The sequence below is a fragment of the Sinorhizobium arboris LMG 14919 genome, assembly GCF_000427465.1.
GTDB classification, from domain to species: Bacteria; Pseudomonadota; Alphaproteobacteria; order Rhizobiales; family Rhizobiaceae; genus Sinorhizobium; species Sinorhizobium arboris.
This window is the reverse complement of sequence record NZ_ATYB01000007.1, coordinates 1-109,478: the sequence shown is the minus strand read 5'-3', so window position 1 is coordinate 109,478 and position 109,478 is coordinate 1. Positions and strand designations below refer to the sequence as shown.

The window sequence follows — 109,478 nt, the reverse complement described above, 5'->3', positions numbered from 1 at the left end:
CCGAACTACAACTATATTGAGCTTGGTCCCCGCGGAACGGGGAAATCGTACTTCTTCAGCGAATTCTCGCCATACGCCACGCTAATATCAGGGGGGCAGGCAACTAAAGCAACGCTGTTCTACAATAACGCGCGCCGCAAAGTTGGCCTGGTTGGCTATTGGGACACCGTCGCTTTCGACGAAGTGGGCGGCATCAAGGTCCGTGACCCTGACACTATTCAGATCATGAAGGACTTCATGGCGAATGGCCGTTTCTCGCGCGGCGCAGAGATCATTGCCGATGCGAGCTTGAGCTTTGTCGGCAACATCGATCTGTCTGTGCAGCAGGTTGTCAACTCTACTGAGTACGACCTGTTCCAGCCCTTGCCGCCTGAGCTCGATCTTGCCGTGATGGATCGTTTTGCAGCCTACATCCCTGGCTGGGAAATGCCCAAGAACAGCAGCGCCTTTCTGACGAACCGATACGGCTTCATCACCGACTACCTAGCGGAGGCTTTCCACTATCAATTTAAGCACACCAATCGATACGAGGAAGTCAGCCGCCGCGTTCGCTTGGGCAAATCTGTCGAAGGCAGAGACGAGAAAGGCATCAAGAAGACAATCTGCGCTTTCCTCAAAATTCTGCATCCCAACGGCCCCCCGGCCGACGAGGAGTTTGATGAATACGTCTCCTACGCGGTCGAATGCCGGCGTCGCGTCAAGGAGCAGATGAACAAGCGCAAACCGGACGACGAGTTTGCGAAGATAGGGCTCTCCTATTTTGATGCGGCCGGGAAAGAGGTCATTGTATATTGCCCTGAGTCCAAGAATGCCGAGGCAACCCAGCAGCCCGCGCGACGCCGCCTGCGGCAGAGCGGGGAAGACGCGGTGGCCGAGAGCCAAATGCCGAGTTCGCCAGCTGGGTCAGAAAGCCCGCCGCCATCGGTCGAGCCGACGGACATGCCGTCAATCGTGCCCGATAAGGGTGCCCCTGAGTTGAGGGAGCAGCATTTTAGTATCCTCTATGGCGACACCGGTCATAGTTATGAGTCGATCCTTGGCCCATATTTGCGCGGCGCGAAGTCGGTCGTCATCGAAGACCCCTACATTCGCATGCCGCATCAAATTCAGAACTTCGTCAGGTTCTGTGAAACAGTCCTCCGTCACAGCGTCGCGAAGAAGATAACGCTGATAACCGGCTACGATGACAAGACGCAACTCGCCGACATTTCCGAAAAGCTCGAAGAACTCAAGCAGAGCCTGCTAGAGCTCGATGTTCTGCTGGAAATAAATCTCAACGCCAATTTGCATGACCGGGAGATCAGGATCGACAACGGGTGGGTCGTTAAGATTGGTCGCGGTCTCGACTTCTACCAGAAGCCCGGTGGTTGGTTCGAGGTGGGGTCGCACGATTTGAGCTTGCGGAAGTGCTTGGAAACGAAGGTCGACATATACCGTGCCGCGGGTGGTACGGTCGCTTGAGCACCTTTTCTTAAAGCTCGAGCGGAGAGAGCAGCGTATGCCGACTTTCGAAGAGGTGGCTGGGTCACTCGATCAGATTATGGGCGTGAAGGCGGTCTGGGGTCGCTCTTCGGAGCCGGTCAGCGGCGTGGTTCGGCATCCCTTAGAGCGGCTAACAAGAGCTTTGAAGCGATCGGGGAACCGGTTGGCCAATCTGTTCGAAAATCGACACCAGATGCTTCTTGAAACATTCGGTGCGTTGTCCAATGCCATTGCCCTCGCTCTTCAGGGTCTTCCGCCGGAAGAATGCATGGCTCTTTCGCGAGAATGAGCTGAGAAGCTGCTGACCCATCCTCTTTCACGTAGTCGGGAAGCTCTATCCGCAGGTCTTCAAACGGCAGCAACAATTCTGTCATCCCTACTCCCCAAACCCCGCCTTCCGGTTCAGCAGTACACGTCTTTGCTATCCGCATAGTCAACCGTGCCGGGAGCCCTCCACTGACGTGGCTTCTCGGCGTCGCCGAACTGGCTCGGGAGTCCAATGTCTGGCCCTTCGCCAAAGGGAAAAGACAGACCATACCCTATTGCGAAGCGAGTAAACTCATCGGCGCTACCTTTCGGCATGATGAAGTCCTTGGGCCGGGGAACCTCCACCAGCTTATACGGTGGAACGCCTGCGTTGTGGTGTTGGAAGGCCTTGTAGGTGGATTCGATCGAATTCTTGTACCACTCGGATTTCGAGCCGCCGCCGCCCATGAAAACCACCAATGGGCGCATGCGGGAAGTCGATAGCTTGCCGATGAACTTTCTCTCATAGTCGGCACTCTGGAAGGCGTCTTCCTGCCAGTTCCGGCCGTCTTTCTGCCGCGCGGTCATGATGACATAACCGACGAGCCTGCGAATTCTTTGAACGAACTCGGCTAGGGCCGATGGCGCGCAGGTCTTCAGCAGTCCCTCCAATGTCACAGCGTCAATTTCGGCGGACGTTCCTTTCGAAAGGGCCGTTCCAATCGCGGAGACACCCACGGGCTCGACCTTGCCGGAATAGAAATTGATGCGGCGTTCCCCCCGGAAATTCAAATAGTTGAACGCGACGCCATCGACCGTGCCGCCGCCAACGTCGAAATAGACATAAATGCCCGGCACGGCTTCACGGGACATAACGAACGATTGCACCGCCGCAGCAATTTCCGGCACCGCATGAAAGTCTGTGACCTCGGACACAAGGCGCGGCTGGGTGACCCCATACGAAGACAGCGCCTGCTGGAACGTCTTCGGCACCTGGTCGTCTTTGACCCACAGCCAGGCGACGCCAAGCACTTCTTCAAACGTCGCAAGCGCTTGTGAATCGTAATGCTCGACAGGGACACCCACATTCGCCGACCAGACCGGAACGCGATTCTTCAGTCTGTCGGCTTCATGGACAGCAAGCCATTGCTGACTACGCTGGATCACCGACGCAAGAAACCACGCCGCAAGCGCCCTGACGGATTCGGCCTTGTTCAGGTCGATCCCCTCGAACTCTGGCAGGCGTTCGCCGATCGGCTCGCCCGCAAGGCGCATCTTCAGGTAAGGAACGATGACGGCGGGTTGCTTGCCGGAAACACTGTCGCCAAGGAACAGCCGCCCATCGGAACCGATTGCGACAATGGAGGGTACAAGCGCTTCCTTGCCGGCCTTGCCGGCAGCAACTGTTCCCGATACCTCACTGCCGAGGTCGCGAAAGCAGACTTTCGTGAAGCTCGTGCCAAAATCAATGCCGAGATTGATGGCAAGCGGTGTTGCTTTGGGCGCGCTCCGTGGCGGAGTGTCATTCAATACGACCCCCGCCAGCTTGTCTTGCGACTTGACGGTTGCCGGAGCTTTGCCCGCACGGGCTCTTGCCCGGCTTGCGGGTGCCTTCTCCGCAGCGGCAGGCGGGACCTGCGCAAGCGGGGGAGACGCCGTATTGCCGGGCTGTTCGTTATCTGATGCCGCGCCTTCATCCGGTTCGGAAGAGGATGGCGGAACTTCCGCCCTGCCAAACACGCGTTCGCGAAGTGATTTAAGCCTGTCACGCCAGCTTGCCATGTCAGACAACCCTCACCACGCCAGCCGCAAGCGGGATCATGGTCGGATCGACCTGTTGCCGCCGTAAAACGCGATCAAGCTTGGTCTTCAACTGCTCCTCCTCTTTCCTGATGAGACCTTCCGTCATCGCAACGGGGCGCAGATTCCCTTCCGCGCGAAACCGGGCGACGCGGGCCTTCAAGCCTTCGATGCGGCGGCTCGCGAGCTTTTCGGCGCTGGTACGCTGCTGATCGCAGCGCACCGTGTTCTCCGCCTCAAAATCGGAAAGGCGCTCCGAAAAGGCGTCGCCCAGCGCTTCTTCGCATGTCACGGCGGCCTCGCAGATGATCTCGATGTCCGGAAGCACGTTGACCGCGTTCGGCAGCTTCTCACCCACGCGCGAGGCAGCGGTAATCAGCGCCTCGGCCTCCGAGGCCCCCAACGTACGGTCGCTTCCCAGCGGCTTCACCCTGACGGCAAGCGACTGATCGGATTTCAGGCCGTTGAATGACCAACGGTGGGCGCTGAATACATAGTCCCCTGGAGGTACGCAGGCCTCATGCGCCGGGACTTTGATCGCGGTGACGCGATGGAGCTGGCGTTGGTCGTCCTCGTAGCTGAAGCGTATCCACTGTATGAGGGGATGGCTTGGCTCGATGAACTCCGCTTCGCTCGAAACCTCCTCGACGCGGCGCGGGTCGAAAATGCACAGGAGCGGTCTGCCGCTTCGATGAAGCTGCGTCCTCGTCGATGGCCGCGCCTCCGATATGAAGTAACCCAGGGAGCGCCGCGCTTCCTCCGAAAGAGTGATGCGCGAGGCATACTCCGCGCCCGTGACGGCCTCGAATTTGGTGCCGGGGAAATTGCGCGCGAAGAAATCCTCCACGAGGGACTGGAGCTCGCTTGCACTGAGCCATCTGCCCTTTTCACGGCTATCGCTGATATGGTCGAGGATGTAGTCGGAAAAGCCGACAAGGTTGACCGCCTCTTCCTCGAGGCGCTGCTGCTCCCGCTGCGTGTTGCAGATTGCCAGCTCCGCCTCAACGGATTTTCGCTCGCGCTCCTCGTCCGTCAGGGTCGGATCGAGCAGGTTGACGAGCAGCTGCTCGGTCACTTCCCCGAGAATGTCTTCGAGATCGCCGATGCTCTCGCGGAACACGTTGATGCGATCATACAGCCTCATCAGGATGCGGTCTTCGATGGTGTTCTCGACGACCATATTGATGATCGAGATGCGTTCCGCTTTTTGCCCCAATCGGTCGAGACGGCCGATCCGCTGCTCCACCCTCATGGGATTCCAGGGAAGATCGTAGTTCACGATAAAGCGGCAGAATTGAAGGTCGATACCCTCGCTTCCGACTTCGGAAGAGAGCAGGACTGACGGCCCGTCCGATCGGGCGAAGGCCCGGATCAGATCGTCCTTGTCTTTACCCATATCCCCCATGATCAGCGCCGCATTGATCCCGTCGGCCTTCAAACGGCGCGCGAGGTATTTGAGGGTGCCGCGATAGAAGGCAAAGATGACGAATTTCTCGCGCGGATTCCGTTTCAGCTCATTCGCAAGAAACTGCTGGAGCGCGCGATATTTTTCATCGCCTTTTTCCAGCGCGCCAAGCTCGTGCTTGAAGCCCATGTCGGGCGGGGCGACATCGACAGCATCGTCGCCATCTTTATTGCCCTGCGGCTCTAAACGGAGCTGCGGCGAAATCCCGAAGTCTTCCCACAGAAGCTCTTCAATAAGGCCCTTGTCGCCCCAGCTTTCGAGCGCGCCGACAATCGAACTCGCCATCTGTCTCTGACGAGCGATGAGCGAAAATAGCGACACGCCGGTTTTGCCCGCCGCTTCATCGCGCAAGCGGCTGGTAACATGGTCATAGAGCTGCTTTTCGTCCGCACTGAACCTGACGCTGAGAACCTGAGGCGCCCGCTCGACGCGCCGCTCCAGAACTTCGCGCTTCCTGCTTCGGGTCATGTATTGGGAAAGAAGCGAGCGCGATTCCAGAAGCCGGAGAATCTCTACGCGCCTTTCGGCATCGGTGGCGTCATCGCGAAGATGTTCCTTGATGCGGGCAAGGACGGCGTCATTCTTGAAATAGTCGGACTTCTCCGCCTCGGAAATCGCCTTCAGCGCTGCGGGAATATCGGCCGGCTGCTGCCATAACGCCCTTTGCGCGCGCACTATGCAGGAGTTCGCTGAAAGCATTTCCCCAAAGAGGAATGAATCGTAGAACTGATCGGGGTCGATTAGGCGCAAAAGCTGGTAAAGATTGTCGCTGCCAATCTGGATCGGCGTTGCGGTCAGCAGCACAAGGTGATGCGATGCCTCTCTTAGGAGGCGGGCAAGCCGGTTGTTGGCGGTCGAGGGGTTCCTGAGATAGTGGGCCTCGTCGATGACGACGTGGTCGAAGAGGGCAAACTCCTCACTGGCCGTATTCTGGTCGAGTATGCGGGCGAATTGCGCCCTGACGCCGCCGACATTCTCATCGTCGTAATTCGCGGGGGGACGCAATCCTTCCAGGCTGGTGATGTAGACAAAAGACTCCGCGCTCCTGTAGCTGGCGATGTCCTTGACCCGTTCATAAAGCGTGCTCGCGGAAACGATTTCGCCGGTTATGTTGAAACGCTTGCGCAGATCCTCGCGCCACTTCTCGCGCAACATGGCAGGACAGATGATCAACAGCCGCCTGGCTGAATGACGGGCCTGGATTTCCTTCCAGATATACGTTGCTTCAATGGTTTTCCCGAGACCGACTTCGTCGGCGATCAGCATCCGGCCGATCGGGGATTCGATAAACCGCATGACCGGTTTGAACTGGTGCGGATAGAAGTCCGTGTTGCTGGCTTCCATCGAATAGAAGACGTTGGTCAATTCACCTTTGATCTTCTCAAAGGTCAAAACCCGCCTGAGGTCGCTGGGACCGCCGAATGAACCGCCCTCAAGCAGATCAAAAATCTGCACCTCCTCCGCGATGGGCTCCAGCAGCTCGTAGCGCTTGTATTGCTTTTCGTTCGGGCCGAAATCCACTTCGACCAACAGGAAAGTGCCTGCCTTCTTGACCCTTCCGGTCGTCGTTCCCTGCCTGCCCGGATTATCGCGGAGCCGAACGCGCGTTCCGCTCGCTTCCGGGTTCCAGCCGGCCGGCTCTTCTTCCTGTATTGCGCCCGTCATAGTGCCCCCCGCACAGTATTTCACGAACCACTAAAGTAACTACAATATCCATGTGGGCATTTCCACATTTCTACTCATTTATATTTCAGCTTCGACTTATAAAATCCCTCGCCCAGGCCCGACGATGTTAGCCCGCGATCATTTTATCGCAACCCCTTGTTTAGCTACGAAAGACGTTGGCTGATATGGCTGCCGCCCGTCGTCTTGCTGATCTGGAATCCTAACGGAATTGCCTGCTGGACAAGATCAACGTGCGAGATGAGCCCGACGGCCCGGCTCTCGCCGACAACGTCCTGAAGGGTCTGAAGCGCCTGATCCAGCGTCTCCGTATCGAGCGTTCCGAAACCCTCGTCGATAAAGATCGTATCGAGATGAACGCCCCCGTTCACGCTCTCCACCACGTCGGAGAGGCCAAGGGCCAGTGCCAGCGCCGCCATAAACGTCTCGCCCCCCGAAAGGGTCGCGGTTGCGCGAGTACGCCCGGTATGCACGTCATGCACCACCATATCGAGGCCCTTCTTGCCGGCGCCCTTGGAAACGTCACGTTCGCGCTCCAGGCTGTACCGGCCCCCACTCATCGGTTTGAACCTTGCGTTTGCCGAAGCGAGCACAAGATCGAACATGGCGGCGATCGCGAAAGCCTCCAGCTCCATGTTCGCGTTGTTCTTGCCGCTGAACGCATGGGCGACCGCCGCGAGCGGTGCATAGGCGTCCTCGGCCTTCTTGATGCCACTCAATGCACCGGCAATGCTTTCGGCAAGCTTTACCAGAGATTCCGCGCGAGCAACTGCGGAAGCTTCCCGCCGAAAGGCCCCATCCCTGACCTGCGTAGCTTCTTCGGCTGCGGCGCTAAGCCCGGCAACATCAGGACGATCCTTTCCTTCGACATTGGTGCCGGCACGGGCGGCCCTGTCGCGAGCGGCATGGAGATCTTGTCCAAAGCGCTCGATAGAAGCCTGCAACTCCTCAATGCGGTCGATATTTGCCTTGTGGGCTTCGTATTGCTCCTGGGTGAGCCCGTTCGCGGCCAGGCGGCCGCCGAAACTCTCTTCCGCCTCTTGCAGCTTGGCGAGCGCAGCGTCGCGGGCATTCGCCGCGCTTTGCTCGTCCTTGAGCGCGGCGATCTGCATCTCACTGGCGTCGCGCTCGGACTTGACCGCCTGCTCAAAAGCAAGATCGCGCTTCCTGATCTCTTCATCGGCAGCGGTAATCGCGGCCTCAAGCGCATCCGTCGTCCTGAGGTTTTCGGGAACTGACGCGAGGACATCCTCCAGCGCCTGGGCGGCGAGGGCATGCCCTGTTATTGCCTGATCGCGGCTTGTGCGCGCGCTCTCTACGGCTGCGCCCGCTTCCGGCAACCTGCCTTCGACCCTCTCCAATGCGCCACGCAATGCTTCGAGATCGATCGCAGGGCCGAGAGTTTCAATATCGTTGTGAACCTTGGCGCTGTGCTCCTGAAGTTCGGCGACAGTGTTTTCCGGCTTCACCAGTGCCGCAAGATGAGACTGTCGTTCCGAAAGCGTCGCCTCTTTCGCCGCAAGGGTCTGGCCACTGGCAGCGCTTGCATTGCGGGCGCCATCAAGCGCCTTGCGGGCCGCCGTAAAAGCATCGTCGCGCCCCGCACTTTCCGCTTGGCCGTGGGCAGGCGCAGGGTGTTCATGCGAACCGCAGACAGGACATGCCTCTCCAGGCCGTAGCTTTTCGGCAAGATGCTGCGCCTGCGCTCCCGCGAGCGCCGCCTCTGCCTCGTCAAAGTTGCGCTGCGCAGCTTCCTGCGCCCGGCAATTCTTCTCGTGATCCTCGCGCGCGTCGGCAACGTGACCCCGCGCATCGTTGACCGCCTTGAGCGCTCGATCGTAATTGAGCGCCGCGTCGAGCTTTGATTTCAGCTCCTGGGCCGCAGCCGACAGGGTCGCCCGCTGCCCGGCCACCGTTTCCGCCGTCTTGATCCGCGCTGCTGTGTCGGCTTGTTCGCGAACCAGCGCGCTATGGTTATTCTGCGCGATTTCGAAGGCCGCTGCCGCGTCGCGCTCGATAGCCGCTGCTTCCTCCTTCGCTGTCTTCTTCTTGTCAGCGTGACTCAGCGTCTCGCGATGACGCTTCAGGGCCGCGCCTTGCTCCCGCATGGTTTCGGACTCGCCGCGTTTTGCCTGTTCCGCCGCCAGCGCTGCGGCCGCTTTCCCCAAGGCGTCTTCTGCCGCCGTGCGCGCGGCCTGCGCCTTCGTGCATGTCGCGCTTGCTGCGGACAGATCGGTGCGCGCGCGCTGCATGACGGCATCGACATCGCTCAAACTCCTGGCCACGAGCGCCCCGCCGAGGACAGTCTTGTCCTTTTCGATTTCCTTGCTTTTGGCCTCCATCGATGCCAGCGCTTGCGCCGCTGCTTCGTTCTCGGCAAAGGCCTTCTCTACTTCATGAGCTGCCGCTAATTTCTGCTCGGCCAGCGCCGCATTGCTCTTTGCCGCCTCCGCCGCAGCAGCCTCGATTTTCTGCTCCTCCTGCGCCTGCTGCGCACCCGCCGAAAGGTCTTCGAGCGTCGCGAAACCTTCCTGCTCCAGCCTGCTTTCGCAGGCCCGGCGGTCGGCCCTGATCTTTTCCTCGGCGGCCTTCGCCTCGTCCTTCATTTTCTGGGTCAGCCGCTTGTAGAGCGATACATCGAAAAGGTCGCGAAGAATCGCGAGGCGGTCGTTGGTATTCGCCGCCAGAAACTTCTCAAATCGTCCCTGGGGCAGAAGCACGATCTGGCGGAACTGCTCCTTCCCGTAACCAAGCCTTCGCTCAAGCTCTTCACGCACTTCGGAGACTTTCTTCTCCACGATCGGGATGCCTTGGTTTTCGGAAGTGATTTCATCAAGGGGGATGCCGGTGACATCGAAAAGCCAGGCGCAATGCGCCTCCCTTGTCTCCTTGCCGCCGCGCTGGGCTGGCCGCATCTGTTCCGGCCTGCGCCGCACGAGATACTTCGTGGCGCCGAGCTCGAAGATGAGCTCGACTTCCGTGAGGCAATTGGGATCCGCGTGATCCGACCTCAAAGTCGATGCATCCTGGTCGTCCCGGGCGGGCTCACCGAACAATGCGAACGAAATCGCGCTGAATATCGATGACTTCCCCGATCCGGTCGGGCCATAGATGCCGAAGAGGCCGGCGCCGAGGGCGTCCCTGAAATCGACAACCTGCTCGCCCGCGTAAGGGCCGAAGGCCCGAAGTGTAAGCCGTATCGGTCTCATGCCCGCTCCTCCACGCTATTCAGTTGCTCCAGTGCGGAGCTTACCAACGCCATTTCGTCATCCGTCCCGTCTTCGCCGCGCACCTGGCTCAGAAACTCGCCGACCACGGCGACCGGATCGTCGAGCCTGGCCTGGGAGCTGCCGCGCAATAAAATCGGTTCCGCGCTCTCGTCACGCTCGTAGGTGAGCGCAAGCGCGTTGGGATAGTGCTCCCTGATCCTGCCCATCGGGTCGATGAGGAGCTTCTTGTCGGTCAGCACGAGCTTGATGAAATCCTCCGACGGCTCGCGGCTGCCAATGTCCAGGAGTTCCGCGAACTCCCCTTTCAGGACGCGAACGGCTCGCGGCGGATTGATCGGCAGTTGCTGAAGGGTCACCGACCCATCGGCGGCAAGATCGACCATGGTAAGCGACTTGCTGCTACCTGCTTCATCAAAGCCGAAAGCCAGCGGCGAGCCACTATACCGGATATGTTCGCCGCCGGCGCTCTGCGGCCGGTGCAGATGGCCCAGCGCGACATAGTGCGCGCCGTCGAAGACGCTGGATGGGACGGTCTCGATGCCGCCAATTTGCAGCGAGCGCTCGCTCTCGCTTGGGGTCGCGTTGGCGACAAAGACGTGGGCCGCGATAACCCAGCGGGCATTGCCCGGCACATGAGCGCGGGCGCATGCCACCTGCGCGGAGACAACGTCGGCGGGACATGAAATTGAGCCGTTCCCGTAGCACTCCCGCGCCGAGAACTCATTGCCGAACGGTAGACCCGAAAACGCGACAGGCCCGTATTCATCTTCGAGGATCAAGGGGCGCTCCTCGGGCGAAAGAGGGCCGCGTATCAGCAGTCGCTTCGGATCGGCAAGGGAGGCGTAGGAAGCGATTCTGTCACCGGAATCGTGGTTGCCGGCGATCAGGACAATCGAAGTTTCGCAATCGGCGTGAACCGTCCGGATGAAGCTATTGAACTGGCGAACCGCTGTGGCGGGCGGCGAGGCGCGATCGAATATGTCCCCTGCGATAACCAGCACATCGGGCGAACACGTCCTTACCGCCCCCAGCACCTGATCCAGGATGGAGTCATGGTCGACTTCGAGCGATTGCCCATAAAACTGACGCCCCAGATGCCAGTCCCCTGTGTGTAAAATTTTCATGACTATTGATCCATCTAAAAAATATATGTATAAAAACTAGACGTATATCTCGATCGGAGTCAAGCCCTTTGTTATGAGCCTGGAATCTCTCAAGCATCCGCAGCGCGAGCGGCTGGTCTTTCTGGATCAGTGCTTCACCTGGCGCGGCACGGCAAACCGTCGCGACCTGATGGATCGTTTCGGGGTTTCGACGGCGCAGGCGGCTCTGGACTTCAAGGCCTATCTAACCGAGGCCCGAGAGGGCGCGCCGCGCTACGACGCCGCCAAAAAGGTCTATATTGCGCAGGAGAAGCATCGTCCCATCGCCCCCGAATCCTCATTGGGGGAATGGGAGCGAGTGCTGCGGGCAAGCGACTCTGATCGCTTCGACGAGCTTCCCTCGCTGACCCGGCGGAGCGATCCGGCGATCCTCGCTCTGCTAAGCCGGGCAATCGAAAGCCGGCAGGCCGTCGAAGTACAATACATATCCATGACATCCGGCGATCAGACGCCCCAATGGATCGCGCCGACGCGCTTTGCCTCCGATGGCTCGCGCATTCATGTGCGCGCCTATAGCTTCAAGCATGGCGAATACCGCGACTATGTTCCCGAACGGATTGCGCCTGGAAGCAGCCTCATGACAAGGCCGCTGGAAGAGAAACTGCCGTTTGACCGCGACTGGCACACAATCGCCCGCATCACTCTGCGCCCCCACCGCAACCTTTCAGAGGAGCAAGCTGCCGCTGTCCGTCGTGAATACGCGTTTGACGGCGACATGCTCGTAGTCGAAATGCGCAAGGCCATTGAGTTTTACGCCGACCGCCGCTGGAATCTTGATAGAGATGGAGCAAGACTCGAGCGCGTAGGCACTGAATACATCGAGGCCGGCCCTGCTCACGATACTGCCTCGGAACCATAGCTGGGCTTTGCGGCACCGCCGCCACCACGCGCCTGCTGCCCTCCTGGTGGCAACCCCACCTATCAAGTCGTAAAGGTGCGCTGCGGACCTCGCGCACAAAGAACTGCCAAAAACAGCTACATGCCGCAACCTTGAAGAAGAATCGGTGTGGCCCAACGCACCCTTGCAGGAATTCAAATATCCCGGGAGGATATCTGCGTCCCGGGGTCATTGACAAACCCGTTTGTCGCTGACAGGCATGTCGTGCCGTCGCATCAAGCGCTCGCCACGACCAGCCGCCTGCACTATGGCCAAGCAGACCGACATTCTCCGAGACCCTCCTTCCGGCGCGCATAAAGGGAAGCAATCATTGGCGTCGGTCGGTGAACGTTTGGCGTTCATTTTTGATGTGCGCACCGCCAGCGGCTCAACCGAAGCTTCACCGTTCCTGGACCGGCAGATCTTGAAGGCTTCTGTTCGTCCAGCCATGCCGGAGGAAGATATGGCACGACGCACGCGAGGGAAGGATGAATTCAAGTTGCCACCCGTGGTGCCGGGTGAGTGGAAGGGCGAAATCTATGGCGGCGGCAGCGTCAACCTGGGGCAGGTCGTGCAGCCTGGGCCCCCGCGTCAGAGTGTGGAGTTCTCCTATATGGTAATCCCTGCATCCTTGCTGATGCCGAGCCCGAAGTTCCGCTGGCCCGGTATTGTAATGATTATGACCCCGACGCCCATGAAGACCGAATACACGGATGCCGGATCGCTATTCGCAAACGCGGGCCCCCCGTCGCTGAGCCTATCCCTAAACGTGACGCGGGGGCAGTTTTCGGACCTGCTGCGTCTCCTGGAAGCGCAGCGTTTCAAAGAGTTCCACTTTACCGTCGAGGATGCAGAGCGGGCGAATGCGTGGCCTGTGCGAAGTTGGGGCATGGCCACGCGACTGAACTAGGCATGGGCAGGATCCTTCCAAGCCGGACGATTTTGCCGTTTTCGCTTAAAAACACGCCGTCATTTTCGGCAGGATGGCAAAAGTCACTGTTCAGCGAGAATTCCGCGACAGTGGCGCCTCAGCCGTTTTTTTAGATCAATCCCGTATGGGAGGTTCGATATTGGATGATGGGCGGTAGCCCCTAAAATGAACCCGATTTGGTAAAATCCGGAAAGTCATCGAGGATGCACTTCGATCGGCCGGACTGATGCCTAAATAGACTTCTTGAGGCACTCAAGCGATAACTCCACAAGAGAACCCTAATATTAATCGGCAGCATGTCACCAACTGTAATCCGTCCATGTAATCAACAGGTATTTCGGTCGGAAGGAAGGTGGCGTGAGCGTTAATTATCGACAGTTTTTGACGTCCTTTGTTCTTCATTTTGATTTCCTTGCGGAATTGGGGCCACAGAGTCTCTTGAGTGAGCTGGCAGCATTGCAACAACGCACGAATTTCGGATGGTCATTCTGTCTGCGAATGTTGTGCTGAATGCATTGTGATGTTGGTTCTTGGCACCGGCATTTTGGACAAGCAGGCGCCTGTGAGGGGCGCCTGAACAGAAAAGTTCCGGGGCCGCTTCCGTTTTCCACTCCGCCCTTGGGCGGAGCGAAGCAGGCGGAGGCCTGAACGCGCTTTCACATTGCGCCGAAGAGAAGGCCGGAGCCTGTGGTAAACGGGAGTGGGGCGGCTGCCGTTTTTCTTCCTAGCTGCACGGGCCACTGATTTTGAAGGACGGGCCGCTTAACCGCTTTCGCTCATGCTGGAGGCAGCCGCTTCCGGCGACTGTTCGCCTGGGGTCATGCGCTTCAGAAGCCGAATCAAATCGCGCATAGTCTCGGGCGGCAGGCGTTCGATAAGCCGCGTCAGAGTTCGGCGCTCCTCGGCTTCTTCTGGCGTCTTGCCCCACAAGTGCGGCGCTGTGTCGAAGAGCATATCGAGGGGCACAAAGCCCATGATCTCACAGAGATGAATCAGGCGGGGGACGGTCATTCGACTTTCTGACCGCTCGTACCTGCCGTAAACAGTTACCGACAGTCCGAGCAAATGCGCTGCATCGGCGCGGGAGATACCCTTGGCCTCGCGTGTATGTTTGAGCCAGGCCGAGATCTTCTCGTCCATTTCCTTTGCGGTAAGAATGCCGTCGAACCCAGGTTGGCGAAAGACAGGCCTAGGAAACTCCGGATCGGTTGTTTCAACCAGACCTCGTGCACGCATCAAGCTCTTTGCATCAGTCACCGACCTTTACCCTTCTTTATTTATACCGCCCCTCAGCGGTCAGCATGCACCAGTGAAGCAATTTCGCACAGAGGCCTGAGAAGCGTCATAGCGATTTCCCTACCTATTTGGGGGGATTCCGATCGCCATTGCTTTGGGTCTGCGAAGCGAAATGCTTCAGCTCGCGCCCGAGCATTCGGGCAACAATCCGACAATTACAATGGTGAAGCAGACGAGAAAAGCAATCACCGATTCTTTGCCGCTATCATCGTCCAGTCGCCGTCTTTCCCATGAAAAACCGCCTCAATTCGCGTCTCGCCCTCGATCCACTTGAAGTGCGCGGCAAGCTCGCAAGCGATCTCGGTACCGGCAATTCGGATGCAACGATTGATGATCACTTTTGATCCGTTGCCATGCTTACTTATATCCCATTTGGATAGTCCGAAGAGCTGGACTTTGGCCTGATCGTCTGTCGGCCACGTAGCCTTTTCGGGTACGGCTCTCAGAATATTCAATTGAGGCAAGTTGCTTTCTGAAAAGCTTCCCATACCGATGGTCGAGAGGCCGAGATGGGGAGCAATATACACGCCGAGGACGCAGCCGACGGCCACGCCAAGGAGGAACCCGCGGCCTATCATCGGTCAATAGCCGTTATCTTTGAGGAACTGATCGATCGCCGCCTTCATGATGACCGTCATCTTCACGTCGTTCTCAATGGCGGCCTTTTGCAGCCGCATCTTCGTGTCGTAATCCAGCGGGCAATTGACGTAGTGTTTGGATTCCCGATCGCGCGCCCTCTTCAGGTCGCGCAAGCGAACTCTCGAATCCTCTCGCTGCAATGCTCTGGTGGTGGCCCGTTCGCGCCGAGCTTCTTCTGTCGGGGCGATCAGACCGGGCTGACCAGCCTCAGTGCCGACCGGTACAGGCTCTTGAGGCTGATCTGCATTCCTGGTTTCTGTCGACGGCTCAGCCGGGTTCATTGCAGAGTTCGTCGGTGTCGCAGCTTGCTCCAGTGAGCGGCTGCGACGCGGCGCGACTGCAAAGTCGGAAACGGTCGTTTGACCCTTAGCCATTCGCTGCTACCTCTTTCTTGCCTGCCAAAAGCGCTTCGATGTCCCGAACCAAGCTCATAACTTCCGCCCTCGCTTTTTTCACCGACTGTGTGAGATCGAGCATTTGCACGGTGCCATAGCCGTTTCGAATTTCGCGGTAGCAATTTCGCTCCATAAGCTCCGTTTGGAGCAGATAGGAGTCGTAGCCCCCTTCCTGCAGGTTCTGCACGAACGGCCTGATCAGGCGATAGGCTTCCAGCAGTTTCGCCGGCATGGTGATCCTAGTGACGAAGTTGGCGTGAGGAATTTCCCGTCCTACCTTGTCGGAAATATCGGCTGTGGCGGCCGCGGCCTGTCCCGCAGCCTTGATCTCGTCCTGGTTCGGCTGGATCGGCGTGAGCACAATATCGGATCCAGCGATGATCGTGTCTCTTAGAACCGTGTCTTGCCCGGGGGAGTCCATCAAAACGACATCGAACTTGCTCGCCTCGTTTTCCAGGAGCTGCTGAATGGTCGTCTGACGGGCAGCGGTTATAAGCTCGATATTGTCCGGAAGGTTGTCCTTTGCGTCACAGCGCTTCCACCATTCCTGCAGATTTTGGCGGCCGTCTGCGTCGATGAGAAGCACGCGCTTTCCCTGAAGCGCATACTCCCCGCCGATCAAGATTACCGCTGTTGTCTTCCCAGCCCCACCCTTGCCGCTCACGGCAGAAATAAAAAGTGGCAAGCGTCGCAACTCCCTCTGATGGCCGAAAGTCATTCGGGCAGTTCGCCGTGTACTTGGACGGAGGTTCCACTTCGCACGTGCACACGATGCGAACAATTGCTCATACGATGAGGAACCATTGCACCACCGCACCGTGTAGTCAATCGAATCAACTAAACCATGCCTGAATGATGGGAACAATTTTCCACACGATGAGAAAGCATTTCGCAGTGGCCACATAAACACATGATGTGAAAAGGTCGTGCTGCTAACTCGTGTGAAATATAACATGACATTCGCATGTGACTGCCGGTCTGCTTCATTCGACGGCGTTCGGTGCGGCGCCAACCTAAACGCTCCGCCCGATCAGTGAACCCCGGAGCCGCGTAAGGCCGGCTTTGACGCTCGCACGGAAGCCGCAAGGGCGAAGAGCGGAGCGTCCCTTGCGGCTGAGTACGAGGGGCAGACAAAGGCCTTCCTGGTGAGCGTTCCCTCATTAAACGACCGGGGCGGAGGCCCGGTCCGGAAGGACAAAAGGACGAGCGTAGCGAGGGCAGCTCGGAGTTGCTTAGTTGAATTTCCCCTTACAATTTGGAGAGGCAGGATACGGAAAAATGTGCTACGCCATTTTCCTGCAATCGAGGGACGAGCCCTCGATCATCTGTCGCAAGCGCCAGTAGGGGGCCAACGGCCAAATGGATGAGGGGAAATTCAACGCTCTTCTCGAGCCGACGAAGAAAGATCGCACTGTGCATGTCCGCGTCACGGGTGACGAACATGCGGCGATCGAGAAGGCTGCCGAGGATGCCGGTATGACGCTGTCCAGCTTTTTCCGGTCGCTGCTTCTGGAGGGGGCGGGGGTTCGGCCGATCCTGACCGGCGATGACCGCCTGGTCATGGCGGCTCTGCTCGAAGACATGCGGATGATCGGGATCAACCTCAATCAGGTTGCGAGGGCGCTCAACAGCGGCCGTGGTGTCCACCCAAGCGAATTGGATATCAACCTGGAGAACGTGCAGCGGGTTCAAGCGGCCGTGATGAGCGAGCTGCGTGCTCTGACGCGGCGAGCTGGTTATCAGCGTCGAGGGGAGAAGTAGCCTTTGGAAATCTTCTTCGGCGCATTCACCAGCGAATGGGAGCAGCGGCGCGCAGCGCTACTGCACGAAATGACGTCTGGCGGGCGCGGCGCTTCGGCCGAAGAAGAGATGCGAAAGCGCCTGAAGCAGTTGGCTCAGCTCGGCGCTGAAGGCGGCGGCGGAGGCTCGGGCGGCGCTTCGGGTGGTCGTGGATCGGCATCGAAGGGCAGGGGGGCTCCTCGCGCGCAGGCGACATCGGTCGCGCGACCTATGGAGGCGCGGCTAGCGGCCATCGCAGGGGGAAGCCAGCCGGCAGTCGTTAAAATGGCGTCGTACGGCGGCGGTGCACGGGTCGGTGCGATGCTGAATTATGTGTCCCGTGGCGGCGAGCTGAAGGTGGAGAATGAAAGCGGCAGGATCCTCGAGGGGCGGGAGGAATTGTCGCGCATCCGTGGCGATTGGGACCACCTTTTTCAGAACCGCGCAGAAAGCCGCGACATTGGGAGCTTTTCCGTCGAAATCGCAGCGTCCGGCTTTGCATCGGACGAGGCATTGCACGAGCAGGTGAGAAGCACGCTCACAAGCGGCTTTGGCGACCGGCGCTATGCCTATGCGATCGCGAAAAATGACGGCGGCTCGGCGACTGTTCAGGGACTTGTCGTATTGCGAAGCGGGCAGGGGGAGCGGTTAACGGGCGACGTTAAGGCGGCCGGCATCATCCAGGGCCGATACGACGCCAGCGCGGGCGCGGGCGAGGCTGCGGCGAAGTTCTCCTTTCATGGCTACGGAAATGGCGTCGAGTTCGGCGCCAGTCGCTTGCGCGGGCTGGTCGATCGGCATGACGACGTTCGCGACGATCGCGGCCAGTTGATAGCGAATGAGAAGGTCGCAGGAGACCTGGTGCAGAAAGAATGGCGCGGCGAGCTCCACAGCCGCAAGAGCCGCGACGTGATGCACGTCATCATGTCGGCTCGGGCCGGGACCGACGTTGCCGCGTTCGAAGCCGCGGTTCGCGACTTCCTGGCGCATCAGTTTGCTGGCCATCGATATGTCTTCGCCATGCACGATCCGGCTAGCGATCCGAAAGAGGCGGGGGAGGGGGGAAAGCGTCCGCATGTGCATGCCCATGCCATCGTGGCGATGAAATCGGATTCCGGTGATCGCATCGAGACGACGCCTGCCGTGTTTCGCGAATGGCGATCCGTCATGGCAGAGAAGGCGCGGGAGCACGGCATTGAGATGGAAATGACCGACCGGCGCGAGTTTGCCAGCCCGCCGGCATTCACGCGCACCCAGGTCCGGCCGGTGAGCCGGGAAGGCCGCACTGAGCATGTCGGGACGAGCGAAGCTGCGCAGGCGCGATATGACGCGAAGCGTAGCGGCCGACGCACGGTCGCGAAGAGCGATCGGAGCCGGCAGTACATCATAAAGGTTCAGGAATCGTGGCAGAAGGTCGCTCTGGCGGGTGGTGATCGTCAGACCGTGGCCTATGCCGCGCGGCACCACAAGTATTTAGAATCAAGCGTTTCGGTAGCGCAGACGGAAACGAGCGGCACTGTCATTGGCGCGGATTTTGGATCGACCTTCCGCATCAATTTGGCTACATTGCAGGAGATGGTTTCGGAGGGTCAGGAATTGCGCGAAATGTCACGAGCAGAGTTTGAGACCTACGAGAAGAAGGTCGAGACGGCCTTGTTCAAGTTGGAGCGGTCGGTCTCGGCAGACGATCGGGCAGACTTTGACGAGGTAGCCGGCCTCGCCCGAGATTTCGTCAACCAGAAGCGTGAGTTGGTGGAGCTCTACGAGCAGCGTAAAGAAGCACTGGCCGAGCACAGTGGGGAAGTGCCGCGCGAAGCGGCGACTGACGAATGGGATGCGGACGGTCAGCGCGCAATGGATCAGGCAAAGATCGTTAAGGCAGTACAGGCGACCATAAGCGAGCGGCTCGACCGTCTCAATGAACGTTTCGGCGATCCGGCCTCGCCCCGTTTCATGTCGCAAGAGACCCGAAACGAAGTGGAAGCCGAACGCGGATTTCTCTCTGAGATGAATGCGCAGCTCGACGAGTGGAAACCGGGCGATATTCTGGATCTGTCGCGGGTAGAAGCTGATTATGACGAGGAGCCGGGGGAAGAATACGTACCGTCGCTTTCGCACGCCAGAGAAGAGCACGAAGCCCACGTCGACAGTGTTGAACCGCAATTGGAGCAGCTGAGGGCGCATGGAATCGTAGTCGATACAAGGTTTAGGATCGAAGACCCGTGGGCGGGAAGGGATTTCGACGCCGAGTTGGACGAGATGGCGAGGAAGTTTGACCCCGAAGCAGCGCCTGATCACTTCGAAGAGGACAAGAAGCCGGCGAATGTGGATGCTATTGCCGACCAGCGGCGCGAAGTTCGCGATGAGCCGGATCGGCGGCCGATCGACAACGACACGCGCGAAGCTTACGCGTTGGCGTCCACCGTCGATGCTACAAATCGCCTACAAGATCATCTAAATCGGGATAAGGAGGCCGCGCAGCGCAGCGGAGAAACGACACGTACAGACCCCGCCCAAAAGCATATTCCTCGTCTCGAGGAGCTGGAGCGCGAACAGATCGAACAGAGGGAACGCGACCGCGGCGACCGGGACCGTTAAGAGGCAATGCTCAACGATAACCGTCAACAATACGTCATCCAAACCGACTCTACCAAAGAGGATGGCCTGGGGAAGGGGATTGCCTTCATCTTCGTTATCAGCATGTTTCTAGCCTTTGTCCAGGAAGTCTTTGAATCCCTCATGGCCTGGTATCGTGACGCGATGGCTGGGCTAAGTGAGACCGCGGCCTATCTCTCTGGGTTCTGGCCCTTCTAACACTCAGTTGTTTTTCGAGATGGGCGCCGTCAGGCTGCTCTTTCGCAGGCCGTGCAATCGGAGAGCCGCCCCGGTAGCGGCCGCAGTACGATTTTACGTGTCGGTGATAGGCGGTCGCTCGCTGCGGCCAGCGCAAACGGCCGAGATGCGGACTAAGCGGTCGTCGCCAAGCCGATTGCCGGAAGACGTGTTTTTGGCCCAACAGCGGACATGGAGTCGCAAATCCGGGTGCCGAGCCTATGCGCGACGCGCCCGATGCGACGTGGTATTGACGTAAGCTCTGCTTTACAAGAACGGCAGTTTTTTCCGCGTTTACATGGCAAACGCGAGGGCTGATGTTGCTCAACAACACAGCCGTCAGCGGGGTGAGCGGCAAGCGCAAGGGTCGGCGAGGAGATCCGGTGCCTCATCGGCGGCATGATGATGCAAAACGTTTGTCGGCGCAGCTGCAGTCAAAAGGTCCTCCGGTTTTCGGCGAGTCGGCCGGCGCGGACCGTACGCCAACAGAAAGACTACTCTGCAACCAGCCTCCTTGCTCTGCGATCAGCCCCTCTTCACCCCGGATTGTGGCGGCGGGCCGCAAAGTTTGCCGGCATCGCCCAGTTTGGCTCGTTGCCAAGCACCTTCTGGAAGAAACCAGCCGCATAGCTTGTGTCCTCGTTGGCATTCTCCCGGAAAGACCACCAGCTTCGCAGGTCATCGATTACCTGGTCTATCTTGATCTCCGCGTGGAATTCCTGATCGATTGTCGCCGCGTAGACAGTGAGGCAGAACGTCGTGGCGACATAGCCTTCGGGCCAAAACTCGGCGGCAGGTCCGGGCCCGACCTGCTGCCGAGGCGCGGTCGCAATAAGGGGCATCTCGGCAATGAGTTCGCTCAGCATGAGCGACGGAGCAAAATCGAAGAACTCGCGGCGTTCGGTTTTCTGAGCGGGCCTTTGTTGCTCTATGTTTTTCAGCCAACGGACAAAGGCACGCGCAAGTTTCAACTCGTCGAGCTGAAAGCGACATCCCATAAGCTCGCCGCACAATTGAGCGTGCGCCTCGAACGCCGTTCTGAACCAGTGGAGCTGTCTGGCGGCGATCCGCAGGGGCTTGTTCGTCGGTGGCAGATTTGAGATTAACTGGCGAAGATCAAACATGGGCCGCGTACCTCGCAAAGAGCGAAGACAGCACAGCTCCGTTCTGTGCCCGGAAGGCCTGCAAAATCTCCTCCTGCAGCGCGGTTGCCAGAGCGGTCGCGGCTTGGATCATCTTCGCGTAGTCTCCGCTCTCGCGGTCAGAGAGCAGGTACAGCAGAACGGAAAAGACAGCGACCTGCGCGACAGTTTCCTTTGAGACGGGGGAATGGGCGTCCAGATAATCGATCCGGATAGGCTCTTCCCTGAGAAGCTGGAGGGCTAGTTGTGCGGCGAACTGCTCGGGCGCGTCGCGCGACGTGACCTGGCTAAAGGCTTTTCTCCCGGCGCTCTGGCTGACAAGCGCCCTGCTGGCGCCCAGGTGGCTAAGGACGATTTTCATCGTCTCGTAGAATACAGCGGAGAATTCCTCTGATTTTCCGCCAGGGACCATCATGTCCTGGAGCTTGTGAGATCCAAGCGTCACTTCGCCGAAAACCGTGTGTACGACGCTGCTTAGCATATGGTCGACGCTACGGGCGAGCAGCCCCATTTCCCGAAGCGCTGTCAGTGCTATCGTCGAGGCAGGCGGAGGAAGCTTCGTCGGCGCCGTCCCCTGCACGGCGTCACACCCTCTCCAGAAAGCATACCGCAAGCCACGCAGCGCGTCCTTCAGTTGCGCTGCGTCTGGAGCGAATTGTGGCCGCACGCCCATGACCTACCCCCCATGACACTATTGCGTCGCTTTCGCTACGCCAGCTTCCGCCAACATAGCTCCTCCGCGTCTCGGAGTGGACTCTATAAATCGTCGCGTCGCCTCGTAACTTGCAACGCCCGCCTGGCTCCCGAGACCGGTCGCGTTCAGCGCCGAAGACGCTTGGCCGAGCTCGACGGCGTGGTGGGGAGAGAGCCCCTTGACGAGACCGGTGGCGAATCCGCCATTGAAGCAATCTCCACATCCGCACGTACATTTTACCTCGACCTGGAAGGCTGGAGAATGGAATTCCAGGCCCGTCTGGTCGAGGTAATAGGCGCCATCGGCACCAAGCGTCAGGATAACGCACCCGGCACCCCTACTCAGCAGGAAATGGGCAAGGTCGCGGTTCTCCGTCAATCCGGATAACGCCTTGGCCTCCTCTTCGGATGGGAGGAAATAGTTGGTGTAGGGAAGAAGGGCCTCCACCTTCGGGAGGTCTTCCGGCGTTGAGGCGAATACGTCGAGAGTGGTAATCACGCCCCGGCGGCGCGCCTCTGACATCAGTTCCGCCGTCCTGCCAGTATCATCCATGCGATTCATGAGGCCAACTCCGCCGATGTGCAGGATCTTCGTGTCCAGCAATCCGTCGATGTCGGAATCCGATACGTAGAATGAGTCGGTGGCGCCCCGTTTGTGCAGTGCTGGACGCGTGCCGTCCGGACGTGTGGTCACGATCGAGGAAGAGGTCGAAAAGCCCTCGCAGCGCTGCATCATACGTATGTCCACCCCGTATGAGCCGAGCTTCATGCGGACCCAATCGCCCATGTCGTCGTACCCGACACCTCCGACCGCCTGTACGCGCAAGCCGTATTTGGCGGCGACGATGGCGGCAGATCCCGCCGCGCCCGAGACCGCGAGTGTGTAGTCCTCCACGAAATATGTCTGGCCACCCGGCGGTATGTTGGTGACGGGCCGGCAGAGAGCGTCGAAGGTGTAAAACCCCACGCAGCTGAGATCGAATGTCGTCGACATCAGTTCACCCCAACTCGATTGCCGTCTTCGCCGAAGAAATAGAGGCGAGTTGTATCGAAACCCACCGTGATGGCGCTGTCGATCGGCGCGCGGAATTCGCGCCCCGCCTTGATCTCGATGCTCTTGTTCGCCGTGCGTACCGTGAGGTAGGTGATGTCGCCCGTCGGCTCCACCCCGTAGACCTGCCCCTGAAGGTTGTCTCCGCCAACCTGACAGTCCTCCGGACGGATGCCAAGCGTGATGTTTCCGGAGAGACTTGCAGGGCAGGGAATCTTCACGCCCGCGGCTGAGAAGGTGCCGTTCTGTGCGGTGCCGGCGATGAGATTCATCGGCGGCGAACCGATAAAGCCCGCCACGAAGGTGTTGGCAGGGTTCGAATAGATGTCGTCCGGGGTCCCGATCTGCTGAATGACGCCTTTGTTCATGATCACGATGCGATCAGCCAGCGTCATCGCCTCGATCTGGTCGTGGGTGACGTAAACGGTGGTCACCTTCAGTTCCCGTTGCATATGCTTGATTTGGACACGCATGCTGGCCCGCAGCTTCGCGTCCAGATTGGACAAGGGCTCGTCCATCAGGAATACCTGCGGCTGGCGTACGATTGCGCGCGCGAGCGCCGCGCGCTGCCGTTGTCCCCCGGAAAGCGCGCCGGGCTTGCGGTCCAGGAAAGGACCCAGTTCGACCATTTCCGCCGCGCGGCGGATGAGGTCGTCGTGCTTTGTCTTCGGCACCTGACGCATCCTCAACGGGAATCGTATGTTCTCGTAGATCGACATGTTCGGATAAAGGGCATATCCCTGAAAGACCATAGCCACATCCCGATCGCGGGCGTCGATGTCGTTCATCAGCGCACCGCCGATGCGAATCTCGCCCTCCGTCGGGTGTTCAAGTCCCGCAATCATCCGCATGGTCGTCGTTTTCCCGCAACCGGATGGACCCAGTAGGACGAGAAATTCTTCATCGACGACGTCGAGGTTCATGTCCTGTACGCCGACGAACGAGCCGAAGCTCTTGACGACGTTCTTGAGCAGAATGGAAGCCATGGCTTATCCTTTCACGGCACCCATCGTCAGCCCGCGCGAAAGATGCTTCTGGATCAGGATCACAAGGATCAGGATCGGCGCGAAGGCGATGAACGAGACGAGTGCGATTGCGTTGTAGATCACCCCATCGGAGCCGCCGGTGAAGTTGGCGAGCGCAACTGACATCGTGTAGGCTTTCGACGTCGAGGCGATGAGGAGTGTGAAGAGAAACTCGTTGATGGCGAAAATGGCCGCGATGACCGCCGCGGTGATGATGCCGGGCAGACAGGCCGGTATCATGATCTCCCAGAGAATGGTCAGGTCACCTGCGCCGTCAGTCCGTGCCGCGTCTTCGAGCTCCTTCGGGATATCCAGCATGTAGCTACGGATGATCCAGGTCACGAGGCTGAGATTGATAGCCGCGTAGATGAGCATGAGAGCCCAGACGGAGTCGAGCAGGCCGATGTTCCTGAAGAGGAAGAAGATCGGCACAGCGACGATCGCCGGGGCCATCATCCGCGTGGAAAGGATGTAGAAGCCGATATCTTCGCGCCCTTTGAAGTCGTACCGGGCAAGCGCAAAGGCTGCCGGGATCGCAAGAACAAGGTCGATTACGACGGACCCCGCTACGGCCACAATCGAGTTTCGCAGGTAGAGCGCGATGGGCCAATCGCTTACAAGCAGGCGCCATGCATCCAGGCTCCAAGTCGGCCAGTAAATGGGTTCTGGAACAATGATCTCGGTGCGCGGGCGAAAGCCAATCGTCAAGAACCACAGAATTGGCACCACGCAGACCAGCGCCCAACTGACGAGGATGATGTAGCGGACGAAAAGGTTATCGCCGCCTGATTTGCGAACGCTGGCCATGTCACGACTTCCCTGACTTGAATGCACGCTTGACGATCGTTTGGGCGATGACAATCGTGATGAGGAGCATGAGGACAGAGGCGGCGGATGCATAACCGAAGTTGAACATCCGGAAGCCCTGGCGATAGATGAAGTAGCTCATTGTCTCCGTCGCGCCGCCGGGCGTGCCCTGGGTCATAATGTAGACATTGGTGAACATCGTCGTGATATCGATACCGCGCAGCGTTACCGCCACGACGATTATCGGCCGCATCATCGGAAGCGAGATGTTCCAGAAGATGCTCGACCAGCTTGCTCCGTCGAGCCGGGCAGCCTCTTCAATTTCCTCGTCCTGGCCCTGGAGGGCGCCGACAAAGATGATGAAGAGGAATGGGGTCCACTGCCAGACATCGGCAACGATCAGCGTAAGCCGTGCCAGCCATACGGATGACAGCCAGTCGACATTGTTCGACACCAGTCCGAGCGACATCAGCAGATCGGAAATCACGCGGCCGTCGTTGAACGCGAGCTTCCAGATGAATGCTACCGCCGACGGCATGAACAGCATGGGCATCAGGAAGACGATCCGCCAGCCACGTACAAATGGATCGCGGTAGCAAAAGAACGCAACTGTCATTGCTATGATTGTCTGGAGTGACAACGACAGGCCGCCGATAATTGCGGTGTTGCCCAGTGCAACCCAGAATTCGCGATCCTGAACGATCCGCGTGTAGTTCCCGAGGCCGGCCCACGACCAGTTCACGAACTTGACGACGAAAAGGCTCTGATACATCGCGAACAGGCCTGGGTAGAGCGTGATCGCAAGCAAGTACAGGACCGCTGGTCCGACAAGAAGATAGGGAAACATCTTCTTCGCGGTCGCGGAGCGAGGGCGGCGGGCCGAGTACACCGCCGCAGCGGGAGCGGCTTTTGCCGCTCCCTTTTCAAGTTTTTCAGATAGATGTGCCATGGACTTAGAACGGCAAAGCCTTGCCGCCACCAACATACATGCCTGGGGCCACGTCCGCATAAGCGACGGGGCCGTTGCCGCCTGAGACGCCGTTCTTCTCCATGATACTCTTCCAGGCCGCTTGGCCGTTCTCAAGAGCTTCCTTGGCGGAGATCTGGCCAGTAACTGCGCGGTTAATTTCGTTGCCGAGAGCCTGTTCCATCTCGAACATGCCCGGAAGACGGGGCGCGCACCAGGCATGTTCAAGGCTATCCGCCCAGACCTTAGCAGGTTGGCTGACCGCTCTTAACCGCTCATTCGCCAACACGGAGCGATAGCCCGGCGCCACGCCGTTGGCGTTGGCCTCATTCATGGCCATGATGGAGGAGGTTGTAAGGAAGGCGAGCATCAGAAAGGCGCCTTCGGGGTTCTGCGAGGTTGCAGCGACGCAAGATGTCGAGCCTGCGATGTTCGGCGGAGCGAATACACCGCCCGAAATCCGCGGCTCATAAATCGTCACAAAATCATCAACGATTTTAGACTGGTCCGGGCGCATGGCCTGTGTGCCGCTGTCCTGCCAGCTAATATTGGCAGCAACCTGGCCGCCGAGCCAGGCCGCACGGTTTTCGCCCCAGCCGGCGCCCGAGACCCCTTCGATGGCGTTCTTCTGAAGCGCCATGATGATTTCCATGGCCTTCATTCCCGCATCGCTCGTCAATTGGGGGTTCCACTGGTCGTCGAAAAGCTTCAACCCGGCCTGCGCGGCGATGTGTTCCCAAGTGTAGGTAGCCCAGAAGCCACGCGCCGCCATCAAGCCGACGCCTGATACACCACCACCGAGTTTATTCGCTTCGGCGGTGATGCGGATGAGCTCGTCATAACTCGGAACGGAGCTCGCACGATCGATCGGTCCGCCAAGGATCTTCTCCATGATCGACTTGCGAAGGTGCACCATCTGAATATCGCAGTCGAACGGAATGCCGACGAGCTTTCCACCGAAATAGCCGTAATTGAGGCGGTATGTGTCGTAAAAGTCGTCAAGCGGGAGCTTCCACTTTTCGGCGAACTCGGTGAGTTCATACAGGAAGCCTGGGCCGGCGAAATCACCCAGCCACGGGGAGAAAAATTGCAGCGCGTCAAAGGAAGCGTTGCCCGAAATGAACTCGGAAACCGCCTTGTCGTAGAAGCTATCGTCCGGGATCGGAACAAGCTCCACCTTGATGCCGGACAACTGTTCGAACGGCTTGAGACCCTCAGCCGCCGACTCCTGGTCTGCTGCTCCGACCGCGAAGCGGACGGTTTTACCTGATTGTTCCGAACGTACCTGTTCCCAATCGACCGTTCTGATCCAGTCTTTTGAGGGATCCCACAACGGTTCATCCGACATCGAATAGAGCTTGCGGTAGTCCTCCCGCACGTAGTCCTTAACCGAGATTTTGTCGAGAATGGACTGGATATCCGGAAGATCGGACTGGGCGAAGGCTGGCAGCCTCAGGCTGGAGGCCGCACCGGCGGCCAAGCCCAACACCGCGGTCTGTCGCAGAAATCTGCGACGCGACACACCCGTACTCAAGATAGTCATAAGCTGTTCCTCCCGAATATTAGCTAACCAGTTGAATGCCCATGGAGGCAAGACTGTTTTGGCGTGGCCTCCATCCCGCGCCATTGCGGCGGCGATCTTCGCCTCACGAGCGATAGAACAATTGCCAACCAGAAATACAATGTGTTCACGACGCGCCCGATGTCAACCCTTTTTTCAGGGGTTTTGGTCGGCTAACCATGAACATGAATGGTAACGGCCGGCAATATGTGCGAATATTTGTTCTGTTGGGACGACAAATGGCAGGCGAATGGGACAGCGGCAGACGATAGTGTGTCCCCGACTTTGGCGGGACGGGCACTGTCCCTTGAGCCACTGCCGCTCGTGTTCGCCCAGCACGAGGAGGTGAAATCGTCGCGGCGGTGTGCTATCGACCGCTACGCCTGTAGAACCAATGAGGAACGCAAAATGCAGATCACGTCTCCAGTTGTGATGGCCCAGAGCGAGTCCGAGAGACTGCGAGCTCGCGTCGTGTGGCTGTATCACGTGGAGAACTATACGCAGAACGATATTGCCAAACAGCTTGGAATTAATCGCGTGATGGTCGTGCGACTCTTGGCGGAGGCGCGGCGTCGTAATGAGGTGCGCGTTTCCATTTCGTCGCCGCTGTCAGACATGGTGGCGCTCGAAAGGGAGCTCGAGATCGCTTTCGGGGTAGCGCGGGCAATCGTCGCGCCATTCAGTGACCCTGATGGAGACCCTACGAAAGTTATCGCCGCCGCCGCCGGAACGCTCATATCCGGGATGATGAAATCCGGGATGATGGTCGGCGTGGGCTGGGGGCGAACCCTTTACAATACGCTGCCCTTCATTGCTGGGGCTACTCTTGAAGACTTCCGCGTCGTCTCCTTGTTGGGGGGCATTTCTGCGGCGCGGCGTTTCAACCCAGCCGAATTTGCCTGGCAGTTCGCGGAACTATTTATGGGGGAGGGATTCTTGGTTCCCGCGCCGGCTGTGGTCGACAGTCCGGAAACCAAGCATGCCCTCCTCGAGAGGTGTGGGCTTGCGGCCATCTTCGAGATGGCGGACAAACTCGACGTCGCCTTATTGTCCGTCGGAGGGATTTCGGCCCTCACAACAAGCTATCGCACGGGCTATCTGAGCGAGGCTGACCGCCGCTCCCTCATCGATGCGGGCGCAGTCGGCGACGTCCTTTACAACTTCATCGACAAGCAGGGCAACCTGATCGATCACGAGGTTAATTCCCGCGTGATCTCGGTGGATTTGGACCGCCTGCGTCGCACGCCGGAGCGTGTGCTGATCTCGGGCGGTCCGGAAAAACTGCACGCGCTGCTCGCCTCACTCACCACCATAAAGCCGACCACGTTCGTAACCGATGAGCAAACGGCAAAGGCGTTGCTGTCGGCGGTGGCTGAGCAGACGGACACATAGAGGTCTCCGAGGAAGCGCAGCATGCGTTTGGCGTAGCCCTTCGGCGACACCACTCAAACGAACATTGTTTATAAGTCTGGATTATTTGTTCTCTTTGCTGTCCTGAGGGCGTCTTGTATTGGCGTTCCGGCGTTTAGCATATGCTCGCCTCGCGATGGGCGATCACAGCATTCCCATTTCCAAGCGAAGCTTGACGAATGCTCAACGATACCAAGGCCTGTGAAACGCCTGTAGCTTGGCCGCCGACGTCGTGGGAGCCTGTCTGCTCAACGCTGCTGCCTTCTGCGAAAAGGAGGAGCTGAGAGTTCCCGAGTTCAAAGTCTAACTCCTTGAAATACCCGTCTTTGTCAACGGAGGCGCCCCCCAAGCGCTGTCATAATGAACCGTCAATCGCGAACAAACATGTTGACGGAAGTACAAATGTACATTACCTACATTGCTGACAGTGGATATCGGGAGGAGTGAAATGCCCATCAATGTTGCGCCAACAGGGCTTGCGCGTGATCTCGTGCGACGCGAGGAGGAAGGAAGGCCCATCCGTATAGGCCTTGTAGGCAGTGGAGAAATGGGCACTGACATCGTGACCCGTGTCGCCCACATGCCAGGGATCGAAATCGGCGCGATTTGCGATCTGAACGTAGCCCGCGCGCGCGCTGCAGTGGACATTGCCTACCAAGCCGACGGTCATCATCGCGACGCAGCCAATTCGATGGACCTGAACGCCGCCATTGAAAGCGGAAAGGTCGCGATCACCGCAGATTCGGCCAATATTCTCAACAGTGGCCTCATCGACGTGGTCATCGATGCCACCGGCGTGCCCGCAGTCGGCGCCGAGATCGGTCTTGCCGCCATGGAGCACGGCAAGCACCTAGTGATGATGAATGTTGAAGCCGATGTAACGATCGGCGCCTATCTCAAGAGCGAAGCCGAGCGTCTTGGCGTGACCTATTCGCTCGGGGCGGGTGACGAGCCGTCTTCATGCATTGAGCTCATCGAGTTCGTGTCGGCCATGGGACATCCGATCGTTGCGGCCGGGAAGGGCAAGAACAATCCGCTGAACGTCGATGCTGTTCCAGACGACTATGCCGAGGAGGCCGCGCGCCGGAACATGAATGTCCGCATGCTCGTGGAGTTCGTCGACGGTTCCAAGACAATGGTTGAAATGGCCGCGATCGCAAATGCCACCGGACTAGTCCCTGACAAGCCGGGCATGCACGGCCCAGCGGCCACACTGGACAAGCTTTCCTCGGTCCTGATCCCGGAGAAGGACGGTGGGGTCCTCTCGAAGGCCGGTGTGGTCGATTATTCGATCGGCAAGGGCGTGGCGCCGGGCGTGTTCGTTGTTGCCGACATGTCGCATCCGCGTATTTCCGAGCGCATGGAAGACCTCAAGATGGGCAAGGGGCCCTACTTCACCTTCCATCGCCCCTATCACCTCACCTCGCTCGAGGTCCCGCTCACCTGTGCGCGTGTCGTGCTTTACGGCAAGCCGGACATGGTGCCGCTCTCGACCCCGGTCGCAGAGGTCTGTGCGGTCGCTAAGAAGGACCTTGCGCCCGGCGAAACGCTTGATGCTATCGGTGAGTACTCGTATCGAGCCTGGATCATGACGGCGCCGGAGGCTCGGTCCTCCTCGGCAATCCCGTGTGGCCTCCTTCAGGGCGGTACCGTCACGCAGCCGATCCGTAAAGGAGAGCTCATTACCTATCAGAACGCGTCGGTTGCGCCCGGCTCGCGCATTGCGGAACTCCGCGCGCGGCAGGATGCGCTCGTTTACGGAGAGGAGGCTTGATCATGTCGGGACGCGCCCGAGCAATGCAAGTAGAAGAGACCAGCAATCTGCCCTTCATCTACCGCCAATACGAACGCGAGCAGCTCCTCGATGCGCTCCGAAAGATGCACCTCATTCGCCGGTTCGAGGAAGGTGCCGAAGAGTGCTACATGCGCGGACTCATTCACGGGACGATGCACCTTTCCATCGGCCAGGAAGCGAGCGCGATGGGGATCTGCCTGCCTCTTGTCAACGAGGACCAGATAACCTCCACCCATCGCGGGCACGGCCACTGCATCGCCAAGGGCGCCGAAGTGAAGCGGATGTTCGCAGAGTTCTTTGGCAAGACTACCGGTTATTGTGCGGGCCGCGGCGGGTCGATGCACATTGCTGATGTATCGACCGGGAACCTTGGCGCGAACGGGATCGTCGGGGGCGGGCTTCCAATCGCTGTCGGGGCGGCTCTCACTGCAAAACGGCTCCGCACCGGCAAGGTTGTCGTCTGCTTTTTCGGTGACGGCGCGAACAACGAGGGTGCCTTCCATGAGGCGCTGAACATGGCGGCGATTTGGAAGCTGCCGGTCATTTTTGTGTGCGAAAACAATGGCTACGGCATGTCGACTTCAACCGAACGCTCGACTGCGGTCGCCAACGTCGCCGATCGCGCGGCCGCCTACTCCATGCCGGGTGTGATCGTCGACGGCAACGTACTGTCGGACGTCGCGGAAGCCTCGCATGAGGCGGTTGAACGGGCCCGCCGCGGCGACGGACCGACGCTCATCGAGTGCAAGACCTATCGGTATCGCGGACATTCCAAGAGCGACCGCAATCGCTACCGCACGAAGGACGAGATCGACGACTGGATGACCAACCGGGATCCGATCAAACGCTACGAAGCCCAGTTGATCGAGTTCGGCATCGCGACGTCGGACGAGCTACAGGCGATCCGCGACAGTGTGCAGCAGGAAATCGACGTTGGCATCGAATTCGCGAAGGTGAGCCCGATGCCGTCTATCGATGATCTCGCTGACAACGTCTATACGCTCGAGGCATGACATGAACGCGCCAGTCAGAGAAATCAGCTACTCCCAAGCCATCCAGGAAGCCATGGCGATCGCCATGGAAGCGGATGAGCGCGTAATCCTCATGGGCGAGGACATCGGCGTCTATGGCGGCGCCTTTCAGGTGACGGGCGATCTGATTGACCGCTTCGGTCCCGACCGCGTTATGGATACCCCCATTTCCGAGCTTGGCGGCGCAGGTGTCGCCGTCGGCGCAGCGGTCACCGGCTTGCGACCGATCTTCGAGTTCCAGTTTTCCGATTTCGCCGCGCTCGCAATGGAGCAGATAGTCAACCAGGCTGCCAAGATGCGCTACATGCTTGGCGGTGCGGTGTCCGTTCCACTCGTTATGCGTTTCCCCGCCGGCTCCGGAACCGGGGCTGCCGCACAGCACAGCCAGAGCCTGGAAGCATGGCTCGGCCACGTGCCGGGGCTGAAGGTCATTCAGCCGGCGACGCCGCATGACGTGAAAGGAATGCTCCTTGCTGCCGTGGCGGATCCGGATCCCGTGATGATCTTCGAGCACAAGCTGCTCTACAAGATGAAGGGGCCAGTTCCGGAGGGACATTATACGGTGCCGCTCAACAAGGCGGAGGTCCGCAGGGAAGGGCACGATGTTTCGATCGTCGCAACCTCGATCATGGTCCACAAGGCCCTGGAGGCTGCGGAAGTGCTTGCCGGCGAGGGCGTGAGCGCGGAAGTGATCGATCTTCGCTCGATCCGCCCGATCGATCGGCAAACGGTAATCGCCAGCGTCAAGAAGACCTCCCGGCTGATCTGCGTCTATGAGGGCGTGAAAACGCTTGGTGTCGGCGCTGAGATCAGTGCGATGATTGCCGAGAGCGAGGCGTTCGACTACCTCGATGCTCCCATACTGCGCCTCGGCGGGTCCGAGACGCCGATTCCCTACAATCCCGAGCTGGAAAAGGCTGCCGTCCCGCAGGTGCCGGAGATAGTCGATGCGGCCCGTGGCCTTGTCAGGGGAGTGCGATAGATATGGCGACCGAAGTCATTTTGCCGAAGGTCGACATGGACATGGCCACGGGCAAGATCTCGAAGTGGTTCTTCGGCGAGGGGGATGCCGTGAACGAGGGCGACGTCCTTTTCGAGATCGAGACCGACAAGGCGGCTATGGAAATTGACGCGCCGGCAAGCGGGATCCTGCGTAACGTGACCGGCAAGGAAGGCGTGGATATCCCGGTCGGCTCCGCCGTCGCCTGGATCTATGCCGAGGGAGAGGCCGTTAACGACACGGCCGTCCCTCCTGCGGCATCGGCCGTCGTCCAAAGCCCGCCGGTGGTGTCCGAAGGAAAGGCGCCGGCCGCAGACGTTGCTGTTGAACGGCAAGCGGGAAGCGCACCCCGCGCGACGCCGCTCGCAAGGCGCCTCGCGAGGGAACGGGGACTGGATCTTGCCACATTGAACGGCAGCGGCCCGCATGGCCGCGTTGTCAGTGCCGATGTGCTGGCGAACAGTGTTGCCGATGCCGGGGTACAGGCGGAGCCCACCCGGACAGCGGCCCAATCGGAGGCGACGGACAACCTCGTAGGCGAGAACGTGCTTCGGCATTTTCCCGATGGGTCCTATGAGCTTCAGGCGCACACCTCCATGCGTCGGACGATCGCCCGGCGGCTCATCGAGGCCAAGAGCACTGTTCCGCACTTCTACCTTTCGGCAGACTGCCGTCTCGATGCGCTCCTGAAATTGCGCGCCGAGCTTAACGCCGCGGCACCGCTGGACGAGAGCGTGCCCGTCTACAAGCTTTCGGTGAACGACCTCGTCATCAAGGCCTATGCACTGGCCCTGGTGGGCGTTCCGGATGCGAACGTGTCCTGGACGGATGAACATCTGGTACGCCACAGCCATTCGGATGTCGGCGTCGCGGTCTCCGTCCCGGGTGGACTCATCACCCCGATCATCCGCCGGGCGGAGCAAAAGAGCCTATCGACGATCTCGAACGAGATGAAGGATCTCGCCGTGCGCGCCAAGGCAGGAAAGCTGAAGCCGAACGAATACCAGGGCGGTACGGGAGCGGTGTCGAACCTCGGAATGTTCGGCGTGAAGGAATTCGCCGCGATCATCAATCCCCCCCATTCCACGATCCTGGCGGTCGGCGCCGGAGAGAAGCGGCCGGTGGTAACCGCAGAAGGGGAGTTGGGCGTTGCGACGGTCATGAGCGTGACGCTGTCCACGGACCATCGTGCCGTGGATGGTGCGCTGGGCGCAGAGCTTCTCGCGAAGTTCCGTGCGCTCATCGAGAATCCATTGAGCATGTTGGTCTAGTCTCCTCCCAACTATGGGGGACCGCTGTCGCGGCGCAGTCGAGCCGAGGCGGGTCCCCCGACTTTTTTTAAGGAATGCTCATGTCTTACGACGTCATCGTTATCGGTTCGGGCCCGGGCGGCTATGTCACCGCCATCCGCTCGGCGCAGCTGGGCTTGAAGACGGCGATCGTCGAGCGCGAGCACTTGGGAGGCATCTGCCTCAACTGGGGCTGCATCCCGACCAAGGCGCTCTTGCGCTCCGCCGAAATCCTCGACCATGCCAACCATGCCAAGAGTTACGGCCTGACGTTCGAAGGGAAGATGACCGCCAACGTCAAGGAGGTCGTCGCCCGCTCCCGTGCCATCTCGGCACGGCTGAACGGTGGTGTCGGCTTCCTCATGAAGAAGAACAAGGTCGACGTGATCTGGGGCGAGGCGAAGCTCACCAAGCCCGGCGAGATCGTCGTCGGCGCGCCGTCGAAGCCGGCCGTCCAGCCTCAGAATCCGGTTCCGAAGGGCGTCAAGGGCGAGGGTACCTATACCGCCAAGCACATCATCCTCGCGACCGGTGCGCGGCCGCGGGCGCTCCCAGGCATCGAGGCGGACGGCAAGCTGATCTGGACCTATTTCGAGGCGATGAAGCCCGAGGAAATGCCGAAAACCATGCTCGTCATGGGCTCCGGCGCGATCGGCATCGAATTCGCCAGCTTCTACCGGTCGATGGGCGTCGACGTCACCGTCGTCGAACTCCTACCGCAGATCATGCCGGTCGAGGACACGGAGATCTCGGCCTTCGCCCGCAAGCAGCTCGAGAAGCGCGGGCTGAAGATCTTCACCGACGCCAAGGTGACGAAGGTCGAGAAGGGTGCGAACGACGTCACGGCCCATGTCGAAACCAAGGACGGCAAGGTCACGCAGATCAAGGCGGACCGCCTGATCTCCGCCATCGGCGTCCAGGGCAATATCGAGAACCTCGGCCTCGAGGCGCTTGGCGTCAAGACCGACCGCGGCTGCATCGTCACCGACGGCTACGGCGGGACCAACGTCGCCGGCATCTACGCGATCGGCGACGTTGCCGGCCCGCCGATGCTGGCGCACAAGGCCGAGCACGAGGGTGTCATCTGCGTCGAGAAGATCGCCGGCGTTCCCGGCGTCCATGCGCTCGACAAGGGCAAGATCCCCGGCTGCACCTATTGCGACCCGCAGGTCGCCTCCGTCGGCCTCACCGAGGCGAGGGCCAAGGAGCTCGGCCGCGACATCCGCGTCGGCCGCTACAGCTTCGGCGCCAACGGCAAGGCGATCGCGCTCGGCGAGGACCAGGGCTTGATCAAGACCATCTTCGACAAGAAGACGGGCGAACTGCTGGGCGCCCACATGGTCGGCGCGGAGGTGACCGAGCTCATCCAGGGCTTCGTCGTCGCCATGAACCTGGAGACGACCGAAGAAGAGCTGATGCACACCGTCTTCCCGCATCCGACGCTCTCGGAGATGATGAAAGAGAGCGTGCTCGACGCTTACGGCCGGATGCTGAACGCCTGAGTGGCCCTTGCCTCACGCAGCATTTTGCACGGCGTTGATCATGAACTGCCGAAGGGGCCATCTGCTCCATCGGGAAAACTCGGTTGTGCCGGAACTTTCCGCAGTACCCATGACGGCGCGAGCCCTCGCGAAGCCGAGAAGCATGCGCGCTCGGACGAGGAGCGCAGCGGCAAGCACGAATTCAATTTGGAGTTTGCCTTGGGGGCGATTCGCCTCGCAGCCGTAGCCAAGGCAAAGGGTCTTTCATTTAGCTAAGACCACTTTGCCCCGACATTCGGGACCTCAGTCCGGCGGGCTTGGTGGTCCACAATGGGCTCTAAGCGGTCTTTGCCGCATTGCATATCAGACGGCTGCACAGGGTCGGAAGCGGGTCCTCATAGCTATTCGGCCGGCATTCCAACGTCGACTGGATCAGGTATCGTCGCGCTGAAGATGTCCATGATGTTGCGGCGCTTGGTCGGAGACTTGCCACCAAGCTTCTCAGCCTTCATCTCAACCACTTCCTTGAGCTGCGCGGCCTTTGGTTTGAGGCCTTCCTCGATGGCCCTTATCCGGGCTTCCATTGCATCAAGACTTGGAGATGCTTCCGCACCACCAGTGTTTGCGGCCGTCGGCTTAGGCCTCGGGCGCAACGCCTTTTTATTCACGGTACGCTTGGCAGGTGCTGCAGGTTTCTCGTCTGCCGCGGGTTCTGCCTTGACCGGAGCTGCCTCCGCCGCAGCGGCCGTCAAAGGCTTCTCCTCCTTCGCTGGCGCCGGCGAGGGAATTGCGACGGAGGGATCTCCGCCCTTGGCATATTCCGGAGTTGTCGCCGGAACGGGTTTCGGTGACAGATAATCGACTTCCGGCACTTGCGGAATGTTGGCTTGAGAAAACGCCTCGGCTGATTTGAAGGGCTGTGTTTGGAAGAAGCGAAGCTTTTCCCCAAAGATCGGCCGTTGTCCTTCGATGAGCAGGATCATCTTGCTTTCCGGCATTTGCCGGACCTCCTGCGGCATCATCAGATCGCGTTCGCGAATCTGCTCTACCTTCGTGCGGCGAGGCAGGCCCATCAGTTCGATCGTGCGGGATTCCGACTGGTAGCGGATCGTGCGTTTTCCGAGCGCGCGGGATGCGTACTCGGCTGTGGCCTGATCGTTGGCGCCGAGGACGAGCTGATAGCCACAATTGCCGAGCAGAGAATGCCGGGACGTTTCGCCGTAGATCTCGTCGAGGTTCTTCAGATCCTGGATGATGAAGGCGAGCTTGATGTTATAGCCAGCCACATAGGGCAGCTTGGTCATGATCTCGTCCATCCGCTTCAACTGCCGGAACTCGTCGAGCAGGAAGTAGACGGGGAGGGAATTTGGATCGTGCTCGAGTGTGAGGATATCCATTACCTGCTGCACGAACAGGGTGAGGAGAGGGCGCAGCAGGGTGATGTCGGTGATGTTCGGGGCCAGGTAGATCGAGATCGGCCGGCGCTTCATTGCCCGAAGATCCATGTCCGTGACATTGGTCGCGGCAACAATCCGCTCGTTCTTGAAAGGCCGCATAGCCTTTTGAATGTCCAAGAGAGCAGACGCGGCGGCGCGTTCCGACAGGGCGATGTAGGAATTGAAGCTCTCGACGGTGAACTTAGAAAGACAGGGCTCTTTCTCCTTGATGTATTTCATGAGCGCCTGGAGATCGACGCCGCTGTTAAAAAAGGAATTGACCTCGGCGAGGTTGCGCCGGTCTTTGTAGAAGGGGCTTTCCGTGATGTAGCTGATCACGCCGGCAAGAACCTGTTGGGCGGTCGCTTGCCAGACGGAATTTTCCGATTCCGTGTTCTCGGGCACAAGAATGCTGGCGATGTTTTGAATGTCGGTCGTGCGATTGCCGCGCTCCGGCCGGATAAAATCCAGCGGGTTATAGGTATTGGTCTTTTCGGAGCCGGGCGCAAATAGGAAAACCTGGCTGCCGTTCTGCCGGCGATAACCCGCCGTCGCCTTGAACACTTCGCCCTTGAGATCGGTAACGATCATCGAGCCTTCATGCATCAGCGCATTGGGGATCACGTAGCCTGCACCTTTACCGGAGCGCGTCGGGCCTATGATCAGATGATGCCGATCGTCCTTGGTGCGGAGTATGTTCCGCCCGATCCGGCCGAAGATATGGCCCCGTTTGCGGAACCATTTACCGCGCCGAAGCGAAGCCATGTCCTGAAATGCGGCATCCCCCAATGGGTTGCTCGTCGGTTTCAGTCCGAGGTAGGCGACGAGGCCGGCCACCAGCAGCGCCGGCACCATCGAACCAAGCGCGACCTTCTGCAGGGCAGGGCTCGTTTTGTAATGCCAGAACTGTTGAATCGGAGCGAAGGGATTACTCGTGATCGTCGTTTCGAGGATCCGACCATCCTTGTAGAAGAGCTGAAGCCCCAGGCCGTACCCGAGCATCCAGACAACGAACGCTATCCCGACGCAAAAGAGTAGGTAGAAAGCCTGGAGCTGCTTCGTCATGACTCATGCCGGGCGAAGAAGATCTCAGCGACCCCGCGCTTGCCGCCTTCACGGCGGAGCTGGATGACGATCGGGATGACCATCTGGATATAGGACATCAGATCCTGCTTCGAAAAACCCGCCGACATAACGGCTTGCTGCATCATCATGGCGAGCTGTTCATAAGCACCCATCGGCGTATCGGCGTGAACCGTCGACATGCTGCCGGGATGGCCGGTGTTGATTGCCCGGAGGAAGGAAAAAGCCTCTGCACCCCGAATTTCACCGACGAACAGGCGATCCGGCCGCATGCGTAGGGATGACTCGAGCAGGCTTTGAATGGTCACGTCCGCTGTGCCCTGGTCGCCCTTCGACGCGATCAGATGAACGGCGTTTGCTTGCGGCGGGAAGAGCTCTCGCGTGTCCTCGAGCGTGATGATCCGCTCATGCGGATCGACGCTCTTCAGGCAGGCATTGAGGAAGGTCGTTTTGCCGGAGGAAGTGCCGCCACTGATCAGGATCGAGACCCGCTTGGTGATGGCGGTATGAATGAAATCGTAAATCCGATTGGCGCGCAGATGCCCTATCAGCTCGCAATCGATGTCGCTGAGACCGCCGACGGCGACAGAGACCTTATCAAGCGAACCATTGTCGCGATACTCCTCGAGCGTGAAGTTATTGACCACCTGCTTGCGGATCGAGATCGAGCCTCCTTCGGGTGCCGCGGGCGGCAAGACGATCTGGATACGCTCGCCGGTCGGAAGCGCGGCGCTGAGGATCGGCTTCGAGCGGCTGATGAACTGGTTCGTGGCAGCCGCAACACGCTCGCCGATGTTCTGGATTTCATCACCCGTCAGGGCGTCGATTAGATGATGCTCCATGTAATCGGCGCCAAACCGCTCCACATAGACATGACCCGGTTTGTTGACGGCGATTTCCACCACCCTCGGATCGTCAAGAAATTCCCTGATCGGTTCGAGAGCGCGGTTGAGGAAATAATGGGGATCGCGTCTGATCGTAGTGGTGTTACCTGCGGCGACGTTCACGCTGAATCTCCTTCATCGCTTCGGTGACCGGGTCGTCATACATGGCGCTGAAATCGAGGTCCTGGCGTACGTAGACAAAGATCCGCTCGCCTTGGCTGACGCTAATGGTGGGAGGAATACGCAGGTTTTCGCTCAAGGCCTGGTTCGCCATATCCGAGAACGTCTCGGCGATGGTTTCGCGGGCGAGCTCCTCGCCACGTTGTGCCTCGCTGTTGTTGTCGCCGAACGCCTCGTCGCTTCCGTAGCCGGTCAGGAAGCTAGCGCCGGCGCCGACGACCGAAAGCATGATTGCGGAGCCGAACCGCTCGCGCCATTTGTTGTCGACGTGGCCGGTCAAGCCCGAGCGCCCCAAGCTATCCGCGCCGATGGAGTTAAGGCGCACCGACACGCCGTCATCGCGAATGAGCCGGGTCCAGATGACGAAAATGCGCTTTTGTCCGCGGGTAATCTCGGACTGGTATTCGCCAATTAGGCGCGTTCCAGTCGGGATGAGGACGCGCCTCCCGTCGAAGGAATAGACGTCCTGCGACGTGATCGCACGAATCTGGCCGGGCAGATCGCTGTTAATCGCGGTCTCGAGGATGCCGGGGATTAACGTTCCTTCCGGTATAATGGCGTCGATGCGTTCGATCTGCCGCGCCTTTGCGCTTCGATCGGCGAGACTCGAGGCCGCAGCGAGGTACTTGCTGTTGCGGTCTTCGCCGGCAACGCTGAGTCCGGACTCGTCTTCGCCTGGAAAACCGCCGTTGCCGTTGCCATTGCCTTTCTGATCAAGCGAGATCAGCCCCGACTTATAGCGTTCGGGAAACTCTTCGACAGGCGCAATCTCGGGCGTGGCTTCAACGGCCTCTGGTGGCGGTGGAACCTTAAACTCCGTGGTATCGGTGGGCTCTTCTTCAACTGGCTCCGGAGGAGGGGGCAGATTGATGACTGCAGGCTCTATCTCCGGCTTTGGCTCTTCTTGCTCACGCACGAATGACGGCGGCCGGAAGGTGGTCGTCTGAAACTCTTCATCGCTATCGGCGACGTCACGCGGCTTTTCTCCTGCCGTGGCAAGCACGAAATAGGCGGCGACAGCGCCCCCCAGGAGTAGGGCAGCCATGCCGATGGTTTGATTGCGTCCAGCGTTTCTGTTGCTGACGGCCGTTTCATCGGCCGCCGTCATGGCCTCGAGTTCGGGACTGCGCTTCATCAGTTGCCGCTCCTCCTACGTTTCGTCGCCTTGGTGTCAGGAGCTGGACCGAGAATGGCAGGATCCGGAGCGCCGAAGTCGGGTTTGCGAAGGTTAAAGATGCAGGTCCATTGATTGCCCTCGCGCAGCGTGTATTGCGTCGCGACACCATCGACGACGATGTATTCGCCCTCCTTTCGGAAATTGCGCAGCGTTTCGGAAAAGTCGGCCTGGACGGCAAAGATCGCCGGGACCCGGCTGCCGAACTTGAAGAAGGTCTTTTTCCCGTCGTCGAAGATCACCAAGGGCTTCAACGCCGGATCACCGGAAAAGGAATAGTCGATGTTGACGTTGGCCTTATCGACATTCGACATGTTCGGGTGGGCCGCCCGGTACTCAGCTTCCTTGCGGAGCGCGGCATTTAGATCTTTCTCCGGATACACGAAACGGATCCCGAACACCTGCTTGCCATCGGTCGGAGCATGGTCGTTAAGCTCGAGGAAATAGATCCTCTTGCTGGTCACGACATTCATGTTGGTGGCGACGTTCCTTGCGATCGGCTTCACGAACAGAATGTTGCCCTTCTCGGAAGGGGCAACCTGCCAACTGTCGGTGTCGCCAAGCGAGATCGTTTCGAACTTTTCATCCTCGTCAAAGATGATCATGGTGGAGATTCCGTAGGTGGCAGAGACTTTCACCACGTTATTGGACTGATAAACGACACTGGTCACGCGCGAATCGAGGCTGCCCGGGCGAGGGGCCTGCGCAGCATGGGCGTGAGTCATCATCGCGGCCGCGCAGGCCGCGGAAAGCAGGAGGCGTTTGATCATTCCTCGCCTCCCGGCGTAACCGTTTCTTGATCGCGACGGTAGTTGTAGACCTGGAAGCCCAAGGGGTTCTCAAAACGCCACTCGTTGGTCGCCGGCGTGTCCGTGTAGCGATAGCGAACGACTGAAATGTAGTGACGCACAATCGAATCCGTGTCCGATTTTTCGGTCGTGGAAAAACGGACCAAGGCCGTGCTCGCATTGGAGAAGGTGACGGACTTGATGTCGACAGTGACCTTCTTGTTCTTGCCGAGGACCTTTGCGGGATTGCTGGGATTTGCCGCGCTGTAAAGCTCCTGCAGCTCGCGGGCCGCATCATCAGTGGAGAGTAGGGCGGCGATGCCGAAATTCTGCTCAATCGCGAAGGGGTCGTAGCCTTCGCGAGATCGGATGTAGCGCACGACGTTCGCCTGCGTGACCGCCTGTTGGTCGGTCAGCTTGGCGGACCTGGTTAGGCCGGTCTTCACCTCCATATAGCCGGTATTCTTGTCGACCTCGACGATGTACGGCTCGAAGCTCTTCAGCGGAACGAGCATCACCAATGCCGTCAGTGACAGCAGGGTGATCGCGCCGAAAATCATTGTGACGAACCATGCGAGCGAGCGCGATCGCTTGGCCTTTTTGACGATCTCCTGTTCCCAACGATCGCCGTCCTGAAAGTAGCTCCGAAGAGCTGCGTCATTCGTTTCTGCCATTCGTTCTAGCCCTTAAAATTCGCGCTCAGCGAGGCATGCTGTTGCTGCTAATGCGGTTCTGCATCGCCTCAGCAGCGGCGTTGCGAATGTTGGTTCTCATGCCTTCCTGGGTACGTGCCCTAACTTGCATGCCGGCGTTGCCAATTGACCCCGCCAGACGTTGTCCGCCTGATAGGGTGGATGTTGGCCCCGACATGCCTGCAAATCGGCCGACGGCGCGCGCTACGTTGCCAATGCCGGCGGCCACGCCACCGGTAATGCCCTGCGCGAGAACCTGAATGTTGAAGAGTACAAATGCTCCCGCGGCGCAAAGCAGCAGGAAAGCGGAAATGTCGCTAAGCTGAAGTTCCCGCTGGTTTGCAGCGCTCGTGACCTTTGTCAGTTCCGGGTCCATCGCTGAGATCAGGAATGCAGCCACGACGTAGACGAATAGTGGGATCAGCGCATACATCAGCACCTGCTGGAACCAGGCGACGCCCATGCCTCTTGTCTGTTGGAAGAGCATGCAGCCGATGAAGATAGGTGCGGTCCCGATCAGCACCCACATCATCACCTTGGCAAGGAGTAGGATCGCCAGAGCCACTGCAATGAAAACCGCCACTGCAAGCATGATCAGAAAACCGATCATGGACGGGAGTACCGCGAAATAACCGGACTGTTCCGCAAAGGCAGAAGCGGCCTCGTTTGCCGTTTTCCAGATCATCGAAAGGCCGTTTGTCGGCTCTGTGATGCCTGTCCCGGTGGCGGTCAGGATCGCCCGGCCCACATCTTCCGGAGTGTTATTCAGCCAGGAATAGAAAAGAGTGTTGAAATAGTCCCACTCCTTCACCAGCGCCAGAATGATCAACATACGGGCCACGCGACCAATGATCTCGCTGACGCTGATGCGGGCCGTTCCCATGAAGAGTTGGAGCCCGTAGTAGCCAACATATGCGATGAACATGATGGTGAGCAGCGGCACGATCTCATCGCCGACAATCCCATAGGCTTGCTCAGAGAAATCCGCGCCTGTCTGTTCAATTCTGTCCAGCAGATCGCCCAAGAAATCGTGCATCGTTGCAAATTGTCCTTATTCAACCGCGATTGCCTCGATTGCCGCCAGGGCGGCCGCTGCATCACCATTGACGCTGATCATCGGTCCGCATTCCTGGCGGGGATCCGGCGCGTAAGAAGTTAGATTGGCAGGTCTCTGGCAGGGTGCGGTCTTCTCCTTGGCCGCCGTACCGCAGCCGGCGACGCCGGCCGCGATTAGGACTGAAAACAGAACCTTTGCCGGCATGGTGATTTTACTGGTCACTGTAGGAGAGCGCCTTCTTCGAGTTGGAAATGTCCGTCAGGCGCCGCTGGTTATCGGCCTGAAGCGAAGACACGGCGCCGTTCATGACGCCGATCAGCTCGTTGATCGTCAGGCCGGCCTGAACCTGAAGCTGTGTATTCTGATCGATCGAGCCCTTGATGTCCTTGGCTTGGCCGATGTTTGCCCCGGCCTGCTCGAAAGAGGTGCGGCGCGTTTGGACTGCCTGCTGCGACCCAGTCACGAGCGCCGCGACACCGAGAACGGTGTTGACCATCTCTTCGTAAGACTTGTCGCCCGAAAACGAGCTGCCTGCCTGACCGGACAGGTTCTTCACCAGTTGCAGCCCATTGATGAAGGTCGTTGCCACCTTGGCAACATCGCCGCCCATGCCGCCGAAGTTCGGAACGCCACCCGACATCAGGCTGTCGAGGGACGGCATTTGAGAGACGCTGAAGCCATTGCCGACGGCAAGGTTCTGCATCTGATTGGCGTCGCTACCGCGATCGCCGGTCACCGCCTCAAGAGTGTCCTGGACCGTTTTCAGGACTTCCTTGTTGGTGCCGAGAATGTCATCGGTGGTTTTCGACGTTCTCTGCGCAATCTCAAGATTGGCAGCGTCGATGACCGGGACTTGAGCGGTTGCTGCGGACGCAAGGGCCACCGAGCACGCCGTTAAAATCAAACGTTTCATGGCAGTTCTCCTCATTGAGCGGTCAACATCAGATCTACGCTGGCTTCGCGCGCCCGCTTCTGGACGCAAGCCTTTTCTGTCGGGCTCCATTCAAGCCCCGCGCGAGGATCGCAAACGCCGGTCGTTTCGCGATCCTCGTCGTCGTCATGCTTCTTGAAGTCGCTCGTACGTGATGCGCCGGAAAGATTGCCGACATCGACCGCACTACGAGAATTCAAGAGGTCCGCCATCGTCGTGCCGAGGCGGATGACCTGGTTCATCATTTCGAGGTTGGCATTTCGCGCGCCGGAATTGTGGTCCCAACTGTCCTGGATCGTCCCGCTGGACATTGCGCCCAACTGCTGCAGCCAAGAGGCAACGTTTCCGCTGCTTTCCCCGATCGCCTGGGATGTCGCCATCGAATTAATCGTGGAGTCCCGCATCCCGGTGAAGGCGGAAGAACCGCCGCCATAATTCGCCGGAATATTCGCAACGTCGGAGCCGCCAAAAGCAGGAAGCCACTTTTGGGTGATGTTCGCCACATACCCCTGCGTTTCCTTGAAAGGCGGGATTCCGCCCCACTTCTGGACGTTACCAGGACCCGCGTTATAGGCGGCCAGTGCCAGATTGGTGTTGCCGTTGAAACGGCGAAGCTGCTGCTTCAGATAGCGCGCGCCGCCACGAAGATTGTCTTCCATGTCATAAGGATTGACCCCGAGATCCTTTGCCGTACCCGGCATGAGCTGAGAAAGCCCAATGGCGCCGACCGGCGATTTCGCACAGGGGTTGAACCGGCTTTCCTGGTAGACGAGCGCCATGAAGAGGCTTTCGTCGATGCCTTCTTCCTGGGCCACTCGCTTCACGAGGCCCGTGATTTCCGGGTTAGCTGTCGCAGCGGAAGCGGCGTCACCGCTGCGACCTGGACGATACATTGAGCAGGTCACGCTTTTGGTGACCGTATGACGGTCACTGTCCGTCTTCTCGATTTCCGTCGTCGTTTGGTCGCGTTTGGTGTCGGTCTCGAGCACCTTGCCGTCAAGCACCGGCACCTGAGAGTGCGCCGTTCCGAAGGCACCAAGCCACAGAGCAGAAATCGCCCACAAAGCAGGACTCTTCCTCATTCGGCCTTCTCCCATCCGCAAAATTCAGCCAGCCAATTTTCAGGTTCGTCGCCATATTGTTCCCGAAGCGCCGCGCACTCCTCGACGGTCTCCTTGCGGCCGGAAAGCACCTTCACGAGATCGGGCATGGCGGAGAGATCGAGCCGAGCGATGACCGAGTCATTGCCGTGCTTGATCAGGAAAGTTCGCTTTTCGGGCGGAGTGTTCTTGATGAAGTTGAATTCCTTCACCGTCAGGCCAAAGCGCTTGATGTAGCTCTCTTCGTCGGCCCGCGGGTTCGGAAAGTGGATGTTCGTCGCCGACTGCTCGATCAGCGTATGCGAGGCTTTTGCCTTGGCGATATCCGCCGCGGACTGGGTGCCGAAGCCAACAATGCCGTTGAGCTTGCGGATTGTTTTCATCTTGTCGGCGATGAACGCCGAAAAAGTCTCGTCCATAAGAAGCTGCCAGCCCTCGTCCATGAAGAACATGACGGGGTTTCCGTCGAGCAGCTCGTCGAGGCGATGATAGAGGTACATCAGCGCCGGCGTGCGGAGATCCTCGTTGCCGAGGATGTTCGTCATGTCGAACCCGAAGACGCTGCGACCCGAGAAAGAGAGGACGTCGTGCTGGGCGTTGAAGAGCCACGCCTTTTCACCTTCGATCCAAGGGCGAAGGCGAGAGTGAAGGTCATTGGCATCCGCCCGCGACCGGCCCACAAGGAGGGCGGCCAGGTTCGCTAGGTTTCGTTCCGCCGCAGGTTCCTGCATCAGGCGGACGATCGCCCGCTCAAGCGTATCCTCGTCTTCCTGAGTGAAGTCACTGCGATCACCGGAGCGCAGCATTGCCTTCAAGAGGCGAAGGAGGAATTCGCGGTTTGGGCCGGTATTTTCGAGCTGCAGCGGGTTAAAGCCGGTCGGCGTTCCCGGTGACAGCACTTCATATGAACCACCAATCGCCCTTACGAAGATTTCCGCGCCGCGATCCTTGTCGAAGAACACGGCTTTCGGCGTCGGTGAAACGCGCATCGCCTGTGCGAGCAGGAAGGTCAAAGCAACCGTTTTACCGGATCCGGTTGGTCCCGTGACGAGGAAGTGCCCGATGTCGCGGCGATGGAAGTTGAACCAGTACGGAGTCTGCGACGTGGTTTCGAGGATCGTGATCGGCAGTCCCCAATGAGTGCGATCGGCCTGGCCCGTCGCGAAATTGTGCATGGAGGACAGGCCGGAAAAATTCGCGCTCGACAACATCGCTTTGCGAGCAATGTAGCTGTGATTGCCGGGCAGTTGCGCCCAAAATCCCGCTTCGAGGTTCAGATCCTCGCGAAGCCAGGTGAGATTCATGTCGGTGAGGCAAGCACCGAGTTCGGAAACGGTGCGGCTAAGGCCCGGGAGATCGCGGGAGAGGCATAGGAGCGAAAGATGGTGGAAACCGAAGGCGGCTTCCTGGTTCATCAGGCTATTGAGCGCATAGTCGATATCCTGTTCGACTGAGCTACCGGCCTCGTCCGAGGCTCTGATCTGTCTCTGCAATCGACTAATACGTTCTTGAGCGATCGGCTTGTCGGCGATGGTGAAGGATTGCGTCAGAATGAATTCGTGGTTCACCTGCAGCAGGCCGTCCAGCATTCCCGGCCCGGTGAAGGGAGGATATTCCTTGATGGACAGCAGCGCCCCAAAGCGGGTGTCTTCATCGACAGCCGCTTGAGCTTGCATCGTCCGCTTGCTGAAATGCAGTCGCGACGTTCCGACATAATTGCGAATGCCCATGCGGGGCAGGCGCATCTTGCGCGGCACACCGCAGCTCAGGATCGCATTGAAGAACTCGCAGGGTTCGGAGTAGGGCTCGCCTTTCTCCTTCTCTTCACGCCCCTCAATCTTGGCCTCGTCGTCATTCCTGCGACGATAGGTAATTCCGAGCGCCCGGGCTCCATACTTTTGCAGATCGCGGACGATGTTGCCGATCAGCTCCTCAAGCTCTGTAACATCTTCGCGCGTTTGCTGGACCCGAGCGTCCCTGTTTGCCTTGTCAAAGAGCCTCTTCAACGAGTCGCCGACGCCGAGGGCGCCCCGCATCCCAGACCGCACGATCGTCAAGTATATTTCGTTCGTAAACATGCGCTTGTGGCGCAGTTGCCCCATGTAGCGCTTGTTCAACAGGTCGCAGAATGGTTCGTCGAAGGCGCCACTGATCTGCGTTTCGACCTCTCTCCGGATCACGGTTGACCAAAGAGAATAGCGGCTCGACCCCAGGGCACGGATCATCGTGTTCTGGACGACCGACCGCATGTTAAGCTCAGCCTGGTCCTCCGTCTGGAAGAACAGTCCATCGAGTTTGATGACGCTTAGAAGCGATCCGTTTTCCAGCCCGATCACTGTGTCGGAGACGTGTCGGAGATACGGAATATGAGTCGACATGGGCCGCTCATTGCTGGCGACCCGGCCGAATCCAAGCTCTTCTTTGACGACTTTCAGCATGGTCACGGTCCGTAAGAGTTGGTGCCCCAAAAGCGTGTGTTGGGCGTGCGGGGCGTCTTGCGGGACGTCACCTGCATCACGTCGAGGATCCTGTTGTCCCAGGTGCAGAGCGAGAACAGGACAAGGTAAGCAACCGGCGCGATGAGCAACGCCAGGAGGTCGTTCGTTGCAAGCCAGCCGATGATGGTGACGCCAACGATCAGCACCACCGCCATGTAGGGCACGCCCCAAAGCGTTGGGGACCGGGTTAACCCGATCACCAACGGCGTCAGAGCTGGCTTTTCGTCCTGAAACTCACTCATCGGTCACTGACCGACCGCCGAGATCATCTCGTCGACGATCGCGGGTGCGCCAAACACCAGACCGATTCCCATCACGACCGCGCCGGCAGTGAACCACGACAAGCGTCCGGCGAATGCCAGAAAGCCAAGCCCAATAACGGCGATGATCGCGAGCAGCCGACCGAACGGGCCGGTGATGAAATCGACGATCATCTGCACCGCCGTCTGCAGCGGCCCGAACGCGCCGCCTGCGCTCTGCGCCAGAGCCACATCGGCCCCCGCGATCTGGACTGCAGCCACGATGCCGAGCGTCGCTGCGAGCTTGAGAGCCTGAGACTTCCTCGTTTGCATTTCAAATTGCATGTTTTTCTCCTTTAAAAGTGCATGACACCGCCGACAAACTTGCCGGTCTTCTTCACGGCGATGACACCGGCGTCGCCGCTGTCACTCGCATCCGAGACCGCCTGCGGAGCGGCGGCCGGCCTGGCCCTGCCTTTCGCCGACGGCATTGGCAGCCCGAGTTGGTAGTTCACCACCTTGGCGACGTATCCGACTGTTTCCTGGAACGGCGGGATGCCGCCGTGTTGATAGATCCGCTGTTCGCCGCTGTTGTAGGCAGCCGCGACCAGGAGCGGGTTCTGAAACTCGTCGAGCAGAAAGCGCAGGTACTTCATCCCGCCCTCAATGTTCTGTGCGGGATCACAGATGTCCTTGACGCCGAACCGCGCAGCCGTAGCAGGCATGAGCTGCATCGGTCCGCGTGCGCCCTTTGGCGAATTGCGGCTTTGGTCAAAGCCGCTCTCCGCCCAGGCGATGGCCGTCGCGAAGACTTCATCGACGCGATATTTGCGCGCCGTCTGCACAACCAGAGACTTAACCTCTTCCTGGCTGAGCGGAGACGGACCACACCTATACACGTCTTTGGTGTTGTCATCGATCTGCCGAACTGCACCAATTTGCTGTATCGAGCCCGTAGGAATTTGCGGTTCACCAAGCCCGTTCGGCACGTTGTTGGAGGGGCTAGAGTTGCTCAAAGCTGCATCAATATGATGCAGACCCCCCAAATCATGGGGGCTTTTCTCAGCATTGTTCTGAGCCGCATTTTGCTGCGTTACTACGCCATTAGCGCCTAGCACGAACTCCTTCATTGAGCCGCGCCAGCGCTCATCGAAGTTCGTTGCAAGCGCCGCCTTGCTGTCGATAGGCCAAGTGCTTTTATCTGTTATAGGATTTGCAGATTTCTGCCCATCTTGGGCGTAAGAAATCGGACCCCAGCTCGTGCACAAAAGGGAGCTTCCCGCCAAAGCGGCCCAGCCCAAAACGCCTGCAAATCTAGCCCTTTTTTCCATCGCCGCGCGCCTAACTTGCGGTGTTGTGATCGAAACGAAAACCAACTAAGCTGGTAAAGGTGTCGCATCGATTTGGTTCAGCGATACAACTTTTCGAAGCAGACTTAAACCCCCTATTGCAGGGGAACGAGATGAAGCAATATGGGTAAGGGCTAGAAAATGAAACGGACCATCATCGCCGCACTCGCAAGTTGCGCTATCGCAACACCTGCTTTGTCCCTTTCGGACATCAACAAGGATTACATCAAATCGCTCGCAGCGCCGGGCAAGACGGTTCTCGTGCTCGAATATTACGACGGAAGCGGGAAGGTCGCCGATCGGAAGGGCTATGCAACAACGGCCGGATTTAAGGCCGTTTCACCGACCGACTTTCGCGTGGATGACAAGACAACACTGCACCTTTTTGGCCTGGAGCCATGCAAGGGCGAAATGGTCAATCGCAGTGAAGACTTCGCCGGGAGCTGCACCGATTATGCGCAGCAACAGCTTCAGATCCTGTTACAAAACCCGAAGGTCGTGTTTTGCCGTGCCTTCGTGAGCGAGCAAGGTTCGCCTGTCCAGAACGTCACCTGCTACGGCTACTATAATTTCCCCGGTAGCCTCGACTCCGTCGATATGTTCGAGGAGCAGCTTTTGTCGCTCGGCGCGCTCCGCCTCGCAAAAAAGCCAGATGGGACTCCCGTTCGTCCGGATCTCTCCAAAGCTGAGGAGATCGGCCAGAAGGGCTCATTCGGGATGTGGGCCGATCCGAGGGTGAAGGGTCAATGAGGAAGGCTCTTTCTCTTCTGTTGGCCCTCTTGCCGGCATCCGTATCCGCAGCACCGGCAGGCTATTTCGATCTTCTTCCTGGCGTCACCCTGGAAACGGGCGACACGTGGGTTTCTAATGGTGAAAGATTCCGCCTCTACGGCGTCCAGTCCTGTTTGCGCGGCACTGCCTATACGGACAAGCACGGGCAGAAACGCGACTGCGGCGAGGCGTCCCTTGCCGTGCTGGCGGCCTATATCAAGGACACCAAACCCGTTTGCGCCCCGGTGGTGAAGACAGACGGTATCGCTTACGTCGTCTGCTACGCCACAGTTGGGAAGGAGCGGCTTGATCTAGCAAACGTCCTGATCACGAGCGGATACGCCTTCGCGGCCCTCAACGGTGAGGGCATGCCCTATCACGTCCCCTATGCCGTGGCTGAGAAACTTGCGCGCGATAAGCGTGCCGGCCTCTGGCAGTTCGAAGACGTCCAGCATCCGGCCATCCTCTTGAGCCGCGAGGTGAATGCGCGCACCGAGAAGGCAGATCAATGAAGCGACACCTGCTTGCAGCCGCCGCGCTCGCTTTGATCCCCCACGCAGCGACAGCCGCGGATCTCATCAAGACTCCGGCCGCGGCGGCTCGGCCACCGCAGAGATTGAGCGAAGCTCCGATCTATCAGAATGCGGTCTACAATGGCCGAGTCGCCGTCATGGACGGCCGCACCCTGTGGTACCCGCAATATGCGCAGCGCGTTCGCCTCGTCGAGATTGACGCGTGCGAGCTCCCACAGTGGGCGATTGATCCCAAGTGGGTGGATCGCGGGCGGCAAAAGGCGCCTCCACCCGTTCCGTGCGGCCCACTTGCGAAGGCTTGGCTCAAGAGGACCATAGGCAGCAGACCGGTCGAATGTACCGTCATAGCGTATGGCAATGACGGTATCCCCCAGGCCCGCTGCACGTCAGCCGGCCGCGATATTGCGCTCGAGATGCTTGGTGTCGGATGGGCGCGTGTCGCGTCGCCCTATTCATACAACAGCCAATACCTGGCCTATCAGCAGCACGCGATGGCGGCCCGCTATGGCATGTGGGCCACTTACGTTCTCGACATGAACGAGTGGCGTCGCAAGGCCGTCGACAAGACGCTAGACCGCCAGCCGATCGCTGATTTCAACCTGCTTGTCGAACGGGAAAGCGAAATATCGCCGCCCTTCATCGACGCGCGGAAAAAGCCGAAGAGGACAGACCGATAGTTGCCCGACTTCGCACATATTGCGAGCTCATTCGCAACCGATCCGCTGGCGAGCTTAATGCTCACCATTCCCTTATCGTTTGCGCTGATCGTCGTTTCGGAACGAATCTGGTGGGTGCACGGTCCGTTCGCCCTGGCGCTCCTGATCGTTTCGATCCTCTTTCTCGATCAACGTCATCTGGCGCTGGACAGCTTTCTCGTCGGCCTATTCGCCTTTCCACCGCTTTGCCGGGACATTCCCAACCAGCCGATGCTTTTTCGAATCGGGGTTCTCTGGTTTTCAGCCTTCGCGATCGTTGCCGCCCTAATCTACGCAGCAGGCGGTCGAGTGCACCACGCCACACCGCTCGACAAGCTATTCGTCGACCACGCGTCTCCAGCCGCAACCATCATGAGGGCCAACTGACATGAAACACCTGCTTTATGCTGCAGCCGCTCTTGCTGCGCTTACCTTCGCCCCCACAGGAGCAAAGGCAGAAGATGCTTCCTGGGGCTGCCAGGTTCTCCTTTGCGCTGCCTCGCAAAATCCGTCCTGGCAGCGCGTTCCCTATTGCGTGCCCCCGATGAAGAGGCTGATCGCCGCAATGTCGAAGCCGGGATTTGATTGGCCCATTTGTCACGAGGCGAGGGCCGGCGAGCCAGGCCGGGAAGAGTTCGAGGACTGCCCTGCAGGGTCGCACCCCACCTCGAGCAATGATGGAGACGATAACCGCTTACGACGCAACGAGCAGAATCAATGCGTCCGGATCGTCGACAGATGCGAGAACCGAAACGAATTCAGCCGCCTTTATGGCGACGAAGACGCCAACCAGCGGAATAGAATTACAGTCAACGTTCTCACCAGCGGCAGCCACAACGACAATTTCTTGAATCGCAACAACCGCTACAACGGTTGCAAGGTGCAGGTAACGTCGCCCCGGCCGCGCCGTGCTAACGACTGGTATTTCGACATCCCGAATGACAAGGGCGTCAAGGAGCGCTTCTGGTTCAATCTCAGGACCTAAGCATCAGAGGAAACATTCAATGCACCAGAATGCCATAATCGCGATCGCAGCTACCCTCGGTTTAGCGGCTGGCGCCGGCGGCACCTACATTGCCACGTCCGAGCCGAAAGTCGAAGCTCAGGCCATCTCGAAAGCCGAACTGGTTGCGGCTATCTCCGCTGATCCATCTCTTTGCCCTATTCCGACCGTTGAAGCGCCGACAGAAGCCGAAGCATTGGCCGCCTACCGCAAAGCCCATGCGGCGTCTCCTCTCGTTTGGGATCGGAATAATCCGCCGGAAATCTCTCTGGCACTCGGGCAATGTGACAAGGCCGGGGCAGGGCCAGGTGTCGCTTGCATGACCTCAGTCAAGATGGGACCCGAAGCGCGGCCTATTCATCGAATCGTCGGCTTCGCTAAGTCAGCATCCGGCGAGTGGATCGCCACAATCAACTAAGAAAGAAGCCGCCCAACAAGGGCGGCTTTATTCTTCTGCCCTTCACGCTCGACCCAGCACATTGCCAGGCCAAGGCACAGGCCTATTCCACAGGCTCGGTCGTACTCAAGACGGCATCCATTTCTTCCGGCTTGAGCGAGCCTCGCGTCGCGAACAAATACGCGGCCAAATAGGTCAACTTTTGCCATCCTTGCTGATCGTTGCACGGCCGGTGGTTCACGATCCTTAGCCTGGCGGCCTCTTCCTCTTTCGTCACCTCGAGCAGAGCATTTGCGTAGACCACGTTGGTTACATCGCCAGCCGCGCGGCGTTCATCCCATTCGCGCACCGCCTCAGAAGTCGCCGATAGCGCCGCTATATGCCGCTCTATCATCGTATCCAACGACACCGCGGCTTCCATTCCAAAATCCTCTGTCATCGCACCCTCAATCCCAGGTTCCGCGCTAACTACTGGACCTCCCAAATCGAAGGGAGGGCAGGAGCCCGCTCCTGCTCCCGAGCTCGTGCGGAACAGCGGAAGAGAGGGGGACAAGCGCTAAACCGGAGGGGGATCACCCACCCGCAGGGCCGTGTCGGCGCAGCCGTCCGGTGCTGCAGGCCATCGGGCCGAAGCATGGGGAGACCGGTTTAGTGCTTGTGGGGGAGAGAGGGCAGGGCTCTTTCTTCCCCTCTCAGTGATTTGAAAATATGCGGCCTTCGGCCGTTATTTCGGTGCAATACGGAGAGGTAGTTTTCTCTCTCAACATAGGGCGATCGTACCGAGCTAATGGGCTTGCCTCAATGACAGCGGTTCCCCCATGTGTGGACGGCCCGTGGAATGCAAGACTGTGTTTATGGTAGCAACCAATCAGGTTCAGTCATGTGTCCGGCCTACAATCGCGGCATCGATGCCGCTGGCCCTGATGAAGTCCGCAGACGGAGAGCCAATCAATTTTGCGCGCTCAAAGCGCTGGGGGAACCCAGGCTTCACTCCGTCCCCGGCCTAACCGGTTCGCCATCACAACTCAGTCCTTCACTCCTCCGTCCGGCCGCGGGGCCGAACGGGATTCCTTCAGGCAGTTGCAGACCGATAGATCTCCTCCCGTCTGAGAATTGCCCATGCAATCCGCGCGGTTTTGTTTGCGATCGCCACCGACACCAGCCTCGCTGGCTTGCGATCTAGCAACCGTGCGATCCAAGGAAACGAAGGTGCGTCAAGACGGGCTCGGCGCACGACGGCAGTGGCACCGACCACCAGCAATCGTCGGAGCGTGCGATCGCCTTGTTTGCTGATCCGACCTAGCCGTTCTTTTCCGCCGCTGCTGTTTTGCCGAGGCGTCAGACCGAGCCAGGCCGCGAATTGTCGTGCCGATTTGAACTCGGCAGCATCTCCCACCGATGCTGCGATTGCCGCTGCCGTCAAAAAGCCTACCCCGGGGATGGTCATTAAACGCCGCGCGGCCGCTTCGTTCCGGCACCACTGCAATATGATCCGATCGAGCTCAGCGATCTTGTCACTGAGCTCCTCCAGTTGTTTCCGGATGTGCATGAAAGGGTGCCATGATGGCTCCGGAAGCTGGTCCTTCGCAACGTTGAGGGCTTCGAGCGCCGCCTTTAGGCCGAATCTACCCTGGGATGTTATGATACCAAACTCCGCGAGATGTCCACGCAGAGCATTGATGAGAGCGGTTCGCTGCCGCACGAGCAGATCTCGCGTCTTATGTTGCATTAACAGTGCCTGACGCTCGCAGCTCTTCACTGGCACGAAGCGCATTGTTGGGCGCGTCACCGCTTCGCAAATCGCCTCGGCATCCGCTGCATCATTCTTGCCGCGTTTGACGTATGGCTTCACGTATGCCGGTGGCATCAGCTTGACCTCGAACCCGAGGCGGCCAAGCTCCCGAGCCCAATAGTGAGAAGTCGAACAGGCTTCCATCCCGACAAGGCAGCGAGGCAACTGGTCAAAGAATTGCAGAAGCTGATTTCGACGAATCTGTCGGCGAGCGACAACGTTGCCGGCATCATCGACAGCATGGAGCTGAAAGACGTTCTTGGCCAGGTCGAGGCTGACGACAGTGATCTTCTCAAAAGCCATGAAGCGGTTCCTTCTCTGAGTTGCGCCTGGTGAAGCTACCACCACCCTTGCGCTGCGGTCTCGGAGGGCCGTCCACAGCATCAATTTTGCCGCGGGCGACAAAATCGGCTCCCCCATCTGCCCTTCGGGCCGCTTAGCGCGATCATTGACCCAAGCCCATCAGCTCGGGGGGCAGCCTCTGTTTTCAATCAGAGGAGCTGACGATGACTACTTACGACGAAATTCAGGGATTGCGGGCCGAGTTGGCGGCATCCATCGACGCTGGCGAGCGTCAGCAGATCGCGGCCGAGCTGGAGCGCGCCGTGGCGCAGCACCAGCAGGAAGAGGCCGCATTCGACGCGCTGATCAGCGTTGAGCCGCCTAACTAGGCGGCTCTCGATCTTTCCTGAGTGTCACTGTGACGGCGGCCGACGCCAACTTCATATTCGCCGGGCCGATTTGTCCGCACACGATAGAAACCGCTTCAAGCTCAAACCCGCCAGTAAAATGTAAGGCGGCATGGCGAGCGAATAGTGACCGCAGTTCAGTTCCAAAACATTCGGCCTGACTCCGGCGTCCTTCAGCTTCTGAATGAGGCGTCTCGATAGGTCGGGCAACACCACCTTGTCCCTCGTAGCCAACACGACGTGAAGTTCGAGATCGGACCGTGCCAGATTATGCGCGTAATTCTCCAAGTTGAGCGGACCCCATGCCCTTCGGAGATCGGTGAGCTCAATTACAGGCTCAAGGCTATCACGTATCGATCGGGTCGCGCGCCCCGTCCAAACCATGTCTGCGAGACTACCCGCCGTCAAAAATAACGAGGCTTTCGATACGGCCGGATCATGCGCAGCGATCAATCCCGCAACCCAGGAGCCAAGGCTCATGCCGAGAACCGAGACCTCTCGATAGCCTTCGCTCTTCAGCCAGCGGATGAGTTTTCGCCCATCCCATACGGCCTGCCTTACAGACTGGATCGTTCGGCCGAGATTCGAACTAAGCATATAATCGGCGTACAGCGAGCCGGGACGGCTGCGCTCGAAGTGATAAGGCATAGCAATCTCGACAACCGTGATCCCACGCTGCGAGAAAAACTTCGCAATCTGACGATTTCGGGCGCTGGCATTCCAGTGATGAAAAATCACCAATGCCTGATCGAGCGACCCGCTCTCGGTGATTTTTGCCCAAACGACGTTGTTCTCTTCGACGTCAGTAGAAATGTCCGATGGAAATCTGAGCCACCCATCGTGCCTTTCAAAGCCCTGACCGCTCCCGCTCGGCTCATCGTAGAAGCTTGAATCAGACAGGGCCTGGTCCGCAAGGACACAAAACTCGTCGATAGTTTCTATCCTCTTCTCGCCCGGAAAAGCCCGGCCGGCGTCGAGGATGAAATCCGTTACTTTCTTCGCTTCCTCACCGCGCCGCGCCCGCCGCTCGTCCCAACGATCAAGCCAATTATGATACACTCTGGTTGCTTCCTAACTCGCTTGCTCGCCATCGCCCGAACTCAGGATCAAAGAGGCCGTACGTCGCGAGCAGCACTCCAACTCCGACGAGGATCGAAAAGCCCTCAAAGGCATCGATCAACAAGTAGCTTGCAAAGAGCAACCCTACGACCGCAGACATCCTCCATAGAGGCACGCGAAACCGCTTTCCGACACCCAAGCGGATGGAACCGTACAGAAAAACGATACAGGTCGAAATGGCGACCAGGAGGCTGCTGTAATGCGTTGGCATTCTATAGCTGAAGCTAATGCCGCCGCCGTGGCTCTCATACAGGACCGAAGACATATCGTCGGCTATCCAGGTCACGATATCTCCTCCGTTCGAGCTCAGGTAAGAGCTTTGGACCTTCATGCATATGGCGATCAGAACACCCAGGACAGTGCACCGGAAAACTCCCCGCATCACCCTAAGGCCGATTTCACCGCCCTCGCGCCGATGTTCCACCGGTCGCATCGTTGATGCCTCTTCAATTCTCCAGAGATCATGGACGATCGTATGAAGCAGAATGAGGCCCGCGAAAAAAAGATAAAAGCAGAGGCACATGTAGAGATATGCGAGCGCCGTGAAAACAATCGAAACTGGCACTGATATGACGTCAGGTTGCACAATCGCTAACGTGCCCCAACTTGTCGCGTAGTCGTCACCGCCTTCTAGCAGCGGGATCAAACACACGCCGATCCACTGAAGAAGACCCGCGAACAAGACGCAGATCAAGAAAACCGCCCAGTATGTATACGAATAAGCTTGAACGTTGCGCGTCCAGCCATCGTCGATTTCCAACCGGTCGCCCGGCGCTACAAGCCTGAAGCGCGCGTCATGTTTCCAGAAGACCAGCAGCTCTATCACGAACGCGAAAAATAGCGGCAAGAGCACCATGAAGAGGAACGTCCAGTTCGGTGCCCATAGAAAACCGACCTGCTTAACGACACCATCCGCCCGGCTATAGGTGGCGCTGTGGATCCCCACGATATACGACAAAAACCCAAGGGCGGAGGCACCCGCGAATATCGACGCCGGTAGATTCAAGGGAGATCCATGGCTAAAAAGCGCCTCAGATGTTCTCGCCAAGCTGAAACCCTGTCTTCGCCGGGTGGCATCAATGCCTTGTGGCAGATCGCCCGCAGGATGCGTCTGATCATCGACCGTCACAGGCGGCGGCATAGCCTTCTTCGAATCTCGCCTCTTGGCGGTTAGCCGTGATTGGGCCGCGCTAAGCTCTATCTGCCATTCCCTTGTTGCTGCCGGATCATCGCACCCAAAAATCCTTGCCAGCCAACGAATGTTGGCGGTGCTAATTCCCTTGTCATTCTCTTGAAACCAGAGCTGCACTGTTCGCAGATCGACGCCGATCCGGTTGGAATCGATCTGTGAAATCGCCTCTGCGAGAAGTTCGGGCGTCCATGGGCCCGTGGGGAACCCATCACTGCCCAATGGCCGGCCCGCTCCCGCCGCAGCCAATTGTTTGAATAGCTCTTTGAAATCGCTCCCGTCCTTCGGCGGAGGAAGAAAAAACTTTCCGTTTTTTATCAACGGTTTACCGGCCCTGTTTTCGTTTCGCTTCGCTGGATTTCGTTTCCTATCGTGCCTCTGCCCTCAAACTACGGCCATTTCTGTTGAACGCAACTTTGTGGCGCTTCCAAGATGGAGCGTGCAACTGCCGGGAGGAGGGATCCTTTTGCCATCGATGAGGCACTCAACCATGTCAATTCTGCCATCGTCAGCGTTCCAGCATCCTACAGAGGCCGACAGCTTCTCAACTTCGCTTCGGTGCCATAGCAGGGGGCTCAGTTCATTCAGACTGCACACGGCGTTGAATGCGTTAGCTTCCGATGGCATTTCGTACGTAGAAATCGCGGGACCTTCGGGCGGGAAGGGACACAATATCGGGGCGGAAACTGCTGTTTCCCCTTCCCTTCGCGAGCTGATGGATCGTCATATTCTTGCGCAACGGGCGGCTACGGATGCCGTTCGTGCGTGGGATGAACTCAGGGCAGCGGGCGAGGTGACGAACGTCGCCTATGCAAACGGACTGTTGGGCGTTGCGAGCGATGAACAAGCCCGTTGGCTGGCGATTGTAAACTACAGGCCTCGGAGCGATCGAGAATCGAGGATGAAGCTGACCTATATGGCGGCTTACCTGATCGCAACACGCGGCACCTTGAACGCCAATGAGATGGATTCCGTATTGGAAACCCCTTGCGACCGCCCAAGCACATCCATTTCCTGAGATTCTATACGGGAGGCCGATGTCTCGCGCAGATGAGGGCGGATCAGTGAAGCGGTGATGTCTTCGCTTTCGAGATAAGCACGCCCCGCCGCTTCTTCGAACATCCTGTCCTTGACAAGATGTGCGCGACAGCAGGTTTCCGGCTTTGCCGGTTCGGAAGGTCCATGCCGGATTGCCTGCACCGCAGGAGAAGCGGGATGTGATTGCCTGTGGGAGGGGCGAGCGGCAAAACCGATGTGCCGGCCGCTCGCATAAGCACAAGGCATCGTCGTTTCCGCGAGTGGTACGGGCGGTGGCGATACGGATATCTTCCTGCATGGTGTCTCTGTGACCTCTCCGAACGAGGATCGCTCGCCCCGCATCCGCCGTTGAAGGCGCTTTGGCTTTCCGGACGAATCCTAATCGTTATTTTTCATGACATATAACGATTAGGGACGAGGGTATCGCGTCATGAGGAACGGCAGATGCGTCGCCACCTGCTCGGCCCCGGGGAGGGCCTGGGCTGTGGGATTTCTGCTGTCTGGAAAAATGCACCGGATGTGGGAGTGAAAGGATCTTCTTCCGGGCTGACCGGTTGAAAGGGGCGCCGATTCAATCCTGCGCCCCGAACCCCGATCGATCGGCAGCATAGGCGACGAAGACGGCTTTCAGGTGTTCGGCGGCCGGCGACAGGCTGTGCTGGCGGCGTTGCAGCAGCGAGACTTCACGCATGACGGTAGGATCGATGAGATCGACGGTGGTGATGTGCACGGCGGAGGCGAGTTGGCGGGAATTTTCTGGCAACACGGCGACGCCCATGCCGGCGGAGATCATGCTGATCGCAGTGGTCGAGAAGCGCACCTCGTATTTCGGCCGGGAGTTCGGCGCGACGCGGATCAGGTTGTGTTCGACGATGTTGCGCAGCGGGTTGGTGGCGGCGAGCGTGATCAGCGGCTCGTCCTTGAGTTCCGTCCAGCGCACCGATTTTCGTTTGGCGAAACGATGGTCCTCGCGGCAAACGAGCATCAGCTTGTCGCGCAAGAGCGGCGTGGCGGTGATCTCGGGATTGTCCTCCGAGAGCGTGCCGACGGCGATGTCCACCTCGTTGCGCTCCAGCGCCGGCGTGATCTGCTCTTCCGGCATGTCGCGGATGTTGACGGAGATTTCCGGATACATGCGCAGGAACCGGGCAATGATCGGCGGCACGATGGTCGCGGCAAGCACGATGGCCGCCGCGATCGTCACCTGGCCGCGCTTCAGCGAGGCGTTGTCCCTAACGTCGCCGACCGCAAGCTCCAGATCCTTCAAGACCTTGCGGGCCTGGGGCAGGAATTCCTGCCCCACCAGCGTCAGCGACACCATCCGGGTGTGGCGATCGAAGAGGCGCACGCCGATCTCCGATTCCAGCTCCCGGATGAGGATGCTGACCGCCGACTGGGTGAGGTGGAGGTTTCGCGCGGCGAGATTGAACTGGCCATGTTCCGCCACCGCGATGAAGGCCCTGAGTTGCCGCAGGGTGATGTTCATATAGGCGCCGCCCTTGCTCGCATGTGCTTCATTCGGCTTCCATCAAATCCGGATATGCCCTCCTCTGTCTAGCCCGCAAGCGCCGTGCGCTCCACATGCTCGGTCGTCTGGCCGGCCATCAGCAGACCGAGTTCTTCGAGGCGAGTACGGTCGGGCGGCAGTTCACCGAGGATTTCGCCGTGGAACATCACCAGAATGCGGTCGCAGATGGCGAAGAGTTCCTCCAGTTCCGTCGAGATGACCAGGATGGCGCGGCCGTTGTCCCGCTGCTTCAGCATTTCCTCCATCACGAATTCCATCGCGCCGATATCGATGCCGCGGGCAAGCTGGTTGACGAGGATGAAGTCCGGCTTGCGGGCGAGCTCGCGTGCGACCACCAGCTTCTGCTGGTTGCCGCCCGAAAGCGCGCTGATCGGCTGGTTCTCGTCACGGCACTTGACCCGGAAGCGCTTGATCAGGTCGCGGGTGTGCTCACTGATGACGCTGCGGTTCAGCATGCCGCCGGACGCGAAAGGCTTCTGGTCGTAGCGCTGCAGCACGGTGTTTTCGCTGAGCGACAGCGACAGCACCACGCCGTGTTTATGACGATCCTCCGGGATGTGGGAGAAACTGCTGGCATTGATCTCGGCCGGGTCGAGGCTGGTGATGTCCTTGCCGCTCAGCATTACCCGGCCGCTATCGACCGGCAACAGGCCGGAAAGCGCAAGCGACAGCTCCGTCTGACCGTTGCCGGAAACGCCGGCAATGCCGACGATCTCGCCGGCCCGCACGCTGAGGCTGACGCCTCGCACGGCGGGAAGGCCGGTTTCGCTGCGGCAGGTAAGGTTTTCCACCGACAGCACGACCTTGCCGGCCGGCGCCGGGCTGCGCGGCAGCTCCATGCGCACGTCGCGGCCGACCATCATCCGGGCAAGGTTGCGGGCATCGGTTTCGGCGACATTGACTGTCCGCACCACGCGCCCGTCGCGCATCACGCTGATGCGGTTGCTGACGCGCATCACCTCGTCCAGCTTGTGGGAGATGAAGACGATGGTCTTGCCGTCCTTGACGAGGTCGCCCATCAAAGCAAGCAGCCGGTCGGTTTCCTGCGGGGTGAGCACCGCGGTCGGCTCGTCGAGGATTAGCAGATCGACGCCGTGGAACAGGGCTTTGAGGATTTCCACGCGCTGCTGCTCGCCGACCGAAAGGTCTTCGATGATGGCGTCCGGGCGCACGTCGAGGGCATAGCGTTCGGAAAGCTCGCGGATCTTCGCATGCACCTTGGCCATGTCGTTGATGACGCGCAGCGCTGTGCCTTGGCCGAGGATGTAGTTTTCAGTGACGGTGAGGTTCGGCACCAGCATGAAATGCTGATGCACCATGCCGATGCGCTGGCGGATCGCCTCGCGCGGGCTGTTGAAGCGCACGGTCTCGCCCTTGTAGACGATCTCGCCTTCGTCGGGCCGCACCATGCCGCAGATCATGCTCATCAGCACGCTCTTGCCGGCGCCGTTTTCGCCGAGCAGCGAGTGGATCTCGCCCTCTTCGATTTCGAGCGACACGCCGTCGCTGGCGACGACCGAGCCGAAGCGCTTGCGGATATTGTCGATGCGCAGGAAAGGTTTCTGGGACATATCCGTTACCTCATCTCATAGGGCTGGCCGAGCTTGGCGGGGGCGGCACTCCTGCCGCGCACCACGACGAGCGTGATGATGGTCATCAGGTAGGGCAGGGCCTGCAGCACCTGATAGGGCACGACGATGGACGACTGGGCCTGCAGCATGAGTTGCAGCGCGTAGAATAGGCCGAAGAGCAGCGACACGCAGAAGGCGCCCGTCGGCGACCATCGTGCGAAGACCACGACTGCAAGGGCGATGAAGCCGCGGCCGGAGGTGATGCCTTCGACGAACTGGTTGGAGTGGCCGAGCGTCAGGAAGGCGCCGCCGAGGCCGGCAAGTCCGGTGCCGACCAGAACGGCGGCATAGCGGTAGCCGGCGACGTTAAGGCCGGCGACATCGGCCGCCTTCGGATGCTCGCCGACAGCGCGCAAGGTCAAGCCGAACGAGGTACGGAAGAGCACGAGGCTGCCGGCGATGGCGACGAGGATCGTCGAATAGACGATCAGGTTCTGGCGGAAGAAGGCCTCGCCGAGTAAGGGCAGGTCGCTGAGGAAGGGAATGTGGACCGGCTGGGCGATCTCGATGCCCTTGCCGGTCGAGACATAATAGGCACGGAACAGGAAGGCCGTGAGCCCCATGCCGAGCAGGTTCAGCGCCGCGCCCACCACGATCTGATCCGCCTTGATGGTGATGGTGAAGAAGGCGAAGATCAGTCCGAACAGCATGCCACCAGCGGTGCCGGCAACAAGCCCGAGGGGGATGCTGCCGGTGGCATAGGCCGCCGCGAAGCCGCAGAAGGCGCCGACGAGCATGGTGCCTTCTAGCCCGATATTGAGGACCCCGGCGCGCTCGGAAAACACTTCGCCGATCGAGGCGAAGATGAGGGGGGTTGCAAGCCTCCAGGCGGCGCCGACGAGCGTCGCAAGGAAGGTGAGAAACATCACGTTATCCATGAAAACGGTCCTTCCGCCTAAGCCACGATTCTCAGCACGTCGCGCAACTTGGCGAAGGCGACGACCGAGAGGATGACGATGCCCTGAATGACCAGTACGAGCACCTGCGGCACCTGCGAGGTGATCTGCAGAACCTCGGAGCCGGAGCGCAGCGTCGCGAAGAGCCCGCCCGAGAGGATGGCCGCCAGCGGATTGTTGCCGGCGAGCAGCGCCACCGCGATGCCCTCGAAGCCATAGCCGGGAGAAATGTTCTGGTAGAGCCTGTGGGTGACGCCGGCCACTTCGAAGGCTCCGGCAAGACCCGCCATCGCGCCGGAGATGCACATGGCGATCATGACGTTGCGGGCGACCTGCATGCCGGCATAGCGGGCGGCATGCGGATTGAGGCCGACGACGCGCAGCGCAAAGCCGCGGCTGCTGCGCTGCAGGAAGATATAGAGCGCCACCGCCAGCGCCACGGCGATGAGGATGCCGATATGCAGGCGCATGTCAGAAACGATGCGCGGTGTCCAGGCTTCCTTGATGAGGCGCGCGGATTGCGGATAGGCGGCGCTCGCATCGCGCATAGGGCCGGTGACGAGATAGCTCGTCAGGATCAGCGCGATATAGTTGAGCATGATCGTGGTGACGATCTCGCTGGCCTGAAATCGCACCTTCAGCCAGCCGGCAATGCCGGCCCATCCGGCGCCCGCGATTGCGCCGGCCAGCATGACCAGTGGCGCATGCAGCCAGACGGAAAGCCCGTCGAAATGGGTGCCGACGAGGGTGGCGGCGATCGCCCCAGCATAGAGCTGGCCTTCGGCGCCGATGTTCCAGATCGAGCAGCGGAAGGCGACGCAGAGGCCGGCGCCGATCAGGATCAGCGGCGTGGCTTTCAGCAGGATTTCGCCGAAGGAGCGCACGTCCTGAAACGAGCCGAAGATCATGACGATGACGACATCGCTGCCGTTGAAGCCGTTCAGCCACAACAGCGCTGCGCCGAAGGCGAGTGCGACGAGGACCGCCGCGATGGGGGTGACGGCGCTGATCGCGATCTGCGACAGCGTCCGGTAAAAAAAGTGGGCGGCTTGAGGATACACGGTCTCGCGCGCTCCCTGGTTTACCTGTTCCATGGGTCGGTCCGCATATTGGACGGCGAAAAGGGGCGCTGCGGCCGGTCGTCGGCCGCAGCGGAAGGCTGGTCATTCGCCGGTCTTGATCTCGCCGGCCGCGATCTTGTCGCTGATTGCCTTCACCTCGGCGCGGATTTCCGCCGGCACGGAAACCGGGCCGTCATCGCGGAAGCTGAACGAGATGACCTTCGGGTCCTTGAGGCCGAAGACGACGTTTTCTGTCGGGGGGTTGCCGTCCTTGATCGACTTGACCACCTCGACCACGCCCTGCGCATAATCGGCGACATAGAGGCCGAGGATGTTTTTCGGCGCGACCTGGGTGAAATCGCTGAAGATCGAGAAGGAGCGCACGTCGGGGCCGGATTCGGCGATCGCCTGATAGCCGCCGACGGTGGCACCCGAGGCGTTCGGCACGATGAAATCGGCACCCTGCGAGATCATGCTGAGCGCTGCTTCCTTGGCGGCGGTCGTATCGGTGAAGTTGCCGATATAGGCCTCGCTGATCGGGAAATCCGCGCTGACGCTTTTCGCGCCGTTCTTGAAGCCGGCGAAGGCCTGCTGGATCGGCGGGATTTCCATGCCGCCGACGAGGCCGGCCTTCTTGCCCATCTTCGCGGCGATTATGCCCATCAGGTAGAAGGGCTGGCTGGTGTCGGTGTTGAGGCCGATGACATTGCCTTCATGGATGGCGCTCGACGAGATCAGGAAGTAGACATCCGGGTAATCCTGCGCCACTTCGAGGGCTGCATCCTGAAATTCGAAGCCGTGGCCGAGGATGACCTTGTATCCCTGGCTGGCATAATCGCGGAAGGCCTTTTCGAAGGAGGCTGGGTTTTGCTGCAGCTCGACATAGCTGATCTTGGCGCCGAGCTGGGTTTCCACGCCCTTCAGCGCGTTGTAGCCGATGCGGTTCCAGCCTTCTTCGGAAACGCTGCCGGGTACGAGCAGGCCCATCTTGAAGTCTTCGGCCATCGCCATGGCCGGGATCGAAACGGCGATGGACAGAGCCGTCATGGTTTCCAGGAACGTGCGTCTAGAAAATCTCATTGTCATTCCTCCCATTGTGTTGATTTTTCAGGGCCGCGCCGGATCTTGGCGTCACTTCGCGCGGGTCTGGATTTCGCCGGCGACGATCTTTGCGCTGATGCCGTCGATGGTTTTGCGCAGGTCAGCCGGCACGGAGCGGCCGGCTGCGTCGTTGTAGGTGAACTTAATGACGTCGGTGTCCTTCAGGCCGAACTCGACAATGCTGTCCGGCACGGAACCGTTCTTGATAGCCGAGACGATGCGGACGATGCCCTGCCCGTAATCGGCGAGGAACGTGCCGAGCACGTTCTTCGGCGCCGCATCGGTGTAGTCGCTATAGACGCTGAAGGTGGCAGCATTCGCGCTCGATTCCCGCGCCGCCTGAATCACGCCCATGCCGGCGGAATTGGCATTGGGAACGACGAAATCCGACCCTTGCGAAATCATGCTGAAGGCCGCTTCCTTGGCCGCACTCGCATCGGTGAAGCTGCCGAGATAAACCGTCGATACCGGGAAATTCCGGTTGACGCTTTTCGCGCCGTTCCTGAAGCCCTCGAAAGCCTGCGTGATGGGCGGAATTTCCATGCCGCCGATCAGGCCGGCACCCTTGCCCATCGTCGCGGCGATCGCGCCCATCAGGTAGAAGGGCTGGCTGGCATCGGTGTTGAGGCCGATGACCCTGCCCTCATGCACGGCACTCGAAGAGATCAGGAAGACGGTGTCGGGAAAGTCCTCCGCCGTCGTGATGGCGGCATCCTGAAACTGAAAACCGTGGCCGAGCACGACATTGTAGCCCTGGCTCGCATAGTCGCGGAACGCCTTTTCGAAGGCGGGCGGGTTTTCGGGCAGCTCTACATAGCTGATCTTGGCGCCGAGTTCCTTTTCGACCCGCTTCAGGGCGTCGAAGGCGATCCGGTTCCAGCCTTCCTCGCCGATGCTGCCGGGCACGAGAAGGCCCATCTTGAAATCGTCGGCGCGGGCGAAGTCCGGCCCGGCGAGGCCAGAAAGTATCAATGCGGTGGCGGATGCAAGCAGCGAACGGCGTGAAAGTGCAGTCTGGTTCATCTCATTCTCCCCTTAGATTGAAATCCAATCCCCCCGGAGCGATCGCTGGCTATGCGGTCTCCATCACGCGGATCGTCTCGGTCGCGCTTTGCGAGACGAGGCGTCCCTTGGAGAAGACGAAGGCCCGGTCCGGTCCGCCGGCAACCAGCGTGTCGGTGTCGATGCAGTCGGTGACGACGAAATCGGCGCGGGCGCCGGCCTTAAGACCATGGTCCTTGGCGAGGCCCATGAGGCGGGCAGGGGCCGTGGTGATCATACGGTGGGCGGCGGCAAGCTCGTCGCCGCGCAGATGGCCGGCCAGCAGCGTCCAGCGGGCGATCTCCAGCATGTCGCCGGAGCCGGTCGGCACGAACGGGTCTTGAATATTGTCCGAGGCCGTGGCGATGGTGACGCCGGCGCGGTAAAGCTCGGCGACGCGGGTCAGGCCGCGCGGCGGCAGTGTCTCGGCATCGCGGCCCTGAAGATAAAGGTTCGCGGCCGGCAGCGTGACGACACCGACATCAAGCGTCAGCAGTCGCTCGGCGATGCGCTGGAAGTCCTTGCGGGGCAGGGCACTCAGGACCGAGATATGGCTGAAGACGGTGCGGCCCTGCATGCCGAAGCGGTCAACCCGGTCGAGGGCGGCGTCCAGGAGGTGCACATCGGCCTTCAGATGTTCGTCGAGATGCAGGTCCACCGGCTTGCCGGCCTTCACGGCGGCGGAAAACAGGATGTCGAGATAGCGCGGCGGGTCTTCGGAGACCGCGGGCGTGCCGCCGACGGCATCGGCAAGCGCCACGGCGCCGTCAATGTTCTTGCCGAGCCAGTCGAAATCCTGGCCCGGATGCGGGGTCATGAAGGCGACGAGCTGGAGGGTGATGCGGTCTTTTTCGGCGTTGCGGATGCCGGCCAGCGTCTCGATGCCGTGAAAGCCGGCATCCTTGTCGACGTTGATATGGCTGCGGATCGCGGTCGTGCCGCGGGACAGACATCGCCCGACCGTGCGGGTGGCGCGCTTGTAGATATCGTCGGGGCCGGCGGTGCGGGCATATTTGGCAAAGGCCTCGCGGGCGCCCTGCAGCGTGCCGGAGGGATTGGGCGTGAAGCGCAGCACGCCGGTCTTGTCGAGATGCTGGTGGGCATCGAGGAAACCGGGCGAAACCAGCATGCCCTTGATATCGACGCAGGCGCCGCAGGAGCCGGTATCGAGGAAGGGTTCGACGACGACGATGCGCCCGTCCGCCCCGACGATGATGTCGCTTATCGATTGCGATCCGTCGTCATGGATGACCGTTCCGCCCGTCAGCGCATAGGACCGGCCGGCAGCCAGATTTGCGAGCGACACAAGTTCTTTGTCCCGTACCATTCGTCCCCACCTTATTGGTTATGGCCGAAAACTAAGCATGGGTGATTAGTTAAAACAAATTCAATATTTCTATTCTTTAATGAGAAGAACGAAATAATCGCCGATGCAAAAATTTCTCGCAGACGCAACATTCGGCTGAAGAAGGAAAGAAAAATCAATGGATTGATCTCTTCTGGCCGGGCGCCATCGCTCTGTACAATGGCGCCCATTCTTCAGAAAATCAGTGCCGATATTGCGGTTCTTCGGCGTCCAACTGGCGCCGGATGGCGGCGAGATGGGCTTTTGCGGACTCCGGATCCCCTTCGCGCATCTGCCTGTAGGCGGCATCGGCAATGGCCGGATCGACCGGTGTGACGGTGCGGCCGGTGGACATGGCGAGCACCTGCACCTCGGCGGCGCGTTCGAGGTAGTAGAGGTCGTCCCAGGCTTCGGCGATGGTCGGGGCGAGCACCAACACGCCATGATGCTTCATGAAGACGATATCGGCATCGCCCGCGGTGCCGGCGATGCGGGCACCCTCGGCATAGTCGAGCGCCAGGCCATTATAGTTCTCGTCGACGGCGGTGCGGCCATAGAATTTGAGCGCGGTCTGCCCGGCCCAGATCAGCGGCGGACCGTCCGTCATCGAAAGCGCGGTCGCGTATGGCATGTGGGTGTGGAAGGCGACTTTCGCGCGGGGCAGGCGGCGGTGGATTTCGGCGTGGATGTAGAAGGCGGTCGCCTCCGGCGCGCCCTCGCCGTCGACGACCGCGCCGTTGAAATCGCAGATGAGCAGCTTCGAGGCCGTCAGCTCGTGAAAGGCGTAGCCGTAGGGGTTGACGATGAAGAGATCGTCATAGCCGGGCACGACGGCGGAGAAGTGATTGCAGATGCCTTCCTCGAAACCATTGCGGGCGGCCATGCGGAAACAGGCGGCAAGGTCTTCCCTCGCGGTGCGGATGGCGTCGGTGGAAAGATCGGGGCGATTGGGCCGGGCCGGCTTTTCGGATTGTGAGGCACGGTCTGTCAGGGAATGCGCCATGGGTGCTCCTCGTCTCGGATCGGATGGGCCTGGGAGCGGCGGCTGGCCGGAAAGCGCGTCAAGCTCCGGCCTCCGCGCACAGCTTCATGGAGCTGCGCCCTGCCTGCCCGCGATATCGGCGCGGTCCAGCAGCGCGCACAGATAACGCCCGAATTTTTGCGGGGTCAATGGACCGATTTCAGCAGGAAATCGCGGAACCGTCGCGCGGCAGGTGACAGCGAGCGCGCCCGTTTCTGGATGAGGCTGACTTCGCGGGTGATGTGCGGCTCCTTCGGCGTGCGCACGACCAGGCCCATGGAGGTCGCAAGCCGGGTGACGGCCGAGGTCATGATTGCGACGCCGAGGCCGCCCTCGACCATGCCGATGATCGTCAGTGGCAGGGCCACCTCCTGCATGGACTTGTCGAGCGACAGCGCGATGCCGTTTCGCACCAACTCGTTCTCCAGCCGGTCGCGAATCGGGTTGCCGCGCTGCGGGCCGATGAGCTTGCAATCGGCAAGGTCGGTCCAGCGCACCTCGGGCCGCCGCACCAGCGGATCGTCGGCATGTAGCACCACCAGAAATTCGTCGGTGATCATGCGGGTGCCGATGAGTTCGGTATCGTCCTCCGGCACGGTGCCTAGGCCGAGATCGACGGAGCCGTTGGCGACCTGCTCCAGCACGGTCTTTTCCGCGACGTCATGCAGCTCGACGGTGATTTCCGGGTAGAGCCGGGTGAAGCCGCGGACGAGTGGCGGCAGGAGCAGGGCGGCCTGCACCGTGCCGGCCGCCATGCTGACCTTGCCGCGGCGCAGCGCATTAAGTTCCCGCGAGCTTTCCACCATGCCTTCGATATCGGCCACGGTGCGGGCGGCGATCGGCAGGATATCCATGCCCGCCTGCGTCAGGCGCAGGAGCCGGGTGTGGCGGTCGAAGAGGCGCAGGTTGAGGTTCTGCTCCAGCTGCCGGATCAGGGTGCTGACCGCCGATTGCGAGGAGCCGAGCCTGTTGGCGGCTAGCGTGAACTGTCCGAGATTGGCGACCGTCACGAAGGCGCGAAGCTGTTTCAGGGTGATGTCCACGTCGTCCCCAATTCATTCAATAACTAGATAAACAAATATGATTATGCCGGTTGTTTACTGATTTGACCAGAAGCATGATCCTCGTTGTACGGCGTGCGGTGGTAACCATGAGGCCAAGATGCCCGCACCGCGCCGGAACCTGTTCGCTGGGAGGAAAGCGAATGTCCCATCATGATGCGACGGACCCTGTCGAGAAGAAGTACCCGTTCCCAAGCCTTCTGGCTCTGGGCCTGCAACACGTTCTTGTCATGTATGCCGGTGCTGTCGCCGTGCCGCTCATCGTCGGCAATGCCCTGCATCTGCCGAAGGATCAGGTCGCCCTGCTCGTCAGCGCCGACCTGTTTGCCTGCGGCATTGTCACCATCATTCAGGCGCTCGGCTTCTGGAAGATCGGCATTCGCCTGCCCATCATGATGGGCGTTTCCTTTACCGCCGTGCCCTCGATCATCGCCACCGGCACCAATCCCGATCTCGGCATGCCCGGCATTATCGGCGCCGTCATCGGCTCCGGTGTCTTCACCTTACTCGTTGCCCCGTTCTTCGGGCGATGGGTGCGCTTCTTCCCGCCGATCGTCACCGGCACGGTGATGCTGATCATCGGCCTGTCGCTGATGCGCGTTGGCGTCAACTGGGCGGCGGGCGGCCAGCCGATGATCCGGGGGCCGGAAGGCATGATCCCGAACCCGGCCTACGGTGCGCCCTTCGCGCTTGCGGTCGCCGCGATCGTGCTGCTCTCGGTGCTACTGCTCACCCGCGTTCTCAAGGGCTTCCTGTCCAATCTCGCGGTGCTGATGGGTATCGGCATCGGCTTCGCCATCGCCATCGCCTTCGGCAAGGTGAATTTCCACGGTGTCGCGGATGCCGGCTGGTTCCAGGTCATCCATCCGCTCGCCTTCGGCTGGCCGGTGTTCGAGTTCTGGTCGATCCTGTCGCTCTGTGCGGTCATGACGGTCATGATGATCGAATCGACCGGGCAGTTCCTGGCGGTCGGCGACATGGCAGGCCGCAAGATCAGCCAGCGCGATCTCGCCCGTGGTCTGCGCACCGATGGCGTCGGCAACATCATCGGCGGCCTGCTCAACACCTTCACCTATACGACCTATGCCCAGAACGTCGGCTTGTTGCAGATTACCGGCGTGCTCAGCCGCTATGTGGTCGCGGCCGGCGGCGGCATCCTGATGCTGCTCGGCATTCTGCCGAAGGTCGCCTTCGTCAGCGCCTCGATCCCGAGCTATGTCGTCGGCGGCGCGGCCATCGTGATGTTCGGCATGGTCTCGGCGACCGGCGTGAAGATCATGTCGCGGGTGGATTTCGCCGGCAACCGGCGCAACCTCTACATCGTTGCCGTCAGCGTCGGCCTCGCCATGGTGCCGGTCGTCGCCGACAACATCTTCGACCAGCTGCCGGCGGCGCTCGGAAAATTCCTGCACAGCGGCGTGCTCGTCGGCACCTTCGCGGCAGCGCTCCTGAATATCTTCTTCAACGGCGTGCCCGCCAGGGAGCCGGAGGATGAAGACGTGCAGGGCGCAATCGCCGCCGCCGATCCGGCCTGAACCGTAACAACAAACATGATCAGCCCGGCGGCCACGCGCCGCCGGAACCCTGAACCCTGAGGAAACCCCATGAGACGCTTTGACTATCATCGGGCGGAAACGCTGGAGCATGCCTCCCGTCTCCTCACCGAACTGGGCGATGACACCTTTCTCTTCAACGGCGGCACGGACCTTCTGGTCGAGATCCGCGAGCGGCTGCGCCGGGTGCGCAATGTCATCGACATCAAGGGCATTCCCGGCCTCTCCGACATTACCTACGACGAAACCCGCGGCCTGACGTTTGGCGCGCTGGTAACGGTGGGTCGGTTGGAGCGGCTGGCTCTGGTGCGCGAGCGGTACCCGAACCTGCGCGAGGCGCTGGCTTCGCTCGGCTCGATCCAGGTGCGCAACCGCGCCACCGTCGCCGGCAATGTCTGTCGCGCCTCGCCCTCGGCCGACACCATCCCGCCGCTGATCGCCGACGGTGCCTTCATTCATATCTACAGCCCGGCCAACATGCGCGTCGTGCCGCTCGCCGAGTTCTTCACCGGCGCCGGCCGCACCGTGCTCGCTAAGGGCGAAATCGTCACCGGCATCACCGTGCCGCCGGCCGCCGACAACACCGGCAAGGCCTATCTCAAGCACGGCCGTCGCAAGGCCATGGAGCTTTCCACCGTCGGCGTCGCCGTCAGCCTTTCCATGGACGACGGCGTCTGCAGCGATATCCGCATCGCGCTCGGCGCAGTCGGCGCCACCGTGCTTCGGGCGCCGCAGGCGGAAGCCATGCTGCGCGGCACGACGCTCGACGCGGCAACCGTGAAAAACGCCGCCGACAAGGCGATGGAAGAGTGCACGCCGATCAGCAACGTGCGCGCCAGCGCCGAATACCGCCGCGACATGGTCGGCGTGCTGACCGGCCGCGCCATCAGACAGGCATTGGAGACTTTCGCATGAAAAGGATCGTGGAATTCACCGTCAACGGCGAGCCCACCGAAATGGCGGTCGAGACTTGCTGTTCGCTGCTCGATGCGCTGCGCGACGACGTTGGTCTCACCGGCACCAAGAAGGGCTGCGACGTCGGCGACTGCGGTGCCTGCACCGTCATCGTCGATGGCCAGCCGGTCAATGCCTGCCTGATGCTCGCCGTCGAGGCCGAGGGCTGCACGGTCGAGACCGTCGAGGGCCTGCAGCCGGGCGTCGATGTGCTGCATCCGCTGCAGGATGCCTTCATGCGCCATGGCGCCTCACAGTGCGGCTTCTGCACGCCGGGCATTTTGATGATGGCCAAGATGCTGCTCCACGAAAATCCGCACCCGAGCGACGAGGACATCCGTTTCGGCCTCAGCGGCAATATCTGCCGCTGCACCGGCTACACCAAGATTTTCGACGCGATCAAATCCGCCGCGCGCGAGCTGGAGGCTGCAAGATCATGAACGTGACGACCCCTATCGAACAGCGCGACTTCAAGATCGTCGGCAAGAGCGTCAAGCGCGAGGACGTGGTCGAGAAGGTGACGGGCGATGCCCAGTACACCGGCGACATCAAGCTCCCCGGCATGCTGCACGGCAAGATCAAGCGTGCCGCGATTGCGCATGCCCGCATCAAGAGCATCGATGTCAGCAAGGCGCTCTCCTATCCCGGCGTCAAGGCCGTGCTGACGCACGAAAACGTGCCGCGCGTGCTGCATTACGGCTCGCCGCATCCGCGTTCGGCCTCCTGCACCAAGGACCAGTACATCCTTGATGACAAGGTGCGGTTCTGGGGCGAGGGCGTCGCCGCCGTCGCCGCTATCTCGGAAGAGATCGCCGACGAGGCGCTGGACCTGATCGAGGTCGAATATGAGGCCCTGCCGGCCGTCTTCGAACCGGAAGACGCCGTGCTGCCCGATGCGCCGCTGATCCACGATGTCGGCCCCGGCGGCAATCTCGTGCTCGATCCGGTTCGCGTCAATCGCGGCGATATCGAAGCCGGCTTTGCCGAGGCGGATCTCGTACTCGAAGGCACCTTCTCCGGCGGGCGGCCACACCCGGCCTATATGGAGCCGAATGTCTGCATCGCCGATTGGGACGGCTCCAACAAGCTGACCTTCTGGACCTCGACGCAGACCTCCTTCATGGTGCGCGGCATTCTCGCCGAAGTGCTCGGCCTGCCTCTGACCAAGGTGCGCGTGCTGGTCGACCATATGGGCGGTGGCTTCGGCGCCAAGCAGGATTGCTTCCAGCATGAATTCCTCTGTGCGCTGCTCGCGAAGGAAACCCGCCGGCCGGTGAAGATGGAATTCACCCGCCACGAGACCTTCGTGGCCGGCCGTGCCCGCCATCCCTGCCGCATCTGGCTGAAGCAGGGCTTTAAGAACGACGGCTCGCTCGTTGCCCGTGACATGAAGCTTGTCTACGATTCCGGCGCCTATGGCTCGCACGGTCCGGGCGTGACCATCGTCGGCACCAATGCCGCGACCTCGCTCTATCGGTGCGAAAACGTGCGGCTGGAGGGGCGCTGCGTCTACACCAACACCCCGATCAACGGCGCCTTCCGTGGCTATGGCGTGGTGCAGAGCTATTACGCCCTCGACATCCAGATGGACGAGGCGGCCGAACGGCTCGGCATGGACCCGGCAGAACTCAAGCTGAAGAACGTGGTGCGGGCCGGCGATATCGCGCCGTCAGGCCACCCGATCCTCGGCCATGGCCTGGAAATCTGCCTCCAGCACGGCCTCGACGTGCTCGACTGGAAATCGCTGCGCAACCGCGACCGTACGCCGGACCCGAAGCGTCCGCATATGCGCAAGGGCTGGGGCATCGGCTGCGAGATGCACGGCTCGTCGGCCTATCCCGGCATCAAGGAGCAGGGCAACGCCACGGTGAAGATGAACGAGGACGGCACGGTGACGCTGCTCACCGGCGCTGCCGGCCTTGGCACCGGCGCGCATACGGCACTCGCCCAGATCGTTGCGGAAGAGCTCGGCGTGCGTTTCGAGGATGTCGGGGTCATCCACGGCGATACGGATGTCGTGCCGTGGGATATCGGCGCCTTTGCCAGCCACACGACCTATCTCGTCGGCACGGCCGCCAAGATGGCCGCCGGCAAGGTGCGCGCTGCCGTTCTTGAACGTGCCGCGATGAAGCTGCAGGTCGCCGTCGAGGAGATCGACCTTTCCGAAGGCAAGATCTTCGTCATCGCCGAGCCGGGTCGCTTCATGACCGTCGCCGAAGCCATGGGCCCGTCGCGTGGCATTCCCGCCGCCAATATCGTTGGCAACGGCACCTACCAGCCGACCAAGTCCTATTCCTTCGCCGTGCACTTTACCGAGGTGGATGTCGATACGGAAACCGGCCTCGTCGAGGTCAAGCGCGTCGTGCCGGTGCACGATGTCGGCCGGGTCATCCACCCGATCGCGGCTCAGGGCCAGATCGAAGGCGGCATCCAGCAGGGCATCGGCCACACGCTGACCGAGGACTACGTCATCGACAAGAAGACCGGCCGCTCGCTTAATGCCGGCCTCGTCGACTACAAGATGCCGCTCTCGATGGACATGCCGGATATCGAGACGATCATCCTCCAAGCCGCGCCCGATCCGGGCGGCCCCTGGGGCGCCAAGGGCGTCGGCGAAGACCCGATCATCGCCATCGGCCCCTCGATCGCCAACGCCATCCACGACGCCATCGGCGTCCGCTTCCACCACTATCCGATCACCCCGGAAGATATCCTCAAGGCTCTGAGGGAGAAGAACGCATGAACATGCACATCCAGCCTGCCGAACGTAAGCTGCCGATCACGATCCTCACCGGGTTCCTCGGCTCGGGAAAGACGACGCTGCTCAACTACATCCTGACCGAGCGTCACGGCCACCGCATCGCGGTCATCGAGAACGAATACGGTGAGGTCGATGTCGACAGCGATCTGGTGCTCGCCTCCGACGAGGAGATCTTCCAGATGCAGAACGGCTGCATCTGCTGCTTCGTCGATGTGCGCAACGACCTCATTGACGTGATGAAGAAGCTTTTGAGCCACAAGGATAAGTTCGATCACATCATCGTCGAGACCTCCGGCCTTGCCGATCCGACCCCGGTCGCCACCGCCTTCTTCGTCGATCGCAGCGTCGCCGACGAGGTGGAACTGGATGCCGTCGTCACGCTAGTCGATGCCATGCACATCGATCAGCATCTCTACGATCCGGTGCTCGACGGCAGCGACAACCAGGCGGTCAACCAGATCGTCGCGGCCGACCGCATCCTCGTCAACAAGATCGATCTTGCCGAAGAGCATGCCCTCGATTCGCTCGAAGGCTCGCTGCGCAAGCTCAACCAGACGGCGCCGATCCTGCGCTCCAGCTATGGCAAGGTAGACCTCTCCAACATCCTCGGCGTCAACGGCTTTAAGCCGTCCTACGTGCGCGAGCGGGCGGAAATCCTCGACATCGACATGGATGACGATCACGACGCCCATCACAGCCATGACTGCCACGACGCGGCCTGCAGCCACCCGGACCATGATCATGGGCATGAGCACCACCACGATCACGAGCATCATGGCCACGACCACGGCCATGCGCAGCAACCGACGCTGCGTCCGCACAGCCATGATGCGACGGTGAAGTCACATTCCTTCGTCTACCCGCAGCCCTTCGACGGCGAAAAGCTGGCGGGGTTCCTCAAGGGCTACCTCGGCGAACACGGCGACGACATCTTCCGCACCAAGGGCATCGTCTCGGTGGCCGATGACGACCGCTTCTTCGTGCTTCAGGCCGTGCACAAGCTCGTCGATTTCCGCCCCGATCATGCCTGGGGCGAGGACAACAGGAAGTCGAAATTCGTCTTCATCGGCCGCAATCTCGATCATGACGGCATCGACAGAAACTTGCGCGCATGCCTGGCGATCTAGCGGCTTCTCCCTCCGCGCGAAAGCCTGCTCAAGTCCCTCTGTCAGAAAGCCGCCCGCGCACCCTCCTGCGCGGGCGGTTGTTGCTGCTTGTCTGAATGAAAATGGTTTTAAAACAAAGAGTTAAATCATAAAATCAGTTGACAGGAATCGTGCCCTGTGGTTTTATTGAGGGCGAGTAGAAGCGCCGACAATTGCTCACCGTCTGTTGGAAGATGAGGCCGCGATGTCGATGCTGACTACGAAAGGAAGGACCGGTTGCCCCTGCGCTGCAAGGTTGTGCCCGGCCTGTTTCCACCGTCATCGGCATTTCCTGAAATTGCGGTTCGGCGCCCGGCTTCTGCCGGCACGGCGTCGATCACGCGGCCCCGCATCGACCGGACCCTCTACGACAGGAGAAACCAATGATAATCGACCTAAGCTGCTACCCCACCGATCTGGTGGACCTGGCTTGGCGCCATGACGGACCGCCCTTCACCGGCGACAAGCTTTTGAAGATGATGGACGGGCCGTATTACGTGAACGGCAAGCCGCGCCGCATCGACAAGGCCTTCATCCAGCCCCCGCAGGGCAACACCATCTACACCCATGAGATCATGGACCTGGAAGGCAAGGCCGCCATCCGCCAGTACATGGGCTATACGGAAAAGATGGTGACCGACCATCCCGATCGTTTCCTCGGCTGCTTCGTCTACAATCCGCGCTACGGCGTGCAGAACGGCGTCGACGAAATCGAACGCTACGCCAAGGAATTCGATTTCAAGATGGTCCAGCTGCAGGCGAACATGCACGCCTACCGCCCGGACCGCGCGCTCGACTGGCTGCGACCGGCCATGAGGAAGTGCGCCGAACTCGGCCTGATGGTGAAGGTGCACACCGGCGACGGTCCGTACTCGATCCCGACCGAGTTCTATCCGATCATCCGCGAGTTCCCTGCAGTGAATTTCATCCTCGCGCATTTCGGCGTCCAGACCGGTGGCGTCTATGTGTTCGAGCCGATGCAGATGGCTCTCGACACGCCGAGCGTCTACGTCGAATCCGGCTGGTGCCTGCAGTCGCGCATCGTCGAGTTCGCCAAGGTCCTGCCCAAGCACAAGATTCTCTTCGGCTCCGACACCCCGCCGAACGAGCCGGGCATGTGGATCAACCTGCTCGAAGTCCTCTGCCACGAGCCGCCGCAGGGCCTGAACCTCGACGAGGATACGCTGGAGGATTATCTCGGCAACAACGTCGCCCGCATGATCGGCCTGGAGCCGACCAAGGCGCCGGCAAACGTCGAAGAGGCCGAGGCGTACCTGCGCCAGCACGGCGTCTCGCTCGCCGCGTAAATAGAACGGAGTGAACAATGATCATCGATACCCATCTTCACCCGACCAACCTCGTCGACGAGGCGTGGCGCCATACGGGCACACCGTTTACCGGCGAGCGCATGCTCAAGCTGATGGACGGCCCCTACATGATCAACGGCAAGCCGCGCCGCATCGACATGGGCTTCATTCAGCCGCCGCCGGGCAACACCGGCTACCGTGACGGCAACCGCAAGGGCCGCGACGGCATTCGCGACTACATGGCCTATATCGCCGAGCTGTGCCAGAAGTATCCGGACCGCTTCATCGGCAACTTCAACTACAACCCGCGCTGGGGGCCTGAAAACGGCGCTGCGGAGCTGGAATTCCACGTCAAGGAATACGGCTTCAAGATGCTGAAGCTGCACGCCAACATGCACGGCTACCGCCCGGACCGCGCGCTGGAATGGCTGCGTCCGGCCATGAAGAAGTGCGCCGAACTCGGCGTCGTCGTGCTTATCCACACCGGCGACGGCCCGTACACAATCCCGACAATGTTCTACCCGATCATCCGCGAATTCCCGATGGTCAACTTCATCATCGGTCACTTCGGCATCCAGACGGGCGGCAACTACTCGTTCGAATCCTTCTGGATGGCGATGGACACGCCGAACGTCTACTGCGAATCCGGCTGGTGCTTCCAGTCACGCATCGTCGAGTTCGCCCAGCAGCTGCCGAAGAACAAGATCGTTTTCGGCACCGACAGCCCGCCGAACGATCCGGGCATGTGGCTGCGCGAGCTGGAAGTGCTCTGCAAGGACCCGCCGCACGGCATCAACCTCTCCGAGGACGATCTGGAAGGTTATCTCGGCAACAACATCGCCAAGCTCGTCGGCATCGACCCGTCGCCGCCGCCGCGCAATCTGCAGGACGCCCAGGCGCGCCTGACGGACTCTTACGCCGGCGTCGACCGCGCCACCGGCAAGCATCTGCTGCAGCCGGCTTGATGAATGTCGCCCGCCGTCGAAAGGCGGCGGGCTTCTACATGTCGGGCGGGCATGTGCCCCGCCAACCCCGAACACCGAGGCCCGAGAGATGAGCCAGTACCACAAGCAAGACGTCCGCCGTTTTCTGGCCGATTACCGGGCCGAGCATCCCGAGGACGTCATCACCATCGACCGGCCGGTCTCGGATGATCAGGATGCCACTGCGCTGATCTGGACCCTAGCGGAAAAGGGCCAGCACCCGATGCTGCACCTGAAGAACGTCGATGGCATCGGCGCGGAAGTCGTCTGCAACATCTTCGCCTCGCGCGACCGCATCGCCCGCCTGCTGGGCTCGACGGCGGACAGGCTGCATGAGGCCTATCAGGCGCGCTCCAACAAGCCGTTCACGCCGGAACGGCTGGAAAGCGGCCCGGTCATGGAAGAGACCATTTCCGGCGACGACGTAGATTTGCACGCGCTGCCGATGCTCAAGCACTTCGACACCGACCGCGCGAAATACATCACGTCGGGCATTATCATCGGCGAGCACCCGGAAACCGGGGCCGGCAATCTGAGCTATCACCGCGCGATGATCCATTCGAAGAATTGTCTGGCGACCTCGCTGCATTCGCGTGGCCATCTCTGGCGGTTGATGAACATGGCCAAGGAGAAGGGCCAGCCGATGCCCGTCGCCATGGTGATCGGCGGCCATCCCCTGTTCATGATAGCGGCTTCCGCCCGCCTTGGCTTCGGCGAGGACGAGCGCGATGTGGCCGGCGGCCTGATGGGCGAGTCCTTGCAGGTGGTTCGCACGCCGAAATACGGTATCCGTGTTCCCGCCCATGCCGAGATTGTGCTGGAAGGCGTCATCGACCCCGCCGCCCATGTGGAGGAGGGGCCATTCGGCGAGTTCACCGGCTATTCCTCCGATCGCTCGACCAACAATCTCTTCACCGTCGAGACCATCCTGCGCCGGCGCGATGCGATGCTGGTGTCCGTCGCCGGCGGCAATTCGGCCGAACACCTCAACCTTGGCCGCGTGCCGCGCGAAGCCGAGGTGGTGGAGAAGCTGAAGGCCCGCTTCCCGTCGATCACGGCCGTCCACTATCCGTCGTCCGGCACCCATTTCCACGCCTATATCGCCATGAACCAGACCCGCGAGGGTGAGGCGCGACAGGTGATGCTCGGCCTGCTCGGCTGGGACCAGTACCTGAAGAATGTCGTGGTGGTGGACGCGGATGTGGATATCACCAAGGACAGTGAAGTGCTGTGGGCTCTCGCCACCCATTTCCAACCGCACAAGGATGTAGTGATCATCGAGGGGCTGCCGGGCAACGCGCTCGATCCCTCGGCAAGCGGCATCGGCACCACCTCGCGCATGGGTCTCGATGCCACCCGCGGGCCGAATTTGCATGGCGTGCGTGCACGCATCAGCGACGAGGCCATGGGTCGCGCCGCCTCCATTCTGAAAAGCGTTGGCTAGGCCATGACCCAGCCAAGACGCATGATCGTCGGCATTTCGGGGGCTTCCGGGGTCATCTACGGTAAGCGCATCCTTGAAGTGCTGCGCAATCTCGATATCGAGACGCACCTGATCATGTCGCGCGCCGCCTGCATCACGCTCGCGGCCGAGGCGGATTTCACCAAGCAGGACCTCGGAGCACTGGCGACGACGACCCATTCCAATAAGGATATCGGTGCTGTCTGTTCCTCCGGTTCCTACAGGACGCTCGGCATGATCGTCGCGCCCTGTTCAGTGAAAACCATGGCCGAGATCGCCACTGGCACGACCGACAACCTTCTCTCGCGCGCCGCCGATGTGGTGCTGAAAGAGCGGCGCCGGCTGGTTTTGATGCTTCGCGAGACGCCGCTGCATCTCGGTCATATCCGCAACATGGCGCATGTGACGGAAATGGGCGGCATCATCTATCCGCCGGTGCCGGCCTTCTATGCCAAGCCGCAGAGCCTTCAGGACATGGTTGACCACACGGTCGGCCGGGTGCTCGATCTGTTCGACCTCGACGCCGGCATCGTTCACCGCTGGCAGGGTACGCAAGGAGAGGAATGACATGGCCGCCCGCATCGCCCAGGACACGGACATGGTTGCCCCTCGCGCCGCATTTCTCTCCGACGATGCGGCCGACATCCTCGCCTTCGCCGCCGAGGCGCTGGAGGAATGCCGTGCCACGGCTCTCGTCACCCTCGTCGAAATCCGCGGCGGTGCCGCCCGCGCCATCGGCGCGCAGATGGCGGTGCGGGAAGATGGCCTCTATTGCGGCTTCGTCTCCGGCGGCTGCACCGAAGCCGCCGTCGCAGCCGAAGCGGTGATCGCGCTGCAGAAGGGCATGGACCGTAACCTGCGGCTGGGGGAGGGATCGCCCTTCTTCGATGTCGTCCTGCCCTGCGGCGGCGGCATCACGTTTACCATCCATGTGCTGCGCGACGCCGCAGCGCTGCATCTTGCACTGGCGGCCCTGCAGCGCCGCACGTCGGCGCAACTGCGCTACCATCCCGGTCAGCAAGTTCTGTCATTCGAGCCCGGGGGAGCCACAAGTGGCTGGGAGGGCGATGAATTCGTACGCGCCTACCGGCCGAAACCGCGCCTGCTACTCGCCGGCACCCCGATGGAGACCGACGCCGTGGCGCGGGCCGCGACTGCCTCGGGCTATGAGACCGTCCTCCTCGATCGGGGCCAGATTCCCTCATCCGACCAGATCGACGCCGATACCGCCGTCGCATTGCTCTTCCACGACATCGACCGCGAGCTGCCGGTTTTCGACGCAGCACTTGCCTCCAGCGCCTTCTATATCGGCGCCCTCGGCAGCCGCCGCACCCATGCCCGCCGCTGCGAGGCCTTGTGCCAGCGCGGCCATGACGAGGCGACGCTCGCCCGCATCAAGGCGCCGATCGGCATTTTTGACCGGGCGCGGGATGCCAAATCGCTGGCACTCTCCGTCGTTGCCGATATCGCGCAGAAGTATATGCACAGAGCTGCGCACGCCGACGCCAATTGAACATGGCCCAAAACGCAAGAGGATTTGAGGACATGGTCCACACCGTCCGGCTCGGCATGCTTACTCCGTCGTCCAACACCGTGCTAGAACCGGTGACGACAGCAATGTTGTCCGCTTTGCCCGAGGTCTCGGCGCATTTCTCGCGTTTCAAGGTCACCGAAATCGCGCTTTCCGAACAGGCTCTCGGCCAGTTCGACGACAGCGAAATCCTGCGCGCGGCCGAGCTGATTGCCCATGCGAAAGTCGACGTGATCGCCTGGAACGGCACGTCGGCTAGTTGGCTCGGTTTCGATCGCGACGAGCGCCTGTGCGAGCGCATCACCGAAGCGACAGGCATTGCCGCCTGCACCTCGGTGCTGGCCTTCCGCGAGATTTTTGAGGCAAGCGGTGTGCGGACCGTTGGTCTCGTGACGCCCTATCTCGCCGATGTGCAGGCAAGAATCATGGCCAATTGGGGCGCCTCCGGCTTTACCTGCAGCGCGGAACGGCACTACGGCTTGCAGGACAATTTCTCCTTTGCCGAGGTTACCGAAGCCGAGGTTTCCGGCATGGTGCGCGCGGTCGCCCGCCAGGGCTGCGATGCGGTCGCGGTCGTCTGCACCAACATGTGCGCTGCACCGCTTGCGGCGGCGCTCGAACAGGAACTTGGCATCCCGGTCTACGACTCGATTGCGACGACCGTCTGGAAAAGCCTGACGCTAGCGGGTGTCGAGACGGCGCCACTGCAGGGCTGGGGCTCGTTGTTCGCGGGTTCGGTGAGACCTCACGGCGCTTCTCGAATGACACGCCAAATGTTTGGAGACAACGCATGAGAATTGACCCCTTACCGCCGGCGAAAGGGCCAATCCTGCTCTGCGGCGCTGTCGTGAGCGACCCGCAAGGCAGGATATTGCTCACCCGGACGGCGCAGGATCGGGATGTCGGAGTGTGGGACCTGCCTGTCGGCCCGGTGCATCACCCGGATTCGCTCGAGCTGGCGGTCGTGCAGGTCCTGCATGCGAACCTCGGAATGCTAGTGCTGCCCCTTGGCGTGCTGTGCATCGCCGAAAGCACCGAGGCCGGCCATACGCTTTCGATTATCTACGCCGCAAACATGCTCTCCCGGCTTCCCCGCCGGCCGACTGACCCTGTGGTTGCCGAAGGCTGGTTCTCGCCCCGGACAATTCCCGAACGGATCAGCCCGCTGGCTGTGAGCGCCATCGGACGCTGCTGCCGTTCTTTTCGGATGCCGTCAGCAACCGTTGGGAGATAGCCGCTATAGTCGGGCAGCTTGCGATCGTGGAAGGTGTTGCGCCGGATCTCGCGATAGATCGTCGATCGATGACGACCGAGTTCGCGCGCCATTTCTTTGATCGGCAGTTTGCGTTCGACAAAGTGGAAGAGGCGGCGTCGATCGGCCAGATTCAGCTGCGAATAGCGTCGGGACATCCCAAAATCTCCACCATTAATCATTGGCATGTCGCACTTGGAAATAATGTATTGTAATGTTATAACATATCACATAAGATAACTTATGGAACTCTCGGTTTTGAAGATGGCTTCGACTGCACCCTCGACCGTGTCGGCCCACTGCGCCACAGCCGCGCTGAAAGAGAGCGTTGCCACCAGGCAACTTCGGCACGGTACCAGCGCGCCACGGCGCCGATGTAATCCGCCTTGTATTCGAGCCTACACCGGCAGCCCGAGATCTCCGACACCGGTGCGCGCGGATCGCCCGGGAACATAAGAAGCGCACCCAACGGGCTCTGAAACACCTCATCCATGCCGACGCTCTAACCGTTGAGGAAACGATGGGTGTGACGCACGCGGCTGTCTCCGGCGGACCGCCATACCTTTGTGACGTCCTGCCCTGGACCTTTCCGGCCTCGACCTGCTGCCGCATCGCCTCGTCGCGGCGCCGTGGTAAGCGCCATCATGGTTTTGGTGCGCGCCAGCATTTCGCCGCGGAGAAGCAGGTTTTTGTCGTGCAACCGGCCGACTATCTTGGTGAGGGCCTCGCCGGTGACAGGCTTGTCCGCCCTAACCGCGGCCATGACGATCCTGTCGAACCGCTTGTCGCGCGTAAGCGACAAGGAGACCCCGTCTAGCAGCATCGGGGTTGGGTAAGGTATGGCGGAGAGACGATTTCACAGACTGTGAGCATCTATGTCTGCGCCTATAGCTAGCCCGTAACCGTTCGGTGAGCACCGCAGGTAGCCGATCGTCACTCACCTGAGCGTACGCTAAACCGTTGCTCAGGCTCCGTTACGCACAATGGGGGCACCGCTGCTGCTCTCCGGCACCTAGTGAAGCAACTTCTTACGCCGACGCGGGTCGTCTTTGCATTCGAATCGCTTTTTTGCCGCGCTCAAGATCACATCGGCATCCGCGTTCCACTCCTCAGAATCCAGCCCGAAAGGGTCCGAAACGGCCTGTCGCAAGTTTAGAATTTTCACGAGCACGGAACGGGCGGCGGGCTGCGATGCATCCGCAAAATCACAAAAGACATTCAGTAGTCTACAACCCACTTCGTTGTCTTGGAAATTCGCCAAGTATATGTCAGCGAGGTGAATAGCTGCCATTCGGCTCCCTGACCACCCCAGGTCCTGATCCGACAATATGAGCTCTCGGACCAGGAAACGGTAACGCTCAATAAGTCCAAGATACCTGCAAAGAGCCTTCAGAGCCAATTCCCCGTGAACATCGCGTTCTGCGCTATGCATGTAACTTTCGATGAGTTCCGCATCTGACGAATTACCGCAGAAGCCGACAATATACAGAGCAGAGGCGATATCACCGCTTCGTTTCCTAAGTACTTCCCTTGCAAGCTCGACTTCCGCGGGGCTCACGATGCCGTCTGCAACACCTTGAGCACGCTCCCTTATTGCCGATAGGTCGACGGATTTCCTCATAATCTTCTTCCATCCACTGGCTTGGCTCTGTCTTTGCAGCGGCCAGCATTTTGCCAGTCAGCTTCTTTGCCAAAAATGTGTCGCTCGAGAGTTTGGTAGCCCCCATATACGTCGGCGCTTCGATCATATGGAAGGTTCTAGTTCCAGAACTAGGCGCAGACATAGAAGCTCACTTCGGCTCACAACGTGCGCTACCGATATCCGACCGCTAACCCTCTACGCCAGACGGGGTCTCCTTGCCGCTTACGCTGTTTCGATGGCGACGGGAGCTTAGTAGAGATGGTGAGCAAAGCTCTGCTCTGGCGAAAGAATAGCAGCCGAGATCTGCGGCAATTAAGGAACGCGTTGTCGAGGTCGTCATTGGCGATGCCGTCGTGCGTGCCGGTGCGGACGTCGACGAGCTGACGCCGACGCCGCTCATCTACGCCCACATCAATCCCTACGGCGCTTTTGATCTCGATCTCGCGCGGCGAATTGATTTCGACGGTAACCGCCCGATTGGCACCGCCTGCCAGATAGCGCCTTGATGGCCTAAGACACGTCATTAGCGACGTCGTTGGCGACGTGTCTTAGGCGAGGTAAGAACCGCTCGCCAACGTAATTCCTTTGCGTCGTCATTGCCTCGTTGCGCTCTCGCCGATGGCGGCATAGCGTCGCTGTCATTTTTGATGTCGGTAACCTACGCGCTCACGGCTAATGGTGAGAGCTCAAGCTCCTTCGGAGCGGACTATAGCGTAGATTCCAGAGCAGAACTCCCAATCTTTCTCGACCGCTTCTCCGTCCCGGAATGACCTAAAGATCGTTTCTACAGCGAAGTTAACGTGGAACGGAGGCGCCAGGGGACGACGGTACTCCTCGGATGTTTCGTCAAACGTCCATGAACTTCTCACCACATATAAGGAAGGAGGTTCCGGTTTCTCGGCAACGCGATCCCATAACAGCTGATCCCAAAAGGCAATATCCTTTGTCATTCCGAGCGGCAGGTAAAGTACGATAGAGTTCCAGTTGGTCTCCGGGCGCATTACTACTGCCCGCGCGGCCTCTTCTAGTAGTGCGTAAGCCTCACACGCATATTGCGTCCCAGAACTTTTGACGGGGTTCCAATCGTCGAGTTCATCCAGGTGTACCGACTGCGGCTCACCGCCTGGTTTCTCAAAGGCATCGTTCAACCATTCAAGCAATGAAATGTTTGTCGTCATTTCGGCAGTTTCCATCCATTCCTTGTGAGCCAATCGCTCTGGTCTTTCGTCAAATCACGGTACCCATGTTTCCAAGAGCCATTTTGTTCAATGCTGCGCCATCGTCAAAGTGTACGTGGGTTTGCTCCCCTTTAATTTTTCCGATGTCAACGCGCTTAACGCCTTTCGGAGCTTGCCTTCTTTCAATCTCCTTGTTGAGCCGGCTTGGACTTTTCTCGCCGCCGGAAGACTGATCCGCCATTTGTACGGCGCCCGACAATGAATCGGTTAGATCCTTTGCCCCATCAGCAGCTATTGCTCCGCCGAATGCCACTCCGGCACTGGCCGCCCCAGCTGCAGCTCGTGTCGCGACTCCCGCAGTCCCGAACTCCAGTGCTCCAGTGCCAGCGACTGTCCCGCCCACAATAACGCCGCCAACGCCTACTTTGCCCAAACCGCCAGGCCCCCGGATCTTTAGCTATGCATGGGACACGGCGCCGGAGCTGTCCGATGGTTTTTACCGCGTCAGCGGCTGAACGCGGCATGATGATGTTTGCGGAACCAATAAAGCAAACCCGCAAAGGTCATTTCATTGCGCGTCGCAAGCGGCGTATTAGTTTTCATGCAAACTCCGGGAGAGAGACTCTACTTAACAGACCTCAAGAACTGTTACTTTCGCGGAGACTCTATTCCCTTCACACATTTCAAATTCGCATCCGGGCTTAAACCGTTCATATGGGCCGCTCGGAGAGAGAAATCGCGCAGTTGCAGTCCCAGATCTGCCCATACCCTCTGAGTCAAACTGCAATACAACACTCCATCCTTCTCTCGGCCAGGTCGCCTCATCTTCTGGAAACTTCGCTGCGGCTGTATAGACCCCAGACGGAGGCAGGTGATTAATTTTCCAATCGGACCATTGGACCCGTACCTTTACTATATTGTTCATCAGAGCAGTCCTGTCTCCCGTACTACCACTTGATCGTAACGCCCTCTAGCTGGTTCAGTTCACCATACCGGGCTGGCCCAATTCCGTCCAACCGCTCCATGCGCATCATCTGATTGGCTTGGCCGGTGGGAAGTTCCGGTTGGTACCCAAGCTGGCGACCATATTTGTCAGGGTGTCCGCGGACGAAAGCGATGATGTTTCCCATATCCGCTCCTACAAGATTGTTCGACGCGCAGTGGCGACTATTGCTGGAAATTGTGATAGTCGCGAGCTTCGTGGGATGGAGACCGCCAAATGGATGTCTGCGGACGCTACAGCGCCAACAGCACGCCACCGGATAATCGTGACAAGCTCGGGATATCTGACAGCGCCCTGCGTGGAGAATTGCCGCTCAATGGGCTGCGACACCCGCCCGAGAGTGGGACATGCGGTTGGTTTATCTGGGCAGGGGGAGAGCTCTCAACCGAGGCTGACTTTTTCAAGCCTATGCATGTTGAGCACCTTTCCGAGCGTTGTCCTGCGGCTCTACCCTACCTTGCCTTGCCTCCTGGCTGGCGGTTCTTGATCGCTAACGGCTACGAAGACGTCTGGTACGACGAGACATTGTTGAGCCCATCAACCTAGTGCATTTGAACCTTAGATGTTCGCCAGCGTGTACGTGCTTGCACTGAGGAGCGCGTTGAATGCCCGGCTCGTGCTGTCGGCGTCGTCATCGTGCGTCGCCCCAGGAAAGCCTTCGAGCGACGAAAACCATGCTGCATTCCAAGGTGCGCGGAGCACCAGAACGTTGCCGCTTCCGCCTGAGCGGAGAAAGGGCTGAACCGTGTGACCTTGTCACCGGACTCTGGCGTGGCCTGTACCGTGAAGCCAGCCAGGAGCTTCGTCAGGTTGGTGACCTGCGATTCGCCCGCTTGGCCCGGGTCCTGCGGCAGCGACATGTGCACGTCCTTGCCATCGGCTTCCGCCGTGTTTCTGATGAGCCGCTCGACGCCTGAGGTGACAGGAAGTGGTTGCGATGGTGCGCGACGATGTAGCGCCGATCCGCCCGCTTGCCGATCTTGGTACCGGTCGTGGCGTCCGGGTCGGTGCCTTCCGTCTTCGGCGTCCCGCCATATCCCAGCCGCGCATCCATTTGACGATGCCGGGATAGCACCGACGACCTCACACCAACCACGCTGGAACAAGGGCCCAGCCGTCGGCCTGATCTTCCAGTTACCGCCGAGAAGCCGCCTGCGGGCCGGCTGCGGCCGGATGATCGTCTGGGCCGCCCTCCCCTGCTCAGCTCCTGCCATTGTCGGGCAACTGGAAGATCGTCACCGGCGATACTGGTACCGGCAGGTCCTTTCCATCCTTTCCCGTCAATTCGCGGCGGTTGGTATGGGCGTTGCCGACTTCTTCCGCCGCCTGCTTGATCAATGATGCCGCCAACACCATGTTGCCGTGGTTCTCTGCCTTCTCTGCCATGCGCTGCAGAGCGCACAGCCGAACGGCACGGTGGCTGATGGCGATGGTCGCCGTATCCTCCAGGAAGATCTTGCGGGTCTCTTCGAAGAGCAGCTTCCACTTCTCTGCGAGGTTGCTGCCGGCCTTCTTTGTCGGTTCGTAGCCTTCAACCGACTGGCGCGTGATCGTCTCCCCGAATTCCTTCCTGACTGCCTCAACGACGATCGAAGGCGTGTCGAAGCAGGCGAGGCTTTGTACGATGAAGGTTTTCACCTCCTCGCTGAGTTTTCCTTTTGCCATGTCTGTGTCAGGCTCCGGTCAGGTCGACTCATCACCCGAAGGCGAACATCAGTGGATCCGCTGCACCCTGGCATGAACAACACGAAGTGGGACGAGCTGCGCCTGGCGATGCACGCGCTTGATCGGCGGCCGCTCTGGCGCTGCAAGGATCTCAACGGCCACTACTCCGGTGACGACCGAGAGTGGTTCTATCATTTTCGGTCAGGCGGATATGCGAGCATTCTCTTCGCAGACATCACCGCTGATGATCCCTCTCATCGACAAGCGATCAGAGCTGCCCTGAAGGCGATCCACCTACCTGGGGAAGAGACGGAGGCTGGGTTCCGGGTCTTCGGCTACGGCCAGAATGGCCAGACACTAGGTCCTGTTGACAAAGTGTAGTTGTACCTTCCCAAGCGAACATCTCTCTATAAGGATGCTTTGTAGTGCCAAGGCCGGCATACGGTGCGACGAAGCCGGAATGGCAGGATAAAAATGACCGATGTAGAGCGAAGGTATGTGGGCGGGTCGTTGAGCAAGCTGTGGGATGACAACGGAGAGTTCGGTCAGTGTGTGAAGGACGTCCTCACGGAAGAAGATATCCGCGCTATGCTTCGGGAAACGCCTATTAGGTTCGTTGAAGTTGACGTGGGCAGGCCGCTGCGTTGGATACCCCTGAATGAACGCTTTGAATTTTGGAAGTCAATCTGCCCAAACTTGCATGTGTTAGAAAAGCCTTACTTGGAAGATTACCCGAGCTGCTTTTTCTATGCTGCGTCTGAGTGGACGGGCCGCGATGGTGAACGCCTGATCGTCCTTAAGAAGTTTCATTAGAAGTACGCCTGTTGACGGGTGCGTAGCCTATGGCCTCGCGACAAAATGTGGGAGCCAGACTTTCACGGCTGCGATGGCCAAAAATGCTGCGAATGAAGCTTTGGTCTTGTCGTAACGGGTCGCAATTCGGCGGAACTGCTTGATCCTATTGAACATCCGCTCAATACGGTTGCGGTCCCTATAAGCATGATAGTCGCACGGCGGTGGCTTCCTTCGTGTTGCGCGGGGCGGTATGACCGGCCGCGTTCCATGAAACAGCAATTCTTCCCGGATGGTATCGGCGTCGTAGCCCTTATCGGCCAACATCCGACGCGGACGATTCACCGGTATAGCGAGAAGATCGGCAACGGCACTGTAGTCAGAGGTTTCGCCGCTCGTTAGGATAAATCCAAGAGGGCGTCCTTGGCCGTCTGCGCGGGCGTGAATTTTTGTCGTAAAGCCGCCGCGTGATCGACCAAAAGCCTCCTTATGAGTCCCCCTTTAGCGCCCGCAGCCTGAGAATGGCCCCGAACTGTGGTGCTGTCGATCATATGCTGCCAGTCATCGGTCAATCCCAACTCGACCAGCGTTTCGAGTAGCGCATCCCATACTCCTTGCGCGGCCCACCGGCGGAAGCGAACGTAGACAGAGTTCCATTTCCCGTATCGTTCATGCATGTCCCGCCATGGGCATCCGACGCGCAGGACATGCAGCATTCCATTCAGGAACCGACGATTGTCTTGCGATGGCCGCGATTTGCGACCCCGCTCACTTGGTAGGAGCGGCTCGATGATCCGCCATTCCGCATCGCTCAAATCGCCTCGTGCCAATACCACCTCCTAAAAGGCAGTCTTGAATCACGCCTCACCTGATTTGGGAATCCACTTTGTCAACAGGCCCTAGACTACCTCTAACCTCAAGCCCATGCTCAGAGATTATTGGGCGGAGACGCGGAAATGAGGCAGACCCCAGTACCGTACGCAAGGGAGACCAAGCTTGGAAGCTATCGAGATTGACGGGCGAAGATTTCGCCTGATCCGCGGCAGTGACGTTCAGCGTGATGGGATGTATCTGGAACTATCGGATACCGACGCTCAAAAAGCCTTAGCCGAATTTTTACTCTGACGAAACGGGCCGAATGACCTTCTGGGCCCGTGAAGAAGACATCCCTTTCGAAGCGGTTGAACTGCTGATTGAACGCAGCAAACAGTTTCTCCCGTGAGCCTCTTGAGCTACCGAAGTGCTCTGCGCCTGCAGTGAGGGCGAAAATCAGCAGCACTGGTATGTCGATCTCCGGACCACCTGATCTAGGCGATACCCCTTGGCCGCCCACTCGTTGATGAGAGCTTCCATGCCCGGATCCCCGTAGGGCCGGAATCGTGTTCAATGACACGGTAGAGCATGCATCACCTCTTGGCTAAGGCTGACGAATTCTGGATAAAAGCGCATGAGCCACGATTACTGCCCATGCTGCAAACACCGGACGCTNTCTGCNCGNGCCGAGNATGAANTNTNTCCGGTTTGCTTCTGGGAGGANGACGGCCAGGACGAGGATGAAGCCGACGTGGTAAGAGGCGGGCCTAATGGCCGCTTGTCACTGCATGCTGCGCGGGCCNACTATGCAGCTTTCGGCGCNTCNGACGANCGCTTCATNACCAANGTNAGNCCTCCNCNATCCACAGAGAAGTGNNCCNTAATNAAATAAGNTGTTCCATGCCGATGCTCATTCCTCGAACAGAGAGCATACTCCATGAAAGCCCGCTATCACGGCTTCCGAATTCTGGATCACGACAAGCAAGGTGCAGGCTGGNAGCCGGACGACCCTGAAGATTTCGAGTTCAGCATCGATTTCTATGCAGGATCCGGATGCGGAGCGGACGCCTTTGCGGCAGAGGTATGCTCACCGCGCCGCTTCCTGAAGAAACACGCAACCTCCCTCTGCTCTCCATAAGGCGTGCTAATCATGCCTTCGTTTGACCTCGTTGCGCTCGACAATTTCCTTCGAGAACTGTGCGAGAACACGGAGGCGCAGGCGTGGGATGCGCTGGCACTGAAACTAAATGCCACCGGCCGATGGGAATTCGCCCACCGCACCTGATGCGCAGAAAGTTGGTTGCAGGCCCGGGAATCGAACCCGGTCTTTCGTGGTTATGAGCCACGCGGCTCTGAGAGGGAGACATACGTGAACAGTGCTGAAGACATTCTCAGGCGTTTCGGATACTTCGCCGACTCGGTGGTCGAAAAGATGCTGTTGCAGCTATGTCCCGGAGGCAATTACGAAATAACGATGGAGATCAGCACGATCGATGATTTCAAAGATTATGCTCGTAAGAAGATCGCACTCACTTTCGATGGAGTGTCGGAGTTCCGGTTATTTGAAAGCAGAACCCAGATTTTCAGCCTCGGCCTTGGAATTAGCTATGCTAGATTGGGTGAAGAACATCTTTTTGATCTGTATGACAGCGAGGCTATAGCGGTGGAAGAGATTCAGCGCTCAAACTTCTATATTCGCGCTCGTGGATTGGCATTCGCGTTCATCGATTGATGTCTCGAACTAAGAGCGGCTTACCATTTGCTCTGCCTGCGGGAATGAAATTCGACCACCCTACCGCATAGGCGGCGATCTTGGGTGGTCACTTACGCTCTCGCGTCTTACCCAACTCGGTAAGCGCGAAATGCGCGAGAAACGCGATAAAGCCGACTGCGCCCGCAAAAAGGGCAACGACACCACCGAACCACTCGGCGATCAATATCACCACGAATCCGTAGACCGCGGTGGTGGCGATAATTTTGAATGCGAGCTTCGGGTCACCAGTTGGCAGCATGCCAACAACTTAACAACCAATGCGCTAGTTGCAAGCTCCGGCTGAGCCATGTGGCATACCAGTTGCCCTGCCTGCTGAAAGTGAAACCTCTACTGCCAGTTTAAGCGTTAATGCTGAACGGAAGTAAGCCTCCGGTGAAGGCCGCCTTGCTGACGTAGGCTGAAGACTGCAGTCCTAGTGCAAACACTAGGAGTAGTCCTATGGCGAAGCATCAGATTGAGGTGATCACGTCGGTCGAGCGTCGTCGACGCTGGTCTCGAGAGGAGAAGGAGCGGCTGGTCGCGGCAACGCTCGAGCCAACCGCCAGTGTTTCGGAGATCGCGCGCTCGGCGGGGATCCACGTGAGCCAGCTTTTCCGCTGGCGCAAGGAGCTCTGCCGGGTCTCCGCGCCGTCCGTCCCGCAACTCGTTCCGGTGGAGGTCGTCGGGACGTTGCCAGTGCCGACGCCGGCATTACCGGAGCCGCCGCCGGCCCCTCGCTTGCGCAAGAAAGCAAGCATGGTGATGATCGAGCTTGGCGGCGGTCGTCGTCTCCGGGTCGAGAGTGACATCGACACCGAAGCCTTGGCCCGCATTCTTGATGTGCTGGAGCGGCGATGATCCCCGTCCCGAGCGGTGTGAAGGTCTGGCTGGCGACGGGCTATACCGACATGCGCAGAGGCTTTCCCGGCCTGTCGCTGATGGTGCAGGAGACGTTGAAGCGCGATCCGATGAGCGGCCATCTGTTCGTCTTCCGGGGCCGGAGCGGCGGTCTGATCAAGGTGATCTGGCACGATGGCCAGGGTGCCTGCCTCTTCACGAAGAAGCTCGAGCGCGGGCGGTTCATATGGCCATCCGCGGCCGACGGCACGGTGGTTATCACGCCCGCCCAGCTCGGCTATTTGCTCGAAGGCATCGACTGGCGAATGCCGCAAAAAACCTGGCGTCCGACGTCGGCAGGATGAGCAAAACCGCTGGCACGGCGCGAGCGAATATGATTCCATCCCGCCATGACCGATGCGGCCGATCAGCTTCCCGACGACCTTGCCAGCGCGCACGCGATGATCCTCGCCGAGCGCGCGGCCCGCCGTGAGGCGGAGGCGCTCGCCGCTCGCGCCCAGGCCGTGAACTCGCATTCGGATGCGCTGATCGCCCGGCTCAGGCTGGAGATCGAGAAGCTGAAGCGCGACATCCATGGCAGCCGCTCGGAGCGCAAGGCCAGGCTTCTCGAACAGATGGAGTTGCAGCTCGAGGAACTGGAGGCCGACGCCAGCGAAGACGAACTGGCGGCGGAGATGACGGCACACTCATCCACGGTCAGGGCGTTCGAGCGCAAGCGTCCGTCGCGCAAACCTTTCCCCGAGCATCTGCCGCGCGAGCGCGTCGTCGTTGCCGCGCCAGCCAACTGCCCGTGCTGCGGCTCGGGCAAGTTGGCGAAGCTCGGCGAAGACGTCACCGAGACGCTGGAGGTGATCCCGCGTCAGTGGAAGGTGATCCAGACCGTGCGCGAGAAGTTTACCTGTCGCGAATGCGAGAAGATCACCCAGCCGCCGGCACCCTTCCATGTGACGCCGCGCGGCTTTGCCGGGCCGAACCTCTTGGCGATGATCCTGTTCGAGAAGTTCGGTCAGCATCAGCCGCTGAACCGGCAGAGCGAGCGCTATGCCCGTGAAGGCATCGATCTCAGCCTCTCGACGCTCGCCGACCAGGTCGGGGCCTGCGCCGCGGCATTGAAGCCGGTGCATGCGCTGATCGAAGCGCATGTGCTGGCCGCCGAACGACTGCATGGCGACGACACCACCGTGCCGATCCTGGCGAAGGGCAAGACCGATACGGGTCGCATCTGGACTTATGTCAGAGATGACCGGCCGTTCGGCGGGCAATCGCCACCGGCGGCGCTCTATTATGCCTCGCGCGACCGGCGGCAGGAGCATCCCGAGCGTCATTTGAAGAGCTTCGCCGGCATTCTGCAGGCCGACGCCTATGGCGGCTATAACCCACTGTTCAAGGTCGATCGCGATCCCGTTCCACTGACGCAGGCGCTGTGCTGGGCCCATTCACGGCGCAAGTTCTTCGTGCTCGCCGACATCGCCAGCAACGCCAAACGCGGCAAGAATGCTGCCGCGGTCTCGACGGTTGCGCTGGAGGCGGTCAAGCGCATCGACGCGCTGTTCGACATCGAGCGCGACATCAACGGTCTCTCCGCCAGCGATCTTGGGAGAAGCCAGCCTCGGACAATTAGCGATATGTTAAAACGCGCAGCCGGCCCCGCGTCAGCAGCCTAGGCATGGAGGATGCTTAAATCTCATGATCAACGAACTCAGCCAGCTGCTCGCTCTTGACCGCAAGAATGAACTGTCATCGCTGCAGCCGGTATCCCATCGCGATGTAATGACCATTGCCGAACTCTACCCCAACATTTCCAAACAGTACCTGGAGTTCATTCGAAAGATCGGGACGGGATCAACGACGCGGGAATTCAACATCTACGAACCGGAGCCTGCATGCCTCGTTGAACAGCACCCATCGTTTAAGCTTTATCAGTCAGACGCCTACCAAAGTGTATACGGCCGACGACCTGAAGGGGACGCCATCCCTGCTGATGCGGTTGCCATTGGGGATAGTGGCGCCACTTGGCGATATTGCCTTTGCCCTGCACTAGGGGAAGCGGTTTTTTGTCTCGACATGGCCGGACCAACCTTCGAAACGGAGGCGGAGAACTTCTTCTCCTTCGTAGCTCAAACCGTCATTCGGAAAAGGAAGTAAGTTCCCAAGACTGATAGCGAGGAGTCTCAGCAGACTCAGTAGGACGGTAGCTCCTAAATCGCCGTCTCGTCCTCTCGCGGCCTTATTCCCTTGAACGCTGCATGCCGCAGCTTCCCGTCATCCGTCCAGGCGCGATACTCGACTTCGGCGACGAGAACCGGCTCGACGAAGACGGCACCTTTCCGCCTCAGGGCCACGGCCGGCGCTTTCGCCACCATCCCCTCGAGCAGTTTGCGGAGCTCGCGCGAAAGCTCATGTGACCAGCCCGTCCCGCAACCGCCGACATAAACCAACACTCCGTCCTTGCGCGCGGCCAGCAGCAGCCGGCCGAGGTGGCCGGGCACGGTCGACGGCTCGAACCCCACGATCACGAAGCTGTCACGGCGCTTGCAGGTGATCTTCTGCCACCACTCGCCGCGGCCGGAGCGATAGGGCTTATCGATATGCTTGGCGATGATGCCTTCGAGGCCGTGAGCGCAGGCGACACGGAGGAGTTCGTCGCCATCCGCCTGCACCTCTTCGGATAGTCGAATCGCCCCTTCCCGACCGGCGACGAGGGGCTCAAGCATCCGGCGCCGCTCGCCCAGCGGCAGCCGGCGAAGGTCGCGGCCGTCGAGATAGAGCAGGTCGAAGGCATAGAAGATGATGGCACCGGCTTCGACCGCCGACGGCAAGCGACCGAGCGCCCGCTGCAACATGCCGAAATCCGACCGGCCGTGCTCATCGAGAACGACCGCCTCCCCGTCGAGGATGGCGGTTTTCACAGCGAGCCGCCGAGCGTCATCTGCGATCGTCGGGAAACGTTGGGTCCAGTCGTAGCCGCCGCGCGTGAGCACCCTCGCCCGGCCGGGCTCGATGTGCACCGCCACCCGATAGCCGTCCCATTTCACCTCGTAGGCCCACTCCGGCCCCTTTGGCGGCTTGTCGACGAGCGTTGCAAGGCAGGGATCAATCCGCGCCGGCATAGGATCAGTCGGGGGAATGTCGCGAGGCTTCTTTGAGGATGCTCTGGCCATTACCCCATTAACGCATGGGGCCGCGAAAAGCCGAATTGACTCTTTCGGCGTAGAGAACATAATAAGAACATCCATCGGCGATGCGGCCGCCATCTTGAAACGTTGAGGCAGATGCCCGTGCTTGCACGGGAAGGAGGAACTATGCTCGCCGCGAAGAAAGCATGCGAAGTTGATCGATCCGATCAGGAGATCGACGAAGTTGCTGCAGCCTTGGCATGGCACGACGGTGACGTTGAAGCGACCATCCGCACACTGTTGGCCGACTGCAAACACTTACGCGAGCAGCTCGCTCTTGCCGAGATCGCCATGAGCCTCGGCTTCACACGGGGCTGGAGGCCCGCCTGCATCCCTGGAAGCGAGGCAGAGCAACCATGAGTGACGAACAAGGGGCCGTTCGCCAGAAGGACTCCAGCATGTACGTCCACTACTGCGAGCATCCAGGCTGCACGAAATGGGGCAGCTTCGGTTTCGCGGTAGGCAAGTCCGAACCCAACTGGTTCTGCTTCGAACACAAGCCCGAATGGAAGCCTCGACATGCCTAGAGCAGGATCCTGGCGGCTGTCCGAGTTCGTAGGTGAGAAAATCCGGATCGAATGCGAGTGCGGCGTCAGAAAAACCTACGACGCCAAGGCAATGCTGGATCGGATCGGCGACCGGAGTATGCCGGGCCTGCTGACGGAACTTGCAATTGCAATTGGCTGTAATCGGACAACAAATAAGTTCTACGACCGCTGCAAATTGCACTATGGGGACACCATTGTCGCAAAGGAGAGATTGCTCTCTCGAAGAAGCCGGCCGACGGTGCGGCGACGCCGGCCGGCTCTCCAGATGAAATCACGTTTGCAAACCTGCCCGATTGGTATGAGCTCTTCTGCCGATGTCGCGCCTGCGGGCGCGATAGCAGGCTAGACCGTCGCGCTTTGGTGAAGAAGTTCGGGGCGGCGCAGCCGATCCTGCTGCTGGCAAGAAAGCTGCGCTGCGCCAAGTGCGAGAACAAGGACGGCAATGTGATCAGGATTGGGAAGGTCAGGCGATAACCAGTGAGTTGACGTCGCGACCAACCACGATAGGTTTCCCCGGCGGGAGGTGAGCATATGTGCGGACGTGTCTACATCAAGAGTACGCTTGACGAGCTGTTGCGCGAATTCTCCATGGCTGAACGGGAGGCGGTCCTGGGGATGGCCAACCAGTTCCCGCGCTACAACGGTGCGCCCTCTCTCCACTACCCGATCATCATCCGCGACGTTGTCCGTGATCCGGATGTCTTCGGCCCTACCTTCGTCAGCGCACGCTGGGGTTTGATTCCGGGCTGGGTCAAAGAGCAGAAACCCGGCCGGCCGCCACCGGTGAACGCCCGATGCGAGGGCATCGCCACCAACGGCATGTTCAAGAAGGCCTACGCAAGCCGGCGTTGCTTGATCCCGATCGACGGTTTTTTCGAGTGGAAGGACATTCACGGCACTGGCAAGAACAAGCAGCCCTACGCCATTGCCATGAAATCGGGCGAGCCGTTCGCGCTGGCGGGCATCTGGGAGAAGTGGAAGAATCCGCAGACAGGAGAGGATATCCGCACTTTTTGCGTCGTCACCTGCCCGCCAAACGAGATGATGGCGACGATTCACAATCGGATGCCCGTGGTTCTGCACCGGGAGGACTATGAACGGTGGCTTTCGACGGAGCCGGACCCGTTCGAGCTAATGAAGCCTTTCCCGGCCGAACTGATGACGATGTGGCCGATCGACCGAAAGGTCGGCTCTCCGAAAAACGACACCGCCGACATTATCGACCCGATTGAACCGGCCGAATGAGGCTTTCTTTCCCGGTCTTTCGTGGCTTTAAGGCACGCGGCTTGCCTGTCACCCTGGTCGCCGGACGACGGTAGACTCGCTCCGCTTATCGTGCTTTCCTCTGGTTGCATAACTGGGGAGGGGGTATAATGAACCTTGCAACTGTATTAGTTGCTTGCGCGCTGCTTGCTGCTATGACGACACACGGCTTCGCCCATGGTGGAGGCTGCCGTAAGAGTTCACCACCTGGTCAGTGCTGCCACGTGGAGAAAAGGACTGGCAACGTGCACTGCCACTAAACCAGTCAAGCCGAATGAAACGCTCTTCTTTGCTGCTATTCGCGCTCACCCTGGTGGTCGCCCTTCCAACTCATTCTGCCGGCCCGGTCATGGGACGCGCTACAGTAGTTGATGGCGACACGATTGAGATCAGCGGTGAGCGCATCCGGCTACACGGGGTAGATGCGCCCGAAAGCTGGCAGAAGTGCGAGAAAGCCGACGGGAGCAGTTATCGGTGCGGGAGAGAAGCTGCTTTGGAACTCGATAGATTCCTCGCCGCCTCCCGCCCTACCCGCTGCGAGGTCGCCGAGCGCGACCGATATCAGCGCCTCGTTGCGGTTTGCTTTCGCGCCGACGGCCGGGAGGTCAATCGCTGGCTTGTCGAGAGCGGCAACGCTGTCGATTGGGAGAGATATAGCAAGGGCGCATACGCGGGTGCTCAGGAACTCGCCCGTGCAAGAGGCGACGGTATCTGGCGCGGCACGTTCGACTTGCCTTGCCAAGCTCGCGCGATGCGTGCAAAGCACGAGCCGTTTTGTTGAAGCGGGCAACGGGAGAGCGAATAGTGGAGAGCTATACGAACGGAACCGACCAGTGGAGAGCTGTACTGATTGCATCCCTTACCTGGTTGACAGTTCTGGTGCTGCCGGCGGCTGCCGCGGAGGACGGGTGCGCGCCCATACGGGCGCTTGGCAAGAAACTGGACGCCGTCGCGAAAGGGAAAGTGATCCAAACTTTCATCTTCTCGAGTGGAAATACGTCGACCGAAGAGTTCATCATTATCAACGCCAAGCAATACTGGCGCCGCGGGAAAGAAGCTTGGAGCGTCGGCCCGCGAGAGCCATTCCCCATGTCAAAAATATCCAACTGCGAAGTGAGCGGCGAAGAGTCGGTCGGTGCTACGCAGACCGACGTCTATGAGTACGATCGACAACTTGAATACGGCAAGGCCCGAGTCCGGATTTGGGTCTCGAAAGACACCGGGCTACCACTGAAATCCTACTTCAAGGACATTAAACCGAATGCAGCCTCATTTGAGCGGTCCTTCACGTTCTCCTTCGCAGACGAGATTCGCGAGCCGATTTGACGCACAGTTTCGAGACGGAGATATTCCATCACCTCGGGCCGGCTTCGCAAATCGCCTCAAGCGCCTTCTACCGCGTCACCTTCGCCATCCTCATTAAGTAGGCGACCTCGTGCTCCTGTTCGGAAACGAGCTCGCGGTCGCGGCCTTTCTTCTTAGGATCGTCTGCCATGTTTTCCTCCATGCCGGCAGCGCTCGGCGTTACAGCCACCTCCTGCTAAGGTAATCCAGGGCCTTGATGCGGCCCGGATCAGCCTCCCGCATTGCCTTCTGCACCGTCAGCCGCGCTGAGAGCACTCCACTTGAAGTCTGCTTCGCCCCGTGCTCCAGGTCGGAATCGGACCTGGCTCCTCGCTTACTATTCGCTTGATCGTCTGCCATGCTCGCATTCCGTGTTCTCCATTGAAGAATAGGAGCCGGATGAGCGACGACAAGGGCGGGAATCTCACGCAAGGTTGGGTGTTGACCGGCCGAGGAGACTGATCATGGCCGACACGCGCAAAATGAAGCAGTTGATCTGGGACTGCCAGAAGGACATTGCCGCATACCTGCCGCCGGAGAGCGGCATTTCGGAGCATGAGTTGCTGCAGACGCTCATCGCCCGTCTCGACGGTCGCCAGGCGAAGGAAGCGCTGGGCGACGATTGGAAGGGCTGGTGGCCGGACGATGATTGCGGGGACGATGACGGCGGCAGCCCCGCTCCCCAAGATCGAGAGATGGCCTGACACAAATAGAGCTGCAGGTAGGATTGGCCAAGGTCCGCTGCAGCTCCGGTCGCGACGCTGTCATCATCTAGCTTGGGCCTATTCGCCCTGTTCCATTCAAGGGAACCGCTTCGAACGTCGCTTGCACATATTTTACTCCCAGCGGGGCAGAATCAAGGAAAAGGGCCGGATTGGTCGGCGCTGACGCTCAACGTCTCTTCTGATCAAGGAATGGCTCTCGCCCCAATGCCCGGGCGATCTTACGCCAGTCATGTCCGCTCATCCCGTGTATTCGTAGCAGCTCTGCACTCGGGAGATGTTGCAGATCTCCGACCGCATCATACCCGGTGAGGTTTAGCTCGCGGAGAAGCCAAGGTCTGAGTTTCAAGTCTGCAAGCTTCGTGTCCATGCCGGATATAAGATCAGGGCAACACGCATCTCGCAACGGAGTGTTGACAGCGAGAGTGAGCGCGAGGCAGATCAAGAATGATCGAGCACCCCCGACAGCCATTTTACTTGACCGAGCGCGTCCTGCAATGCGTGCTCTCTCGTCGCATAAATCCCGTTGCCGTAAGGGTATTCTGCATCCCAATCTTCTGTGAAGCCGTACTCAGGATTCGGAGGCAAATAGACCTCGTGACGCCACGTGTAGAGGCCGTCATGCCGGGCAGCGATAACGATTCTGCTGAGCCCGTCGACAGATGTGATAATTTCCATGCTGGCGTCGCGAGGGGGAGGCATCTTGTGCTTTCCAGATCAATGCAACCATTTCTCGCACGGCGAATCGTACCAGGCAAGCGCTACCCTTGACTGGCGAGCCACTCTTAGTCGTCAGCGCCGCAGCTGCGCGCCGTCGCGTTGACTGGCCTCGATCCGCTGCAGTATCTCGCGCATCACGCGTGTTTCAATGGAGAGGCTGCTGAGCGTGTTCTCTACGGCCGTCGCTAGCGGGAGCGCCGAGCCTCGCCCAGCAACAACAAAAGCTACACCCCGTATCAGTACGGCTCTAACCCGTGATCCTCGTCCCCCGGATCGCGGGTTCTCTCGTTATGTTGTGGAAACCAAAAAGCTCTCATTCCCGACACGAGTTCGAGGGCGACGGGAAGACTGCCCGAGCTATGTGGTCTCCTAATTTGCGGTTGTGGTACAATTGGATCAATTACCACCCGTGGCGAACGCACATAGGCCACCCAATGGACAGCCATGAAGCAGGCGAGTATCCGGACGAGGACGACATGCTCCGCGACCAGATAAACTCAGGGATCGCCTTGATCAGAGCGGGTAGAGCACGACTTATGCTCGCCCTGCCTCGTCATCGCCACAAAATCCCGAGCACCCACAGGTTGGCTTTCCAAAGCCTTTGCAGGGTCTACGAGGTCACTGCATTGATGGTCGACGAGCTCCGCAGGGAGGTACCGCGCCGTGAGGAACTGTTGGCGGAATATGAAGGGATCTGCCGCGGTATCGAAGCCGATGCGGTCGCGATGCTGGACGGCGAGACGAGCGATCGGTGGTGCTAGATTGGTTGGTTAGCCTCCATGGAGGGGACAATGGGACGCCAACGCCGAAACGCCACTCCCACTCTCCGAAGTTGTATCCGAAGTACCCGTAGGTGCCACCATATTGAGCATAGATGTCGATTTCCTGAATAGGATTACGTCACTCATTCTTGCCTCCCCGGGGGTACAGATTCGCACTCTTCAACTAACTCTCGCCAATATAATATCCTCGAGCCGAGAATATTCGTTCGGTAATGTGAATAGCTCTGCATTCCAATCCCATAGGACGAGCTCATAAGAATGGACGGTATCGCGCGCCAATTTAGCAGCACATAAGTCAGAGATATCGGTGTGACATATCGCAGAATTCGTATGACCATTCTTTCATAATTGTCCATCATATATATTATCTGATTGATATCAGCTGCTGAGATTCTGTAGTTAAAGTATAGTATCCAAGTGTTCAAATAAAATGATAAAATCAGCAAAAACGGAATGCCCAATGCAATGCTGAGATGAAGCAAGCTCGTCGCGCGAGATTTGAACATGGACCATCTTTCTGATTATTTTGTTGTCATTGCGCGGCGGATTGCAGAATTCCCACTGAACCACGCCCGCTACATCATGTTGGGAAAGGGCTTCGCCGCTCCCGCCTAAAGCACCATACTCGATCGGGTCGAACGCCATCGCCCAGCGACGATGTGCCCCCGGTCGTAAGCCAAACCAGTACTCCCGCATACTGCTCCTCACCACGCGCCGATACCAAGCAGGGGCGCCAGTTTCGACCGGGAGAGATTTCTCGCGGGCTTACCAGATACTGGCGGAGATTCTTTCTTCCAGCGCGGCGCTGAGGCTAATTCGACCGTCGGAGGGTGGCAGGCGATAAACTGGCTTGTCAACCTCCGGATCATTGACTTGCTGCAATCCGCGATCCGAGATCCATTGCTCCAGCGACGGTCCTGCCATTCATCCTACCGGTGGTTGTTCATGGCGCAGACCACTTTAATGGAAGTGGTTGTGTTCTTCGAATCCTCAAAACGTCTTGGGTGGTATCAATTTGGCGCATCGCGGACACGACCCCGCTCTATGCCTTCGGCACGAAGGCCGCAAAAAGCGGCCTTCGCCCAATAGGGTAACGATCGGTTGCGCAAGAGCCGCCGCGCGGCCTTCACTTGATGACTGCATCAGATTGCTATGAAAGCCGTTTACAGCTTGCGGTGAAATCAGCATATTGCCAACCCGGCAACGACAATCGAGAGTTGGTCGTGGCAAGTCGCTAGCCCTTCTTGTCATGCACCACGGGGCCGTCCTGATCTATGAGCCAGGGCGGCCCTTCTCGTATCTAAATGGCGGCCGCCAGACGACCGACTTTGCCTTCCTGAAGGAGGGAAAGAGGGCGCTGCCCTCTCTCCCTCACAAGGGAAAAAACGGTCTCCCCGTCCTTCCTCCCCTCGCCTCCGGCTCGCTCCGTGCAGGATCGACGAATCCGCATGCGCGGATTTTGCGTCGCCCCTTCGGCTTTGACCTCGGGCGGGCGAACCCCCTCCGTTTTGTTCCCTTGCCTCCCTCTCTCCCGCTGCTCCGCGCGAGCTCGGGGAGCAGGAGCGGGGCTCCTGCCCCTCGGGCAGACGCTAGACCGCTTCGCGGAAAGGAAAGGGCTAGAAAATGGTAAGAGCAAACACCGCTTATGTGCTGGACCCGGAAACCACGATCTTTAAGCCGATAGAGCTTCAGGTCGATCTGGGCATCCGGCCGCTTTACGCGATTATCGGCTGCCGCCTGCTGGAGGTCGTGCGGTTCGACGAGTGGCACACGCTTTTCGTCGACGAAGAAGGTCTGCAGGACGGGTTGACCGCCTTCACGATCTTCGAAGGCTTCCCGCAGCCGATCGCAGGCAGGATAGTGCTTGTCGGAGGTGATGGCAGCACGCCTTACACCTCCCCCCTCATCAGCCTTGAGGATGCGGCCAAGCATTTCAAATGCTGCCGCCCGGTCCTGGACCCGGTTTTTGCAAAAGCAGACGAGATTTCGCCGGGCGGTATCATCATCGCCGGTGCGCTCGCAGGTTTGCAATGCCGCATCGAGCGCCGCGCCCCTACCCTTGTCGAGGGAGAGGCATGATGAAAATCGCGGCCCTCGAAAACAACATCCTCGCCATCGTCGCAGGAACCTTCGCCGCAACCATTGCGGCGGAGGACATCGAGCCGCAGTTTCATGCGCTCACCCACTTTCCGGACCGGCGCGCGAAAGCAGAGCTTGCAGACCTGGCCGGGCGGCTGAATCAGTTCGGCCGCTATTTCGTGGAGCTCTGGAACAAGGCTTGCGAGCCGATTCCGGAGGCTGAAATCGAAGCCTTCGCCCGCCGTCACGTTGACCTGACCCGGCGGTATTGGGCGGCGGAAGGCCGTTGCATGAACTGGTTTATCACCGGCCCTGCCCGCTTTCCGGTTGCCCGCAATGAAAAGCGCATGCGGATTTCCGACGCCCGCCGCGCCGATCTGAAGGCGCACGAGGCGACGGCCCGCAAGGCAGCCAAGCGAAAGGCGTTCCCGCATGGCGCGGATGATGAGGCAATCCGTTCCGGCGATCCGTCAGCCTTGCAACGGATCATGACGCGGATCGAGGAGTTAGCGCTTTCCATCGACCGGATGAAAGCCGCGAACGCGATCATCAGGCGCATGGAGAAGGAGCTTTCCAGCGAAGAGGACATGATTGCCGCCGTTGTGACCCATACCGGCCTTTCCACTGACGACGCAGCCAGAGGCATCAAGTTAGCGCCGTGGCAGTCCCGGCGCGGCTTCACCACGGCTAACAGCCGCGCCGAGCTCCGCCGCCTGCAGCAACGCCTTGCGGCGCTTGCAAGGATGAAGGAACGCGGCACCCAAAGGCAGGAGGTCGAGACGAGCGCAGGCGCCGTCGAGATCAAGGAGAACGCCGACATTGCGCGCATCCAATTGATCTTTCCCGGCAAGCCGGACGACCCGACGCGGCGTGTGTTGAAGGCAAACGGCTTCCGCTGGTCGCCGTCGCAGGGCGCTTGGCAACGGCACTTGAACGAGTCCGGACGCTACGCCGCCCAGCGCGTGTTGAAGACGATCAGCGGCGCAAACGCCGCCTAATCACTCGCCCAAAATCCCGAGAAAAGGACACTTCCGATGGTCGACACGATCTATTCCGCAATGGAGTTTTATGGACAGGGCGACCCCTATTTCGGCGGCACTGCCGCTGATTGGGCGCTGTATAGGACCGAGGACGGCAGGCACGCTTTCATCAGCGCCGCCGACGCGCAGCGCCGGAAATTGGTCATGGCCTATTTCCCGACCGAAGCCGAGGCAGAGAAGGCTGGAGCCGCAGCGAGCACCCGGAAGGGCTCGATTTCTGCGGTTCCCATCAAGCCCCGTCTCGAAGTCCCAACCGCACAGATTTCATGGATAGTCGGCAACAAGCACGTCGGCGAGGAGGACGGCGAGCTCGCCGAGGACTTCGCCGACAGGGCGAAAAGGGCGGGCGCGGCCGACGCGGATTTGATCGCGCAAATCGTCGCCTATGCCCTTGCCTGCCACCGCGCCAATCGGGCGTTGGTCGCGCATTTCCGGCTTTAGAAAACGTGCGAACGCCATTAGGACTGCAACCGGCGATAGGCCGCGCTATTCTCAGCGCGGCCCGGAAAGGCGATCAAGAGGAGCAGGCACTTGAGCCGACACACCGTGCAAATCACCAACGGCACTGAAACGGACGGGCAGGGGACGATAGGCTATGATCCGCCCTTGCGGACGTTCTTTCTTCAGGCGTTTCCCGACCCGGAAACCGACGAATGCGCCCTTTGGCTGGGCGCGTTCATTGCGGAGTACCCGACTTTGGAGTCCATCATCGAGGCTGCCCGCGCACAAGGTTACGAGGTGCGCGGCATGACGCAGAAAATGATGCTGGCAATGCTCAAGGAAGCCGGACCGAGGCACCCGCCGAGCATTGGTGAACAACTGGCATAGTGCGGTAAGAAGGGCGACAGCAGTTTCGAGGGCGGAAGCAGCAGTGCCGAGCCAGCGGCGCGTTCGGGGAGGATGGGCCACCCCGACCGAGGCGACGGCCTCGCCCTCGAACCGGAGGTGTTGCATGTGGTTTCTACCACTTAGCATCACCCTAGACGTGAAAAGGACCCGGACCACCTGGCAAGTGCGGATCCGAGTCCAATTCTGGCTCTAGGAAACGGGGGCGGGCCGCAAGGCTCGTCCCCACTCCGGAAATCAATATAGGCGATTTCCGCTCGAACTTCAAAGCGCTCCAGCCGTCCCAAGCCCGCATCGAGCGGGCCAGGGAGGGAACGAGGGGCGCCCTTGACACCCCTCCCCTCGTGCTCCCCTCCCCATCCACGGCGGCCGCCCCGCAAGCGGGCCGGCTCACGTCGGCTTGTTGTCGTTGTCGGCTGTTGAAGACCTGGTGCCAGCGAGACCGCGACCGAGATCCGGCCTAGCGGCCGGATGGCGACTTGCCGATTGACGGCGAAGGCGGCGGCCGGGGCTACAAAGGCCGCGCTTCCCGGGCCTCTCCTTAGTGGCTATGCGCAATCTGATGCTGCGCACGATACGTCAGGCCCGGCCTTGGCGTGCAACCCTAAAGGGTTCTCCTCTCCGCTTCGCTCCGTTGCGACCGCTCCGGCCGTGCCTGCCGTATTCGAGCTTCGCGATTTCGCACAACCACTAAGGAGGATCACCCTCATGAAAACGCTCGTAACCTTCTGCCAAAAGACCGGCCGCCGCCTTCGCCCCTACATCAATCGGCAAATCGCCAAACTGTCCCAAAAGGGTCAGCTGAAGATCTCGGTCGCGGTCTCGCTTCCGCTCATTCCCAAGGTCGAGGTCAGCTATCAATGCGATTTCAACGCCAAAGCCGACAACGATAACAAGCCGAAGTGAGAGGGCCGCGCCCTGTATCGCGGGGCGCGGCCTCGTGGCCCGACTGCGCCGCATATCTCCTCTGGAGATATTGCGTCCTGATGCTTGAAATCTCTGATTGAATGGGTGAGCATTGGAGATCAACCAACAATGGAAGACTTCGTGACCATGACGAGCAACGCGGTTCAGCAGGTTCGGGAGGACATGGCGCTGATCGCGCGCGGCGAGGAAATCGACCTTCCGTGGCGCCGGCTTCGCGTTCTCCTTGATTACGGCCTGGTCGAGATCAGCACGCCTGTCCTCCTGGGTGGACCGCTTGCAGGAAGTCGAACATCCATCTCGTGGACAAAAGAGGGCATGCGGTTCATGGGACAGGCCAGCTCAGGCAAGGACCATCAACGAGGATGAGGGATGACCGCGTGAAAAGCATCTTTGCAGGCAATTTCGATCAGGAGAGCGCCATCGAAACGGTGTCGATGCCACAATGGCCGTGGCTCGTTGCGCGCTTGAGGCGTATTTCGATCGTCGCGAGGCTGACCACGAATTCTGGTTTCGCATTTTCGCTCAGCTCAGGGGCATTCCGCTGTCCGATAGCAAGCATTGAAGAAGTTGTCGAACCGCTTGCGCAGTCGGATGCAGTTTCGCCGTTCGGGCGGCGAATGCCAAACCTCCGGTGGGTACCCTTTTAACTGGTCCACGGGCGCTGCTCATTGGTATGCTGAACCAGAGCCGCGGTAAAATGCAACGTGCTCTTCCATGGCGAGCGTCCACATGACGAGGGGCGCATGAACCATTACATAGAAAAAGAAGATAGGCATTTAGTTGCCTCCTTTGCGAGTTTGCCATTCCCGGAACGCGCCGCGCAGTTGTCCAGTTCCTCGGCAATGCGATCTGGAACTATGCTATTGCAATTATTAGCAAAACCGCGCAAAGCAGAGCGCGACCACACCGTGGCGTTGACCATTACGACCGCCACCTCGATCTCACCGATGACGAAAAGGGTGAACTGATCGAGCAAATCAATCTGACGCAGGTTGGAAGTAAGGACGGGCGTCACTCATCATGTCGGGGAAGAGGTTAAGTCAATTCTCAATTGCCCCGTAAAGCCTCAACGCGGCAGTTGAGCACTAGGCCCGGCGTGAATGTTCGGGCGTTCGTGCAACAGCCAGTGCACTGAACAGCGCCACGAATGCCGCGATCCCGACCCAGCCGATGATTTGGCGCGTGCGCTCCTGGTTTTCCGGCATCTCGAGGGCCTCCACTTTCGGCCACATGACATGAATGTAGCCATCCGGCTCGGCGGCCAGGCTCTTGTCTTCGGTGGCGATCTCCAGCATCACGCCCTGCATGGGCCCATCGGTGAGGACCATGACATGGGCGGGTGCGGCTCGCGCGATCACCTCGCCGTTGCGGCTCACTTCCGCCCAGCCCCAGAGCGCGATCTTCGGCCGCATCCGTGGCAGCTTGCTGGTGCCTATGCCCGTGTCGCCATGCATCTCGTGCTCGAGGACGGCGCCCGACCATGTTGTATAGAGCCCGAGCGGATGCCGCGGCATCGGCCTGTCGATCTTGATGTCATAGGTCGCCTCGCCGCCCGTGAACCGGGCGGTGACCGTCATCGCGTCGGTGTTCTGCACGTGCGACCAGCGGTTCCCCATTTCCACCGCCTGGATGGTGATCGTGCCGGTGATCGGTTGAGTGCTGTTCATGTTCAGCGGATCCGTCCCAATGATCCGGAGACCTTGGCCCGAGGCGCGCGCCGAAGCCGCCAGGCCATCGGTGCCTCTGCCCTGCGCGTACAGCGGGTCGGCAGGCAAGCTCATGATCATTCCAGTGATGACGACGCTTGAGACAGTGATCATCCGCCGGTTCTTCATCGCCCATCCGCCGACCCACCAGCCGATCACCGCGGAGACGAAGCCACCCGGGAACGAGTACCACCACAGGTCCCAATAGCCGGAATAATAGGGCTGTTCGAACGGCAGCCCGCGCGGTCCGAGGTACATGCTGTAGGTCGTCCAGACGAGCGCGAGCATCAGCGCCCCCAAAGCCACACCGGTGCGCCCGGCGCCGGCATATGCCGTCCAGACGCAAACGAAGACGAAACTGACCAGCAGCCGCTGGACGAAGAAGGTGATGCCGGGGAAGTCCTGCAGCAGCAGGAGTTGGGTAAAGACTCCGTCGATCGCCACAATGATTACGGAGGTGACCAGCCCATAGACGACGAAACGCCATGTCTCACCCCGCTCAGGCTCGAGCACCGGATGATTGCGGCGCCACAGCCAGAGCGCCAATGCGTATCCGCCGAGGATGGCAAGGAAATGCACCGGCAGGCCGGTGACCCAGAGGTGATTGAAGTCAAGCCATTCCGGTTCCTGCGGCAAGCCAACCGGCGCCAGCCACTGATAATAGATTTCGAGGATCAGCGTATGTACGGCCGTCAGGATCAGGCCGGGCACGATGCCTATTCCGATGAACGGAGTGCCGAACAGGAACACCGAGGTGATCAGGAAGGTTTTGGTCACCCAATAGGTCCAGTAGGGATCGTTCTCCCATAGTAGTCCGTGGGCGATGGAGGCATCGACGAAAATCGCCGCAAGTCCGACAAGAATGCTGAACTTGATTGTGTCTTTTGCGACCAGATACATGAGCCGCTCCCGCATAACGCGATTTTTGCATCAAATCGCGATATGCCGGGAATGTTCCGCCGTCGTTGCGGGACCACAATCTCGGCCCGGTATGGCGCTACGCTCAGTGTTTTGCCGTCAGCGCTTGCTGATCGCGCTCGAGGAACTTGCGCGTGATCGCGGCGGCGTGTGCGTCGAGCCATTCTGCCATCGCGACTTCCTGTTGCAGGATGGTTTCGCAGACGCGCTTGGTCTCCTGGTCGCCCACATGTTCGGCCGCAGCAATCAAGATCTTGTAGCTGGCGATCTCCATCTGCTCGAATGTGTAACTCGCGAGCGAGCCCTTCACGACCTCGTCTTCGACGAAAAGGCCGCTTAGCCCCTGTCCGAACGCCACCATCTTCGCAGCAATGTCCTTGATCCCGGAGGTGCCGCCGCTGACCCGTTCCAGGCAGCGCTCTAACATCGCAGCCTGATCGCGGGTCTCCTGGAGGTGCTTATCGATCTGCGCCTTCAGTTCCGGGTAGTTTTCCAAGCGCGCCGATTGGCTCGTCAGCATGGTGATCGCCTGCTCTTCCATCGCATGCGCATCCCTGAGCCATGCATGGAGATGCTCTCTGGGATCAGACATAGTGTTCTCCTTTCTTCGCCTTGGCTGAGTTGGGGTGCCAGGTCCCGGAAGCCGGCCTGGCATGTTGCTACGCTCAATGCTGCCGCTCGGCAGCCGCCTTCGCAGACCTCTCGGAAACGCCGGCGGCGTGGGCGTCTTTAAGTGCCAGAGACGCCTCGGCGCAGGCTGCGGCGAACGACGCTCTAGCTATCTCGGCGGCGACGATCCCCGAAAGGGCGGCACGGCAGTCGCGACTCGCGCGGTGCTGCCACTTGCCGTGGCTCGGCCACTCGTGTTCGAGAAAATCGAGAGCGTCATAAGGTCCGCGGAATAGGCGAGGCATGCCGTTCTGAAGAGTTACCGAAAGGGGTACGCGCCAGAGAGTTTCCTTCATTGGGACCTCCCGAATCTTTCCAGGCAATAACCCGCCGGAAGCTCAACTCGTTCCATTGCGAAAACCTTGGCAAGGTGATTTCCTGCCCTCTGCAACGACGGCCGGGGTTGGGCGAACTTACCGTCAGCGCCGCCCTTTCGGACGCGTGCACAGCACCGGCTTGCCTGGTCTGGACGCCTACCTAAATGTTGGATGTGCAACGTTGTGGCGGCAAATATTGACCGATGCGAAAGAGCCCGCCTGAGTTCTTCGTTGAAATCGGAGGGACGGCCGCCCTGGAGCACTGCTATTCTGCCGACGAGAGCTCCTGACCCGGCCGTGCACTGGTCGGTCAAAATAAATCTACAAAGGAGGAAATGATGGCTGGTAACAAAAAACGGAACGAAGATCCGGTCGAGGGCTCCAGGGAGACGATTGAACGCGAACTGGAGAGGCCCGACCAGACTGGCACCGAGCCGTCGGATAAAAGCACCGACGAAAAGCAAGAGCGCATTCGGAGGCGCGCCTACGAGATCTGGGAGCGCGAGGGACGACCCGACGGAGGGCATGAGCGCCACTGGCACGAAGCGGAAAAGCAGCTCGACGAAGAAGAAGGACGCACGTCAGGCCACGGCGAGAGCGCAGGCCGATAAAGTGCGTCTCGCCCCGCCGTGCAGAATGGCCGCTTGAACGGCGGGGCTTCGGCGTCACGAGGTTAAGCGCCCGCGGATTTATGCTGACGGTCTTTGCAAGCCTTCGCCAGCCTGAACGCCGGCGCGAGATCTTAAGTCCCTCCCGACCTCGCGCGATTGCGTTACCCGCGCCTAAGGGGAACTTACGATGCGCGATGCCGTTTTTGATGCGTCCACAAAATGGAGGACGCAGATGCCCGATGCTAAGAAGTCCGTCGGCCGCGATCGCCGACGCGTTGCCGCCGAGCAGGCCTATGAGCTGAGCTATTTCAAGCGAAAGCACAAACTCACAGAGGAGCAGGCTCGCAAGATCATCAAGGAAGCGGGGAACTCCCGAGAAAAGGCGAACGCCTTGGCGGAGAAGGTGAAGAAGGCTTAACCGCTCTTGGCGCCGGTATTGAGGGTAGAGCCGTTTGGCAAGAGATGCGCCCCTGCAGGACCATCGCTAAAGCTGTGGTTTAAGGGCGCGATCGCGGAGTCTCGCTTTGGAGATTGAAGCACTTGGCGGGAGGCCGGGGAATGCGCAAGGAACTGACCGCAGCCGCCGTCCTTATTCCCCTAATGGAAATCGATCCGGAGATGCGTCATAACCTCCTGGGCAGCCAAGAGCGAGAATTCGCCACCGCGATGGCAATCCACGTCTACCTGCGACTGCGACGGCATTTCCGTTTCTGTCGCTATGGGGTTGAAGCTTCCCTGAAGGAGGTCGTTGAGCAAATCGGCGATA

General features: G+C 59.8%; 118 protein-coding genes and 6 pseudogenes (1 of these 124 running past the window's edge). 63 read left to right on the top strand and 61 right to left on the bottom strand.

Features of this window, described 5'->3' with window-relative positions; translation table 11 throughout:
* Window positions 1-1,461 carry the 3' portion of a BREX system Lon protease-like protein BrxL gene (gene brxL, locus SINAR_RS0100645; RefSeq protein ID WP_027997235.1) on the top strand. 648 nt of this gene lie to the left of the window's left edge, so 1,461 of the gene's 2,109 nt are visible here — the last part of the coding sequence; the start codon falls outside the window, past its left edge; the stop codon is at window positions 1,459-1,461.
* Window positions 1,462-1,580: 119 nt separating this feature from the next.
* On the opposite strand, the gene SINAR_RS1000000136385 is transcribed toward brxL, so the two are convergent.
* The 5 genes from SINAR_RS1000000136385 to SINAR_RS0100620 form a co-directional block, all read right to left on the bottom strand.
* A complete protein-coding gene (locus tag SINAR_RS1000000136385) occupies window positions 1,581-1,856 on the bottom strand; it encodes a hypothetical protein (protein ID WP_150851958.1) in 276 nt (91 codons plus the stop codon).
* 28 nt (window positions 1,857-1,884) lie between these two features.
* The gene (locus SINAR_RS1000000137500; RefSeq protein ID WP_027997233.1) at window positions 1,885-3,510 is read right to left on the bottom strand and encodes an Hsp70 family protein; all 1,626 of its coding nucleotides are present in this window, start codon (window positions 3,508-3,510) and stop codon (window positions 1,885-1,887) included.
* Window position 3,511: 1 nt separating this feature from the next.
* Complete coding sequence (locus SINAR_RS0100630; protein WP_050577400.1) at window positions 3,512-6,658, bottom strand: SNF2-related protein; 3,147 nt, start codon at window positions 6,656-6,658, stop codon at window positions 3,512-3,514.
* 164 nt (window positions 6,659-6,822) lie between these two features.
* Window positions 6,823-9,885, bottom strand: a complete 3,063-nt coding sequence (locus SINAR_RS0100625; RefSeq protein WP_027997231.1) for an AAA family ATPase — start codon at window positions 9,883-9,885, stop codon at window positions 6,823-6,825.
* Window positions 9,882-11,030, bottom strand: coding sequence for an exonuclease SbcCD subunit D (locus SINAR_RS0100620; protein ID WP_027997230.1), 1,149 nt, complete (start codon window positions 11,028-11,030; stop codon window positions 9,882-9,884). Before SINAR_RS0100620 ends, SINAR_RS0100625 begins: the two co-directional genes overlap by 4 nt.
* Before the next feature lie 73 nt (window positions 11,031-11,103).
* On the opposite strand from SINAR_RS0100620, the gene SINAR_RS01000000132885 reads away from it, so the two are divergent.
* Window positions 11,104-11,928 (top strand): BrxR family transcriptional regulator, encoded by an 825-nt coding sequence (locus SINAR_RS01000000132885; RefSeq protein WP_050577399.1) that lies wholly within the window; start codon window positions 11,104-11,106, stop codon window positions 11,926-11,928.
* A 286-nt stretch (window positions 11,929-12,214) separates the two neighbouring features.
* On the top strand, window positions 12,215-12,856 hold the full coding sequence (locus tag SINAR_RS0100610) for a hypothetical protein (RefSeq protein WP_234710551.1): 642 nt from the start codon (window positions 12,215-12,217) through the stop codon (window positions 12,854-12,856).
* A 783-nt stretch (window positions 12,857-13,639) separates the two neighbouring features.
* On the opposite strand, the gene SINAR_RS0100605 is transcribed toward SINAR_RS0100610, so the two are convergent.
* The 4 genes from SINAR_RS0100605 to SINAR_RS0100590 all read right to left on the bottom strand — a co-directional run bounded on the left by SINAR_RS0100605 (window position 13,640) and on the right by SINAR_RS0100590 (window position 15,892).
* Window positions 13,640-14,113 (bottom strand): helix-turn-helix domain-containing protein, encoded by a 474-nt coding sequence (locus SINAR_RS0100605; protein ID WP_033056864.1) that lies wholly within the window; start codon window positions 14,111-14,113, stop codon window positions 13,640-13,642.
* 245 nt (window positions 14,114-14,358) lie between these two features.
* Window positions 14,359-14,751, bottom strand: a complete 393-nt coding sequence (locus tag SINAR_RS0100600) for a hypothetical protein (protein ID WP_027997227.1) — start codon at window positions 14,749-14,751, stop codon at window positions 14,359-14,361.
* A gap of 3 nt (window positions 14,752-14,754) precedes the next feature.
* Window positions 14,755-15,186: a hypothetical protein gene (locus SINAR_RS1000000137610; RefSeq protein ID WP_150823988.1), complete on the bottom strand. Its 432-nt coding sequence runs from the start codon at window positions 15,184-15,186 to the stop codon at window positions 14,755-14,757.
* Window positions 15,179-15,892 carry a ParA family protein gene (locus SINAR_RS0100590; protein ID WP_027997226.1) on the bottom strand — a complete coding sequence of 238 codons (714 nt, stop codon included), beginning with the start codon at window positions 15,890-15,892 and terminating at the stop codon, window positions 15,179-15,181. The genes SINAR_RS1000000137610 and SINAR_RS0100590 overlap by 8 nt, the downstream gene beginning before the upstream one ends.
* Before the next feature lie 674 nt (window positions 15,893-16,566).
* On the opposite strand from SINAR_RS0100590, the gene SINAR_RS0100585 reads away from it, so the two are divergent.
* Genes SINAR_RS0100585 through SINAR_RS0100575 form a run of 3 tightly spaced genes read left to right on the top strand, consistent with a single transcriptional unit; the run spans window position 16,567 to window position 19,800 of the window.
* Window positions 16,567-16,968 (top strand): plasmid mobilization protein, encoded by a 402-nt coding sequence (locus SINAR_RS0100585; protein WP_027997225.1) that lies wholly within the window; start codon window positions 16,567-16,569, stop codon window positions 16,966-16,968.
* Window positions 16,969-16,971: 3 nt separating this feature from the next.
* A complete protein-coding gene (locus tag SINAR_RS0100580; protein WP_027997224.1) occupies window positions 16,972-19,584 on the top strand; it encodes a relaxase/mobilization nuclease domain-containing protein in 2,613 nt (870 codons plus the stop codon).
* Between the two features lie 6 nt (window positions 19,585-19,590).
* Complete coding sequence (locus SINAR_RS0100575) at window positions 19,591-19,800, top strand: hypothetical protein (protein WP_027997223.1); 210 nt, start codon at window positions 19,591-19,593, stop codon at window positions 19,798-19,800.
* A gap of 554 nt (window positions 19,801-20,354) precedes the next feature.
* On the opposite strand, the gene SINAR_RS0100570 is transcribed toward SINAR_RS0100575, so the two are convergent.
* From SINAR_RS0100570 to SINAR_RS0100540, 7 genes are all read right to left on the bottom strand, one after another.
* Window positions 20,355-20,942 carry a hypothetical protein gene (locus tag SINAR_RS0100570; RefSeq protein WP_027997222.1) on the bottom strand — a complete coding sequence of 196 codons (588 nt, stop codon included), beginning with the start codon at window positions 20,940-20,942 and terminating at the stop codon, window positions 20,355-20,357.
* Window positions 20,935-21,540, bottom strand: a complete 606-nt coding sequence (locus SINAR_RS0100565) for a hypothetical protein (protein WP_234710550.1) — start codon at window positions 21,538-21,540, stop codon at window positions 20,935-20,937. Before SINAR_RS0100565 ends, SINAR_RS0100570 begins: the two co-directional genes overlap by 8 nt.
* Before the next feature lie 111 nt (window positions 21,541-21,651).
* Window positions 21,652-22,647, bottom strand: coding sequence for a carbohydrate kinase family protein (locus tag SINAR_RS0100560; RefSeq protein WP_027997220.1), 996 nt, complete (start codon window positions 22,645-22,647; stop codon window positions 21,652-21,654).
* Complete coding sequence (locus tag SINAR_RS0100555) at window positions 22,647-23,690, bottom strand: ABC transporter ATP-binding protein (protein ID WP_027997219.1); 1,044 nt, start codon at window positions 23,688-23,690, stop codon at window positions 22,647-22,649. The genes SINAR_RS0100560 and SINAR_RS0100555 overlap by 1 nt, the downstream gene beginning before the upstream one ends.
* A 3-nt stretch (window positions 23,691-23,693) precedes the next feature.
* Window positions 23,694-24,536, bottom strand: coding sequence for a carbohydrate ABC transporter permease (locus SINAR_RS0100550; RefSeq protein WP_027997218.1), 843 nt, complete (start codon window positions 24,534-24,536; stop codon window positions 23,694-23,696).
* A 1-nt stretch (window position 24,537) separates the two neighbouring features.
* Window positions 24,538-25,485, bottom strand: coding sequence for a carbohydrate ABC transporter permease (locus tag SINAR_RS0100545; RefSeq protein ID WP_027997217.1), 948 nt, complete (start codon window positions 25,483-25,485; stop codon window positions 24,538-24,540).
* Between the two features lie 4 nt (window positions 25,486-25,489).
* The gene (locus SINAR_RS0100540) at window positions 25,490-27,046 is read right to left on the bottom strand and encodes an ABC transporter substrate-binding protein (protein WP_027997216.1); all 1,557 of its coding nucleotides are present in this window, start codon (window positions 27,044-27,046) and stop codon (window positions 25,490-25,492) included.
* 426 nt (window positions 27,047-27,472) lie between these two features.
* Between SINAR_RS0100540 and SINAR_RS0100535 the strand changes: the two genes are divergently transcribed.
* The 6 genes from SINAR_RS0100535 to lpdA all read left to right on the top strand — a co-directional run bounded on the left by SINAR_RS0100535 (window position 27,473) and on the right by lpdA (window position 35,091).
* Window positions 27,473-28,456, top strand: a complete 984-nt coding sequence (locus tag SINAR_RS0100535; protein ID WP_027997215.1) for a sugar-binding transcriptional regulator — start codon at window positions 27,473-27,475, stop codon at window positions 28,454-28,456.
* A gap of 466 nt (window positions 28,457-28,922) precedes the next feature.
* Entirely contained in the window at window positions 28,923-30,248 is a 1,326-nt protein-coding gene (locus SINAR_RS0100525; protein WP_027997214.1) for an NAD(P)H-dependent oxidoreductase, read from the top strand.
* 2 nt (window positions 30,249-30,250) lie between these two features.
* A complete protein-coding gene (locus tag SINAR_RS0100520) occupies window positions 30,251-31,282 on the top strand; it encodes a thiamine pyrophosphate-dependent dehydrogenase E1 component subunit alpha (RefSeq protein WP_027997213.1) in 1,032 nt (343 codons plus the stop codon).
* Between the two features lies 1 nt (window position 31,283).
* The gene (locus tag SINAR_RS0100515) at window positions 31,284-32,282 is read left to right on the top strand and encodes an alpha-ketoacid dehydrogenase subunit beta (RefSeq protein WP_027997212.1); all 999 of its coding nucleotides are present in this window, start codon (window positions 31,284-31,286) and stop codon (window positions 32,280-32,282) included.
* Between the two features lie 2 nt (window positions 32,283-32,284).
* Complete coding sequence (locus SINAR_RS0100510) at window positions 32,285-33,571, top strand: 2-oxo acid dehydrogenase subunit E2 (RefSeq protein WP_027997211.1); 1,287 nt, start codon at window positions 32,285-32,287, stop codon at window positions 33,569-33,571.
* 74 nt (window positions 33,572-33,645) lie between these two features.
* Window positions 33,646-35,091 (top strand): dihydrolipoyl dehydrogenase, encoded by a 1,446-nt coding sequence (gene lpdA / locus SINAR_RS0100505; protein WP_027997210.1) that lies wholly within the window; start codon window positions 33,646-33,648, stop codon window positions 35,089-35,091.
* A gap of 380 nt (window positions 35,092-35,471) precedes the next feature.
* Here lpdA and SINAR_RS0100495 read toward each other — a convergent pair whose 3' ends face one another.
* From SINAR_RS0100495 to SINAR_RS0100435, 13 genes are read right to left on the bottom strand one after another with little or no spacing between them, the layout of a single operon-like run.
* Window positions 35,472-37,571, bottom strand: coding sequence for a type IV secretory system conjugative DNA transfer family protein (locus SINAR_RS0100495; RefSeq protein ID WP_027997209.1), 2,100 nt, complete (start codon window positions 37,569-37,571; stop codon window positions 35,472-35,474).
* Entirely contained in the window at window positions 37,568-38,596 is a 1,029-nt protein-coding gene (gene virB11, locus SINAR_RS0100490; protein ID WP_027997208.1) for a P-type DNA transfer ATPase VirB11, read from the bottom strand. The genes SINAR_RS0100495 and virB11 overlap by 4 nt, the downstream gene beginning before the upstream one ends.
* The gene (virB10, locus tag SINAR_RS0100485) at window positions 38,577-39,788 is read right to left on the bottom strand and encodes a type IV secretion system protein VirB10 (RefSeq protein WP_027997207.1); all 1,212 of its coding nucleotides are present in this window, start codon (window positions 39,786-39,788) and stop codon (window positions 38,577-38,579) included. The genes virB11 and virB10 overlap by 20 nt, the downstream gene beginning before the upstream one ends.
* Entirely contained in the window at window positions 39,788-40,597 is an 810-nt protein-coding gene (gene virB9 / locus SINAR_RS0100480) for a P-type conjugative transfer protein VirB9 (RefSeq protein WP_027997206.1), read from the bottom strand. The genes virB10 and virB9 overlap by 1 nt, the downstream gene beginning before the upstream one ends.
* Window positions 40,594-41,289: a VirB8 family type IV secretion system protein gene (locus tag SINAR_RS0100475; RefSeq protein WP_027997205.1), complete on the bottom strand. Its 696-nt coding sequence runs from the start codon at window positions 41,287-41,289 to the stop codon at window positions 40,594-40,596. Before SINAR_RS0100475 ends, virB9 begins: the two co-directional genes overlap by 4 nt.
* A gap of 25 nt (window positions 41,290-41,314) precedes the next feature.
* A complete protein-coding gene (locus tag SINAR_RS0100470) occupies window positions 41,315-42,343 on the bottom strand; it encodes a TrbL/VirB6 family protein (protein WP_027997204.1) in 1,029 nt (342 codons plus the stop codon).
* A gap of 15 nt (window positions 42,344-42,358) precedes the next feature.
* Window positions 42,359-42,586 carry a hypothetical protein gene (locus SINAR_RS0100465; RefSeq protein WP_027997203.1) on the bottom strand — a complete coding sequence of 76 codons (228 nt, stop codon included), beginning with the start codon at window positions 42,584-42,586 and terminating at the stop codon, window positions 42,359-42,361.
* Entirely contained in the window at window positions 42,576-43,277 is a 702-nt protein-coding gene (locus tag SINAR_RS0100460) for a type IV secretion system protein (protein ID WP_027997202.1), read from the bottom strand. Before SINAR_RS0100460 ends, SINAR_RS0100465 begins: the two co-directional genes overlap by 11 nt.
* Window positions 43,278-43,288: 11 nt before the next feature.
* Window positions 43,289-44,377: a lytic transglycosylase domain-containing protein gene (locus SINAR_RS0100455; protein WP_027997201.1), complete on the bottom strand. Its 1,089-nt coding sequence runs from the start codon at window positions 44,375-44,377 to the stop codon at window positions 43,289-43,291.
* Complete coding sequence (locus SINAR_RS0100450; protein WP_027997200.1) at window positions 44,374-46,833, bottom strand: VirB4 family type IV secretion/conjugal transfer ATPase; 2,460 nt, start codon at window positions 46,831-46,833, stop codon at window positions 44,374-44,376. The genes SINAR_RS0100455 and SINAR_RS0100450 overlap by 4 nt, the downstream gene beginning before the upstream one ends.
* A gap of 2 nt (window positions 46,834-46,835) precedes the next feature.
* The gene (locus tag SINAR_RS01000000132880) at window positions 46,836-47,135 is read right to left on the bottom strand and encodes a VirB3 family type IV secretion system protein (protein ID WP_027997199.1); all 300 of its coding nucleotides are present in this window, start codon (window positions 47,133-47,135) and stop codon (window positions 46,836-46,838) included.
* 3 nt (window positions 47,136-47,138) lie between these two features.
* Entirely contained in the window at window positions 47,139-47,477 is a 339-nt protein-coding gene (locus tag SINAR_RS0100440) for a TrbC/VirB2 family type IV secretion system protein (protein WP_011971086.1), read from the bottom strand.
* A gap of 11 nt (window positions 47,478-47,488) precedes the next feature.
* Window positions 47,489-48,400, bottom strand: coding sequence for a lytic transglycosylase domain-containing protein (locus SINAR_RS0100435; RefSeq protein WP_027997198.1), 912 nt, complete (start codon window positions 48,398-48,400; stop codon window positions 47,489-47,491).
* A gap of 222 nt (window positions 48,401-48,622) precedes the next feature.
* Here SINAR_RS0100435 and SINAR_RS0100430 point away from each other — a divergent pair, with 222 nt between their 5' ends.
* From SINAR_RS0100430 to SINAR_RS0100405, 6 genes are read left to right on the top strand one after another with little or no spacing between them, the layout of a single operon-like run.
* Complete coding sequence (locus SINAR_RS0100430) at window positions 48,623-49,231, top strand: hypothetical protein (protein ID WP_027997197.1); 609 nt, start codon at window positions 48,623-48,625, stop codon at window positions 49,229-49,231.
* Complete coding sequence (locus SINAR_RS0100425) at window positions 49,228-49,764, top strand: thermonuclease family protein (RefSeq protein WP_027997196.1); 537 nt, start codon at window positions 49,228-49,230, stop codon at window positions 49,762-49,764. Before SINAR_RS0100430 ends, SINAR_RS0100425 begins: the two co-directional genes overlap by 4 nt.
* Window positions 49,761-50,462 (top strand): thermonuclease family protein, encoded by a 702-nt coding sequence (locus SINAR_RS0100420; protein ID WP_027997195.1) that lies wholly within the window; start codon window positions 49,761-49,763, stop codon window positions 50,460-50,462. The genes SINAR_RS0100425 and SINAR_RS0100420 overlap by 4 nt, the downstream gene beginning before the upstream one ends.
* 57 nt (window positions 50,463-50,519) lie before the next feature.
* Window positions 50,520-50,867: a hypothetical protein gene (locus SINAR_RS0100415; protein WP_234710549.1), complete on the top strand. Its 348-nt coding sequence runs from the start codon at window positions 50,520-50,522 to the stop codon at window positions 50,865-50,867.
* Window position 50,868: 1 nt separating this feature from the next.
* Complete coding sequence (locus tag SINAR_RS0100410; RefSeq protein WP_027997193.1) at window positions 50,869-51,465, top strand: hypothetical protein; 597 nt, start codon at window positions 50,869-50,871, stop codon at window positions 51,463-51,465.
* A 19-nt stretch (window positions 51,466-51,484) separates the two neighbouring features.
* The gene (locus SINAR_RS0100405; RefSeq protein ID WP_027997192.1) at window positions 51,485-51,901 is read left to right on the top strand and encodes a hypothetical protein; all 417 of its coding nucleotides are present in this window, start codon (window positions 51,485-51,487) and stop codon (window positions 51,899-51,901) included.
* Window positions 51,902-51,983: 82 nt separating this feature from the next.
* Here SINAR_RS0100405 and SINAR_RS0100400 read toward each other — a convergent pair whose 3' ends face one another.
* Both SINAR_RS0100400 and SINAR_RS0100395 read right to left on the bottom strand, forming a co-directional pair.
* Window positions 51,984-52,319 (bottom strand): hypothetical protein, encoded by a 336-nt coding sequence (locus SINAR_RS0100400; protein WP_027997191.1) that lies wholly within the window; start codon window positions 52,317-52,319, stop codon window positions 51,984-51,986.
* Window positions 52,320-52,952: 633 nt separating this feature from the next.
* Window positions 52,953-53,975, bottom strand: coding sequence for an IS110 family RNA-guided transposase (locus SINAR_RS0100395; RefSeq protein WP_033056884.1), 1,023 nt, complete (start codon window positions 53,973-53,975; stop codon window positions 52,953-52,955).
* 203 nt (window positions 53,976-54,178) lie between these two features.
* On the opposite strand from SINAR_RS0100395, the gene SINAR_RS1000000137285 reads away from it, so the two are divergent.
* Window positions 54,179-54,343: a hypothetical protein gene (locus SINAR_RS1000000137285; protein WP_167333574.1), complete on the top strand. Its 165-nt coding sequence runs from the start codon at window positions 54,179-54,181 to the stop codon at window positions 54,341-54,343.
* 51 nt (window positions 54,344-54,394) lie between these two features.
* On the opposite strand, the gene SINAR_RS0100385 is transcribed toward SINAR_RS1000000137285, so the two are convergent.
* Window positions 54,395-55,420 carry an RcgR family putative quorum lactone hydrolase gene (locus tag SINAR_RS0100385; protein WP_027997189.1) on the bottom strand — a complete coding sequence of 342 codons (1,026 nt, stop codon included), beginning with the start codon at window positions 55,418-55,420 and terminating at the stop codon, window positions 54,395-54,397.
* A complete protein-coding gene (locus SINAR_RS0100380) occupies window positions 55,410-56,990 on the bottom strand; it encodes an RcgA family putative transporter (RefSeq protein ID WP_027997188.1) in 1,581 nt (526 codons plus the stop codon). Before SINAR_RS0100380 ends, SINAR_RS0100385 begins: the two co-directional genes overlap by 11 nt.
* Window positions 56,991-57,159: 169 nt before the next feature.
* Between SINAR_RS0100380 and SINAR_RS1000000138410 the strand changes: the two genes are divergently transcribed.
* Window positions 57,160-57,687 carry a hypothetical protein gene (locus tag SINAR_RS1000000138410; RefSeq protein WP_419761316.1) on the top strand — a complete coding sequence of 176 codons (528 nt, stop codon included), beginning with the start codon at window positions 57,160-57,162 and terminating at the stop codon, window positions 57,685-57,687.
* Between the two features lie 591 nt (window positions 57,688-58,278).
* On the opposite strand, the gene SINAR_RS0100370 is transcribed toward SINAR_RS1000000138410, so the two are convergent.
* The 9 genes from SINAR_RS0100370 to SINAR_RS0100330 all read right to left on the bottom strand — a co-directional run bounded on the left by SINAR_RS0100370 (window position 58,279) and on the right by SINAR_RS0100330 (window position 68,374).
* Window positions 58,279-59,193: a LysR family transcriptional regulator gene (locus tag SINAR_RS0100370; protein WP_027997186.1), complete on the bottom strand. Its 915-nt coding sequence runs from the start codon at window positions 59,191-59,193 to the stop codon at window positions 58,279-58,281.
* 68 nt (window positions 59,194-59,261) lie between these two features.
* Window positions 59,262-60,806 (bottom strand): ABC transporter ATP-binding protein, encoded by a 1,545-nt coding sequence (locus SINAR_RS0100365; RefSeq protein WP_027997185.1) that lies wholly within the window; start codon window positions 60,804-60,806, stop codon window positions 59,262-59,264.
* 5 nt (window positions 60,807-60,811) lie between these two features.
* Complete coding sequence (locus SINAR_RS0100360) at window positions 60,812-61,744, bottom strand: ABC transporter permease (protein ID WP_027997184.1); 933 nt, start codon at window positions 61,742-61,744, stop codon at window positions 60,812-60,814.
* A 17-nt stretch (window positions 61,745-61,761) separates the two neighbouring features.
* Window positions 61,762-62,856, bottom strand: a complete 1,095-nt coding sequence (locus SINAR_RS0100355) for an ABC transporter permease (protein WP_084616909.1) — start codon at window positions 62,854-62,856, stop codon at window positions 61,762-61,764.
* 69 nt (window positions 62,857-62,925) lie between these two features.
* A complete protein-coding gene (locus SINAR_RS0100350) occupies window positions 62,926-63,870 on the bottom strand; it encodes a BMP family protein (protein WP_419761318.1) in 945 nt (314 codons plus the stop codon).
* A gap of 84 nt (window positions 63,871-63,954) precedes the next feature.
* Window positions 63,955-64,947: a BMP family protein gene (locus SINAR_RS0100345; RefSeq protein ID WP_033056860.1), complete on the bottom strand. Its 993-nt coding sequence runs from the start codon at window positions 64,945-64,947 to the stop codon at window positions 63,955-63,957.
* A gap of 49 nt (window positions 64,948-64,996) precedes the next feature.
* The gene (locus tag SINAR_RS0100340) at window positions 64,997-66,292 is read right to left on the bottom strand and encodes an amidohydrolase family protein (protein ID WP_033056858.1); all 1,296 of its coding nucleotides are present in this window, start codon (window positions 66,290-66,292) and stop codon (window positions 64,997-64,999) included.
* A 220-nt stretch (window positions 66,293-66,512) separates the two neighbouring features.
* Window positions 66,513-67,313, bottom strand: coding sequence for an aldolase (locus SINAR_RS0100335; protein WP_027997179.1), 801 nt, complete (start codon window positions 67,311-67,313; stop codon window positions 66,513-66,515).
* A 164-nt stretch (window positions 67,314-67,477) separates the two neighbouring features.
* A complete protein-coding gene (locus SINAR_RS0100330; RefSeq protein ID WP_027997178.1) occupies window positions 67,478-68,374 on the bottom strand; it encodes a LysR family transcriptional regulator in 897 nt (298 codons plus the stop codon).
* 161 nt (window positions 68,375-68,535) lie between these two features.
* Between SINAR_RS0100330 and SINAR_RS01000000132875 the strand changes: the two genes are divergently transcribed.
* From SINAR_RS01000000132875 to SINAR_RS01000000132870, 11 genes are all read left to right on the top strand, one after another.
* Window positions 68,536-69,927 (top strand): nucleobase:cation symporter-2 family protein, encoded by a 1,392-nt coding sequence (locus SINAR_RS01000000132875; protein ID WP_050577398.1) that lies wholly within the window; start codon window positions 68,536-68,538, stop codon window positions 69,925-69,927.
* Between the two features lie 69 nt (window positions 69,928-69,996).
* On the top strand, window positions 69,997-70,860 hold the full coding sequence (locus SINAR_RS0100320; RefSeq protein ID WP_027997177.1) for an FAD binding domain-containing protein: 864 nt from the start codon (window positions 69,997-69,999) through the stop codon (window positions 70,858-70,860).
* On the top strand, window positions 70,857-71,339 hold the full coding sequence (locus SINAR_RS0100315; RefSeq protein ID WP_027997176.1) for a (2Fe-2S)-binding protein: 483 nt from the start codon (window positions 70,857-70,859) through the stop codon (window positions 71,337-71,339). Before SINAR_RS0100320 ends, SINAR_RS0100315 begins: the two co-directional genes overlap by 4 nt.
* Window positions 71,336-73,642, top strand: coding sequence for a xanthine dehydrogenase family protein molybdopterin-binding subunit (locus tag SINAR_RS0100310; protein ID WP_027997175.1), 2,307 nt, complete (start codon window positions 71,336-71,338; stop codon window positions 73,640-73,642). The genes SINAR_RS0100315 and SINAR_RS0100310 overlap by 4 nt, the downstream gene beginning before the upstream one ends.
* On the top strand, window positions 73,639-74,787 hold the full coding sequence (locus SINAR_RS0100305) for a CobW family GTP-binding protein (RefSeq protein WP_027997174.1): 1,149 nt from the start codon (window positions 73,639-73,641) through the stop codon (window positions 74,785-74,787). The genes SINAR_RS0100310 and SINAR_RS0100305 overlap by 4 nt, the downstream gene beginning before the upstream one ends.
* A gap of 401 nt (window positions 74,788-75,188) precedes the next feature.
* On the top strand, window positions 75,189-76,112 hold the full coding sequence (locus SINAR_RS0100300) for an amidohydrolase family protein (protein WP_027997173.1): 924 nt from the start codon (window positions 75,189-75,191) through the stop codon (window positions 76,110-76,112).
* Window positions 76,113-76,129: 17 nt separating this feature from the next.
* Window positions 76,130-77,077, top strand: a complete 948-nt coding sequence (locus SINAR_RS0100295) for an amidohydrolase family protein (RefSeq protein ID WP_027997172.1) — start codon at window positions 76,130-76,132, stop codon at window positions 77,075-77,077.
* A gap of 88 nt (window positions 77,078-77,165) precedes the next feature.
* Window positions 77,166-78,539 carry a UbiD family decarboxylase gene (locus SINAR_RS0100290; protein WP_027997171.1) on the top strand — a complete coding sequence of 458 codons (1,374 nt, stop codon included), beginning with the start codon at window positions 77,166-77,168 and terminating at the stop codon, window positions 78,537-78,539.
* A 3-nt stretch (window positions 78,540-78,542) separates the two neighbouring features.
* Window positions 78,543-79,124: a UbiX family flavin prenyltransferase gene (locus SINAR_RS0100285; RefSeq protein WP_027997170.1), complete on the top strand. Its 582-nt coding sequence runs from the start codon at window positions 78,543-78,545 to the stop codon at window positions 79,122-79,124.
* A gap of 1 nt (window position 79,125) precedes the next feature.
* Window positions 79,126-80,070: an XdhC family protein gene (locus SINAR_RS0100280; protein WP_027997169.1), complete on the top strand. Its 945-nt coding sequence runs from the start codon at window positions 79,126-79,128 to the stop codon at window positions 80,068-80,070.
* A 32-nt stretch (window positions 80,071-80,102) separates the two neighbouring features.
* The gene (locus tag SINAR_RS01000000132870; RefSeq protein WP_050577397.1) at window positions 80,103-80,882 is read left to right on the top strand and encodes a maleate cis-trans isomerase family protein; all 780 of its coding nucleotides are present in this window, start codon (window positions 80,103-80,105) and stop codon (window positions 80,880-80,882) included.
* Window positions 80,883-81,293: 411 nt separating this feature from the next.
* Here SINAR_RS01000000132870 and SINAR_RS1000000136360 read toward each other — a convergent pair.
* The 4 genes and pseudogenes from SINAR_RS1000000136360 to SINAR_RS0100250 all read right to left on the bottom strand — a co-directional run.
* Window positions 81,294-81,498: pseudogene (locus tag SINAR_RS1000000136360) on the bottom strand (helix-turn-helix domain-containing protein); the annotation flags it as partial.
* Between the two features lie 99 nt (window positions 81,499-81,597).
* A pseudogene (locus tag SINAR_RS1000000138250) lies at window positions 81,598-81,675 on the bottom strand (HK97 gp10 family phage protein); the annotation flags it as partial.
* A gap of 5 nt (window positions 81,676-81,680) precedes the next feature.
* Window positions 81,681-82,133 (bottom strand): annotated as a pseudogene (locus SINAR_RS1000000137605) (phage minor head protein); the annotation flags it as partial.
* Between the two features lie 219 nt (window positions 82,134-82,352).
* Window positions 82,353-82,961 carry a hypothetical protein gene (locus SINAR_RS0100250; protein WP_027997167.1) on the bottom strand — a complete coding sequence of 203 codons (609 nt, stop codon included), beginning with the start codon at window positions 82,959-82,961 and terminating at the stop codon, window positions 82,353-82,355.
* 374 nt (window positions 82,962-83,335) lie between these two features.
* On the opposite strand from SINAR_RS0100250, the gene SINAR_RS1000000137105 reads away from it, so the two are divergent.
* Window positions 83,336-83,488, top strand: coding sequence for a hypothetical protein (locus SINAR_RS1000000137105; RefSeq protein ID WP_158500185.1), 153 nt, complete (start codon window positions 83,336-83,338; stop codon window positions 83,486-83,488).
* A 180-nt stretch (window positions 83,489-83,668) separates the two neighbouring features.
* Here the strand turns inward: SINAR_RS1000000137105 and SINAR_RS0100240 are convergent, their stop codons facing one another.
* The 3 genes from SINAR_RS0100240 to SINAR_RS0100225 all read right to left on the bottom strand — a co-directional run bounded on the left by SINAR_RS0100240 (window position 83,669) and on the right by SINAR_RS0100225 (window position 85,290).
* Window positions 83,669-84,160: a hypothetical protein gene (locus SINAR_RS0100240; protein ID WP_027997166.1), complete on the bottom strand. Its 492-nt coding sequence runs from the start codon at window positions 84,158-84,160 to the stop codon at window positions 83,669-83,671.
* A 49-nt stretch (window positions 84,161-84,209) separates the two neighbouring features.
* Window positions 84,210-84,473: a hypothetical protein gene (locus SINAR_RS0100235; protein WP_150851957.1), complete on the bottom strand. Its 264-nt coding sequence runs from the start codon at window positions 84,471-84,473 to the stop codon at window positions 84,210-84,212.
* Window positions 84,474-85,107: 634 nt separating this feature from the next.
* Window positions 85,108-85,290, bottom strand: coding sequence for a hypothetical protein (locus SINAR_RS0100225; protein WP_027997164.1), 183 nt, complete (start codon window positions 85,288-85,290; stop codon window positions 85,108-85,110).
* Between the two features lie 89 nt (window positions 85,291-85,379).
* Here SINAR_RS0100225 and SINAR_RS1000000138405 point away from each other — a divergent pair, with 89 nt between their 5' ends.
* Entirely contained in the window at window positions 85,380-85,709 is a 330-nt protein-coding gene (locus SINAR_RS1000000138405; RefSeq protein WP_027997163.1) for an immunity protein Imm33 domain-containing protein, read from the top strand.
* 12 nt (window positions 85,710-85,721) lie between these two features.
* Here SINAR_RS1000000138405 and SINAR_RS1000000137600 read toward each other — a convergent pair whose 3' ends face one another.
* A complete protein-coding gene (locus tag SINAR_RS1000000137600) occupies window positions 85,722-85,865 on the bottom strand; it encodes a hypothetical protein (protein ID WP_234710548.1) in 144 nt (47 codons plus the stop codon).
* Here SINAR_RS1000000137600 and SINAR_RS1000000137595 point away from each other — a divergent pair.
* Window positions 85,838-86,080, top strand: a complete 243-nt coding sequence (locus SINAR_RS1000000137595) for a hypothetical protein (protein ID WP_234710554.1) — start codon at window positions 85,838-85,840, stop codon at window positions 86,078-86,080. The two genes, SINAR_RS1000000137600 and SINAR_RS1000000137595, sit on opposite strands and share 28 nt — an antisense overlap.
* 283 nt (window positions 86,081-86,363) lie before the next feature.
* On the opposite strand, the gene SINAR_RS0100210 is transcribed toward SINAR_RS1000000137595, so the two are convergent.
* Window positions 86,364-86,828: a DUF2280 domain-containing protein gene (locus SINAR_RS0100210; RefSeq protein ID WP_027997162.1), complete on the bottom strand. Its 465-nt coding sequence runs from the start codon at window positions 86,826-86,828 to the stop codon at window positions 86,364-86,366.
* A 72-nt stretch (window positions 86,829-86,900) separates the two neighbouring features.
* Here SINAR_RS0100210 and SINAR_RS0100205 point away from each other — a divergent pair, with 72 nt between their 5' ends.
* Window positions 86,901-87,209, top strand: coding sequence for a DUF6678 family protein (locus SINAR_RS0100205; RefSeq protein ID WP_027997161.1), 309 nt, complete (start codon window positions 86,901-86,903; stop codon window positions 87,207-87,209).
* A gap of 93 nt (window positions 87,210-87,302) precedes the next feature.
* On the top strand, window positions 87,303-87,641 hold the full coding sequence (locus tag SINAR_RS0100200; RefSeq protein ID WP_027997160.1) for a hypothetical protein: 339 nt from the start codon (window positions 87,303-87,305) through the stop codon (window positions 87,639-87,641).
* Between the two features lie 27 nt (window positions 87,642-87,668).
* On the opposite strand, the gene SINAR_RS1000000134895 is transcribed toward SINAR_RS0100200, so the two are convergent.
* A protein-coding gene (locus SINAR_RS1000000134895) for an IS5 family transposase (protein WP_234710547.1) occupies window positions 87,669-88,450 on the bottom strand; the annotation gives its coding sequence in 2 pieces (ribosomal slippage) (window positions 87,669-88,120 and window positions 88,120-88,450; 783 coding nt in all).
* Window positions 88,451-88,616: 166 nt separating this feature from the next.
* Between SINAR_RS1000000134895 and SINAR_RS1000000138130 the strand changes: the two genes are divergently transcribed.
* The 4 genes and pseudogenes from SINAR_RS1000000138130 to SINAR_RS0100170 all read left to right on the top strand — a co-directional run bounded on the left by SINAR_RS1000000138130 (window position 88,617) and on the right by SINAR_RS0100170 (window position 90,165).
* Window positions 88,617-88,745 (top strand): hypothetical protein, encoded by a 129-nt coding sequence (locus tag SINAR_RS1000000138130; RefSeq protein WP_272913666.1) that lies wholly within the window; start codon window positions 88,617-88,619, stop codon window positions 88,743-88,745.
* Window positions 88,746-89,067: 322 nt separating this feature from the next.
* Window positions 89,068-89,325 (top strand): annotated as a pseudogene (locus SINAR_RS1000000138400) (CPCC family cysteine-rich protein).
* Between the two features lie 258 nt (window positions 89,326-89,583).
* Window positions 89,584-89,718: a hypothetical protein gene (locus SINAR_RS1000000136345; RefSeq protein WP_150851956.1), complete on the top strand. Its 135-nt coding sequence runs from the start codon at window positions 89,584-89,586 to the stop codon at window positions 89,716-89,718.
* Window positions 89,719-89,802: 84 nt separating this feature from the next.
* Entirely contained in the window at window positions 89,803-90,165 is a 363-nt protein-coding gene (locus SINAR_RS0100170; RefSeq protein WP_027997157.1) for a hypothetical protein, read from the top strand.
* 88 nt (window positions 90,166-90,253) lie between these two features.
* Here the strand turns inward: SINAR_RS0100170 and SINAR_RS0100165 are convergent, their stop codons facing one another.
* Window positions 90,254-90,445: a hypothetical protein gene (locus SINAR_RS0100165; RefSeq protein WP_027997156.1), complete on the bottom strand. Its 192-nt coding sequence runs from the start codon at window positions 90,443-90,445 to the stop codon at window positions 90,254-90,256.
* 200 nt (window positions 90,446-90,645) lie between these two features.
* Here SINAR_RS0100165 and tnpA point away from each other — a divergent pair, with 200 nt between their 5' ends.
* The 4 genes and pseudogenes from tnpA to SINAR_RS0100145 all read left to right on the top strand — a co-directional run bounded on the left by tnpA (window position 90,646) and on the right by SINAR_RS0100145 (window position 93,189).
* On the top strand, window positions 90,646-91,044 hold the full coding sequence (tnpA, locus tag SINAR_RS0100160) for an IS66-like element accessory protein TnpA (RefSeq protein WP_027997155.1): 399 nt from the start codon (window positions 90,646-90,648) through the stop codon (window positions 91,042-91,044).
* Window positions 91,041-91,388 (top strand): IS66 family insertion sequence element accessory protein TnpB, encoded by a 348-nt coding sequence (gene tnpB / locus SINAR_RS0100155; RefSeq protein ID WP_027997154.1) that lies wholly within the window; start codon window positions 91,041-91,043, stop codon window positions 91,386-91,388. Before tnpA ends, tnpB begins: the two co-directional genes overlap by 4 nt.
* A gap of 45 nt (window positions 91,389-91,433) precedes the next feature.
* A pseudogene (gene tnpC, locus SINAR_RS01000000132850) lies at window positions 91,434-92,651 on the top strand (IS66 family transposase); the annotation flags it as partial.
* Between the two features lie 79 nt (window positions 92,652-92,730).
* Window positions 92,731-93,189, top strand: coding sequence for an SMI1/KNR4 family protein (locus SINAR_RS0100145; protein ID WP_027997153.1), 459 nt, complete (start codon window positions 92,731-92,733; stop codon window positions 93,187-93,189).
* A gap of 53 nt (window positions 93,190-93,242) precedes the next feature.
* On the opposite strand, the gene ligD is transcribed toward SINAR_RS0100145, so the two are convergent.
* Window positions 93,243-94,205: a non-homologous end-joining DNA ligase gene (gene ligD / locus SINAR_RS0100140; RefSeq protein WP_033056854.1), complete on the bottom strand. Its 963-nt coding sequence runs from the start codon at window positions 94,203-94,205 to the stop codon at window positions 93,243-93,245.
* 141 nt (window positions 94,206-94,346) lie between these two features.
* On the opposite strand from ligD, the gene SINAR_RS01000000132845 reads away from it, so the two are divergent.
* From SINAR_RS01000000132845 to SINAR_RS0100105, 6 genes are all read left to right on the top strand, one after another.
* Window positions 94,347-94,580 (top strand): hypothetical protein, encoded by a 234-nt coding sequence (locus tag SINAR_RS01000000132845; protein ID WP_050577395.1) that lies wholly within the window; start codon window positions 94,347-94,349, stop codon window positions 94,578-94,580.
* Window positions 94,577-94,747 (top strand): EsV-1-7 cysteine-rich motif-containing protein, encoded by a 171-nt coding sequence (locus SINAR_RS1000000137280; protein ID WP_084616904.1) that lies wholly within the window; start codon window positions 94,577-94,579, stop codon window positions 94,745-94,747. The genes SINAR_RS01000000132845 and SINAR_RS1000000137280 overlap by 4 nt, the downstream gene beginning before the upstream one ends.
* Window positions 94,740-95,114: a hypothetical protein gene (locus SINAR_RS0100125; RefSeq protein WP_027997151.1), complete on the top strand. Its 375-nt coding sequence runs from the start codon at window positions 94,740-94,742 to the stop codon at window positions 95,112-95,114. Before SINAR_RS1000000137280 ends, SINAR_RS0100125 begins: the two co-directional genes overlap by 8 nt.
* Before the next feature lie 185 nt (window positions 95,115-95,299).
* Window positions 95,300-96,013, top strand: coding sequence for an SOS response-associated peptidase (locus tag SINAR_RS0100115; RefSeq protein WP_027997150.1), 714 nt, complete (start codon window positions 95,300-95,302; stop codon window positions 96,011-96,013).
* 367 nt (window positions 96,014-96,380) lie between these two features.
* Window positions 96,381-96,812: a thermonuclease family protein gene (locus SINAR_RS0100110; protein WP_419761317.1), complete on the top strand. Its 432-nt coding sequence runs from the start codon at window positions 96,381-96,383 to the stop codon at window positions 96,810-96,812.
* Window positions 96,813-96,835: 23 nt separating this feature from the next.
* Window positions 96,836-97,357, top strand: a complete 522-nt coding sequence (locus SINAR_RS0100105; RefSeq protein ID WP_027997148.1) for a hypothetical protein — start codon at window positions 96,836-96,838, stop codon at window positions 97,355-97,357.
* Between the two features lie 70 nt (window positions 97,358-97,427).
* On the opposite strand, the pseudogene SINAR_RS1000000134885 reads toward SINAR_RS0100105, so the two are convergent.
* A pseudogene (locus SINAR_RS1000000134885) lies at window positions 97,428-97,526 on the bottom strand (DUF3606 domain-containing protein); the annotation flags it as partial.
* 313 nt (window positions 97,527-97,839) lie between these two features.
* On the opposite strand from SINAR_RS1000000134885, the gene SINAR_RS0100090 reads away from it, so the two are divergent.
* Window positions 97,840-98,079, top strand: a complete 240-nt coding sequence (locus SINAR_RS0100090; protein WP_027997146.1) for a hypothetical protein — start codon at window positions 97,840-97,842, stop codon at window positions 98,077-98,079.
* Window positions 98,080-98,266: 187 nt separating this feature from the next.
* On the opposite strand, the gene SINAR_RS1000000137590 is transcribed toward SINAR_RS0100090, so the two are convergent.
* Window positions 98,267-98,467, bottom strand: coding sequence for a hypothetical protein (locus SINAR_RS1000000137590; protein WP_084616901.1), 201 nt, complete (start codon window positions 98,465-98,467; stop codon window positions 98,267-98,269).
* Window positions 98,468-98,538: 71 nt separating this feature from the next.
* The gene (locus SINAR_RS0100085; RefSeq protein WP_150851955.1) at window positions 98,539-98,775 is read right to left on the bottom strand and encodes a hypothetical protein; all 237 of its coding nucleotides are present in this window, start codon (window positions 98,773-98,775) and stop codon (window positions 98,539-98,541) included.
* Between the two features lie 476 nt (window positions 98,776-99,251).
* On the opposite strand from SINAR_RS0100085, the gene SINAR_RS1000000137275 reads away from it, so the two are divergent.
* Window positions 99,252-99,578 (top strand): hypothetical protein, encoded by a 327-nt coding sequence (locus SINAR_RS1000000137275; protein ID WP_027997144.1) that lies wholly within the window; start codon window positions 99,252-99,254, stop codon window positions 99,576-99,578.
* Window positions 99,579-99,998: 420 nt separating this feature from the next.
* Here SINAR_RS1000000137275 and SINAR_RS1000000136335 read toward each other — a convergent pair whose 3' ends face one another.
* Window positions 99,999-100,295, bottom strand: coding sequence for a hypothetical protein (locus SINAR_RS1000000136335; protein ID WP_150851954.1), 297 nt, complete (start codon window positions 100,293-100,295; stop codon window positions 99,999-100,001).
* Between the two features lie 927 nt (window positions 100,296-101,222).
* Between SINAR_RS1000000136335 and SINAR_RS0100070 the strand changes: the two genes are divergently transcribed.
* From SINAR_RS0100070 to SINAR_RS1000000136325, 8 genes are all read left to right on the top strand, one after another.
* The gene (locus SINAR_RS0100070) at window positions 101,223-101,678 is read left to right on the top strand and encodes a DUF3846 domain-containing protein (RefSeq protein WP_027997143.1); all 456 of its coding nucleotides are present in this window, start codon (window positions 101,223-101,225) and stop codon (window positions 101,676-101,678) included.
* Window positions 101,678-102,676 carry a DUF8626 domain-containing protein gene (locus tag SINAR_RS0100065; protein WP_234710546.1) on the top strand — a complete coding sequence of 333 codons (999 nt, stop codon included), beginning with the start codon at window positions 101,678-101,680 and terminating at the stop codon, window positions 102,674-102,676. Before SINAR_RS0100070 ends, SINAR_RS0100065 begins: the two co-directional genes overlap by 1 nt.
* A 36-nt stretch (window positions 102,677-102,712) precedes the next feature.
* Complete coding sequence (locus SINAR_RS0100060; RefSeq protein ID WP_027997141.1) at window positions 102,713-103,159, top strand: hypothetical protein; 447 nt, start codon at window positions 102,713-102,715, stop codon at window positions 103,157-103,159.
* 105 nt (window positions 103,160-103,264) lie between these two features.
* Window positions 103,265-103,546, top strand: coding sequence for a hypothetical protein (locus SINAR_RS0100055; RefSeq protein ID WP_234710545.1), 282 nt, complete (start codon window positions 103,265-103,267; stop codon window positions 103,544-103,546).
* A 726-nt stretch (window positions 103,547-104,272) separates the two neighbouring features.
* Window positions 104,273-104,470, top strand: coding sequence for a hypothetical protein (locus SINAR_RS1000000137100; protein ID WP_027997139.1), 198 nt, complete (start codon window positions 104,273-104,275; stop codon window positions 104,468-104,470).
* Between the two features lie 129 nt (window positions 104,471-104,599).
* Window positions 104,600-104,857, top strand: coding sequence for a hypothetical protein (locus tag SINAR_RS0100045; RefSeq protein ID WP_027997138.1), 258 nt, complete (start codon window positions 104,600-104,602; stop codon window positions 104,855-104,857).
* Between the two features lie 76 nt (window positions 104,858-104,933).
* Window positions 104,934-105,053: a Y4oE-related protein gene (locus tag SINAR_RS1000000138670; RefSeq protein ID WP_502362160.1), complete on the top strand. Its 120-nt coding sequence runs from the start codon at window positions 104,934-104,936 to the stop codon at window positions 105,051-105,053.
* 181 nt (window positions 105,054-105,234) lie between these two features.
* Complete coding sequence (locus tag SINAR_RS1000000136325) at window positions 105,235-105,459, top strand: hypothetical protein (protein ID WP_150851951.1); 225 nt, start codon at window positions 105,235-105,237, stop codon at window positions 105,457-105,459.
* Window positions 105,460-105,576: 117 nt separating this feature from the next.
* Here SINAR_RS1000000136325 and SINAR_RS0100030 read toward each other — a convergent pair whose 3' ends face one another.
* From SINAR_RS0100030 to SINAR_RS01000000132840, 3 genes are all read right to left on the bottom strand, one after another.
* A complete protein-coding gene (locus SINAR_RS0100030) occupies window positions 105,577-107,097 on the bottom strand; it encodes a hypothetical protein (RefSeq protein WP_027997135.1) in 1,521 nt (506 codons plus the stop codon).
* Window positions 107,098-107,200: 103 nt separating this feature from the next.
* Window positions 107,201-107,707, bottom strand: a complete 507-nt coding sequence (locus SINAR_RS0100025; RefSeq protein WP_027997134.1) for a ferritin-like domain-containing protein — start codon at window positions 107,705-107,707, stop codon at window positions 107,201-107,203.
* A gap of 73 nt (window positions 107,708-107,780) precedes the next feature.
* Entirely contained in the window at window positions 107,781-108,080 is a 300-nt protein-coding gene (locus tag SINAR_RS01000000132840; protein ID WP_026615201.1) for a DUF982 domain-containing protein, read from the bottom strand.
* Between the two features lie 359 nt (window positions 108,081-108,439).
* Here SINAR_RS01000000132840 and SINAR_RS0100015 point away from each other — a divergent pair, with 359 nt between their 5' ends.
* From SINAR_RS0100015 to SINAR_RS1000000136320, 3 genes are all read left to right on the top strand, one after another.
* A complete protein-coding gene (locus tag SINAR_RS0100015) occupies window positions 108,440-108,712 on the top strand; it encodes a DUF2934 domain-containing protein (RefSeq protein WP_084616899.1) in 273 nt (90 codons plus the stop codon).
* 232 nt (window positions 108,713-108,944) lie between these two features.
* Window positions 108,945-109,130, top strand: coding sequence for a DUF3606 domain-containing protein (locus SINAR_RS0100010; RefSeq protein ID WP_027997132.1), 186 nt, complete (start codon window positions 108,945-108,947; stop codon window positions 109,128-109,130).
* A gap of 140 nt (window positions 109,131-109,270) precedes the next feature.
* Window positions 109,271-109,478, top strand: a 208-nt coding sequence (locus SINAR_RS1000000136320) for a hypothetical protein (protein WP_150851950.1), incomplete at its 3' end; no start/stop codon positions are given.

Excerpts from the sequence above, each read along its gene's own strand:
- SINAR_RS0100280 (WP_027997169.1), top strand. The coding sequence starts at position 79,126 with ATGGCCGCCCGCATCGCCCAGGACACGGACATGGTTGCCCCTCGCGCC.
- SINAR_RS0100350 (WP_419761318.1), bottom strand. The coding sequence starts at position 63,870 with ATGACGGCTCTGTCCATCGCCGTTTCGATCCCGGCCATGGCGATGGCC.
- SINAR_RS0100240 (WP_027997166.1), bottom strand. The coding sequence starts at position 84,160 with ATGACGACAAACATTTCATTGCTTGAATGGTTGAACGATGCCTTTGAG.
- SINAR_RS0100300 (WP_027997173.1), top strand. The coding sequence starts at position 75,189 with ATGATAATCGACCTAAGCTGCTACCCCACCGATCTGGTGGACCTGGCT.
- SINAR_RS0100555 (WP_027997219.1), bottom strand. The coding sequence starts at position 23,690 with ATGGCTTCCATTCTGCTCAAGAACGTCGTCAAGAGCTTCGGCTCGTTC.
- SINAR_RS0100310 (WP_027997175.1), top strand. The coding sequence starts at position 71,336 with ATGAACGTGACGACCCCTATCGAACAGCGCGACTTCAAGATCGTCGGC.
- SINAR_RS0100010 (WP_027997132.1), top strand. The coding sequence starts at position 108,945 with ATGCCCGATGCTAAGAAGTCCGTCGGCCGCGATCGCCGACGCGTTGCC.
- SINAR_RS0100415 (WP_234710549.1), top strand. The coding sequence starts at position 50,520 with ATGCTCACCATTCCCTTATCGTTTGCGCTGATCGTCGTTTCGGAACGA.
- SINAR_RS0100365 (WP_027997185.1), bottom strand. The coding sequence starts at position 60,806 with ATGTCCCAGAAACCTTTCCTGCGCATCGACAATATCCGCAAGCGCTTC.
- SINAR_RS0100345 (WP_033056860.1), bottom strand. The coding sequence starts at position 64,947 with ATGAACCAGACTGCACTTTCACGCCGTTCGCTGCTTGCATCCGCCACC.
- SINAR_RS1000000137285 (WP_167333574.1), top strand. The coding sequence starts at position 54,179 with ATGACTACTTACGACGAAATTCAGGGATTGCGGGCCGAGTTGGCGGCA.
- SINAR_RS0100045 (WP_027997138.1), top strand. The coding sequence starts at position 104,600 with ATGGAAGACTTCGTGACCATGACGAGCAACGCGGTTCAGCAGGTTCGG.
- SINAR_RS0100560 (WP_027997220.1), bottom strand. The coding sequence starts at position 22,647 with ATGTCGACGACATTCGATCTCAGCTGCGTGGGGTTTTACACCTTCGAC.
- SINAR_RS0100015 (WP_084616899.1), top strand. The coding sequence starts at position 108,440 with ATGGCTGGTAACAAAAAACGGAACGAAGATCCGGTCGAGGGCTCCAGG.
- SINAR_RS0100085 (WP_150851955.1), bottom strand. The coding sequence starts at position 98,775 with ATGGAAATTATCACATCTGTCGACGGGCTCAGCAGAATCGTTATCGCT.
- SINAR_RS1000000137590 (WP_084616901.1), bottom strand. The coding sequence starts at position 98,467 with ATGGACACGAAGCTTGCAGACTTGAAACTCAGACCTTGGCTTCTCCGC.
- SINAR_RS0100090 (WP_027997146.1), top strand. The coding sequence starts at position 97,840 with ATGGCCGACACGCGCAAAATGAAGCAGTTGATCTGGGACTGCCAGAAG.
- SINAR_RS1000000138670 (WP_502362160.1), top strand. The coding sequence starts at position 104,934 with ATGGCCGTGGCTCGTTGCGCGCTTGAGGCGTATTTCGATCGTCGCGAG.
- SINAR_RS0100600 (WP_027997227.1), bottom strand. The coding sequence starts at position 14,751 with ATGATAGGCCGCGGGTTCCTCCTTGGCGTGGCCGTCGGCTGCGTCCTC.
- SINAR_RS1000000138410 (WP_419761316.1), top strand. The coding sequence starts at position 57,160 with ATGTCAATTCTGCCATCGTCAGCGTTCCAGCATCCTACAGAGGCCGAC.
- SINAR_RS0100335 (WP_027997179.1), bottom strand. The coding sequence starts at position 67,313 with ATGGCGCATTCCCTGACAGACCGTGCCTCACAATCCGAAAAGCCGGCC.
- SINAR_RS0100030 (WP_027997135.1), bottom strand. The coding sequence starts at position 107,097 with ATGTATCTGGTCGCAAAAGACACAATCAAGTTCAGCATTCTTGTCGGA.
- SINAR_RS0100540 (WP_027997216.1), bottom strand. The coding sequence starts at position 27,046 with ATGACTATCTTGAGTACGGGTGTGTCGCGTCGCAGATTTCTGCGACAG.
- SINAR_RS0100355 (WP_084616909.1), bottom strand. The coding sequence starts at position 62,856 with ATGGAACAGGTAAACCAGGGAGCGCGCGAGACCGTGTATCCTCAAGCC.
- SINAR_RS1000000138405 (WP_027997163.1), top strand. The coding sequence starts at position 85,380 with ATGGATGTCTGCGGACGCTACAGCGCCAACAGCACGCCACCGGATAAT.
- SINAR_RS0100360 (WP_027997184.1), bottom strand. The coding sequence starts at position 61,744 with ATGGATAACGTGATGTTTCTCACCTTCCTTGCGACGCTCGTCGGCGCC.
- SINAR_RS0100455 (WP_027997201.1), bottom strand. The coding sequence starts at position 44,377 with ATGAGGAAGAGTCCTGCTTTGTGGGCGATTTCTGCTCTGTGGCTTGGT.
- SINAR_RS0100495 (WP_027997209.1), bottom strand. The coding sequence starts at position 37,571 with ATGACGAAGCAGCTCCAGGCTTTCTACCTACTCTTTTGCGTCGGGATA.
- SINAR_RS1000000137280 (WP_084616904.1), top strand. The coding sequence starts at position 94,577 with ATGAGTGACGAACAAGGGGCCGTTCGCCAGAAGGACTCCAGCATGTAC.
- SINAR_RS0100305 (WP_027997174.1), top strand. The coding sequence starts at position 73,639 with ATGAACATGCACATCCAGCCTGCCGAACGTAAGCTGCCGATCACGATC.
- SINAR_RS0100340 (WP_033056858.1), bottom strand. The coding sequence starts at position 66,292 with ATGGTACGGGACAAAGAACTTGTGTCGCTCGCAAATCTGGCTGCCGGC.
- ligD (WP_033056854.1), bottom strand. The coding sequence starts at position 94,205 with ATGGCCAGAGCATCCTCAAAGAAGCCTCGCGACATTCCCCCGACTGAT.
- SINAR_RS0100025 (WP_027997134.1), bottom strand. The coding sequence starts at position 107,707 with ATGTCTGATCCCAGAGAGCATCTCCATGCATGGCTCAGGGATGCGCAT.
- SINAR_RS0100165 (WP_027997156.1), bottom strand. The coding sequence starts at position 90,445 with ATGCTGCCAACTGGTGACCCGAAGCTCGCATTCAAAATTATCGCCACC.
- SINAR_RS0100570 (WP_027997222.1), bottom strand. The coding sequence starts at position 20,942 with ATGTTTGATCTTCGCCAGTTAATCTCAAATCTGCCACCGACGAACAAG.
- SINAR_RS0100425 (WP_027997196.1), top strand. The coding sequence starts at position 49,228 with ATGAGGAAGGCTCTTTCTCTTCTGTTGGCCCTCTTGCCGGCATCCGTA.
- SINAR_RS0100525 (WP_027997214.1), top strand. The coding sequence starts at position 28,923 with ATGCCCATCAATGTTGCGCCAACAGGGCTTGCGCGTGATCTCGTGCGA.
- SINAR_RS0100585 (WP_027997225.1), top strand. The coding sequence starts at position 16,567 with ATGGATGAGGGGAAATTCAACGCTCTTCTCGAGCCGACGAAGAAAGAT.
- SINAR_RS01000000132870 (WP_050577397.1), top strand. The coding sequence starts at position 80,103 with ATGGTCCACACCGTCCGGCTCGGCATGCTTACTCCGTCGTCCAACACC.
- SINAR_RS0100430 (WP_027997197.1), top strand. The coding sequence starts at position 48,623 with ATGAAACGGACCATCATCGCCGCACTCGCAAGTTGCGCTATCGCAACA.
- SINAR_RS0100115 (WP_027997150.1), top strand. The coding sequence starts at position 95,300 with ATGTGCGGACGTGTCTACATCAAGAGTACGCTTGACGAGCTGTTGCGC.
- SINAR_RS0100410 (WP_027997193.1), top strand. The coding sequence starts at position 50,869 with ATGAAACACCTGCTTTATGCTGCAGCCGCTCTTGCTGCGCTTACCTTC.
- SINAR_RS0100515 (WP_027997212.1), top strand. The coding sequence starts at position 31,284 with ATGAACGCGCCAGTCAGAGAAATCAGCTACTCCCAAGCCATCCAGGAA.
- SINAR_RS0100225 (WP_027997164.1), bottom strand. The coding sequence starts at position 85,290 with ATGGGAAACATCATCGCTTTCGTCCGCGGACACCCTGACAAATATGGT.
- SINAR_RS0100625 (WP_027997231.1), bottom strand. The coding sequence starts at position 9,885 with ATGAGACCGATACGGCTTACACTTCGGGCCTTCGGCCCTTACGCGGGC.
- SINAR_RS01000000132840 (WP_026615201.1), bottom strand. The coding sequence starts at position 108,080 with ATGAAGGAAACTCTCTGGCGCGTACCCCTTTCGGTAACTCTTCAGAAC.
- SINAR_RS0100285 (WP_027997170.1), top strand. The coding sequence starts at position 78,543 with ATGACCCAGCCAAGACGCATGATCGTCGGCATTTCGGGGGCTTCCGGG.
- SINAR_RS0100065 (WP_234710546.1), top strand. The coding sequence starts at position 101,678 with ATGAAAATCGCGGCCCTCGAAAACAACATCCTCGCCATCGTCGCAGGA.
- virB9 (WP_027997206.1), bottom strand. The coding sequence starts at position 40,597 with ATGATCAAACGCCTCCTGCTTTCCGCGGCCTGCGCGGCCGCGATGATG.
- SINAR_RS0100110 (WP_419761317.1), top strand. The coding sequence starts at position 96,381 with ATGGGACGCGCTACAGTAGTTGATGGCGACACGATTGAGATCAGCGGT.
- SINAR_RS0100545 (WP_027997217.1), bottom strand. The coding sequence starts at position 25,485 with ATGGCACATCTATCTGAAAAACTTGAAAAGGGAGCGGCAAAAGCCGCT.
- SINAR_RS0100620 (WP_027997230.1), bottom strand. The coding sequence starts at position 11,030 with ATGAAAATTTTACACACAGGGGACTGGCATCTGGGGCGTCAGTTTTAT.
- SINAR_RS0100295 (WP_027997172.1), top strand. The coding sequence starts at position 76,130 with ATGATCATCGATACCCATCTTCACCCGACCAACCTCGTCGACGAGGCG.
- SINAR_RS1000000137595 (WP_234710554.1), top strand. The coding sequence starts at position 85,838 with ATGCTGCATTCCAAGGTGCGCGGAGCACCAGAACGTTGCCGCTTCCGC.
- SINAR_RS0100470 (WP_027997204.1), bottom strand. The coding sequence starts at position 42,343 with ATGCACGATTTCTTGGGCGATCTGCTGGACAGAATTGAACAGACAGGC.
- SINAR_RS0100535 (WP_027997215.1), top strand. The coding sequence starts at position 27,473 with ATGCAGATCACGTCTCCAGTTGTGATGGCCCAGAGCGAGTCCGAGAGA.
- SINAR_RS1000000136345 (WP_150851956.1), top strand. The coding sequence starts at position 89,584 with ATGCCTTCGTTTGACCTCGTTGCGCTCGACAATTTCCTTCGAGAACTG.
- SINAR_RS0100460 (WP_027997202.1), bottom strand. The coding sequence starts at position 43,277 with ATGAAACGTTTGATTTTAACGGCGTGCTCGGTGGCCCTTGCGTCCGCA.
- SINAR_RS1000000137100 (WP_027997139.1), top strand. The coding sequence starts at position 104,273 with ATGAAAACGCTCGTAACCTTCTGCCAAAAGACCGGCCGCCGCCTTCGC.
- SINAR_RS0100370 (WP_027997186.1), bottom strand. The coding sequence starts at position 59,193 with ATGAACATCACCCTGCGGCAACTCAGGGCCTTCATCGCGGTGGCGGAA.
- SINAR_RS0100450 (WP_027997200.1), bottom strand. The coding sequence starts at position 46,833 with ATGCTGAAAGTCGTCAAAGAAGAGCTTGGATTCGGCCGGGTCGCCAGC.
- SINAR_RS1000000137275 (WP_027997144.1), top strand. The coding sequence starts at position 99,252 with ATGGACAGCCATGAAGCAGGCGAGTATCCGGACGAGGACGACATGCTC.
- SINAR_RS0100250 (WP_027997167.1), bottom strand. The coding sequence starts at position 82,961 with ATGAGGAAATCCGTCGACCTATCGGCAATAAGGGAGCGTGCTCAAGGT.
- SINAR_RS0100440 (WP_011971086.1), bottom strand. The coding sequence starts at position 47,477 with ATGCAATTTGAAATGCAAACGAGGAAGTCTCAGGCTCTCAAGCTCGCA.
- SINAR_RS01000000132880 (WP_027997199.1), bottom strand. The coding sequence starts at position 47,135 with ATGAGTGAGTTTCAGGACGAAAAGCCAGCTCTGACGCCGTTGGTGATC.
- SINAR_RS0100405 (WP_027997192.1), top strand. The coding sequence starts at position 51,485 with ATGCACCAGAATGCCATAATCGCGATCGCAGCTACCCTCGGTTTAGCG.
- SINAR_RS0100205 (WP_027997161.1), top strand. The coding sequence starts at position 86,901 with ATGAACAACACGAAGTGGGACGAGCTGCGCCTGGCGATGCACGCGCTT.
- SINAR_RS0100610 (WP_234710551.1), top strand. The coding sequence starts at position 12,215 with ATGGCCAAGCAGACCGACATTCTCCGAGACCCTCCTTCCGGCGCGCAT.
- lpdA (WP_027997210.1), top strand. The coding sequence starts at position 33,646 with ATGCTCATGTCTTACGACGTCATCGTTATCGGTTCGGGCCCGGGCGGC.
- SINAR_RS0100605 (WP_033056864.1), bottom strand. The coding sequence starts at position 14,113 with ATGCGTGCACGAGGTCTGGTTGAAACAACCGATCCGGAGTTTCCTAGG.
- SINAR_RS0100200 (WP_027997160.1), top strand. The coding sequence starts at position 87,303 with ATGACCGATGTAGAGCGAAGGTATGTGGGCGGGTCGTTGAGCAAGCTG.
- SINAR_RS01000000132885 (WP_050577399.1), top strand. The coding sequence starts at position 11,104 with ATGAGCCTGGAATCTCTCAAGCATCCGCAGCGCGAGCGGCTGGTCTTT.
- tnpB (WP_027997154.1), top strand. The coding sequence starts at position 91,041 with ATGATCCCCGTCCCGAGCGGTGTGAAGGTCTGGCTGGCGACGGGCTAT.
- tnpA (WP_027997155.1), top strand. The coding sequence starts at position 90,646 with ATGGCGAAGCATCAGATTGAGGTGATCACGTCGGTCGAGCGTCGTCGA.
- SINAR_RS0100125 (WP_027997151.1), top strand. The coding sequence starts at position 94,740 with ATGCCTAGAGCAGGATCCTGGCGGCTGTCCGAGTTCGTAGGTGAGAAA.
- SINAR_RS0100575 (WP_027997223.1), top strand. The coding sequence starts at position 19,591 with ATGCTCAACGATAACCGTCAACAATACGTCATCCAAACCGACTCTACC.
- SINAR_RS0100070 (WP_027997143.1), top strand. The coding sequence starts at position 101,223 with ATGGTAAGAGCAAACACCGCTTATGTGCTGGACCCGGAAACCACGATC.
- virB10 (WP_027997207.1), bottom strand. The coding sequence starts at position 39,788 with ATGAAGCGCAGTCCCGAACTCGAGGCCATGACGGCGGCCGATGAAACG.
- SINAR_RS0100320 (WP_027997177.1), top strand. The coding sequence starts at position 69,997 with ATGAGACGCTTTGACTATCATCGGGCGGAAACGCTGGAGCATGCCTCC.
- SINAR_RS01000000132845 (WP_050577395.1), top strand. The coding sequence starts at position 94,347 with ATGCTCGCCGCGAAGAAAGCATGCGAAGTTGATCGATCCGATCAGGAG.
- SINAR_RS1000000137610 (WP_150823988.1), bottom strand. The coding sequence starts at position 15,186 with ATGGCTAAGGGTCAAACGACCGTTTCCGACTTTGCAGTCGCGCCGCGT.
- SINAR_RS0100060 (WP_027997141.1), top strand. The coding sequence starts at position 102,713 with ATGGTCGACACGATCTATTCCGCAATGGAGTTTTATGGACAGGGCGAC.
- SINAR_RS0100550 (WP_027997218.1), bottom strand. The coding sequence starts at position 24,536 with ATGGCCAGCGTTCGCAAATCAGGCGGCGATAACCTTTTCGTCCGCTAC.
- SINAR_RS01000000132875 (WP_050577398.1), top strand. The coding sequence starts at position 68,536 with ATGTCCCATCATGATGCGACGGACCCTGTCGAGAAGAAGTACCCGTTC.
- SINAR_RS0100210 (WP_027997162.1), bottom strand. The coding sequence starts at position 86,828 with ATGGCAAAAGGAAAACTCAGCGAGGAGGTGAAAACCTTCATCGTACAA.
- SINAR_RS0100315 (WP_027997176.1), top strand. The coding sequence starts at position 70,857 with ATGAAAAGGATCGTGGAATTCACCGTCAACGGCGAGCCCACCGAAATG.
- SINAR_RS0100630 (WP_050577400.1), bottom strand. The coding sequence starts at position 6,658 with ATGACGGGCGCAATACAGGAAGAAGAGCCGGCCGGCTGGAACCCGGAA.
- SINAR_RS0100520 (WP_027997213.1), top strand. The coding sequence starts at position 30,251 with ATGTCGGGACGCGCCCGAGCAATGCAAGTAGAAGAGACCAGCAATCTG.
- SINAR_RS0100400 (WP_027997191.1), bottom strand. The coding sequence starts at position 52,319 with ATGACAGAGGATTTTGGAATGGAAGCCGCGGTGTCGTTGGATACGATG.
- SINAR_RS1000000137500 (WP_027997233.1), bottom strand. The coding sequence starts at position 3,510 with ATGGCAAGCTGGCGTGACAGGCTTAAATCACTTCGCGAACGCGTGTTT.
- SINAR_RS0100510 (WP_027997211.1), top strand. The coding sequence starts at position 32,285 with ATGGCGACCGAAGTCATTTTGCCGAAGGTCGACATGGACATGGCCACG.
- SINAR_RS0100145 (WP_027997153.1), top strand. The coding sequence starts at position 92,731 with ATGATCAACGAACTCAGCCAGCTGCTCGCTCTTGACCGCAAGAATGAA.
- SINAR_RS1000000136335 (WP_150851954.1), bottom strand. The coding sequence starts at position 100,295 with ATGCGGGAGTACTGGTTTGGCTTACGACCGGGGGCACATCGTCGCTGG.
- SINAR_RS0100420 (WP_027997195.1), top strand. The coding sequence starts at position 49,761 with ATGAAGCGACACCTGCTTGCAGCCGCCGCGCTCGCTTTGATCCCCCAC.
- SINAR_RS0100475 (WP_027997205.1), bottom strand. The coding sequence starts at position 41,289 with ATGGCAGAAACGAATGACGCAGCTCTTCGGAGCTACTTTCAGGACGGC.
- SINAR_RS1000000136385 (WP_150851958.1), bottom strand. The coding sequence starts at position 1,856 with ATGACAGAATTGTTGCTGCCGTTTGAAGACCTGCGGATAGAGCTTCCC.
- SINAR_RS0100290 (WP_027997171.1), top strand. The coding sequence starts at position 77,166 with ATGAGCCAGTACCACAAGCAAGACGTCCGCCGTTTTCTGGCCGATTAC.
- SINAR_RS1000000136325 (WP_150851951.1), top strand. The coding sequence starts at position 105,235 with ATGAACCATTACATAGAAAAAGAAGATAGGCATTTAGTTGCCTCCTTT.
- SINAR_RS0100395 (WP_033056884.1), bottom strand. The coding sequence starts at position 53,975 with ATGGCTTTTGAGAAGATCACTGTCGTCAGCCTCGACCTGGCCAAGAAC.